This is a genomic window from Pseudarthrobacter sp. alpha12b (genome assembly GCF_054130495.1).
Map to the genome: position 1 here is coordinate 2,336,894 of NZ_CP196746.1, position 112,878 is coordinate 2,449,771.

Sequence of the window (112,878 nt, forward strand, 5' to 3'; positions counted from 1 at the left end):
TAGACCAGGACGCCAATGGGAAAGAAGATCCCGCCCATGCCGAAGACCACCGGCAGGACATAGAGGAGAACCTTCTGCTGGCGCATCAGCGGGCTGTCGCTGTCCTGCCCGGCCATGGTCCGTCCCGCCACAAGTTTCTGGGTGAGGAACTGGCTGGCGATCATCACCAGGATCATGACGACGGCGAGCACGGCCACGGCAGTGGCGTCACCTCCGCCGTGCAGCAGCGAGGCGGACAGCGGCGCCCCGAAGATGCTGGACGTATCGAACTGGACCACCTGGTCGTGGCCCAGGGTTCCAATGCCTTCACCCTGCCGGGCGGCGTTGGAGATTCCGGACAGCACCTGGAAGAGGGCAAGGAAGAACGGCGCCTGGATCAGCAGCGGCAGGCACGCGGAGAACGGGTTGGTGCCGTGCTTCTTGTACAGGGCCATCTGCTCCTGGGCCAGGGCCTGCCTCGAGGCCTGGTCCGTCCGGCCCTTGTACCTGTCCTGGAGCTCTTTCAGGTCCGGCTGCAGCAGCCGCATCCGGCGCTGGGCCCGGACCTGCGCCAGGAACACCGGAATCAACGCCGCGCGGATGACCAGCACCAGCCCGATAATCGACAACGTCCAGGTCAAGCCATCCCCCGGCGGCATGCCCGCCGCGCCGAGCCAGTCATGGAAAGCCACCATGATGGCGGACACCAGCCACCGGAACGGCTCCATCACCGCCGTGAAAAAGTCCACCGAATCCCCCATCCGCAATTGCTGCCAAGCTACTGCGGATCCGGGAAACAGGAAAGCCCCCGGAATCCTTGGATTCCGGGGGCTTAGCCTGTAGCGGTGGGGAGGCTCGATCTCCCGACCTCACGATTATGAGTCGTGCGCTCTAACCAACTGAGCTACACCGCCACGAATGAGAAAAACCTGCGTCAAGCCGGTCAAACCGCCTTGACGCAGGCCCTCATTCAGAGCCCCCCACCGGAATCGATCCGGTGACCTCGTTCTTACCAAGAACGCGCTCTACCACTGAGCTAGGGGGGCAACGAGTAAATACTCTACCGGAAGATTTACGCACCAACAAATCGGCGTCCGGGGCGGCCCCGGGACCCTGCGGCACGTCTTTTTCCGGCCCGCTCACGCCGGGTTTTCCGCGGATTTCCGGGGCTGGAAGGGCCATGGACAGCAGTGCGGACGACGGCGGGAAGCACCTTTTGGGGTCCCCGCACCGCCGCATTGGGACTGGAATGTGGCGAGTCCCACACCCGTGCGGTTAAACGCCGATGGGCCGGCTCGAAAGCCGGCCCATCGCCGTCGTCAATTCCTCACCGTGAGGGGTGGTTTACCACTTGCCCTTGCGGTTGAAGTCGCGGTGTCCGCTGTCGCCGCCGCTGCGGGGCTTGCGGGAGCCGTCGCCGTGGCCGCCGAAGCGGGAGTCGCCTGACTGGCCACGGTCGCTGAAGGAACGCTCGCTGTACGAACGGCCGCCGCGGTCAGCCGAGGACCGCTCGCCGTCGTTCTTCCGGAATTCCTTCTTGAACCCGCCGCTGCCCTTGAAGTTGCCGCCCCGGTCGCCGCCACGGCTGCCCTGGTAGGCACCCCGGTCACCGGAGGGCTTGCGGCCGTTGTCCAGCTCGAGGTGGATCAGCTCGCCGCCGATCCGGGTGCGGGACAGCGCCTTCAGCTGCTCGGGGCTCAGGTCCGCGGGCAGCTCCACCAGGGAGTGGTCCGAACGGATGTCGATGCCGCCGATCTGCGCGGACGAAATGCCGCCCTCGTTGGCGATGGCGCCCACGATCGAGCCCGGCATGACCCGCTGGCGGCGGCCCACGGCGATCCGGTAGGTGGCATTGCCCTCGGTCAGTGCACGGGTAGGCCCACGGGAGCCGAAGCCGTCCTTGGACCGCTCGCGCTTCTGGAACTCGGGAGCCGCGGCCAGTTCCTTGACCAGGAGCGGCTGGCCGCCCTGCGCCATGACCGCCAGGGCCGCAGCAATCTCGGCAGCGGGAACGTTGTGCTCTTCTTCGTAAGACGCAATGAGGTCGCGGAAGGCCGCAACGTCCTCGGAAGCGAGGGTCTCGGTGATCTTGTCTGCAAACTTGCCCAGGCGCAGCGAGTTGACCGTCTCGGCAGTAGGCAGGTGCATCTGCTCCACCGGCTGGCGGGTGGCCTTCTCGATGGAACGCAGCAGGTACTTCTCACGCGGCGTCATGAACAGGATCGCTTCGCCGGAGCGGCCGGCACGGCCCGTGCGGCCGATGCGGTGCACGTAGGACTCGGTGTCGTGCGGGATGTCGTAGTTGATGACATGGCTGATCCGCTCGACGTCGAGCCCGCGGGCGGCGACGTCGGTGGCGACCAGGATGTCGATCCGGCCTTCCTTCAGCGCGTCAACGGTGCGCTCGCGCTGCTGCTGCGGGATGTCGCCGTTGATGGCGGCGGCCTGGAATCCGCGGGCGCGCAGCTTGTCAGCCAGGTCCTCGGTGGCCATCTTGGTGCGGACGAAGGCGATGACGCCGTCGAACTCTTCCACCTCAAGGATGCGGGTCATGGCGTCCAGCTTCTGCGGACCCATGATCTGCAGGTAGCGCTGGCGGGTGTTGGCACCGGTGGTGGTCTTGGACTTGACCTGGACCTCGGCGGGATTGTTGAGGTACTGCTTGGACATCCGGCGGATCTGGCCCGGCATGGTGGCGGAGAACAGCGCAACCTGGCGGTCCTCGGGGGTCTGCTGGAAGATCTGTTCCACGTCTTCGGCGAAGCCCATGCGCAGCATCTCGTCAGCCTCATCCAGCACCAGGTACTGGAGTTCGGACAGGTCCAGGGAACCCTTGGAGATGTGGTCGATCACGCGGCCGGGGGTACCCACAACCACCTGGGCGCCGCGGCGCAGGCCGGCGAGCTGGGGACCGTAGGCGGAACCGCCGTAGACGGGCAGCACGGTGAAGTCATCGATGTGCTTGGCGTAGGAGGTGAACGCCTCGGCGACCTGGAGGGCCAGCTCACGGGTGGGGGCCAGCACCAGGGCCTGGGTCTTGCGGGAGGGGCCGTTGAGGTCGTGGAGCTCGGCCAGGCGGGACAGTGCCGGCACTGCGAATGCTGCAGTCTTGCCGGTACCGGTCTGCGCCAGGCCCACCACGTCGCGGCCTTCCAGCAGCAGCGGAATGGTGGCTGCCTGGATGGGGGACGGCTTTTCGTACCCAACATCCTGCAGGGCGGCCAGGACGCGGCCGTCGATGCCGAGATCGGCGAACTTGACGGTGTTGTCGTCTTCGTCCGCGGCGGGGGCAGCCGCGGCAGGAGCCTCAGCAGCGGGAGCCTCTGCGGCGGGGGCGGTTGCGGGAGCCTCGGCAGCAGCCGCGGGGGCGGTTACGGGAGCCTCGGCAGCAGCCGCGGGGGCGTCCTCAATAACAGCGGTGGTTTCGTTCTGGTTTTCGGGCATAGGGAGTTATTCCTCATCCATAGGGGGCCAGGCGGCACAACCCGAGGTGAGCGGAGCCGCAGTACACGTGCCGATGGTGCCGGGCAAACGTTGACCGGCCGGTCACAGAAGTCCGGCGCTTTCGCAATCCCGTGGCAGGACTTCGCGCTGCATCTCTTGGCTGCTATCCCAGCAGTCTGTACAGCGTTTTCTTTAGCCGGCTCTCCCTATGAAAATGCCCGCATCGCTTGCGCGGGCCCCAACACTTGCCAGTCCTGCCTCAAAAATTGGGCAGGAATAAGGGATTTCCGGAGTGGGGGATGTTTCAAGTGTAAGGGATGGACGCCGCTGACCGCCAATTCAGGGTCCGACGGCGGCGGTGAGCTTGCGCACACAGCCCGCCCAGGGCGGGGCTGCTACTGCCCCAGCCGCCGCAAAAGCACCCGGAACCTGGTGTGGTATTCGTCCTGCAGCCTGATCTCGCCGTCGGCCTCTGCCCTGCGGAGGGCCTCGATGACCTCCGCGTCCGGGTCGCTGAACCATCTGCCGATGGTGACGCCGTGGCGCGGCACGAAGGTCCGCTCGATGGGATCGCCGGCCCGGATACTGCCGGCGCGGGTCACCCGCAGGTAAGCCCCCACCCGTCCCTCCTCGGTGAACCGCTTCACCCACTGGGGTTCCTTCATGCGGCGCTGGAACGTGGCGCAGGGGACGCGCGGCGACGTGACTTCGAGTTCGACGTCGGGTCCCACCTTCCAGCGCTCCCCGATCACTGCGTGGGTGGCTTCGATCCCGGACACCCGCAGGTTCTCCCCGAAGATGCCCGGCGGCAACTCGCGCCCCAGTGCGCCCGCCCAGAAATCGGCGTCGGCCTGGGAATAGGCATAGACGGCCTGGTCCTCCCCGCCGTGGTGCACCCGGTTGGCCTGGATGTCCCCGCGCAGGCCCAGCTTGTGGACCTTGATGGGACCATCCGCCGGGCGCTTGTCGATGGCCGTGACGCCCACGCTGCCCTGGTCCCCCAGGAGCTGGTGGACACGGCAGACGGCAAGGACAGAACCTGATTCCATGGCATCAGTCTAGGGTTCCGGGGCACGCCGCCCGCAGGCACCCGCAATGGGCAGTCCTCCCCTGTGTCCGGAGTGCGTTCCTGCTCGCAGGCGGCACCGGCAGGGACTACGCTGATTCGAGACTTGCATTTGGGGGTGCAGTGCTGCGCCCAAATCGCGTGACCAATTGAGGGGGACGCCGTGGACTCGAACCAGAAAGACCCAAAAGAGGATCCGGAGACCTGGCCGGCAAACGAAGGCAGCAGTGACGCAGGCAGCACCGCCAAGCCACCGCCCTGGCAGGTCCCCAAACCGGACCTGCGTCCCGAGCTCCTCAATGAGCCCGTCACCCCCGTGGACCCGTTTGCCCGCGAGCGGGAGAAGCAGGTCAACCAGGCGGCCGCCCGCAAGAAGCGCTCCCAGCGGCGCACCGTGGTGGTGGGCCTCGGCGTGACCGCCCTCCTGGCCGGCACCATCACGGCAGTGGTCGCCAGCAACGAGGATGACCCTGAGTACGCGCAGGTGTGCTTCAACGACGAGACCGGCGAGCGCGTGGCGGACACCAGCTGCGACAGTTCCGCCGGCCGCGGCGGCGGCATCTACGCCTGGTACTTCTACTCCCGCGGGGCAAGCGTTCCGTCCATCGGCCAGAACCGGTCCACGGCGCCCAACTACACCCGGACCATTCCCAGCGGGGCCAAGGCTTCCACGGGCTACAGCAGCAAGGGCGGCACGGTCAGCCGCGGCGGTTTCGGCTCGAGCGCCAAGAGCGGCTCAAGCGGCGGCGGCAAGGTTTCGGGGGGCTGACCGGTGAAGCGGATGTTGTCTGAGCCCCGTCCGGGCTGGAAGCAGAAAATCGAAGAGCAGGGCCTGGTCTTCTCCACTACCACCATGGATGACGGGCGCCGGATCGAGTATTGGAACGAATCGGCGTACTACGAGTTCACCATGGACGAGGTGGAGACCCTTGAAGTCGCGGCCGAGGACATGCACCGGATGTGCCTGGAGGCCGCGAAATTCCTGGCCACCGGCGCCATGGGCAGCATCGGCATCGGACCGCAGGCCCTGGAGCTGGCGGCAGAGTCACTGCAGGCCGGCGACGTGGACGTGTACGGCCGGTTCGACTTCATCTACGACGGCCATGGCGGGCCTGCCAAGATGCTCGAATACAACGCCGACACCCCCACCGGACTCATAGAGGCCGCCGTCGCCCAATGGTTCTGGCTGCAGGACGTCCACCCGGAAAAGGACCAGTGGAACGGCATCCATGAAGCCCTGATCCGGCAGTGGAAGAAATTCCAGTACCGCACCGGCATGAGCACCCTGCACGTTGCCCATTCCGAGGTGGAGGAATCCGGTGAGGACTGGATGACGGCGGCCTACATGCGCGACGTCGCCAGCCAGGCCGGATGGACCACCATCGGCATCAACATGTCCGACATCGGCTGGGACCCCAACCTGAACCGCTTCGTGGACCTGGACAACTTCATGATCAGCACCATCTTCAAGCTCTACCCCTGGGAGCTGATGATGAAGGAGGAATTCGGCCCCCGCCTCCTGGAGCGTGCCCACAACCCGCGCTGGGTGGAGCCTGCCTGGAAGATGCTGCTCTCCAACAAGGCCCTGCTCGCCGCCCTGTGGCACCTCTACCCCAACCACCCCAACCTGCTGCCCGCCTACCTCACGGATCCCGGCCCGCTGAAGGAGTGGGTGGGCAAGCCGCTGCACGGCCGTGAAGGCGACAACATCCGCATCCACGCGGACGGCATCAGCCTGGAACAGCCCGGCGGCTACGGCCGCGAGGGCTGGTGCTACCAGCAGTACCACCCCCTGCCGGACTTCGACGGCAACCGCCCGGTTCTGGGCCTCTGGGTGGTGGACGGCGAATCCGTGGGCTGCGGCATCCGGGAATCGGACGGGCCGGTCACGGACTACTTCTGCCGTTTTGTGCCCAACACCATTGACGCGCCGGCGCCGCTTTCGGCGGTGGCCGACTCCACCAAGGCAGGAATCATCTTATGAGCACGGACATGACGACGGCGGGAGGCCACGGAGGCGGGGCCGGCACCCCGGTGCCGGCCAAGGGACTGCGGGCCGGGATCCTGGACCTGGGCGACTCGGTGATGCTGGGGCTGGCCTCCACCGCGCCGGTGTACTCGCTGGCCGCCACCCTGGGCCTCATTGTTGCCGTCAACGGCAACTACACGCCCCTGATCCTCCTGGTGGGATTCATCCCGGTCCTGTTCATTGCCTACGCCTTCCGCGAGCTCAACAGCGCCATCCCCGACTGCGGCACCACGTTCACCTGGTCCCGCCAGGCCTTCGGCCCCTGGGCGGGCTGGCTGGGCGGCTGGGGCGTGGCGCTGGCCGGGATCGTGGTCCTGGCCAACCTGGCGCAGGTGGCCGGCCAGTACCTGTGGCTGCTGGTGGGTGACGGGTCGCTGGCAGAGAACAAGGTGCTGGTCACCGGAACGGGCCTGCTGTTCATCGTGCTGATGACCCTGGTGAACTACCGCGGCATCCGGCTGGGCGAGCACGTGCAGCGCGTCCTGACCTACGTCCAGTACATTGCGCTGGGCATTTTCGCGCTTGCCATCGTCATGCGGATCGTGGGCGGGGCGCCCGAGGGCCAGGCCTTCGACTTCGAATGGTTCAACCCGGTGGGCGCCTTCGCCGATCCGGGGGCCGTGGTGCACGGAGCCCTCCTGGCCCTGTTCATCTACTGGGGCTGGGACACCTGCCTGGCCGTGAACGAGGAAACCGAAGACCCGTCCAGCACCCCCGGCCGCGGCGCCGTGATCTCGGCCTTCATCCTGGTGGCGATCTACGTTTCCGTGGCGCTGCTGGTGATGATGTACGCCACCGTGGGCTCCGAGGGCATCGGCCTGGGCAACGAGGCCAACAAGGACGACGTGTTCCTGGCGATGAAGGACGTGGTGCTGGGGCCCTGGGGCTGGCTGATCGTGGTGGCGGTTTTGGCTTCCGTCCTGTCCTCGACCCAGACCACCATCCTGCCCACCGCGCGCGGGACGCTGTCCATGGGCGTCCACGGGGCCCTTCCGGCCAGGTTCGCCGAGGTGCACCCACGCAACCAGACCCCCGGGTTCTCCACCCAGGTCATGGGCGGCGCGGCCGCTGCGTATTACGTGGCCATGAGTTTCCTCAGCGAAAACCTGCTGGCGGACTCCATCAGTGCCATCAGCCTGTTCATCGCGTTCTACTACGCCCTGACCGGCTTCGCCTGCTTCTGGTACTTCCGCGGAACACTGCGGGAATCGGCCCGCAACCTGTGGTTCCGCGGCATCCTGCCCCTGGCCGGTGCGCTGCTCCTCACCGCGGCGTTCTTCATCTCGGCCGTGCAGATGTGGGATCCCGCGTATGGCGACACGCAGATCTTCGGCGTCGGCGGGGCCTTCGTGAGCGGCGTGGTGCTGCTGGCGCTGGGAGTTGTCCTCGCCGGCGTCTGCCGCTTCCTGCCCGCCACCCGCGGCTACTTCCAGGTGAAGCCATGACGGCCGGCCCGTCCGACGTCCTGGACCTCGATTCCCTGCTGTCAGCCGGGGAACTGGAGCTCCGGCAAAAGGTCCGCGACTTCACCCACCAGCGCATCAGGCCGGGCATTGCCCGCTGGTACGAGGACGCCGTGTTCCCGCTGGACCTTGCCCCGGAACTGGGTGAGCTGGGGGTCCTGGGGATGCACCTGGAGGGCTACGGCTGTCCGGGCCGGTCCGCCGTCGAATACGGCCTCGCGGCGATGGAACTGGAAGCCGGCGATTCCGGCATCCGCACGTTCGTGTCCGTCCAGGGTTCGCTGGCCATGACCGCCATCCACACCTGGGGCTCCGAGGAGCAGAAGCAGGAATGGCTGCCACGGATGGCCGCCGGCGAGGTGATCGGCTGCTTCGCCCTGACCGAACCCACTGCCGGTTCAGATCCGGCCTCGATGGCGACGTTCGCTGCCCGGGATGGCAGCGGAGACGAGGCCGGCTGGGTGCTCAACGGTGCCAAGCGCTGGATCGGGCTGGCCTCCGTGGCCGGTGTGATGGTGGTGTGGGCCATGACGGACGACGGCGTGCACGGCTTCCTGGTGCCCGCAGGAACCCCCGGTGTCACGGCTACGCCCATCCAGCAAAAGCTGTCCATGCGCGCCTCCATCCAGTGCGATGTGGTGTTCGACGACGTCCGGCTGGGTCCCGAATCCCTGCTGCCGGGTGCGCGCGGGCTGCGTGGCCCGTTCACCTGCCTGAACGAGGCCCGGTACGGGATCGCCTGGGGTGCCATGGGAGCCGCCCGTGATTCCTATGAGGCCGCGCTGGGGTACTCACAGGACCGGCTGCAGTTCGGCAAGCCGCTGGCCGGCTACCAGCTCACGCAGGAAAAGCTGGTGAACATGCTGGTGGAGATCCAGAAGGGCACCCTGCTGGCGCTGCACCTGGGCCGGCTCAAGGACGCGGGGACCATCCGGCCGGAGCAGATTTCGCTGGGCAAACTGAACAACGTCCGCGAGGCCATCAAGATCGCCCGTGAAGCCCGCTCCATCCTGGGCGGCAACGGCATCACCACGGACTATTCACCGCTGCGGCACGCCGCCAACCTGGAGTCTGTCCGCACCTATGAAGGCACCGACGAGGTCCACACCCTGATCCTGGGCCGGCACATCACCGGCCTGGACGCCTTCAACTGACCCCTCCCTCAGGCGGAGAAGCCGCCGTCGGCCTTGATCAGCTGCCCGGACACCCAGCGGCCGGCCGGCGAGAGCAGGAACGCCACGGTTCCCGCCACGTCGGCCGGGGTGCCCAGCCTGCCGGTTGGCTGCTGGGCGGTGAGCTCTTCACGCACGTCCGGGGTCATCCAGCCGGTATCCACCGGCCCCGGGTTGAGGACGTTCGCGGAGATCCCCTGCGGGCCCACCTCCCGGGCGGCGGCAATCACGATCCTGTCCAGCGCCCCCTTCGAGGCGCCGTAGGGAAGGTTGAACGCTGTGTGGTCACTGGTCAGCGCAACGATCGCGCCGCCGTCGTCCGTTGCCTGCCGCGCAAAGGCGGCAATCAGCTGCCAGCTGGCACGCGTGTTCACGGCGAAGTGCCGGTCAAAGGATTCAACGGTGGTGTCTAGCACCCCGGAGTCCACTGATTCCGCATGGCTGAGCACCAGGCCCTGCAGCGGTCCGGCCAGCTGCGCGGACTCGGCCACGAGCCGGTCCGGGACGCCCGGGTCCTGGAGATCGGCCGAGAGGACATGGACTTTGGCGCCAATGGCTTCCAGCTCCGCGGTAAGGCGGACCACGTCCTCGGGTTCGCTCCCCCACGGCATGCGGGCGTCGTAGCCTGCCCAGTAGGACAGGACCAGGTCCCAGCCGTCCGCCGCGAGCTGCCGGGCAATGCCGGCACCGATGCCGGCCAGCCGCCCCACGCCGGTGACCAGGGCAACGGGACGGGCAGGGGCGGGGGCGACGGATTCCATTCGACCAGCCTAGCGGCGGCCCGTGTCAGGCCGCTGCCGGCTCCGCTTCCCGCGAACCGCGGTTCCGGCGGATGGTGGCGCTGATGACGGCGGCAATGGTGCACATGGCAGCGGCGCCGAACCAGGCGTAGGTGTAGTGCCCTGTGGCGTCGCGGAGGGCGCCGGCGGCGATGGCGGCTGCGGCGGCGCCCAGCTGGTGGGCCGCGAACACCCACCCAAAGACCACGCTGCCGTCGGCTCCGAACGTTTCACGGCAGATGGCGGCTGTTGGTGGAACGGTGGCCACCCAGTCCAAGCCGTAGATCACCACGAACACGATCATGCTGGGCTGTACCTCGGCGTTCAGCAGCAGCGGGAGCACCAGCAGGCCGATCCCGCGGAACTGGTAGTAGACGGCCAGCAGGACGCGGGGGTTGAAACGGTCGGTCAGCCAGCCGGAAGCGATGGTCCCGATGATGTCGAAAATCCCGACGACGGCGAGCAGCCCTGCGGCGGTGGTTTCGGGCATGCCGTGGTCGTGCGCGGAGGGGATGAAGTGGGTGCCGATCAGGCCGTTGGTGGTGGCGCCGCAGATGGCGAACCCGGCCGCGAGCGCCCAAAAAGTCCGGACCTTGCTGGCGCGCCGGAGTACCTGCAGCGCACGGACGGCAGCGTTGGGGCGCCGGCCGTCGGTGGGAGCGGCTGCTGGGGCTGTTGGCTCTTCAGCTTCAATATCCAAAGGCTCCGCACCATAGGGCAGGACCCCCACGTCGGCCGGCGAGTTCTTGAGGAACTTCAGCACCAGCGGGACAACGGCGAGGGCGCCGGCGGCGATCAGCAGCGAGGCCTGCCGCCAGCCGGGATCCTGGGCCAGCATGGCGATGAAGGGCAGGAAGACCAGCTGGCCGGCTGCGCTGCCGGCGGTGAGGATGCCGATCACCAGTCCCCGGCTCTTCGCAAACCAGTTGTTGGCGATGGTGGCGGCGAAGACCAGGGCCATGGAGCCGGTGCCGAGCCCGATCAGCAGGCCCCAGGTCAGCAGGATCTGCCAGGACTGGTTTACCAGCACCGTCAGTGCGCTGCCCATGCCGATCAGGACCAGGGCCGTTGCCGTCACGGCCCGGATTCCGAACCGTTCCATCAGCGCGGCGGCGAACGGGGCGGTCAGGCCGAAGAGCACCAGGTTGATGCTGACTGCCGCCGAGAGCACGGTGGTGGACCAGCCAAACTCCTGCTGGAGCGGGACCATGAGGACGCCCGGAGCTGCCCGGAATCCGGCCGCCCCGACGAGCGCGAGGAACGCTACCGCGGCAACCATCCAGGCAGGATGCAGGCGGCGGCGCTTTACCGGCGGGGACTGCAGGGCGGCTTCCTCCGCGGCTTCGGCTGCTTCTTCCGGCACGGTGCTCATGAAGCCGCTCCTTTCCCGGCTGCCGTGGACAACCGGATAGGCTGCTCGGACCTGGTGCGGCTGTGCCAGCTGGTGTTGGCCGCCGTCAGCCGTTCGCCACAGTGGGTGCAGGTGTCCGCCGAGGTGGTGGGCTCCCCGCAGCCGGTGTGGATCACGTAGAGGTGCGCCTGGTCCGAGGGCGCGGCCAGGTGCTTTTCCGCCCAGATGGTGACCGCATTCAGGACCGGGAGCGCGTCTTCACCCTTGGGAGTGAGGACGTACTCCTGGCGGGTGCGCCCACCGTCGTCGTATGCCCTTTTCTCCAGCAGACCGGATTCCACCAGGCCCGCCAGCCGCTTGGTGAGGACCGAGTCCGCCACTTCCAGCCGGCTCTTCATGGCGTCAAAGCGCCCGTTTCCGAAGAAGACCTCGCGCAGCACCAGGATGGACCAGGGGTCGCCCAGGATGTCCAGGCCGCGGGCCATGCTGCAGCTGCGTTGGGACCAGTCGGATCGAAGAGGCATACGGGAACCCTAGCTGACTCTCTTCAAGAAAGCTAGGGTTCCACCGGAGTTACGGGATGGCGGAGAAGGCCTGGTCCAGGTCCGCGATCAGATCCTCCACGTCTTCGATCCCGCAGGAGAGCCGGAGCAGGTTCACCGGCACAGCGAGCTCGGTGCCCTTGACCGACGCATGGGTCATCTCGGAGGGGTAGTTCATGAGCGATTCGATTCCGCCCAGGGACTCCGCCAGAGTGAACACGGAGGTGGACTCCGCCACCTTGCGGGCGGCAGCTTCACCGCCCTTGAACTGGACAGACACCATGCCACCGAACTTCCGCATCTGCCTTTTGGCGAGCTCGTGGCCAGGGTGGCCCGGCAGCCCCGGGTAGAGGACGGCTTCCACCTCGGGGCGCTCCAGCAGCCATTCGGCCACGGCCTGCCCGTTCTCGCTGTGCCGGTCCATCCGCACACCGAGGGTCTTGAGTCCTCGGGTGGTCAGGAAGGCGTCCATGGGGCCGGACACGGCCCCCACCGCGAACTGGACGAAGCCGATCTTCTCGGCCAGTTCCGCGTCCTTGACGACGACGGCGCCACCCACCACGTCCGAGTGGCCGCCGATGTATTTGGTGGTGGAGTGGACCACCACGTCGGCACCCAGGGCGAGCGGATTCTGCAGGTAAGGGGACGCGAAGGTGTTGTCCACGACCAGGAGGGCGCCGGCGTCGTGCGCTATGTCAGCGAGCGCCACGATGTCGGTGATCTTCATCAGCGGGTTGGACGGCGTCTCCACCCACACGAACCGGGTCTTGTGTGCGGCCACCGCATGGCGGACCCTGTCCAGGTTGGCCATGTCCACCGGGGTGTTGCCGATTCCCCAGTCCCCCAGGACCCGGCTGATCAGCCGGTAGGTGCCGCCGTAGGCGTCATTGCCCAGCACGATGTGGTCCCCGGGACGGGTCAGCGCCCGGATAAGGGCATCCTCCGCGGCCAGCCCGGAACTGAAGCTGTAGGCGTGCGTGCCCAGTTCCAGCGCCGCGAGCTGTTCCTGCAGCGCATCCCGGGTGGGGTTGCCCCCGCGGCCGTATTCGTACCCGCTGCGCAGCCCGCCGATCCCGTCCTGGGCATAGGTGGAACTGAAGTGCAACGGCGGCACCACGGCGCCGGTGCGCGGCTCGAAGTCCTGGCCGGCATGGACCGCGCGGGTGTTGAAACCTTGGTTTTCAGAGACAGGCATGGGTGCTCCTTTGCGGGTAACGCAGATCAGTTGCTGAGGTAGGCCAGCAGGTCGTGCCGGGTGAGGATGCCCACGGGCGCACCCACGAACGTGACCATCAGGGTGTCCGCGTCCGACAGCAGTTCCCGGGCCGCGGAGATGGTTTCCAGTGAGCCGATCACGGGCAGCTTGGGGCCCATGTGTTCGGAGATCTTGTCAGTCAGCTTCGCTTCGCCGCGGAACAGCTTGGCCGTCAGGGTGCGCTCGTCCACGGCGCCCAGCACCTCGCCCATGACCACGGGCGGTTCCTGCGACAGGACCGGGATGTGGCTGACGCCGAACTCGTTCATGATGTTGATGACGTCGCGGACGGACTCGTTGGGGTGGATGTGCACCAGGTCCGGCAGCTCGCCGTTCTTGGACTTGATGACCTCCCCCACGGAGGTTTCCTCGCCGCCGGAGAGGAAGCCGTAGGAGCGCATCCACTGGTCGTTGAAGATCTTGCCCAGGTAGCCGCGCCCGGAGTCGGGCAGGATCACCACGACGACGGCACTTTCCGGCAAGTCCTTGGCGGCCTGCAGCGCGGCTACTACGGCCATCCCGGAGGAACCGCCAACCAGCAGCCCCTCTTCCCGTGCCAGCCTGCGGGTCATGGCGAAGGAATCGGCGTCGCTGACGGCGATCACCTGGTCCGGGACCGTCTTGTCGTAATTGGCCGGCCACATGTCTTCGCCGACGCCCTCAACGAAGTACGGGCGCCCGGTGCCACCGGAGTAGACCGAGCCTTCGGGGTCCGCGCCGATGATCCGGACCACCCCGCCGTCGGCCTCCGGCCGGCCCGCCGAGACCTCCTTGAGGTACCGGCCGGTGCCGGTGATGGTGCCGCCCGTCCCGGCGCCAATGACGCAGTGCGTGACCAGGCCGTCCGTATCCCGCCAGATCTCCGGGCCGGTGGTCTTGTAGTGGCTGCCCGGGGCGGCAGGGTTGGAGAACTGGTCCGGCTTGTAGGCCCCCGGCGTCTCCCGGGTGATCCGGTCCGAGACACCGTAGTAGCTCTGCGGGCTCTCCGGCGGAACGGACGTGGGCGTGACCACCACTTCCGCGCCGTAGGCCTGCAGCACTGCCCGCTTGTCCTCGCCCACCTTGTCCGGGACCACGAAGACGCACTTGTAGCCCTTCTGCTGCGCCACCAGGGCCAGGCCCACCCCGGTGTTGCCGGACGTCGGCTCCACGATGGTGCCGCCGGGCTTCAGCTTGCCCTCGCGTTCGGCGTCCTCGATCATCTGCGCCGCAATGCGGTCCTTGATGGACCCGCCGGGGTTCAGGTACTCCAGTTTCACCAGGACAGTGGCCTTGATGCCGTCGGTCACGTGGTTGAGTTTGATGAGCGGGGTATTGCCGATGAGGTCCAGGATGGACTGGGCGTACTTCATAGGTACAAAGCTACCGCTTCCTGCGCGCCGCTCCCTGCCCGGGATGCGAGGATAGGCCGGTGAAGCAGTTCGCATGGCTGAAAGCCGCCCGGAGCTACCTGCTGCCCGGCGCAACGCTGGCAGCAGGGATGGCTACCCTGGCCCTGGGGGCGCTCCCCCTCCCCGCGTTTGGAGAACTCGCGTCCCGCACCATTCCCATCCTGGCCTTCGTGCTGGCCATGTCCCTGGTCACCGAACTGGTGGACGAGGCGGGGCTCTTCCGGGTGGTGACGGACAGGCTGGCAGCCCTGGGCCGGGGCCGGGTCTTCCTGCTGTGGCTCCTGGTGGTGGCGGTGGCCACGGTGTCCACCGTATTCCTCTCCCTGGACACGACGGCGGTGCTGGTGACTCCGGTGGTGGTGCTGCTGGCAGTCCATGCCCGGATTCCGCCGCTGCCGTTTGCGCTGACCAGCATCTGGCTGGCCAATACCGCTTCGCTGCTGCTTCCCGTCTCCAACCTGACCAACCTGCTGGCCCAGGACCGGCTGGGCCTGAGCCCCTTGCGCTTCGCGGGGCTGGTGTGGGCCCCCGCCCTGGTTGGGGTGCTGGTCCCCCTGGCCCTGCTGTGGCTGGCGTTCCGCCGGGACCTGCGCGGAACGTACGGGCCGCAGCCCGCGCATCCCGTCCGTGACCGCACCCTGCTCAAGGTTGCGGCGGTCACGCTGCTGGTCCTGCTGCCTGCGCTGGTATCCGGCGTTCCCGTCCAGTACCCCGCGTTGGCAGCCGCGGCCGTCCTCCTGCTGATTTTCCTCCGCCGCCGTCCGTCCGTCCTGCGGTGGTCCATGGTCCCCTGGCGGCCGCTGATGCTGACGGTGGGCCTGTTCATGCTCATGGAGGCCCTGCATGCCCACGGCCTGACGCCACTGCTGGCCGGTGTGGCCGGGTCCGGCGAGAGCCTGCCTGCCCTCCTGCAGCTGGCCGGGCTGGGGGCCGGTGCTGCCAACGCCGCCAACAATCTCCCCGCCTACCTGGCCCTGGAACCGGTGGCAGGATCGCCGGCCAGGCTTGCCGCGCTGCTTATCGGGGTGAACCTTGGCCCGCTGGTGACCCCGTGGGCCTCGCTGGCCACGCTGCTGTGGCACGAACGGCTGCGGGTGCTGAACGTGCCCATCAGGTGGGGCGGGTTCGCAGCGGCGGGGCTGGTGGCGGTGGGCCTGACCGTGCCGCTGGCCGTGCTGGCACTGTGGGCCGCGTCCGGGATGCCCTGAGTCCGCCCCGCGTCAGCTGCCCGGGAACAGCTGCCTCGGATCAGGTGCCCGGGGCCTGGCCGCCCTCCGCGGCGGGAAGGTTCTCCCAGAGGCCCATCACGTTGCCCTCGGGATCCTTGAAGTAGGCCGTGTAGCCCATCCCGGGAATCTCGTTTTTGGGCATGACCACGGAGCCGCCCAGCTCCTCCACGCTCTTGAGCGTGGCGTTGATGTCCGGAACGTCCACGGTGATGACCGGACCGGTGATCTGCCCCTCCCTGGCCATCATCCCGCCGTTGATGGCGCCCGCGGCCGCCGGCTGGCCGTCGTCGTCCATGTCCGTGGTGATGACCATGCTGTAATCCATGCCCGGCACCGGTTCGATCCGCCAGCCCAACGCTTCCCGGTAGAACTTCCTGGCCCGCTTCTGGTCGTCCGCGGGGATCTCGAAATGCACTACTCCGCCCATGGTTGCCCTCCGTGTTCCTGTGCTTATCTGTTGGTTGGGTGCCTCGCGCCGCCGCCCGGGCGCCACACGCGGTGATCCTAATCCGGGGCCGCAATGCGCAGAAGGGCCGATGGTCCCGCCGCTGTCAGTGGTCCGTGGGACGATGGAAGGCATGACGATCGCAGAGGCACCTCCCCGGCTGGCAGCCGCTGCGGACGTGTCTTTGCGCTGGTATCCGGAAGCCCCCTACAGCCTTTCCCGGACCCTTGGCCCGCTCCTGCGCGGGAACAGCGATCCTTCCTTCTGCGTGCAGGGGGACGTCGTCTGGAATGCCTTTACGACGCCGGACGGTCCGGCCACCATGCGGCTCGCCCCCGCGGGCGGCGGCGATGCAGGCGCGCGGTTGGTGGATCTCCAGGCGTGGGGGCCCGGCGCCGCAGCCGCCGTGCAGGCGGCGCCCCGCCTGTTGGGGGCCGACGACGACTGGCAGGGTTTCGATGAACCGGCCTTCCATGCCACGCTGCCGCGCATGGTCCGGGAGGCCCGGCGCCGCAGCCTGGCGGTCAGGCTGCCTTCAAGCGGCCGCATGGTGGACCAGCTGGTGCCGATCATCCTGGAACAGAAGGTAACGGTTATCGAGGCGCGGCGTGCCTACCGCTACCTGGTGCACCGCTACGGGACGCCGGCGCCGCGGGCCGGAATGTCCACTCCGGCCGGGCTGGTGGTGGCACCGACAGCCGCCCAGTGGCTGCAGGTTCCCAGCTGGGAGTGGCACAAGGCCGGAGTGGGGCCCCAGCGTTCGGCCACCGTCATGCGCGCGCTGCGCTCCGCCGTCGCGCTTGAACGCCTGGCAGCGCTGCCCGCACTGGAGGCAGCGGAGAAGATGCAGGTGATCCCCGGCATCGGGGTCTGGACTGCGGCGGAGGTGGTGCAGCGCACCCACGGCTGCCCGGACTCCATATCGGTGGGTGACTACCATCTCGCGGCCTACGTGGGGGCCGCACTGACCGGACGCCGGACCGACGACGCCGGGATGCTCCGCCTTTTGGAGCCCTGGCGGGGGCACCGCCAGCGCGTGGTCCGGATGATCCAGGCCACCGGCTTCCGCAAGCCCACCTTCGGTCCCAGGATGACCATCCAGGACCACCGCGGGCACTGACCTGCACGGCACTTCCGGCCGCCTGGAAACGCTTGATCTCCGTGCCAGAGGGTACGGAGCCGGTATAGGGCGCTCCGCGGGGTGCCACACCCGTCCGGTTGGACGGCACCAGGCTGGCAGGCAACGTCGACCGAAAGGATCCCATGAGCTCCGAAACAGGCAGCACCAACCCAAACTCCGAGGCTGTGCCCGGAACGTCCCAGGATCCCGTCGTCCTGGATCCGGACGCCCAGGATCCGGACGCAGAGGAGAAGCTTAGGCTGCAGCTGGCCATCTTCGACGTGTCGCGCGACGCCGGAGGCAGGGGCCTGGAGGAGATCCGGGAAATGCTGCTGTCAGCCTTTGCCGCCCGGGGCGTTGCGGCACCTCCTGCAACTTGGGTGGAGTCCGTGGCGTCTTCGGCGTTTTACGGTGAGCCCTACATCATCGACTACCCCACGGCCATCGCAGCCGACGATCTGGAACCGGCCCCGAACCCGGAGGTCCGCGAGCGGCTCGCCGCCCGGCGGGAACTGCGCGAGGTGCAGCTCCCACCCGGAATCTTTCCCTCCCAAGAGGAGTGGAATATCCCTGCCAACGAGGTCACCAGCGCGGACCGGGGACGCGGCGGGCGAGCTGCCCTCCGAGCCCTGGAGGCACCTGAAGGCCTCTCCCGGCAGCTCTTGGCAGCGGTAGGGCTGGCAGGAGTCGTCCTGGCTGCCCTTGCGGTTATCCAGTTATCACGCCGCACCTCCAGGGTCTCCCTGGAGGGCTAGGGGCAGTTCTCCCCATCCCGCCTTTGTCCGCCGCCGCATAAGCTGTTGGAGGCTGGGACTGATTTGGGGGAACAATGGCAGGCATTTATGGGGCGGACGTCGCCCAACTTCGCGCCCTGGGAAAGGCCCTGACGGCCTCCTCGGCGCGCCTGGCGTCCACCGGGACGGCGCTTTCGAGGGACGTGCGCGACCCGGGCCGGTGGAAAGGGGCCGACGCCGAGGCGTTCCGGAACGACTGGGCCGGTACCCACAGCCTCCTGCTGGGCAAAGTCGTCGAGGCGCTTGCGGAAGCCGGGAAAGCGGCCGGACGGCACGCGGATGAGCAGGAACTCGCCAGCGGCGCCGGTGGCACGGCAAGCCGGACCAGCGCTGCTGGAGGCCCCGCCAGCAAGGACGGCGGGGATTCGACAGCCGAGTATCTGACCGGCGGGGAGCATTCTGTGGCTCGCCACCCCGACCGGGGCGAAGCGAACCTGGCCGCGCCGGAATTGGACAGGCTCCGGGGCCTGGCCAGGGACGCTGCGTCGAGCAGCAACTTCTTTGTGGGCAACGATACGGACGTCAACGAACTCCGTGCTGCCCTGGCAGGGCTCAAGCCGGCCCAGCTGAACCAGCTGCTGGAGTCGTTGACGGACGATGAGATCCGCAGCCTGGGCAGCGGCGCCGCAACCGACGGCAAGGGCCTGTTCAACGGCGAGGGAACTACTCCCTTCGAACGGCAGCAACTGCTGGACCAGCTCTTGTCCAAGGCGTCAAGGGAGCAAGTGTGCCGGCTGAAAGACCTCATCCCGTGGGCCCAGCCGGATGGAACAGCAATGGGAGACGCTGCCAGGCCCGGCGGCCCAGACCCCAGCGGCCCCGACCAGTGGGTGGAGCCCAAGTGGCCAGTAATCGGGCAACGCCCGAGCACTGACGACATCAAGCAGGGCCAGTACGGGGACTGCGTGGTTCTGGCAGCCGCCGGGGCCATGATCAATGCGGATCCCGGCTGGGCCCGCGAGCACGTGACAGACAACGGCAACGGAACCGTTTCTGTCCTGCTGTTTGACAAGAACGGGCAAGAGCAGTGGGTGACCGTCACCTCCGAACTGCCGGCGAACAGCAAGGGCACACAGATGGGCGCCAAGGCGGGTTTCGGCGGCAACTGGCCGGCCTACGTGGAGAAAGCGCTGGCACAGGTGTACACCGAAGACGACAACAATGATGGCACTAAGGAAGGCACGCCCCCGGATCAGGCGTACCCGCCGGGTAACTACCGCGCCATCGAAGGCAACTGGGGACCGGATGCATTCCAGTACCTGGCGGGACCAAACATAGCGCGCACATCTGCTGCCGATGATGTGTGGGAGGCGGTCAGACAGGGGCGCCCCGCTTTGGTGACCACCCTCGCCGATCTGCCCCAAGGTGCCCCAGAGGGCTATCACACCAGCCACGCCTACTTCGTTACCGGTTTGGATGCGGAAGGAAATATTCTCCTGCGGAACCCCTGGGGTTCGCAGTACCCGGTCCTGACCGTGACGCCACAGGACTTCAAAGACAAGTACCAAGACGCATCGGTGGTGCGCTGATGGGACTTCTGCATCGGTTTCACCGTCTGGGAACTGTCGCCCTCCTGACCCTGGGCACAGGAGCGTGCTCGTCCAGTCCATCCACAGATCCCACGCCCGTTTCCACTGAGGAGCCCACAATGACTGACAGCTGCACTGGATCAGGCGCCTACCGGATCGTCCCTTCAATTCCCGGGTCATGGCCGCTGCTTCCCGATTCCAGCAAGGGCGACAAGTTCACGCCGACTGTGGGGCTGGCTGGCACGAAGGCCTCTGCCTCCCCTGCAACGGCCGACCTCTCACTGGCTGCCGACGCCCCGGATCCCACTCCGGTCTATTTCCATGACCTCAAGCTGGGCTCCGAAGCAGCGATGAACGGCTACACGATCAGGATCACCTCGATCTGCGACGGCGAAGTCCGCTTCGACCTGGTGCAGCAGCCCGATGGACAATCCTGAGGCCGGTCGGCTCATGGCGCGAACTTCGGAGGCGTGGGGCTGGCTCCTTGTCCTGGCAGCCCTGTCCTCGGCCCTGACCCTCGCTGGCTGTGCCCAGCCCGAAACAACGGTTGATTCGAAGCCGCAGGCAGTAGCCACGAAAGGCCAAGGGCGCGCTTCCAGCCCAAGCTGCACCAGCACTGGAAACTACAAGGTGGTCCCATCAGCCAACGGCTCATTCCCGCTGCTTCCAGCAACCTCCACGGCGGCGGAACCACCCTTGGTCCGGCTTTCCAGTACGCACCTGAAGAATGACCCGGTGACTGCAGACTTGTCGGTTGCCCTCTTCTCCGGCGGCAGCCCCGCGTCCCAGGAGTTCCCCAGGCTCGCAGTGGGCCAGGAAGCCACCTTTGACGGCTACACCATCAAGATCACCTCGATCTGCGACGGGGAAGTGCTTTTCGACGTGGTGCAGCAGCCCGGGTAGTCAGAGGCCCAGCCGGGCCACGGCCTCCTCGCGCATCTGTACCTTGCGGATCTTCCCCGAGACCGTCATGGGGAAACTCTCGCGCACCTCCACGTAGCGGGGAATCTTGTAGTGCGCCAGCCGGCCGCGGCAGAACTCTGCCACGGAGTCGGCGTTGAGGGGCTCGGCACCCGGCTTGAGGATGATGCAGGCCATGAGTTCCTCGCCATACCGCTGGTCCGGGACCCCAATGACCTGGACATCCTGGATGGCGGGATGGGTGTAAAGGAACTCCTCAATTTCGCGTGGGTAGATGTTTTCGCCGCCCCGGATCACCATGTCCTTGATCCGGCCCTCCACCACCACATACCCGTCCTCGTCCATGCGGGCCAGGTCGCCGGTGTGCATCCAGCCGTCAGCGTCGATGGCTTCGGCCGTCTTGTCCGGCTGGTTCCAGTACCCGGCCATCACGGCGTAGCCGCGGGTGCAGAGTTCGCCGATCTGTCCGCGCTCCAGTTCCTCCCCCGTGGCAGGATCCACGATCCGGCTCTCCAGTTGCGGCATGGTCCGGCCCACGGTCTCGGTGCGCTGCTGCAGGGTGTCCCCCTTGCGGGTCATGGTGGACACCGGCGAGGTTTCGGTCATGCCGTAGCAGATGGCCACATCCACCATGTTCATCTCTGAAATCACGCGGTTCATCACCTCGATGGGGCACAGCGAACCCGCCATCACCCCGGTGCGGAGCGTGGACAGGTCGTAGGAACCGAAATCGGGCAGCGCGAGCTCGGCGATGAACATGGTGGGAACCCCGTAAAGGGAGGTGCCGGCAAAGTCCTGCACCGCCTCAAGTGCGGCCGCAGGCGAGAAGCCGCGCCCCGGGATGATGGTGGCGGCACCGTGGCTGAGCGCGTTCAGGTTGCCAATCACCATCCCGAAGCAGTGGTAGAACGGCACGGGGATGACCACGCGGTCCCGTTCGGTGTAGCCCAGCAGCTCGCCGATGGCGTAGCCATTGTTCAGGATGTTGTGGTGCGTCAGCGTGGCACCTTTGGGGAAGCCCGTGGTGCCGGACGTGTACTGCAGGTTGATGGGATCGTGCGGATCAAGTTCGGCCATGCGGGCCTTCAGGGCAGCGTGGCCGACGTCGTCCGCCCGCTTGAGAAGCTCGGCGTAGGTGAGCTCGGCGTCGCTTTGGGGGCTGCCCGCCGTCAGCCCGTCCAGGCCATGGTCCGGCAGGAAGACGAGCTCCTGCAGGTCCGGGCAGGTCAGCAGTGCCTGCCGGGCCATGGCCACGTAGTCGCTGGTGTTGTCCGACGGCGCCGTAAACAGCGTGCGCATGCCGTTCTGCTTGACCACGAATTCGAGTTCGTGGCTGCGGTATGCCGGGTTGACGTTGACCAGGATGGCGCCGGCTTTGGCGGTGGCATACTGCAGCAGCGTCCACTCGGCGCAGTTGGGGCTCCAGACGCCCACCCGCTCCCCCTTGGCCACACCCAAGGCGAGGAGCGCACGCGCCAGCCGGTCGACGTCGTCGTTCATCTTGGTGTAGCTCCAGCGCCGGGCGTCAGCACCCGGCACGGGGGCGGCCTCGATGAGGGCGTCGTGAAGGGGAAACTGCGCGGCGACGCGCTCTAAGTTCGCGCCAATGGTTTCCTCCAGGAGCGGGACGTCAGTGTCCCCGGCTGTGTAAGCACGCATGATGGCACGCTACCAACAGGATCCCGGCAGGAGAAGCATGCCGGCGCCGCAACACTGCCGGTTCGGCCCCGGGCGCCCGGTATTGTGAAATCCATGAGTGCACCCATTGATCTGATAGCAACGTTCATCCCCAACGACGGCGAGTTCCACCGCGTCAAGCTGGCCCTGGAAATCGCCATTGACGAGGTGGTGAAGGAGCCAGGCTGCATCCAGTACGAACTGACAGAAGCCACCGAGGAGAAGCTGGTCCTGACCGAGCAGTGGGCGTCCGAGGAGGACCTGGCCAAGCACTCCAAGGGCACCGCCGTGCAGGACCTGAACGAATCGCTGAGCGCGCTGCTGGCCGAACCCGTCAAGGTGGAACGCGTCTGACGCAGCGTTAACGCAAAATGCGGGACCTCCTGTGGGAGGTCCCGCATTTGCGTTAACGCTTCTTAGAAGTCAGGAATCTGGGTGCCGTCCTGCGGGCCGTTTTGGCCGGCGGGCTTGCTGGCCGCTGCGGCTGCTTCCTCCCGCTGGCGGGCCACATGGGCGTGGACCTCGTCCATGTCCAGCGCCTTCACGGCGTCCACCACCTGTTCCAGCTGCTGGGCGTTCAGCGCGCCGGGCTGCGAGAACACCAGCACCTTTTCGCGGAAGGCCATCAGCGTGGGGATGGAGGTGATGCCTGCCTCCGCTGCGAGCTGCTGCTCGGCTTCGGTGTCCACCTTGGTAAAGACGACGTCCGGGTGCTTCTCGGAAACTGCTGAGTATGTGGGGCCGAACTGCTTGCAGGGGCCGCACCATTCTGCCCAGAAATCGACCAGGACAATGTCGTTGCCTTCGATCGTGGATGCGAACTGTTCACCTGTGATGTCGAGGGTAGCCATGTGTCCACGCTACGCGCCACGGCCATGGCTGTCGCCCGTGTTCGCTCCCCGCGTGATGGGGAATAGGGGAAGAACGACGCCGGCGGGCGGGTTCAGCGGTTGGCATGCCACCGGTGCGGGGCCCGGGTGCGGCTGCCGGGGAGGGCGCTGGAAGCGCGCCACTCGTGGAGCCATGCGGGGAGCACCAGGTCCGCGGGCGGGGCCCCGAACTCCGCCAGGATGTCCTCCTGGCTGACCGGGCCCGCCTTGGTGACCAGCCGGGTGGCGATGTAGGCACGCGCGTAAATCTCGCCGTCGGCCACCATGCGCTGCTCGAAAAAGATCGCCTTGGTGTCCAGCCCGATGATGCGGGTCTCGATGGTGTACTCCTGCCACAGCTGGAGTGATTTGCGGAAGGAGATGGTCTCCGCGGACACCACCGGGCTCCAGCCACGGCGGCGCATCCGCTTCCAAATGCCGCTGCGCACCATCAGGTCGAACCGGCCCAGGTCCATCAGGGACAGGTACATGCCGTTGTTGACGTGCATGGCGATGTCGATGTCCGTGGGCAGGACGCGCAGGGGCAGGGACGACGGGTCCCACACCGCCAACGGCGCGCGCCGGGCGGAGCGGAAAAGCAGAAGCAGGGTTCTCAGGAGCAGGTGCATAGGCCAATGCTACCCGCGGGTAACATCCTTCAGCCGTCTGGCTCCCGGCCATCCCCCGTAGGATTTCCTGCATGACGCAGCAACGCTACCGGGCCCTGGCGGAGTGGCCCCTGATGGCTACCGCACTGGTGTTCCTGGCCGCGTATGCATGGCAGGTCATCGGCCGGCTTGAGGGCGCCGGAGCTGACTGGCTTGAGGCTGTCATGTGGATGACGTGGTGCATCTTCGTCCTGGACTACGCGGCGAACCTGTGGCTCGCGGAAAACCGCAGGCAATGGTTCGTCCGGAACCTGCACGAGCTGGTGATCGTGGCGCTGCCGTTCTTCCGGCCCCTGCGGCTGCTGCGCCTGGTGACGTTGTTGTCCGTGCTGCACCGGACCGTGGGCGAAACGCTGCGCGGCCGGGTGGTCACCTATGTGGCGGGTTCTGCAGCGTTGCTGGTTTTCGTGGGGGCGCTGGCCGTGCTGGACGTGGAACAGTGGGCACCCGATGCCAAGATCCTCACTTTTGGCGACGCCCTGTGGTGGGCCACCGCCACCATCACCACGGTGGGCTACGGGGACATGTACCCGGTCACGCCCATCGGCCGGCTGGTGGCCACGGCACTCATGATGAGCGGCATCGCCGTGCTGGGCGTGGTGACGGCTTCCATCGCCTCCTGGCTGGTCCAAAGGGTTGAGGACACGGCGGAAACGATGGCTGAAGCTGTGGAGGAACCGATGCGGATTGAGGTGGCCGAGCTGGTCAGCGAGATCGCCTTGTTGCGGCAGGAGATCGCGGAGCTGCGGGAACGCCGGCCGCTGTAGCAGCAAGTAATCGGCTCTCCCGTGGTTGAGTAGCGCGGCCGTCCCGGGCGAGTACCCGCCGGGAAAACTCGGGTAACCCCTACTGGTGCCCGGGGCTTGGCGTGGTTCCTAGACTCGGGATTCCTAGGAACAACACGCACTGGCAGGTCCCCCGGGTGGCTTCCGGAAGGTCCTGCCGTCACGCGGAGCTCCGCATCTTCTGGGTGTGCGGATGCCTCCAACCTGCGCCGCCCGCGGCTCCGGCACCTGCCGGGGCCCGCGGCGCAATGACATCTCGATCCGTCCCGCCCCGGCCTGCACCGCAGTGCCCTGGCAGGACCGAAAACCTGATGGGCAACCCATGAACCAGCCTTCCCTTCCTTCCCCCGACGGCTCCAGCAGGAGCTTCGCAACGGACGACCCCCGAACCGACCTCAGTCCCGGCCGGACAGTCATCAGCAACAAGCTATGGGCCGGCATGGCCACGGCCGCGGTGGTGGCGGCAGTGGGCGTCGGCGCCATGGCTGCACCGCCCGCCCCAACCAATGGAAGTACGACGACGGTGGCCCAGGTCGCCGAGGCAGCCGCCCCGGCGTCGCCGAGTACAGCAGCGGCGACCGCCGTCCAGGCTGGTTCCGGTGCCGCCGCGGTTCCTGCGGCGGAGGCCCCTGCAGCCGAGGCCCCCGCACCGCCGGCCGAACCTGTTCCCGCTCCAGCTCCGGCGGCACCCAACCCGGCACCGGCACCTGAGCCGGCGGGCGATCCCAACCTGTACACAGTGGTATCCGGCGACACTGTGGGTGTGATCGCCGCCGGCCATGGCGTGGACATGAATGCGATGCTCGCGGCCAACGGTTTGAGTTTCTACAGCATCATTTATCCAGGCCAGACGCTGCTGCTGACGGGTCCACCCATCGCAGTTGCAGTGCCTGCCCCCGCTCCGGCCGCCGCGCCTGCCCCCGCCGCGGCACCGGTTGCGGCGCCGGCACCTGCACCCGCACCTGCACCTGCTCCCGCTCCCGCGGTTGCGCCGGCGGCTCCCGCCGTCCGGACCATCTACGTGGCCGGTTCGGGAGGCCAGTCGATGGTGGATGCCTGCATCGGGCCCATCCACTTCACGCCCAATGACGGCTACTCGCTGTTCATCACCGAGCACGATTTCTGCGGCGGCTGGGCCCGGTTCTCTGGAATCAGTGTAGGTGAGGCGGTGAGCATCCCGGGCTATGGAACCTTCACGGTGACGGGGCGTGGAACGGTCCCGAATCCCGGAACCACAAACGACGTCATCGCGGTCTTCGGCGGCCTCCCCCGCGCCATCCTGCAGACCTGCATTCCGGGAACCAGCACGATGCTCCTGATCGCGTTGAACTGAATGAGCTGAACTGGAATTTCCAAAGCTTGTCCGCGGGTCCGAACCTTCAAGGGTGGGATCCGCGGACAAGGCCATGACGCCTTGCCGGAGCTACACCCCGTGGCGCCCCGAAATGTGTTCCACCAGTTCTCCCACGCGCTGCTCCGAGTAGTTGCGCGCAATGTCGCCCTGGCTGATGATGCCCACCAGTTTGTGGTCGGAGATGACGGGGAGCCTCCGGACCTGGTGCTTCTCCATCATGTCGATGGCTGCATCAACATTGGCGTCGGCATCTACGCAGTAGGGCTTGCCGGAGGCGAGATCGCGGGCCACCATCTGGCCCGGGTCGCGGCCTGCGGCGACGCACTTGAGCACAATGTCGCGGTCGGTAATCATGCCCTTCAACTTGCCGTCGTCACCGCAGATGGGGAGCGCTCCGCAGTCGAGGTCCATCATCATGCGGGCCGCGTCCACAAGGGACTCGTTTTCCCTGATGCATCGCGCATCAGTGGTCATGAACTCGCGTACAGCACTCATTGAATCCTCCTTCATCGATGGAATTATCGACGCAGGGCATCGGGGCACGTGCGCCGATGCTGCCAGACTACGCCCGCACCAACATGGTGTCGACGGCGGATGGAGACCGGGTTGGAAGGACCTGGCAAGGGGGTTTTAGTCAACGAAAAAGCCTCCGGAACCTGGTGGTTCCGGAGGCTTTTCCTTGGGTGGCAGATGAGGGATTCGAACCCCCGTAGGCGTTGCCAGCTGATTTACAGTCAGCCCCCTTTGGCCGCTCGGGTAATCTGCCGAACTTCAAAAGAAGTACCCACCGATGCAGTCTTCGAAAGGGTCCGTTTCCGGCCCATTCCGCTTCAGTAACCGCGGGCAAGACAACTTTACAGAACTTCCGCCGAAGAATCGAATCGGGCCCTGCAGTGCCTCAAAAACCTTGCAACGGCGCGGAATTACCGCGGTTTACGCCTCTCCCAGGATCCGTCCGGCCAGCTTGGCTTCGAAGCTCAGCGCCTGTTCCTCGGTGATCTGGTTCAGCTGCACAGCCCTCTGGAGGTCGGCACGTACCCCGTCCATCCGGGCCGAGGCATCTGCCGCCGGACTGAAGATGATGGAGGCGGCCACCGCTGCCGCCGCCACCGAGGTCGCCGCCGTGGCCACCGCCCCGGCTGCTGCTGTTGTGGTCCGGTTGACGTAACGGGCGGCTTTGCGGTGCATGGTGTTCCCTTCGAACTGCGGTCCAACTGCTCCAACTCTCGCCAGCGCTCCTTCGTTCCCCCGGTGCGTCCGCTGAGAGGGAACTGTGAATCGGCGGGCCCCACCCGCCGGGGCATCCGTACTAGGCTGGATGCCAGTGATCCAGGCCCTGTCCCCGCACGGGGCGCCCACCAACAAAGGAGAGTCATGGCAGGCGAGTCAACGTTCGACGTCGTAAGCAAAGTGGACAAGCAGGAAGTGGCCAACGCGCTCAACCAGGCCCAGAAGGAACTCACCCAGCGTTACGACTTCAAGGGCGTCGGCGCCGAGGTGGACTTCAGCGGCGAAAAGATCCTGATGAAGGCCAACTCCGAGGAGCGCGTCCTGGCCGTCCTCGACGTGCTGCAGTCCAAGCTGATCCGCCGCGGCATATCGCTGAAGTCGCTGGACACCGGCGAGCCCTACGCCTCCGGCAAGGAGTTCCGCCTGGAAGCCTCCATCAAGGAGGGCATTGCCCAGGACCTCGCCAAGAAGATCAACAAGCTGATCCGGGACGAGGCACCCAAGTCGGTCAAGTCGCAGATCCAGGGCGACGAGCTGCGTGTTTCCTCAAAGTCCCGTGATGACCTGCAGGCCACCATGGCACTGCTGAAGGACTTTGAGGAAGCTGACCTGCAGTTCGTAAACTTCCGCAGCTAATCCTCCGCCGCCGTCGTTTTCGACGCGCCAAAGGATTCCCGCTGCGCATAGAGGCTGGCGCACCCCAAATACCAGGTGCGCCAGCCTTTTTGCGTGCCCTGGACGGATTTGTGCTGCGCGGGCCGCCACGGGATTGCCGGCCCCGGCGCACCGAACATGCCGCGGGATGTAACCTCCGGGTAATTACAGCACGATTAGTTTGCGTAATAGCCGGCGCCGGGTAACCTCTTCCTTAGGCCTGCCTAAGTAAGGCTTACCTGAGCGAAAGAACATCCATGACTGCCAATTTCCTGATCGGCCTGCGTGAAGGGCTCGAAGCCACCTTGGTGGTGGTCCTCCTCATGGCCTACCTGGCCAAGACGGACCGACGCCACCTCATCCCCAGGCTGTGGGTCGGGGTTGCGGCAGCGGCCGCTGTCGCAGTTGCTTTCGGAGCCCTCCTGACTTTCGGGCCCAAAGGCCTCACCTTCGAGGCGCAGGAGGCAATCGGCGGCACCCTGTCCATCGCCGCCGTCGGCCTGGTGACGTGGATGGTCTTCTGGATGGCGCGCACGGCGCGGACGCTGGGCAGCGACCTGAAGTCGCGTGTCGACAGGTCGGCGGGCGGTGCCGGCTGGGGGCTGGCCGTGGTGGCTGCCATCGCGGTGGGACGAGAAGGCCTGGAAACGGCCCTCTTCCTGTGGGCGGCCGCCAAGGCCACGGGAGAATCCACCCAACCGCTGTTTGGCGCACTGCTGGGCCTGGCAGCTGCTGCCGGCTTCGGCTACCTGCTCCACCGGGGCGTGCTGAAAGTCAATCTTTCCCGCTTCTTCACCTGGACCGGGTCCGGCCTGATCATCATCGCCGGCGGCGTCCTGTCCTACGGGATCCATGATCTCCAGGAGGCCCGGCTCCTTCCGGGGCTGCACTCCGTCGCCTTCGACATCAGCGGCGCCGTCCCGCCGTCGTCCTGGTACGGCACCCTACTCAAGGGAACCCTGAACTTCTCCCCCGCCACCACGTGGCTGGAAGCCGCGGCCTGGCTGCTGTATGTGGTGCCGGTGCTGTTCCTCTACCTGCGCACCAACCGCAAAGCCCCCGCCGCTTCCGGCAACAACACCGCAGTCAAGGCCGTAGCGGCCGCTTAAACCCCTCCTCCCGCACCAAAGGAATCCCCATGCCTGGCTACACCCTGCCCAAAACCGCCCGCACCACAGCCGGGACGAAGATCGCGTCGCTGGCTGCCGCGGTGGTCGCCGTCCCCCTGCTGCTCACCGGCTGCACGGACAACACTAAGGCAGCCGATGCCTCCCCCGGCGCCATCCAGGTGGTCAGTTCGAACACCGCATGCAAGGTGTCCACCGGCAGCGTGCCCAGCGGAAACCTCACCTTCACCGTCAAGAATGAAGGCGCAGAAGTCACCGAGTTCTACCTGCTGGCAGCGGACGGACTGCGCATCCTCGGCGAGGTGGAGAACATCGGTCCCGGCCTCACCCGCAACCTCGTGGTGACCGCCCCCGCTGGCACGTACACCACCGCCTGCAAGCCGGGCATGGAGGGCGACGGGATCAGGGGCGCCCTGGAAGTGACTCAATCCGGTAACCAGCCGTCCGCGGACGCGGACTTCCAGCACCTGCTCGACACCGCCACCGGACAGTACGCGTCCTACGTCAAGGACCAGAGCGAACGGCTGCTCAGCGGCACCGAGCAGTTTGCCGCGGCCTTCGCGGCGGGCGACGCAGAGAAGGCCCGTACACTGTACGCTTCAACGCGCCAGCACTGGGAGCGGATCGAGCCGGTGGCGGAGTCCTTCGGGGACCTGGACCCGCAGCTTGACGCCCGCGAGGCCGACCTTGAGCCCGGCCAGGAGTGGACCGGCTGGCATCGCGCGGAGAAGGACCTCTTCCCGCCCGCCGGTTACACAGCCTTGGCCGCGGCTGAACGGGCGTCCATCGCCGAGCGACTGGTGGCCGACACCAAGGAACTGGTGGAACGTACCCGCACCCTCGAATTCACGGCGGACAACCTGGGCAACGGCGCCAAGGAACTCCTCGATGAAGTGGCCACCGGAAAGGTGACCGGGGAAGAAGAGATCTGGTCCCACACTGACCTCTGGGACTTCCAGGCAAACGTTGACGGAGCCCGCATCGCGTTTGAGAACCTCCTGCCCGCGCTTCAGCAGAAGGACCCGGCACTGGCCGCGTCGCTGAACGAGAAGTTCGCGGCCCTGCAGGCGGAGCTGGCCACGCACGCCCAAGGTGCAGGCTTCACCTCCTACGACGAACTGGCTCCCGGGCAAGTCCAGCGGTTGGCCTCATTGGTGGATGCGCTGGGGGAGCCCCTATCCAAGCTGACGACGGCGGTGGTCCTGTGACCGGGTGCCCGTTTGGCGGGCGGCCGCCGGAGCCTCCCGGGCCGCTCGAATCCGCCGTGTCCGGGACACCGGGAGCGGCCAAGGACAGCGAACGGCCGACGGCGGGACCGCGCCTGAGCAGGCGCGGCCTGTTTGGCATCGCCGGACTGGGCGGCGCGGCCGCCGGGCTTGCCGCAGGCTTCCTGGGGCACGATGCCGTGGCCGCCTCTGCCGCGCCGCTGGCTGTAGACAGCCCGGTGGTCCCGTTCCACGGCGACCATCAGTCGGGCATCACCACCCCCGCGCAGGACCGCCTGCACATGGCGGCGTTCGACGTCACCACCACCAAGCGGGAAGAACTCATCCAACTCCTCAAGGACTGGACCCGGGCCGCCGAAGCTTTGACCGAGGGCCGCCCGGCCGGAACTACGGGTGCGGTGGACGGACCGTATGGAGCCCCGCCTGAAGACACCGGCGAAGCGCTGGATCTCAACGCCGGCAAACTGACCCTGACCTTCGGGTTCGGGGCCAGCCTCTTCGAAAAGGATGGCGTGGCCCGCTTTGGCCTGGAGGGCCGGCGGCCCGAAGCGCTGATCGACCTGCCGCACTTTCCCGGCGACGACCTGGACCCGGGGCGCAGCGGCGGTGACCTGGTGGTGCAGGCCTGCGCTGATGACCCCCAGGTGGCCGTCCACGCCATCCGCAATCTGGCCCGGATCGGTTTCGGGAAGGTCCGGGTCCGCTGGTCCCAGCTCGGGTTCGGCCGGACCTCCTCCACCTCCCGCGCCCAGCAAACGCCGCGGAACCTGTTCGGGTTCAAGGACGGCACCAACAACCTCAAGGTCGAGGACGAGCAGCTGCTGGACCAGCACGTGTGGGCGCACGCTTCCCGGCGGGAGGACGCCTGGCTGGCGGGCGGCAGCTACCTGGTGGCACGCCGGATCCGGATGCACATCGAAACCTGGGACCGCACCTCACTGGGTGAGCAGGAAAGCCTGATCGGCAGGACAAAGGGTGCGGGAGCTCCCCTGTCCGGAGGCGAGGAATTCACCGAGCCCGACTTCGGCCGGCAGGGCCGCGGCGGCAGGCCGCTCATTCCGCTCGATTCCCATATGCGGATGGCGCACCCCAGCCACAACAGCGGCGTGCAGATGCTGCGCCGCGGCTACAACTACACCGACGGATCCGACGGCGTCGGCCACCTCGACGCCGGCCTTTTCTTCATCGCCTTCGTCACCGATCCCCGGACCCACTACGTGCCCATGCAGATGGCCATGGCGAAAGGCGACACGCTGGCCGTGGAGTACCTGAAGCACACGGGCTCCGGCCTGTTCGCCGTGCCCGGGGGCGTCAAGCCGGGCGGGTTCGTCGGCGAAGGACTCTTCACGTAGCCGGACCGCTCAAGCCGGCCCCGCCCCGCCGTCGTTCCCGACACGCAAAAGGCTAACCGCTGCGCAGGTTCCCTGGCGCACCCGAAATACCAGGTGCGCCAGGGAATCCGCGCAGCGAAAATGAAAGTGCGCAGCGCGGACGGAGGTGCGCCTCGCTGGTGAAGGCAGGGCGTCGGCGGACCGGTCCGACGGCGGGTTCCCGGCTAGAGCTGCCGGCCCGCCATCCGCTCCAGCCGGGCGATCCGGTCCCCCATGGGCGGGTGGGTGGCGAACAGTTTGTTCATGGCACCGCCGCGGAACGGATTGGCGATCATCAGGTGCGAGGCGTTGACCAGCCGCTGGTCGTGCGGCAGCGGCGCAATGCTGACGCCGCGCTCGATCTTGGCCAGGGCTGAGGCGAGCGCCAGCGGATCGCCGGTGAGCTGCGAACCGTCCTCGTCGGCGTCGTACTCCCTGGTACGGGAGATGGCCATCTGGATCAGCGACGCCGCGAAGGGCGCCAGCAGGGCCATGGCGATCATGGCCAGCGGGTTGGCGTTGCGCCGGTCACCGCCGCCGAAGAACAGCAGCATCTGGCCCACCGAGGTGATCACGCCGGCGACGGCGGCAGCCACGGATGAGGTGAGGATGTCGCGGTTGTAGACGTGCATGAGTTCGTGGCCCAGAACGCCGCGGAGTTCGCGCGGGTCCAGGAGCTGCAGGATGCCCTCGGTGCAGCAGACGGCGGCGTTTTGGGGGTTGCGTCCCGTGGCGAACGCGTTGGGGTTCATGGTGGGCGAAACATAGATGCGCGGCATGGGCTGGTTGGCGCGCATCGAAAGCTCGCGGACAATCTGGTAGAGCTGCGGCGCCTGCGCTTCGGACACCGGGAAGGCCTGCATGGACCGGATGGCGATCTTGTCGCTGTTCCAGTAGCCGTAGAACGTGGTGCCCACGCCGATCAGGGCCATGATCCAGATCGGGGCCGAGCTGCGGGTCCCCACCCCGATGAGCCCGCCAAGGCCCAGCAGCACCGCCCACAGCACCCCGAACAGTGCCGCGGTCTTCAGTCCGTTGTGATGTTTGTGCACGTTTCCTCCTCAGTAAGGGAACGGCTCGCTAGGGTACCGGGTTCCGCGCATCGTACGTCCGGAAGCCCGGCTGCAGTTTCGCCGCCAGCCACGCCACCGCGATGCACAGCGCACCGCCGAGCAGCGGGACCCAGCCCTCACTCAAGATCCTAGTCGCGGCGGCGGCCGGCAGGTCGCCGATCCGCGGCCCGCCTGCCACCACCACGACAAAGGCACACGTTGGAGATCAGCCTTGCCCGGTTACGAAGCCTGGGTCGGAACCAGGCCAAACCGAACAGGACAGGATCGCCCCCAACCAGAGGTACCTGTCAGTGCATCGAGACGGTCTCGCGCTGCCTGCTGTCAGCGTCCATTTCTTCATCCGGTTCCGCTACTGCCTGCGTGGCCACGGCGGCAGCCGGCGACAGGCTGGACGCCTTGTCATGGTTCCGCCCGATGACAGCCGTGGCAATGGCATTTCCAAGGATGTTGGTGGCGGTTCGTCCCATGTCCAGGATTTGGTCGATCACCAGCAGGACGCCGATACCGGCTGCCGGAATACCGAATGCGGGGACGACGGCGGCCACGACCACGAGCGAACCGCGCGGAACGCCGGCCATGCCCTTGCTGCTGAGCAACAACATGGCCGTCATCGCGATCTGCTGGCCGAGGTCCATGTCGATGCCATACGCGTTGATGAGGAAGACGGAGGCGAACGTCATGTACATCATGGAGCCGTCAACGTTGAAGGAGTAGCCCAGGGGAAGGACGAAACCGGTGGTTCGTTTCTCGATGCCGAACTTGCTAAGACCCTCGATGAGCTTGGGCAGAGCCGCTTCGCTGCTGGAGGTGGCGAAGGCGATGACCATGGGTTCACGCACGATCCGGACCAGGCGGAACGCTGCCCGCCCGAGGAAAGCAACGGCGACGGCAATCATGAGGACCCACAGAACCGAAAGGGAAACGTAGAATCCGCCGATGAACGAGGCATAAGTGGCAAACGCATCCAGGCCCTTGGAGGTAAAGGCTGCCGCGATGCCGGCAAAAACGCCCACCGGGGCCGCCTTCATTACATATCCGGTGACCTTCAGCATGACGCCCATCAGTTCGTCGATGGCATCCGCTATGGAGGAGCGGCCTTTCTTCCGGAGGTTCAGCAGGGCGATGCCGAAGAGAGCGCCGAAGACGAGGATCTGGAGGGGGTTGTTTTCGGTCAGTGCGGCGAAGACGCTCGTGGGGATGATGTGGATAACAAACGCCTGGTAATCGAGGGGCTTCGTTTCCATCCCCGCATCGCCGCCCGGCATCAGGTTGAGCCCGTCACCGACGTTGAGCACGTGGGCGGTGATGAAACCGAAGGCGCCCACCAGGACGGAGGCGGACAGGAACCAGATCATGGAGCGCCCAAAGAGCTTTCCCACGCCTGCGGATTTGGCCGCTCCCGCGATGCCTGAGACGAGGGTGGCGAAGATCAGCGGGGCAATGATCATTTTGATGAGGTTCAGGAACATGTGCGTCACGGTGTCGAGGACCGCCACGACGGACCCGCGTGAGTCCACCGGCAGCAGCCAGTGGAAGAGCAGACCGCTGAGGATTCCGAAGACGAGTGCGGCCAGAATCCACATCGTTGATTTGTTTTTCATAGTCAATCCTTGGGTAGAGGCCGGGATATGTGGGCACGGCAATGTGCCCCTGCTCCCGTGGTCGGGCTGGGTGTGGTTTGCGGATGGTGGGCCCACGCCTGCCGGGTTCCCTGGCCGAGCTTGCGAGGCGAGGGAGCAGGTGGGGACTACTTGCTGAGGTTGGCCAGGCGTTCGGGGCTCAGGAGTTCCTGGAGCTGGGCGTCGGTGAGGAGCCCGTGTTCCAGGACGAGCTCGGCCACGCCCTTGCCGGTGGCAAGTGCTTCCTGCGCGATGGCAGTGGCGGTGGCGTAGCCGAGGTGGGGGTTCAATGCGGTAACCAGGCCGATGGATTGCTCCACGGTGCGGCGCAGGTGGTCAGTGTTGGCGGTGATTCCACGGATGCAGCGGGCCGTAAGGGTGCGGCAGGCTGCCTCGAGGTGGGAGATGCTCTTGTGGAGGCTGTGGACAATGATCGGTTCGAAGGCGTTGAGCTGCAGCTGCCCGGCTTCGGCGGCCATGGTGATGGTGACGTCATTGCCGATCACCTCGTAGGCCACCTGGGAGACCACTTCCGGGATGACCGGGTTGATCTTGCCGGGCATGATGGAGGACCCGGACTGGACGGCCGGCAGGTTGATTTCGCCGAAGCCCGCGCGCGGTCCGGAGGAGAGCAGGCGGAGGTCGTTGCAGATCTTGGACAGTTTGACCGCCACGCGTTTCAGTACGCCGGAGAGGTGCACGAAGGCGCCCACGTCCTGGGTGGCTTCGATGAGGTCGACGGCGGTCACCAGCGGCAGCCCGGTCATCTCCGCCAGGTGCCGGCAGGCTGTGTCGGCGTAGCCGGCCGGGGCGTTCAGGCCGGTGCCGATGGCGGTGGCGCCGAGGTTGATCTCGTGGATCAGCAGCTCGGCCTCCGCCAGGCGCAGCCGGTCCTCGCCGATGGTGACGGCGTAGCTGCCGAACTCCTGGCCCAGGGTCATGGGCACGGCGTCCTGCAGCTGGGTGCGGCCCATCTTCACCACGGTGCGGAATTCCACGGCCTTGGCAGCGCAGGCGTCCTCGAGTTCTTCGAGTGCTGCCAGCAGTTCCCGGGCGGCGAAGATGGTGCCCAGCTTCACGGCCGTGGGGTACACGTCGTTGGTGGACTGGCTGAGGTTGACGTGGTCGTTCGGGTGCAGCCGCGCGTAGTCGCCCTTGGGGTGTCCCAGGATTTCCAGCGCCCGGTTGGCGATGACCTCGTTGGCGTTCATGTTCGATGACGTCCCGGCACCGCCCTGGACGACGTCCACCACGAACTGGTCAGCGAGCATGCCCGCCATGACGTCCAGGCACGCCTGCTCGATGGCGTCGGCACGCTCGGCGTCCAACAGGCCGAGCTCCCGGTTGGTGCGGGCGGCAGCAAGTTTCACGGCGGCCAGTCCACGGACCAGGTGCATGTTGGAGGACAGCTTCTGGCCGGTGATGGGGAAGTTCTCCACGGCCCGGAGCGTGTGTACGCCCCAGTAGGCGTGCGCCGGGACGTCCCGGTCACCCAGCAGGTCGTGCTCGGACCTGGTGGTGGGGGCGGATGTAGTATCCGCAGCGGTGTCGATCATGGTCATTAAGGTCCTCACAGGGCTTCGTTGACGGGTTTGGACGAAAGGGCAGGGCTGAAGAAGGGCAGGGTGAACCAGAGCGTGGAAAGGAAGGACATGAAAAGGAATGCGGAGCTCAGGTTGTCCTGTGGACTGAAGACTGTGGCGGATCCGGTTGACTGCCGCAGGGAGTGGCCGGTCAGCCTCCCGGGACGATGGTGCCCAATGCACACTCCACCCCATGCAGATGCATGGTCATGGCTTGGGACGCGTCCTCGGCCGAGCCCCGCTCGATGGCAGCGAAAATCCGGGCATGTTCGTCGCCTGATTCCTTCCGGCGGTCGGCCAGCAGGTTGAGGGTACTTGACTGGTTCGCCATGGCCTCACAGATGTCCGACAGAAATGATTCAAAGACGCCGTTGCCGCTGCACCGCGCGATGGTCATGTGAAACTCCGTATTCAGGAGAACCCACTGCTGGATGTCATCCGCCTCCGCCATTTCACGAAGGATTTCCCGAAGGGCTTCCAGGTCTTCGTTGCTGCGGCGCCGGGCTGCCAGGCCTGCAGCGGGTACCTCGACATGGGGCCGGGCCTCCACGAGGGCGCTGGCAGAGTATTTTCCGAGTTTGAGGTCCCGGGCGACCTTGTCGGCGATGACGAAGGTCCCCTTGCCGGTGTGGGTGGCGGTCAGTCCCAGGGCGGTGCATGAGCGCAGCGCCTCCCTGACCATGGTCCTGCTGACGCCGTACTGCCGGGCAAGCGTCGCTTCCGAGTCGAGGCGAGTGCCGACGGGGATCTGTCCACCTTCTATGGCGCCACGCAGCGAAGCGAAAACCTGCTCCGCCGCACCAACGCGCACCACCGGTTCTTGTCTAGCTGTCCAGCTGTCCAACAGGTCCATACGAATGACTATGGCACTAGTCACAGGCCCTGTCAAAAGGGCGTCAGAATACTGGGCACCAACCGCGGCCAAGCGGGCGGCCGGGCGTGCGCGAAGAGCGGCTGCAAGGTTAGTCACGCCTTATTGCGATAAATTCAAAATAAGTGTTTCAATGGAGCCATGACGGAGCACTTTGACGGCCAGGAAGCGTGGGCTGCAGCCCTGCGCGCCCACGGCCGCAGGGTGACCAAGCAGCGGCTGGCCGTGCTGGCCGCCGTCGAACGCCACCCGCACTCCCCTGCCGAAAGCATCCTTGCCGCCGCCCGGGCCGAACTGCCTGAACTGACGGCCCAGTCTGTCTACGTTGTCCTGGGCGACCTGACAGACCTGCACATGCTGCGCCGGTTCGAGCCGCCGCACTCCCCCGCCCTGTACGAAACGCGCGTTGGAGACAACCACCACCACGCCATCTGCATCAGCTGCGGGCGCGTGGAAGACGTGGACTGCGCCGTCGGCCATGCCCCCTGCCTCACGCCCCACTGGAACCCGGACGCCAAGCCGATGACCATCCAGATCGCTGACGTCATGTACCAGGGCATCTGCCAGGACTGCCAGCGGGCCCAGCAACTTCCTTCCCACAGTCCCTCGCAAGAAAAAGAGAAATAGGAGAACAATGACTGCCGTTTCCACAACCCAGTCAGGTGCGCCGGTTACGTCCGACGCTCACTCGAAGTCAGTTGGTGCCGATGGTGCCATCATCCTGACCGACCACTACCTCATTGAGAAGCTCGCCCAGTTCAACCGCGAGCGGGTTCCGGAGCGCGTAGTGCACGCCAAGGGCGGCGGTGCATTCGGCACGTTCAAGACCACCGAGGACATCTCCAAGTACACCAAGGCCGCGTTCCTGCAGCCCGGCGTCGAGACCGAAATGCTCATCCGCTTCTCCTCCGTCGCCGGTGAGAACGGCTCTCCGGACACGTGGCGCGACCCCCGCGGTTTCGCCGTGAAGTTCTACACCACCGAGGGCAACTACGACCTCGTGGGCAACAACACCCCCGTCTTCTTCATCCGCGACGGCATCAAGTTCCCGGACTTCATCCACTCCCAGAAGCGCCTGCCGGGCACGCACCTGCGCGACGCCGACATGCAGTGGGATTTCTGGACCCTGTCCCCCGAGTCCGCCCACCAGGTCACCTGGCTGATGGGTGACCGCGGCCTGCCCGCCTCCTGGCGCGAGATGCAGGGCTACGGCTCGCACACCTACCAGTGGATCAACGAAGCCGGTGAGCGCTTCTGGGTCAAGTACCACTTCAAGTCCAACCAGGGCGTGAATTCCATGAGCTCCGAGCAGGCCGAACAGCTTGCCGGCTCCGACGCCGACTTCTACATCCGCGACCTGTCCGAGAACATCGCTGCGGGCAACTTCCCGTCCTGGGACCTGCACGTCCAGGTCATGCCGTACGAGGATGCCAAGACCTACCGCTTCAACCCGTTCGACCTGACCAAGGTCTGGCCGCACTCGGACTACCCGCTGATCAAGGTGGGCACCATGGAGCTGAACAAGAACCCGGAGAACTACTTCGCGCAGATCGAGCAGGCCACCTTCGCGCCGTCGAACTTCGTGCCCGGCATCGCCGCCTCGCCGGACAAGATGCTGCAGGCCCGCATCTTCTCCTACGCCGACGCACACCGCTACCGCGTGGGCACCAACCACGCGCAGATCCCCGTGAACCAGCCCAAGAACCAGGTCAACAACTACAGCCAGGACGGCCAGGGACGCTTCCTGTTCAACGCCCCCTCGGTTCCGGTCTACGCCCCGAACTCCGTGGGCGGCCCCGCTGCCGTTGAGCCGCAGAACCCCGCCGGCGGCTGGGAGAACGACGGCGAGCTGACCCTCGCTGCGCACTCCCTCCACGCCGAGGACAGCGACTTCGTCCAGGCCGGCGCGCTGTACCGTGAGGTCTACGACGAGGCCGCCAAGGCACGCTTCCTGGAGACCATCACCGGTGCAGTGGGCGGCGTCCAGAGCCCCGGCATCAAGGAACGCGCCATCCAGTACTGGACCAACGTCGACGCCGAACTGGGCGCCAAGCTGCGCGCCAACCTCGGCGCCGTGGCCGCCCCCTCGGCTCCCACCTCGGATGCAGAGTCCGCCAACAAGATCGGCTGACCAGGCTCCTGCCGGCTGAACTGAAAGACCACCCCGCCACGGGCTTCCTGTGGCGGGGTGGTCTTTTTGCTGCTCCCTTTTTGCACATACGGTCCCGACCCCCTGGCCCCTCCCGCGGCCTGATCCTAGGCTCCGTTCATGGAAACATTTGCAGGCATTCCCCCCGAAGCCTTCCTGTTCTACGCGGAGCTGGAAGACAACAACAACCGCGAGTGGTGGCTGGGGCACAAAGGCGCCTACGAGACCACCGTCAAGGAGCCCTTGGCCCGGATCCTTGGGGAACTTGAGCCGGAGTTCGGACCCGCCCGCCTGTTCCGCCCGTACCGTGACATCCGCTTCTCGCAGGACAAATCTCCCTACAAAACCGCGCAGGGTGCCTTCGCCACCAGGCAGGAAGGCGTGGGCTACTACCTCCAGGTCAGCGCCGACGGGCTGTTGGTAGGAGGCGGCTACCGCTCCCATACACCGGCACAGCTGGCCAGGTTCCGGGCTGCCGCCGACGCTTCGGGGAGCGGCGCCGCGCTGCAGGAGATCGTGGAATCAATCGCAGCGGCGGGTTTCAGCATCGACGGGGAAAAACTCAAGACCGTTCCACGCGGCTTCGACAGGCACCATCCGCGGGCCGAACTCCTCAAGCACAAGACGCTGTACACAGGAGTGGACCTGGGCCGGGCGGAGTGGATAGCCACGGAAGCGGTCACGGAGGAAATCGCAGCCAGGTGGCGGCAGCTCCGTCCCCTCGTGGAGTGGGTCAGCCGGTACGCGGCACCCTGAGCCGCCGGAAACACGGAGCTGCTGGAAACGCTGAGCCTCCGCCAACACTGGGAGGCTGGAAACAGGGCTGCCCGCCCGGCACAGGCCGGGCGGGCAGTTCAACTGCTTGGAGTGGCGGGCCGTCAGGTCCTGCTCAGCTCGTCCTCGTCGTCATGCGCACCGGCCGCAGGTGCAGCGGAACCGGCGCCGTTGACCGTCGCATTGGCTTCGGCGAAGCGCTCATTGAGCCGCGAGTGGCGCTGGCCGTAGGCGAAGTAGATTGCCAGGCCGATGACCAGCCAGATGGCGAAGAAGATCCAGGTTTCCACGGCGAGGTTGGTCATCAGGTACAGGCACAGCGCCGCAGACACAATGGGCAGCACCTTGCCGAGCGGGACCCGGAAGGCAGGCTTCAGGTCCGGGCGCTTCTTGCGGAGCACCAGGATGCCCAGGCTGACCACCACGAACGCGGACAACGTACCGATGTTGATCATTTCTTCGAGCAGGTCCACATTGGTGAGGCCTGCCACCAGGGCAACCGCGGCGCCGCAGATGATCTGGAGGCGGACCGGCGTCGAACGCTTGTCGCTGGTCTTGGACAGAGCCCGCGGCAGCAGGCCGTCGCGGCTCATGGCCAGCACCACGCGGGACAGGCCCATGAGGAGCACCATGATCACGGTGGTCAGGCCCACCAGGGAACCGAAGGCGATGACCTTGGCGGCGGACGTGTCGCCCACGGCCTCGAAGGCAGTGGTGAGGGTGGGGCTCTTGGCCTCGGCGAGCTGGGTGTAGGACACCATGCCGGTCAGGGCCAGGGAAACCAGGATGTAGAGCAGCGTCACCAGGGCCAGGCCGCCGAAGATGCCGCGGGGCAGGGTCTTCTGCGGGTTCTTGACTTCCTCGGCGGAGGTGGCCACCACGTCGAAGCCGATGAAGGCGAAGAACACCAGGGCGGCACCGGCGAAGATGCCCATGGTGCCGTACTGGGCGGGCGCGGCGCCGGTCAGGAAGCCGAAGAAGGACTGCTTGAGGACGTCGGCGGCACCGGTGCCTGCCGTGGGCTCGGCTGCGGGAACGAACGGGCTGTAGTTCTCGAACTTCACGTACGTGAAGCCCACCACGATCACGAACAGCACCACGGCGATCTTGATCAGGGTGAAGATGTTCCCCACCCGGGCGGAGAGCTTGGTGCCCAGCACGAGCAGCACGGTGAAGATCGCCACGATCAGGAACGCGCCCCAGTAGAGGTCAACGCCACCGAGCGAGATGGCCGGCGGGACGTCCAGGCCCGTCAGGGCAAACACCTTGCTGAGGTAGATGCCCCAGTATTTGGCGATCACGGCAGCCGCCGTGAAGAGTTCGAGGATCAGGTTCCAGCCGATGATCCAGGCAAGGAGTTCGCCCATGGTGGCGTAGGTGAAGACGTAGGCAGATCCCGCCACGGGAATGGCGGTGGCGAACTCCGCGTAGCACATGATTGCCAGGGCGCAGGTGACGGCGGCGATCGCGAAGGAGAGGGTTACGGCAGGACCTGCGAAGTTGGCGGCAGCCTTCGCGCCGACCGAGAAGATACCGGCGCCGACAGCAACGGCGACGCCCATGATCATGAGGTCCCAGGTGCTGAGGGAACGCTTGAGCTTGCGTCCGGGCTCATCGGCGTCGGCAATCGACTGCTCGATGGATTTTGTCCGCAGAAGATTCATAAGGGGTCACAATCCTGGTTTGTGAGGGAAACAGACCTATCAACGATAGTGTCCATCCACTGGACGGCCCCAATCGTCCCGAATAGTGAGACAGGGTTACTGCCGAATATTCTTCTGCCTACACACTCGGGGCCCTCCGAATGGAGAGCCCCGAGTGCCTGTTGATCGAACTTTCTAGGAGGGCCAGTCCATCAATGTTGACCGGATCAGGAAGCGTTTACCCTCAGGCGCTTCCACGGAAAAGCCGCTCCCCCGGCCGGGTACGACATCGATGGTCAGGTGGGTGTGGCTCCAGTAGTTGAACTGCTCCCGGGACATCCAGAACTCGAGCGGCAGCGGCCGCAACCCCTCGGAGAGGTCGAACAGCCCCAGCAGGACGTCCGCTCCCCCTGTGATGAAGTCCCCGGCGGGGTAGCACATGGGTGATGATCCGTCGCAGCAGCCGCCGGACTGGTGGAACATGAGCGGGCCGTGCCGGTCCCACAGCATCCGCAACAGGTCCACGGCGGCCGGCGTGAGCGCCACCCGGGAGAAATTCTCCCCGGGCAGCGTCACGGCGGCTTCCAACCCTTCAGCGGGCATCAGAACCTCAGCACCACGCGGCCGTCGATCTTGGCATGCTTCATCTCATCGAAGACCGCATTGACCTCCGACAGCTCCCGAACGGACACCGTGGGATGGATCTTTCCCCGGGCGTAGAAATCCAAGGCTTCCTCCAGGTCCTGGCGGGTGCCCACGATCGAGCCGCGCACCGTCAATCCCTTGAGCACAATCTCGAAGATCGGTGCCGGGAAATCCCCCGGCGGCAGTCCGTTGAACACGATGGTGCCGCCGCGGCGGGCCATCCCGATCGCCTGTCCGAACGCTGACGGGTGCACCGCAGTAACCAGCACTCCATGGGAGCCTCCTGTTTCACGCTGGATCACCTCGGCCGGGTCTTCATGCAGGGCGTTGACGGTCAGTTCGGCGCCATGGGCCTTGGCAAGGGCCAGCTTGTCGTCCGCGATGTCCACGGCGGCAACACGAAGTCCCATGGCCACGGCGTACTGGACGGCGATATGCCCCAATCCGCCGATGCCGGAAATGGTGACCCACTGGCCCGGCCGGGTTTCGGTCATCTTCAGCCCCTTGTAGACGGTGACGCCGGCGCACAGCACCGGCGCCACCTCGACGGGGTCGGATCCCGCCGGTATGCGGGCCGCGAAGCGCGAGTCCACGAGCATGTACTCCCCGAAGGAGCCGTCCACGCTGTAGCCACCGTTCTGCTGCGCCTCACAGAGGGTTTCCCAGCCCGTGCGGCAGTACTGGCAGTCTCCGCAGGCTGACCACAGCCACGCATTGCCCACCAGGTCACCTACGGTGAGGTCGGAAACCCCCTCACCCAGGGCCACTACTTCACCCACGCCCTCATGGCCGGGCACGAACGGAGGGGAGGGTTTGACCGGCCAGTCCCCCTGGGCGGCGTGAAGGTCCGTATGGCAAACGCCGGTGGTCAGGACCTTGACCAGCGCCTGTCCGGGGCCGGGCTGGGGAATGGCGATGTCCTTGACCGAGAGGTCGGTGCCGAACTCAGTTACTACTGCTGCTTGCATTGTCGTCGTCATTGGCGAAATCCTTGCGTCGTTGTAGTGGTGGAGGCTGGGGCCTAGAAAAAGCCCAGCTTGTTTTCGTCGTAGCTGACCAGCAGGTTCTTGGTCTGCTGGTAGTGGTCCAGCATCATGGCGTGGTTCTCGCGCCCGATGCCCGAGGACTTGTAGCCGCCGAAGGCGGCACCTGCCGGGTAGGCGTGGTAGTTGTTGACCCAGACGCGCCCGGCCTGGATCTCGCGGCCGGCGCGGTAGGCGACGTTGCCGTTGCGGGACCAGACGCCGGCACCGAGGCCGTACAGGGTGTCGTTGGCGATGCCCATGGCGTCGTTGTAGTCGCTGAACTTCGTCACCGCCACCACGGGGCCGAAAATCTCCTCCTGGAAGATCCGCATCCTGTTGTGGCCCTCGAACACGGTGGGCTGAACGTAGAAGCCGCCGGCGAGGTCGCCCGGGAGTTCGGCCCGCGCGCCGCCGGTGAGGATCTTGGCGCCCTCCTGCTTTCCGATGTCGATGTAGGACAGGATCTTCTCCAGCTGGTCGTTGGATGCCTGCGCGCCAACCTGGGTCTCGGTGTCCAGCGGGTTGCCCTGGATCATCTTTTCCACCCGGGCCACGGCGTCCGCCATGAAGGATTCGTAGATATCCTCCTGGACCAGTGCCCGCGAGGGGCAGGTGCAGACTTCGCCCTGGTTGAAGGCGAACAGCGCGAAGCCTTCCTGGGCCTTGTCGTAGAACGCGTCATTTTCCTGGGCCACGTCGTTGAAGAAGATGTTGGGGCTCTTGCCGCCGAGTTCCAGGGTGACGGGGATGAGGTTCTGGCTGGCGTACTGGCTGATGAGCCGGCCGGTGGTGGTCTCACCGGTAAAGGCGATCTTCCGGATCCGGGAGCTGGACGCGAGAGGCTTGCCGGCCTCCACGCCAAAGCCGTTGACCACGTTCAGCACACCGGCGGGCAACAGGTCCCCGATGAGTTCCACGAGCACCAGGATGGAGCTGGGTGTCTGCTCTGCGGGCTTGAGGACCACGGTGTTGCCGGCAGCGAGCGCGGGCGCAAGCTTCCAGACGGCCATGAGGATGGGGAAGTTCCAGGGGATGATCTGGCCCACCACGCCGAGCGGCTCGTGGAAGTGGTAAGCGGTGGTGTTCTCATCGAGCTGGGACAGGCTGCCTTCCTGGGCCCTGACCGCGGAGGCGAAATAGCGGAAGTGGTCCGAGGCCAGGGGCAGGTCCGCGTTGAGGGTTTCCCGGACGGGCTTGCCGTTGTCCCAGGTTTCCGCGACGGCGAGCATCTCGAGGTTCTCGTCAATGCGGTCGGCGATCTTGTTCAGGATGGCGGCACGCTCCGCCACGGAGGTCTTGCCCCAGGACGGTGCGGCCTTGTGGGCCGCGTCCAGGGCCAGCTCGATGTCCTCAGCAGTGCCGCGGGCCACCTGGCAGAACGCCTTGCCCGTCACCGGGGTGATGTTCTCGAAGTACTGGCCCTTTACCGGGGCCACCCATTCGCCGCCAATCCAGTTCTCGTACCGGTCCTTGAAGGTGACCTTCGACCCGTCGGTTCCCGGCTGTGCGTAAACGGTCATGTGCTTAGCTCCTTTGCTGTGCAGGAGGCGGGCCCACCAGGGCGCTCGCCGATGAAGACAGCGTAGGAGCCGGGAGGTTGCAGCCAGGTTGCGCCCCACCTGCCCCCTAACCTCGCAAGCTCGGCCAGGGAACCCTGCAGGCGTGGGCCCATCCTCGCAACCCCAAATAATCAGGAGCGCAGTTCGGCTTCCAGCCGTTCCACGTCGGCCACGACGGCGGCCCGCTTGGGTGAGCGCGGCGGCAGGAGGCGGAGCGCGGCGCGGCGGATGCCGACGTCGTCCCTTGCCTCGGGGAGCGTGGCGTACTTCAGCAGGGACTCGGCACTGCCGTCCGTGAGGACCGCTTCCCGAAGCAGCGACGAAACCCGGTTCCTCAGCTCCACAATGCCCGGCGCCTCCGACCGCGGGAGCATCTCGCCGCGGTAGATTTCCAGGGCAATCCGGTGTGCACCGCGCTGCAGGCAACTGAGCACCTGGCCGGTATCCGGCACCAGGTCGATGGGCAGCTTGTAGGGCCGCGAGCCGGGAACAGCATCCGGCGAGAGCTGCTGGAGGACTTTCCGCAGCCGGACCATCTCGGCACGCAGCGTCATGGTGGAGCCCTCCCCTGGATACAGCCACGAGCTGAGTTCCTCGGCGCTGAGCCCCTCCGGATGCGCGCTCAGCAGGGCCAGGATCTCGCTGTGCCGCGCGGACAGCGAAACTGTCCTGCCGCCCAGGCTGAGTAAGGCCTGGTCGCGCCCCAGCAACTGAAGGCTGTTCCGGTAGAGGCTGCCTTCCTTGGCTCCCTGGCCCTGCCTGGCGGTGGAAGCAGGGGACCGTCGTCGTACTGGCTTCCTGGCGAGCTCCGCTGCAAGCTGCAGGCGCTCCACCCGCAGCTGCGCCTGCGCGGCGGCCACCGTGGCCTCCACCAGCGACAACGTGTGCGGTGCCACGGCGGTGGCCGTCCCGGTGATGTCCACGACGCCGAGCACGGCGCCGGAGTCCGGATCATGGAAGGGGACGGCGGTGCAGCTCCAGGGGTGGACGGTCCGCTGGTAGTGCTCGGCGCCGGCGATCTGGATCCCCCTGCCCAGGGCAAGCGCTGTGCCCGGAGCGCTGGTGCCGACGCTGGCCTCGGACCAGTCGGCGCCGGGAACGAACATCATGCCTTCGGCCCGGCGTTGGAGGGTGGGGTCGCCATCCACCCACAGCAGCCTGCCCACCTCGTCGCCCACCGCAACCAGGAGACCGCTGTCATGGCTGGGCTGGACCAGGAGTTTGTTGATGACCGGCATGATGGCGGCCAGGGGGTGCTGCCGCCGGTAGTCCTCCAACTGGTCCCAGTCGAAGGCCAGCGGCGCAGCCACGTTGTCCGGGTTGGCCTTAAAGCCTGCCGACCGCTGCCAGGACTCCCTGATGAGGTTGCGCAGGCCTGGGATTTCGGGAGTGGAACCGCCCAGGCCATGATCCAGGCGCTCGTGGCCGGCCACGGCGGCACGCTGGCGCGGTTCAGGCTGGAGCAGGTTCGTCATCGAACTCCCGGGAATTGCAGGCGTGTGGGGCGGCTAGTCTAACCGGAGCAGTTCCTCCAGCGCATCCACGCCCGCTGCTGCTCCCCCGGCGGCAGCGTAGCCCTCCGCCACCCGGCGCGCCCCCGGCGCCTTGCCCAGGGCCTGGTGGACGGCGGCCAACAGCTTTTCGGGGGTGAGGTCCTTCCTGCTGAGCCGCACTCCCGCGTCTGCCGCCACCACCCGTGCCGCCACCTCGTGCTGGTCGCGGCCGAACGGGACCACCACCACTGGAACGCCTTTGGACAGCGCCTTCTGGGTTGCCCCCATGCCGCCGTGGGTAATGGCAACGGCTGCGCGTTCAAGGACCTGGCCATGCGGAACGAAGTGCTCGAGCCTGGCGTTCGGCGGAACCGGCCCGAAACCGTCCGTACCGCTTGCCCGGTTGGCACCCGCCGATCCCGCTGCGGCCGCCGGCAAGGTGGCCACGACGGTGAAGGGTTCCGCGGCCAGACCCACCAGGGCGGCCCGGACGATTGCTTCATCTGCCTGGTATTCGGAGGAGGTGGTCACCAGGACGAACGTGTCCGGGCCGTCCCGGAGCCAGGCGGGAGGTTCCACGGGCGGTTCCCACTCGAGCGCGCCGATCATGCGCACGTCGGGGCCCCAGTCCGGGTGGGGATACTCGAACGGTTCGGAAGTAGCCACGAGCATCAGCGGCGCGGTCCGGAACATATCGTCGGCGCCACTGACCGGCGGAAGCTTGCCTCCGGACAGTTCAGCCCTCAGTGAATTGATGCGCGGCAGCATCAGCTTTTCGACGGCGCCGATCACCAGGCGGCGTGCCACGGCATCGCGGGCCCTCCCCAGCGGGCCGGACATGGGGGCAAGCCCGGGGCCAAAGGGCGGCGTTCCCTTCGATTGCAACGGCGGGGTGTAGGGGCTGAAGGTGGCCCACGGCAGGCCCGATGATTCGGCCTGGATCCGGGCTCCCCACGCGTTGATGTCGATGAGCAGCAGGTCCGGGCCTACGTCATCGATGGCCTTCTGCAGGTCCGGGGCGTCGAACCGGGCGCGGGCCGTGAAGGTCTCCACGCTGGAAGCCAAGGCGGCCTTCGCGTTGCCGGCGCGGTAGTCCGTGGCCTCGACCGCCAGAATCCGGTCATCCACCGGTCCGGCCTGGAAGCCGGCGCCGCGAAGCGTGGGCCCCTGCTGGCGGAGGGTCCGCACGTGCACGTCGTGGCCCCGGGCCCTCAGCTCCTGGAGCAGCGGAACCATCGGGAAGAGGTGGCCGATGGCGGGTGAGGTGTAGGCAAGGACGGTGGGCATCAGGGCCTCCGGGTGAAGGGTGCAAGCATTTCGAGCAGGCAGCGGGCCACCTGGTCGCGGCTGAGACCGGCGTCGAGGCGCAGCAGTTTCCAGGTGTAGACGTCGCAGAGCGCGACGAACTGGGCAAGGCGGCGTTTCCGTTCCTCCCCGTTCGGCAGGTAGTCGTCCGCCAGGAAAGGTGCGAAGACACGTTCACACCACTGCCGGTGGATCCGCCGGCCGCCCTCGGTGATCTCTGCGAGGACAGGAGAAGTTTCCTCCTCAGCCAGCAACTTCAGGGCCAGGGCGCCGGTGGTTTCGTAGTGTTCCAGGAGATTGTCGACGGCGGCGGGCACGTCGCCGGGCGGGGCGGCACCGCGCTGGGTGGACACCCGGGCTGACGCGAACTGGGCCGTGGCGTGGATCAGCCCCATCCGGTCCCCATGCCTGCGGATGACGGTCTGGACGGTGACGCCGGCGCGTTGGGCCACGGCGTTCAGCGTGACGTCCGCCACGGGCCCCTCCAGAAAGAGGCCTTCAGTGGCCTGCAGGATCCGGCGCCCGGTTTGGGCGGCGGCGGAAGCCCGCTTGGGCGAATCGTAGGCTCGGGTCTTGGCCGCGGCCACATTCATGTTAATCAGACTAACTCGAATACGTTTGCGCGCCTAGGGGTCAGCCGCGGGAGATGCGGATCATGTCCTCGCGCGGCACCACCTTGATCCGTTCGCGCACCACATGGTCCAGGCCCTCGGGTCCGGCCCAGGCCGCGCCGAGGCCCGCCTCGTGGGCGTCGAGCTTGTTCCACCCTTCCCAGGTGGTGTATTCGATGCCGCGCTCTTCGAGCAGGTCGATGATGGCCTGCGGGTCGGGGTTTCGCGCCGCAGGGAGGTTCAGCCGGTCCTCCAGCAGGAAGCCGATGGTCTCCAGCGCGTCACCCTTGGTGTGGCCAATCAGCCCCACGGGGCCGCGCTTGATCCAACCCGTGGTGTAGATGCCCGGAACCGGCTTGCCCTCGGCATCCAGGACGCGGCCGCCTTCGTTGGGGATGACGCCGCGCTTGGCGTCGTACTCCAGTTCGTCCAGCGCGGAGCCGTGGTAACCGATGGCCCGGTAAACAGCCTGGACGGGGTACTCAACGTACTCTCCCGTGCCCTTCGCATTGCCGGTCCCGTCAAGCTGCATGCGCTCGAACTTGATGCTGCCCACCTTGCCCGTGCCGTCGTCGAGCACTTCAACAGGGCTGTGCAGGAAGTGCAGGTGCAGCCGGCGCGAGGAGGGGTTCTCCGACTCCGTGTGCTCCTCCACCAGCCAGTTGGTGAGGGTGTTTACCATGGTCTTGACCTGGTTGTTGCTGCGGATGGCCTCGTCGGAGGCATCATCGAATTCAAAGTCCTCGGGGTAGAGGACAATGTCGACGTCGTCCATGTGGCTCAGTTCGCGCAGCTCCAGCGGAGTGAACTTGACCTGGGCGGGGCCGCGGCGGCCGAAGACGTGCACGTCCGTGACGGGCGAGGCCTTCAGGCCAGCGTACACGTTGTCCGGAATCTCGGTGGTGAGCAGTTCCTCAGGGTGCTTGACCAGCATGCGGGCCACGTCCAGGGCCACGTTGCCGTTGCCGATCACGGCGATCTCCCTGGCCTCCAGCGGCCATTCGCGCGGCACGTCCGGGTGGCCGTCGTACCAGGACACAAAGTCAGCACCGCCGAAGGACCCCTGCAGGTCGATGCCCGGAATGTCCAGGTCCGCGTCCTTGACGGCACCCGTGGAGAAGATCACGGCGTCGTAGAAGGCCCGGAAATCATGCAGCGTCAGGTCCCGGCCGTAGGTCACGTTGCCCAGGAACCGGATGTCGCCGCGGTCCAGCACCTTGTGCAGGGCATTGACGATTCCCTTGATCCGGGGATGGTCCGGGGCCACGCCGTACCTGATCAGTCCATAGGGTGCCGGGTAGGCCTCAAAGAGGTCGATACTCACCTGGAAGTCGCCTTCCTTCACCCCGCTGGACTTGGTGAGGATGTCCGCAGCATAGACTCCTGCCGGTCCCGCGCCGACGATGGCGACGCGGAGGGGACGGTTGGCGGCGGTTTCGCTGTGATTGGACACCGGGAACCCTTCTGAACTGGTGCTGCTCATGTTTCATGAGGGCGCGCAGCCTGGTGCAGCGCACAGTCCCCCATTCTAGTTGGCGGCCAGGGGTACCACTTTGCCTTCGCGGTACAGGAGCGCCCGGAGTTCGGCCTCCGCCGAGTCCAGCCGCTTCGGATCGATGGTTTCGCCGTCGTGGTAGTGGTCCACCACCCGCGGGTCCACGTAGCTCTTGCGGGCAATGGAGGGTGTGTTTCCCAGCGTCTGGGCGGCGTCATACATGGCGCGGCTGATGGCCCGTTTCCGCTTGGCAGCGGTCCGCTGGGTTCCGGTTTGTGCCAGGCTGGCCGCCGCGGCCACCGTCCCACGCAGGGTCCGGAAATCCTTGGCAGTGAAGTCTGAGCCGGTCCGCTCCTTCACGTAGGCGTTGATATCCGCACTGGTGACCGGACGCCACGTCCTGCCCTCCTTGTAAGCCAGCAGCCTCGCGTTCGGTCCCCGCCGCTTGAGCAGGCGCAGGAGGGCGGCGAGGTCGGCGTCGCGGATTTCCGATTCCCAGTCCTTGCCGCTCTTGGCCGGAAAGCGCAGCATGATCCGGTCCTTGCGCACCTGGACGTGGGCGCACAGCAGGGTGGCCAGGCCCCGGCTGCCGTTCTCGTTGGTGTACCGCTCAGAGCCCACCCGCAGGGATCCGCTGTCCAGCATCCGGAACGCCCCGGCCAGGACGCGTTCGCGGGTGAAGCCCTCGCTGCGCAGGTCCATCGTGACCAGGCGGCGGGCTGCGGGCAGCGATTCGGCCAGTTGGAGGGAACGGTCAAACTTCACCCGGTCCTTACGCTCGCGCCACTCCGGATGGTAGATGTACTGCCGGCGGCCCACCGCGTCCACGCCGGTTGCCTGGATGTGTCCGTTCTCAAACGGGGCAATCCACACGTCCGTCCAGGCAGGCGGAATGCCGATGCTTTCCAGCCTGTCCCGGATGGGGCCGGCCGGCAGGGTGGAGCCGTCCAGGTCGCGGTAGCTGAAGCCTTTGCCGGCGGCCACCCTGCGGTAGCCGCGGCCTGAGGCGTTGCTGCGCCGGAGCCTCATCGGGTGGGCTCCGGCAAACGGACACGTGTCATGAAAGCAAGCCTACTGACTATTTTCCGGTTTACCGCCCGCCTGCTGGAATACCTGCCCGGAGCCTGCTGTTATGGACTTCGTGCCCATGCCAGAAGGATCGTCCCCCGCCACCCCAGTTGCCGCCTCCGCAGTAGCCCCGTCCCCCGGGTCAAAGTCCCCGGCGGAGGCCGCGCCGACCGGCCCCGCGCCGGTAGGCAAAGAGACGACGGCGGGCATGCTGTTCGGCATCGGTGCGTACGTCTTGTGGGGGCTGCTCCCGCTGTACTTCTTCATTCTGATGCCCGCCGGCGCCGTCGAAATTGTGGCCAACCGCGTGGTGTGGTCGCTGCTGTTCTGCGCGCTCCTGATCACGGTGACCAGGGCGTGGGGCGTGCTGGCGGTGGCGCTGAAGGACCGCCGCGTTTTTGGCTCCCTCGCGCTGGCGGCCTTCCTGATCGCCATCAACTGGCTGACCTACACCTATGGCGTAACCACGGGGCAGGCCGTGGAAACGTCGCTGGGCTATTTCATCAACCCGCTCGTCTCGGTGCTGCTGGGCGTGCTGGTCCTGAAAGAGAAGCTGCGGCCGCTCCAGTGGGCAGCCGTCGGCGTCGGGTTCGTGGCGGTGGGGGTTCTCACCTACTCCTACGGGAAGCTGCCGTGGATCGCCCTGACCCTGGCGTTCAGCTTCGGCCTGTACGGCTTCGTCAAGAACCGGGTGGGGTCGAGGGTGGACGCCATCACCAGCCTCAGTGTGGAGACCATGGTGCTCGCCCCGCTGGCCGCCGTGGCAATGCTGGTGCTCGCCGCGAACGGCAGTTCCACGCTGACCTCGCAGGGTGCGGGGCACTTCTGGCTGCTGCTGGCGTCGGGCGTGATCACCGCCGTCCCGCTGCTCTTCTTCGGTGCGTCCGCGCGGCGGCTGCCCATGACCACCATCGGGCTGCTCCAGTACTTTGCTCCCGTCCTGCAGTTCGTGGTGGCGCTGGTGGTGTTCCGGGAGGCCATGACCGCGGAGCGCTGGATCGGTTTCGGGGTGGTGTGGCTGGCCCTGTTGCTGCTGACCCTTGACATGCTGCGGATGGCGCGCAGGAACTCGGTGGCCCGCAGGGCAGCGGTCCGCCAGGCCGCCTGATCAGCCACCCAGGGCGCGCTTCACGGCATCGTACGCGGGGGTGGGTTTCCCGTCGTTGAACAGGTGGTCGTGGCCCTGCCGCAGGCTCCCGCCGTCGTCGATCCACCAGTCGTAGCGGTCGTCCACTCCCCAGGTGGTGTAGGAGACGCAGGTGCGCGAGCGCAGGCAAGTGGCCAGTACCGTGGCGTACTGCTTGGCCTGGGCGTCCGTCCCCTGGCCGTCCGTGACGTCGTTCTCGGAGATGCGGACGTGGAGCCCGGCGTCCCCAAAACGCTTGAGCGTCCGGGTGAGGTCGTCGGCTGAGATGGCGTCGGTCTTGAGGTCGTAGACGTGGGCCTGGAGGCCTGCCCCGTAGATGCGGCCGCCCTGGGCATTGGTGTCCAGGATGAGCTTGAGCAGTGCGTCCTGGCGGCGCCCCGGCACGTCGGCGCCGTTCTCGTTGATGTACTGCTTGACGTCCGGATCGGCCGCGTAGACAGCCTTGGAAACCACGGCCGGATAGCCTGGCCCGAAGACGCGGTACCAGATGTTCTGCTGCATGCCGGTCCCCTGGTCCACGTCGAACGGTTCGTTGACCACGTCAAGGGAAGCCAACTGCCCTTTGAAGTGCCCCACCACTGCGGAGATGTAGTCGAGCAGTGCTGCGGCGCTGGTCCGGCGCTCCGCGTCCGAGCCAGTGGGGAGTTCCTGCATCCAGCGGGGCATGGCCTCCGTAAAAGCGATGGTGTGGCCGTGCACCGCCATGCCCTTGCTCCGGGCAATCGCCAGGATCGCATCAGCTTCTTCGAAGGTGTAGACGCCCCGCTGCGGGGAGAGGAACTGCGGCTTCATCGCGTTCTCCGGTGTGAGGGCGCCGAAGTTTTCGCCGAACTCCCGGGCATAGTCCGTGTCCCCGGTGAGGGGCCCCAGTGCCACGGCCGCGCCTACCAGGAAGTCCGGACGGGTCCTGGCGGCGAGCGCCTGCAGGCCGTCCTTTGACGGCTGGACGTCGGCTGCCGCGGCCCCTGAGGTTCGCAGGCCGGCGCTTCCCGGCGCAACCGCCTTGAGCGAGCTGATCTCGAAGTCGCCGGAATCGCTGGAGAATCCCAGCCACAGTTCCCCGGATGAGAACACCTTGCCCAGGGGCAGGGAGGAAAGGGTGTCGTTGCCGCTGGCGACGGCCAGCGTATCTCCGGTGCGGCGCACGGTGAGGGGAGCCCCAGGGTCTTTTATCGTGACGTGTTCATCATGCACGGGCACCGGCTGGGTCACATTTTTCTTCTGCGTTCCGTCGAAGACGGCGATCTTCAGGTCGTTTCCCTGGAGGGTGAGCCGCAGGCCCGCCGGTTCCACGCGGAACTCATCGGCGATGACGGGCGGCCGGTTGTACAGAGCCCAGGATGCGTCCGCGGTCACGTCCGCGAATGTTGCGCTGAGCGAAAAGTCCCCGCCGACCACCAGGTGTGTGCCGGCGAGGTTGAGCGGGGGGTTCGGCTGGCCTCCCTCCCCGCTCTGCTCCACGATGCGCCTGGCGGTGGGCGTCACCTGGAGTGCGCCGTTCCCGGCCCGGACGCCCGGAACATCCTGCCAGTCCCCGTGCAGCAGGTCCAGCGTCACGTCGGGCTTGGGCGGGGAGCAGCAAGCCAGGACAACGAGGAGGGCGGACACCAGCACCACTGTCAGTGCGTGCGGGCGGCCGCCCATCCTTCGTCCTCTCCCCGCTGCTAGGACTTGGTCCAGCGGACGTCGTCGAAGTACGCCTGCAGTCCCGAATTGCCCTGGACGATGACCTGCAGGCTCGCCTTTGCCACCGCGGTGCTGCTCGGCGAGTACGTCAGGTCCACATTGGTCACGCCACCGGCCGAGACCCCGAGCTTCCACTGCCCGGAGATCCATTGCCCTGCGGCGTTGTATTCGTCGATGTAGAAGCCCATCTCGCCGCTGGTCCGCGCCGTGATGTTGAGGTAGCTGGCGATCTTGTAGCTGCCGGCTGCCACCGCCACCTGCGGGGAGAACAGGTGTTTGTTGGCCGTGGTGGCCGTCATCTTGACCGAATTCACCGGGTTGGCCGGGCTCCCGTGGTTCGCCGCGTCAGCCAGGATGGTTGACGCGGAGTCGGTCCGCCAGCCGGAGCCGATGCCGGCATCAAAGGTCCCGTTTGCCACGAGATTGGGGGACGGCGTGGTGGACCCTGCCCCGAGTGCCAGCATCTGCATGTTGTCCACATAAGCCGTGATGCCGGTGCCGGTCACGTAGACCTGCAGGCTGGCCGACGCCACGCTGCTGGAGCTCGGGGTGTAGGTGAAGTTCATCGACTCCACCCAGCGGGTGTTCTCCCGCTTGCGGAACTGCCCGGAGATCCATTGCCCGGCCGCGTTGTACTCGTCAACGTAGAAGCCCACTTCCCCGGACGAGATCGATGCCACGTTGAGGAAGGCCTTGAACAGGTAGTTCGTTGGCGCCGTCACCGGAACCTTCGGCGAGAACAGGTGGCCCGCAGCCGAGCCGGATACCAGCTTTACCGATTTGGCCGGGTCCGGGTAGCTCCCGTTGTTCCCGGCATCCGCGGTGATCGTCGCCGGGGTGTCGGTGCGCCAACCGTCGGCGATTCCGTTATTGAACGTGGGGTTCGCCAGGAGGTTGGGGCTGCCGTTCACCAGGCCCTTGCTGACATTGACGTTCCTGATCTGTCCGGCTGCAACTTTGGTCTGCACATACGCGGCCAGCTGGTCCAGTTCAGCCGTACCGTACTGGTAGTCATCCGGATTCTGGCTTGGCGAGGGCCTGATGTCGTGGAACGTGAACACTGCCCAGGTCTTGTTGGCAATGGCCTCGTCAACCTTGGCCTTCAGCGTGGAGACCGGGGTTGTGACTTCCTGCACCGGAGTGTTGTGGAGCAGCAAGTCGCCCAGTGGCCAGATGTTGTTGCCCACGTCCGCAAAACCGCGCATCGAGCTGTAGTACTTTGCAATCTGGGCCAGCGCCGACATGTCGTAATCGCCGTAAGGCGTGGCCAGCGCGGTGGCGTTGAACCCGTGGGCCGCCAGTGCGGACCTGCTGTTGGCCAGCTCGGCGTCCACCTGGGCGGCCGTCAGCTTGGTGGCCTGGCAGTCGTTGCCCACGCTCACAAGGCACTGGTGGTCAACGGTGTGCGAGCCGATCTCCCAGCCGTAGGTGTTTTGCAGCTGCGTGATCTGGTCCCACGTCATGTAGGGAACGTCGGTGTTGGCGCGGCAGCTGTTCGGCACAGCGGTCATCCCCACACAGTTGGTGATGACATAGCTGGTCCCGGTGAGCCCGTACTTCTTGAGTGTGGGAGCAGCCTGCGTCAGGGCATTCTGCATGCCGTCGTCGAAGGTGAAGGACACGAGTGGCGTGGGGGCGGGGTTGTCCACGGCGGCGTTCGCGGCCGCAGGGGACAGCAGCGCGGCGGCTATGGCCCACACGGCTACCCCGATGGTCAGGAGCCTGGCGCGGCTTCGCGCCAGACCGGATCTGGATGTGATCATGACTTTCTCCTTCTTTCGGGTGGCGAAGGCGCCGCGTCTCACCGCCGTGGTGGTGGTCACGGGCCCTGCAACTGCTCGAACGCCTGGGCAACCGGTTTAACTTGGATGCCGCTGTCGTCGATGAGCTGCAGCTGGGTTGCGAGGACATCGCTGGTGATGGTGCTGCTGTCCGCCGCAATAGTGTTCTTCTGGGTCCCCGACGAATCGGGGGCAGCAATCTGGTGGTAGACCAGGATGAGCCAGCCGTTGGACCGGGAGGTCTCGGCGAGCGCTTCCTTGAGGGTGTCCGGCGTGGTTACATCGGTCACGTACAGGACTTTCAGGTCGTGCGGATTGATGTTTTGCCTGGTGTTGATGCCGTCGTCCGTCCCCCGCATGATCTTGAAGTACTTGCCCGCGTACCAGTCCACCTGGGGGTCGGAGCGACCGTACGGCGGTGCCAGGTCATCCGTGGGGAGGCCGGCTGAGGCCAGCGCATCCTCGCTCTTGCGCAGCTCATCGTCCAGCCGGTCGGCGCCCACGGACGTAAGGTCGACGTGCTGGTAGGCGTGGGCGGCGATTTCATGTCCCGCCTGGTGCATCTGCTGGACCTCAGCGCCCGTGATGAAGTTCGGAGTCTCGATGGAACTGGGGTTGACGTACTGTGTGGACCGGAAGCCGTGCTTGTCCAGCAGGGGCAGCGCGCGGTCGTACACCGACTGCCATCCGTCGTCGAACGTGATCGAGACCATGGCCTGGTTCCACCGCAGGGGCCCGGGTTTGGTGATGTCCATAAGGGAATAGTCGCGGACGGCGGTGGTGCCGTTCCCGTGTGCAACCAGGGTGACCATCGCGTTGGCCGCCCCGACCGGGACTTGGAAGGCCTCGCTCAGGGTGGTCCACTCCCCCGCCGGCGGCACGGTCTCCAGGTTCCGGAACGTGCGCCCTCCGCCCGCGAGCTCGAACTCGGCCACCACATCCACGTCGCGGTCCGACTTGTAGGCCGCGCCGAACCTGAAGTAGCGGTCCGGGGTCACCGGAATGGGCTCGTACTGCCATTTCGCCTCCCCGTTTTGGTAGTTTCCGATGCGGGTCCACAGGAAGCTTCCCTGGCCGTCCTCACCGCGCCCGGACTCCACCGTTGACGTCCCGGACGAAAAGGGGGACCAGAAGGCGGGTTGGTTCGGCTGCGTACCGGCAAACCCCGGGTTGGGGATCGCGTTGGGGCCCGTGGGGCCGGGCGGCGGAAGCTGGACATCGTCTGCTGCCTCGAGGTAGGCGCCCTCCACCCGGGCGGTGCCCGCAGATGCGAAGCGGAAAACGTACTCCACCGCTGTGACGGTGTCGCCGCTGTTGAACGCATCACTTACCGTGAACGCTGATGTACCGGGCCGTTCCAGGGGGTTTCGCAGCTGTTCGAGGCTGGTGCTGCCATCCTTGTGGTGCTTCCGGGCCAGCAGCCTGAAATCGGCATCCGTCGTGGCGAACGCCTTGAAGAAGTAGGTCTTGCCCGGAGCGACATCGACCCGGGGGCTGGTGAGGGTGACATCGCCCGTGACGTACTGGGTGATATCGAGCTTCAGCGCCCGGGCACCCATCTGGCCGGGCACCAGTTCCATGGAGGTCTTCGCGTCCCCGCTGTGGCCGGCGGTCCAGCCACCTGCCGGGGCCAGGGAAGAACCGGCCGACGGCGACGGGCCTGGTGTCGCCGCAGGCCCGGCAACGGCGGGAAAGAGCGCCGGAAGCAGGTTGGCCCCGGGCCGCGCCTGGGCGAAGCTGCCGAGCCTGCCCGTGTACACGAACCAGCCGGCGGTGATCAGGAGGACCAAAACGGCGATGACCAGCAGCGGATTCAGCAGCACCCGGCGAACCCTCCGGCGCCTAGGCGGCACGGGTTATCACCGCCGTGCTGCCGGCCCGCTGCGGGGACTTCCAGATGTTGATCTGGGGACGCCGGACCAGCCCACGGGAGCGGGCGATGCAGCGGACCGCCGCCGCCAGCTGCACCAGGTCCATGATGTAGAACAGGAAGTAGGCGGTGGGCGCGTACATGCAGAGCTTGGTTCGTTCACGCGGTGACAGGTTCTCATCCATCAGGATTGTCAGGAGCGTGTAGGCGGTGATGGTTGCATACGCACCGATGATCAGGGCGGGCGTGTACGTGGCCAGGGACCAATAGACCGCGTACGTCCAGGCCAGGGGCGAGACGAGCAGCGTGAACTCGCTCAGCATGGCCATGGGCATCCGGTAGTAGGCCAATGTGCGGCTGTACCGGCGGCTCGGGTTCAGGATCATGCCGCGGTATTTGATGAGGTTCTGGATGCTTCCGTACTTCCAGCGGTAGCGCTGCTTGGCCAGGGCGCGGAACGTGAGCACGCCCTCGGTTTTCGCCACTACGTCCGCGCCGTAGACCATGCGGAAACGCCGGTTGCCCAGGTGGGTGATCTTTGCGCTCAGGCCGATGTCCTCGGTCACGGTGTCCGTGTCATAGAAGTCCACCTTCTGCAGCACGCGCATCCGGTATGTGGAGGCCACTCCGCCCACCACGAACTCGCAGTTCAGCAGCGAGTAGAGCTTCTTGGAGCGGTACCCGATCATGTGCTCGAACCGCTGGAGGATGCCCAGCGCCGTGGTCTCCTCCATAATCTGGACGTTCGCGGCGACACCGGCCACGTAGGGATCGTCGAAGTATGACAGGGCGTTCGAGATGGTGTCCGGCTGGATGATCGAGTCGGCGTCGAGCGTCATCACGAACTGGCCGTGCGCGAACCGTCGCAGCACCGAATTGAGCGCCGCGCCCTTGCCTACGTTCCTGTGCATCCGCACGAGTCGCAGGTCCATCCCGGGATGGCGCAGCTGGTAGTCGCGGACCAGCCGGCCCGTGAGGTCACCGGATGCGTCGTCCGCCACGAGGACTTCGAAGGAAGGGTAGGTGCTGCGCCGGATGGAGTCGAGCGTCCGGACGATCACTGCTTCCTCGTTGTGGGCCGCAATGACGATGGAGACCAGCCCCGGTACCTCGGGGAGGGCGCGCCGGGTCCACGTGGCCGTCGCCGCACACTCCGGCTGGTACACGGCAGGGAGCCGGACGCCCCTGATTCCCTTCCGCCGCTGCTGCCAGATGTCATAGAAGTTGGCACCGGCCAGGTAGAGGCCGAAGTGCACGACGTAGAGGATGCTGACCGCTGCGAAGAGCCAAAAGACCACGAGCGTGATGTCCATCGCTCACCGGTCCGCGGAGTTGGCTGCAAACACATTCGAGACGGTGTCGGGCAGCGGGACGTTGGCCGGCTGTAGCAGGTCGATCCCGGCCGTGATGGCGGGCACGACCGCGATGGCCGGTATCACGACCGCCGCGGCTGCGTGGGTTGCAGCGGACCCGGTGGCGCCGGGCGGAACGATCGTTGACCCAACGATGTTTGGAACGGACGCGCCCGCTGCGGCAATCCGGGCCAAGGCCCGGCGCGCGGACCGCCGGTAGAACCGGATACCGACGAAGCGGATGACCACGGTGACAGTCACCAGGCTCCACAGCACCAGGCTCATCTGGGCCACGAAACCAAGCAGGCTCTCGAACATGGCGCCGTCCCGGCCGAAGGTGGCCTCTGCAGGCAAGGCTGCGGGAACTGCGAGGCTTAGCAGATGCGTCACCACAGCCCCTCCCCCACTGGTGGCAGATCAGCGGTGCGGCCATACCTCCATTGCCTGTATCCCGGTTCCGCCCGGTGCGCGGAGCCCTTGTTGTGCCCGTTCCTGTCCCCGGTTTCCCTCGAAGGCTGCGTCATTGCGTTCCCCTGTCTTAGGCAAGATGTCCTCATTGGGCTGTGGGGTGTCACCGCCTGGGGTGCCCGCGCGCCAGGCGTTGGTGGAAGTCCCTGTCGTCAGCACCATGGGAGGGCAGCGTCATTACCCGGCGGCTGACTCGATAGGAGCGCAAACGCAGCTCCTGCATTGTGGGGTGGCAGGCGGCGCCTTCGGGCATCCGGGCGTCGCGCGCTGCCTGACCCGTTTATAGGTCTAAATTACGTATCCCTGCGGAGGCCGGACACCAGTAACGGGTACTCAATAACAATCTTTGGGGTTACTTACCGAAAGGACGTAGGGGGACCGCTGGTTGCCTGGCGGCAAGGGCGCAATATTAGGTAGTTTGAGCTGCGCGGGGCGGGGGCCTAGGTACCCCCTAAGGCAGGCTTCCGCGGCAACAAAAAAGGCAGCACCCCAGCGGGGTGCTGCCCTTTTCAACAAGCGGGTTTTGCGGCTCTTAGGCGTTGGCCTTGATGGCGGCGGCAAGGACTTCCAGGCCGTCGGCCAGCAGCTCATCGGTGATGACCAGCGGCGGCAGCAGGCGGATGACGTTGCCGTAGGTGCCGCAGGTGAGGACGATGACGCCCTCCTTCAGGCAGGCGGCGGCTACAGCCTTGGTCAGTTCCGGGTTCGGTTCCTTGGAGCCGGCCTGGACAAGTTCGACGGCGAGCATGGCACCGCGGCCGCGGACGTCGCCGATCACGGCGGTGCCGGCGCCGGCCAGTTCGGCCTGCAGTTCGCGCAGGCGGGCCGTGGCGATGGATTCGATGTGGCGGGCACGGCCATTGAGGTCGTACTCCTCCATGGATCCGATCGAGGCCAGCGCAGCTGCACAAGCCACCGGGTTGCCGCCGTAGGTGCCGCCCAGGCCGCCGGGGTGCACGGCGTCCAGCAGGTCGGCGCGGCCGGTGATGGCGGACAGCGGCATGCCGCCGGCAATGCCCTTGGCCATGGTCATGATGTCCGGGACGACGCCTTCGTGGTTCACGGCGAACCATTCACCGGTGCGGCAGAAACCGGACTGGACCTCGTCAGCGATGAAGACGATGCCCTTTTCCTTGGCCCACGCAGCCAGCGCGGGCAGGAAGCCTTCAGCCGGGACGATGAAGCCGCCCTCGCCCTGGATGGGCTCGATGATGATCGCGGCAACCTGGTCGCCGCCGATCTGCTTCTCGATCATGGTGATGGCGCGCTTGGCTGCCTCGGCGCCCGTGATCGCGGGGTTTTCCTCGCGGTACGGGTAGCTCATGGGCATCCGGTAGACCTCGGGCGCGAACGGGCCAAAATTGGTCTTGTACGGCATGGCTTTGGCGGTCAGCGCCATGGTCAGGTTGGTGCGGCCATGGTAGGCGTGGTCAAAGGCGACGACGGCGTCCCGGCCGGTTGCCAGGCGGGCCACCTTGATCGCGTTTTCCACGGCCTCCGCACCTGAGTTGAAGAGGACGGTGCGCTTTTCGTGGTCGCCAGGGGTGAGGCGGTTCAGCTGTTCGGCGACGGCCACGTAGCCCTCGTAGGGGGTGACCATGAAGCATGTGTGGGTGAAGTGCTCCACGGCTTCCTTGACGGCACCGACGACGGCGGGATCGGACGCTCCCACACTGGTCACGGCGATGCCGGAGCCGAGGTCGATAAAGGAGTTGCCGTCGACGTCGTGGATGATCCCGCCGTCGGCGTCGGCTACGTAGACCGGGACGCTGGAGGCGACCCCGGCAGCCACCACGGATTTGCGGCGTTCGGTCAGCGCCAGGGACTTGGGGCCCGGGAAGTCGGCCTGGACGTTGCGCTTCTGCTCCAGGCGGTAGGTGATGTCTGCTGCGGTGGTGGTCATGGTGTTTCTTTCTTTGCTAAAGGGCGCCGGTGGGAAAATCAGGCGTCGAGGGCCGACATCACGTGCTTGATGCGCGTGTAGTCCTCCACGCCGTACATGGAGAGGTCCTTGCCGTAGCCGGACTGCTTGAAGCCGCCGTGCGGCATTTCGGCGGTGAGCAGGATGTGGGTGTTAATCCAGACGGCACCGAAGTCCAGGTCGCGGCTCAGACGCATGGCGGTGCCGTGGTTGGACGTCCAGACGCTGGAGGCCAGGGCGTAGTCGACGTCGTTCGCCAGTTCCACGGCTTCTTCTTCAGTGCTGAACTTCTGGACGGTGATGACGGGGCCGAAGGCTTCCTTCTGCACGATGTCGTCGCTCTGCCGGGCGCCGGTGACAATTGTTGGTTCGAAGAAGAAGCCTTTGTCTCCGGCTTGGTGGCCGCCGGTTTCGATCCGGCAGTTCGCCGGCAGGGACTCCACCAGGGACTTGACCGTGTTGAAGTGGTTGACGTTGTTCAGGGGGCCGAAGTAGTTGTCTTCATCGTTCTGCGAACCGGTGTGCAGGGTCCTGGTGTGTTCCACCAGGGCCGCAAGGAGGTCGTCGTAGGCAGCGTCCTCGACCAGCACGCGGGCAATGGCAGTGCAGTCCTGGCCGGCGTTGAAGAAGGCGAACTCGGCGATTGCCGCGGCGCTCTTCTTGATGTCGGCATCCTTGAACACGATGGCGGGTGCCTTGCCGCCGAGCTCCAGGTGGGCGCGCTTGAGGCCCTTGGCTGCGCCGGAGGCAACAGCGATGCCGGCGCGGACGGAACCGGTGATGGACACCAGGCCGGGAACCTTGTGCTCCACCATCAGGGCGCCGGTTTCGCCGGTGCCCAGCACCACGTTGAGGACGCCCGCGGGCAGGATGTCGCCTGCCAGGCGGGCCAGGACCAGGGTGGATTCGGGGGTGGTGTCGGAGGGCTTGAGGACCACGGTGTTGCCGGCTGCGAGCGCGGGCCCGATCTTCCAGATGGCCATCAGGAACGGGTAGTTCCAAGGTGCCACCTGGGCCACCACGCCGATGGGTTCGCGGCGGACGTAGGAGGTGTGGCCCTCGAAATACTCACCGGCGGACTTGCCCTCCATAATGCGGGCGGCGCCGGCGAAAAAGCGCAGCTGGTCCGCGCCGGCAGCCACTTCCTCGGAGGCGATCAGGGAACGGACCTGGCCGGTGTTGCGGTGCTGTGCCTCGACGAGTTCGTCGCTGTTGGCCTCGATGGCATCGGCGAGCTTGAGCAGCATCAGCTGGCGCTGGCCCGGGGTGACGTGCTTCCAGGTCCGGAATGCGTCCTTCGCGGCGGCCATTGCGGCGTCCACATCGGCCTGCACCGAGACGGGGGCCTGGGCCACCACTTCTCCGTTGGTTGGGTTGACAACGTCCAGCAGTGTGGCGCCGGCAGGGGTGACAAACTTCCCGTTGATGAAGTTCTGCAAGGTTTGGACCACGGTGTGCAACCTCTTTCGTAAGGGCCATCGGCAGCCGGACGGAACCCGGGACGGATGGATGGAACTGCCTCGAGCCTATGCCAGCGCCCCACCGGGGTGAATAGCCACCTGCACACCCTTGCCAAAGAGGTTTAGTGCGGTTGCCCAGCTCACGTTTATCCTTGCTTCATGGCCATTTCCCTTGCTGCCCTGGTGGGCGTGTCCTCCCTGAAGCTGGCCAAGGCGGGCGTGGCGGAAACTACCTGGAACCAGGACATCAACTGGGTCGCCGTCACGGAACTGGAGGATCCGCAGCGGTTCCTCAATGGCGGGGAGCTGGTGCTTACCACCGGCCTGCGGCTGCGTTCAGCCCCTGAGCAGCGCCGGTTCGTCCGGCAGGCGCAGCGTGCGGGCGCGGTGGGCATTGGATTCGGTGTGGGGTTGTCGCATGAGACGGTGCCGCCGGCCCTCCTGGCCGAGGCAAACCGGTGGGGCCTGCCGGTGGTGGAGGTGCCATACGAGACCCCGTTCATCGCCATCACCAAGCTGGTGGCGGATGCCCAGTCGGCGGACCACTACGCCAAGCTGGAACGGTTGATCGCCGGGCACCAGGTGCTGGCCAGGGCGCTGCTGACCGGCGGCGGCCTGGCAGAGCTGTTGAAGAACCTGGGCGGCATGCTGCGCACGGACGTGGCACTGACCCAGTTCACGGCACAGCTGTACAACAGCAGCAGCGCCAGCCCCTCGGCGGACGCCTGGTCCAGCTACCCCGTCCCGACGGGGCGCCGGGACGCCTGCACCTTGTGGGTGCGCCAGCCGTTCGAGGACACGGGCATCATCGGCTACGCGCAGAACCTGATCAGCGTGGAGCTGAACAACATGGTCAAGCAGCGGCAGGCCCAGCGCGCCCTGTGCGGCCAGGTGCTGGAGGACGTGATCCACGGGGCGCTGGAGACCAGCGAGGCGCAGCGCCGCCTGGCCGGCGTGGGCGTGAACAGCACCCGCAAGAACGTAGTGCTGCTGGCCGTCTCGGCAGCCCACGGTAAAGCCCTGGGGAGCACCTCCGTGCCGCAGGACCTGGAGAAGGCGGTTGCCGCCGTCGTGGGCAAGGACCTGGTGCTGGTAGTCAATGACGACGGCGGGACGGCGCCGGCGCTGGCACGGAAGCTCAGCGACCACCTCGCCGAGGCCGGGATCCATGCCACGATCGGCATCGGCGGGGCCTACACCAAGCCGAACGGCCTCCGCTGGAGCTACTTCGAGGCCCGCGACGCCGCCAGCCACGGCCTGCCGGTCAACGAACCCGAACGGCTCAGCCTGACGTCATTGCTGCTGGCCAGCGAGGATGTGCCGCTGGCGGACATGGCGCACGAGTCACTGAACCCGCTGCGGTCCTTCGATGCCGCCCACGGCTCCGAACTGATGGCCACGCTGGAGAGCTACCTGAACAACAACGGCTCCGTGGCCGCCGTTGCGGAGGAACTCACGCTGCACCGCAACACCGTGCGGTACCGGCTGGCCCAGATCACCGAACTCACCGGCTACGACCCCGCCGTCACCGCAGACCGGGTGCAGCTGTGGCTGGCCCTGGCCGTGGCCCGGTTGTCGGCACGGCAGGGCAAGTAGGCCCCCTCTTGCGCAGAAACCCTCAGAGGACGCCGTGGCCCAACAGGTCGCGCGACTTCTTCCATGCCTTCCGGTACCCGGCCCGGGCTGCCAGCATCCGTTCTTCCTGCTGGTTGAGCAGCTCCGCATAGATCCCTGCCGTGGCGGGCTCGCTGTAATCCGCGGCGATGGCGGCCAGCAGGTTGCGCGCCACCACGGCGTCCTGGAACTGGCCCAGGACCTTTTGCTGCCGGCGGGCGGCCTTGGCCACCTTCCCGGCGCGCTTGCCGTGCACCAGCGTGGCTGATTCAGCCACGTGGCGCAGCCGTTTGGCGTCCTTGCGAACCTGGTGAAGGGCAAGTTCCTGTTCCCTGCCGCGCCGCGCCCGTTTGGCAGCCTTGCGTGAGCGCTGCAGCCGCTTGGCGGCCTTGTCCACTGCTTTCGCGGCCGCCCGCCGGCCCGGTGCCACCGAATCGGCGCGCACGGGCGGGTTGTCACGGAAATCCTCCAGCTTGTCCAGGAGCCGGAAGTACCGGTCCGATCCCAGGGCTTCCTGCAGGAGGCGGTACGCGGCGTCGTAATCCCCGCCAGTGCGCTGTTCCACCGTTGCCGTGGCACCGGCAACGCCCTCCCCGGGCTGCAGGCTGCCCAGCTGGTCGAGGAGCTGTGCCCGCAGGACCTCGGCGTCGCGCGGCTCGCCGAGCATCTGGCCCAGCCACTTCAGCTCGCTCCGCAGCTTGCGCACCGGTGATGCCCGGTAGAGCTTTCCGTAGGCGGCCAGGACCGAGCGGATGCGGCGCGTTGCTGAGCGCATGCTGTGCACGGCCTCGGGTTCCTCCTCCCGGACAGCGGCGTCTCCGGCAAGGATCTGGTCGATCTGGGCCGCCACGTAGACGGTGACGACGGCGGCTGCCGGGGCCCGCTTCCCGGCCAGGAGGGCTGGGGTGCTTTGGGGCGCGGCAGCGGTGGGAGCGTCACCATGGGAGGCGTGCCGACCGGCCGCCTTGCCGGATTTTTTGTCCGTGCCCAGGGCACGGGCCAGTTTGGAGGCGTGGGCCGCGGGCCGGGCGCCCGCGGCCATGAGCAGATCCTCCACGGGGCCGAAAAGGTCCGGCTCCCCGTGGATTAGTTCCAGCTCCCATTCGCGCCACTGCTGCCTTGTGGCCTTGCCCCCGTCCTCCAGCCGTTCGGCGGCGACCTGGTCATCGGCAAGGTCGGCGAGATGGACGCCGTCATCCCCGTACAGGGGGTAAGTGGTGCGCCGCGTGTCCAGGCGCACCACCGGCGCCGGGACGGCACCCCTGAGATAGGCGTAAAGGTGGGTGAGCAGGGCGTCGGGGACGACGTCGGGCCGGCCCAGTGGTGCGTGCAGTTCCGTCCGCTGCTGCGGGCCATCCCCCGCTGCCGCGGCAGCCTGGGGCGGCAGCTTCAGGTGCCACCCGGCGTCCTTCCCGCCGGTGCGGCGGCGGAGCGTGATGCGGCGTGCGGCCAGGGCATGCTTCGGGGTGTCGAAGTACACCGCCTCCAGCAGGTCAGTGTGCGGCTTTCCTGTCCGGGTTACCCCTGCGGCCTGTTCCAGTGCCGGCACTACGGCGCCGGCATCGACGTCGTACTTCTTCTCAATCTCGAGTCCCCTGGAAGCCTCCACAGCCGTCCTTCCGCACCGCCTGGTCCGCACCAGGCCCTTCGACAGTCCGTTGGCAGTCTATTCCAGGCCCAGGCACCACGGAGAGATTGGCCACAAGAGCTGGAAACATCAAACGTCTAACCTTTACTGTGGAAGGTATGCCCGCCACTCCCCCTGCTCCAGCACCCGCAACCGCCCAGGCGCCCATGGCGGCGCCCGCCGCCCCGGCAGCGGGCATCGCCCCCGCAAGACCGCGTTCCGCCGTCGTATTTGGCGTCGTTGCGCTGGTGCTGATCGGGCTGAACCTGCGGGCCGGAATCACCGGCGCGTCCGCGTTGCTGCACGACCTGCAGGCGGTGCTGGGCTACGGGGTGCTGGTGGCCGCGATCATCCCGTCCATCCCCACGCTCTGTTTCGCCGTGGCAGGTGCCGCCACGTCCTGGCTCAGCGGCAGGCTCGGCGTGGAGAAGGCCATCCTGCTGTCACTGGCACTGCTGGCCGGTGGACTGCTGCTGCGCGGCATCCCTGCGACCGGGATGCTGGTAGCAGGCAGCGTGGTGGGCATGTCCGGACTGGCCGTCTGCAACGTGGCCATGCCGTCCTACATCCGCGAACACTTCGCCTCCCGGACGTCGCTGATGACCGCCGTCTACACGGTGACCATGACCACCGGCGGCACCCTGACCTCCGTCGCGGTGGTTCCGCTGGCACAGGCGCTCGGTTCCCCCTCCGCCGCGCTCGGTGCCGTGGGCATTGCAGCCGTGGCCGCCTTCCTGGGTTTCCTGCCCGTGGCACTGCACGCCCACCGCAACACGGTCCGGACCACAGCCGGCCACGTATCCCCCTGGCCGCTGCTACGGACCCGCAAGGGCCAGCTCCTCACCGCGATCTTCGCGCTGCAGGCACTGCTGGCTTACGCCCTCTTGAGCTGGTTCCCGTACATGCTCACCACCATGGGCCTGAGCGCCTCGGACAGCGGGCTGATGTTCGGCCTTATGCAGCTGGTCTCCGTCCCCGCAGGGATGGTTCTGATCGCCATCGGCGCCCGCCCGGGCATGCTGCGTCCCGCGTTCTACCTGGTGAGCATCACCATGGCAGTGGGGATCGCGGCGCTGCTGGTCCTCCCTGTTGCGCTGGCGGCCATCCCGGCTGTCCTGATCGGTTTTGGCCTGGGCATTTTCCCGCTGGTGATGGTGATGATCAGCCGCAGCGGCACCAGTACCGCCGAAACCACTGCCCTGTCCACCCTGGCGCAGTCCTCGGGTTATCTGCTGGCCACCGCGGGACCGTTCGGCATGGGCCTGCTGCACAGTGCCACCGGCGGCTGGATCCTGCCGTTGGCGCTGCTGCTGGCACTGGCCCTGGTCCAGATCGTGGTGTCCCACCTGATTACCGGCCGGGCGATGCCGGGCAAGCCCGCGGAGAGGAAGTAATCCCGTGAACCTGAGCCCTTCCGTCCGCCCGCCGCTCGCCGCCGAAGTCACGGCCAAGCTGCGCCAAATGGTCCACTCCGGCGAGTGGCCGCTGAACCAGAGGATCCCGCCCGAGCCCGAGCTCATGGCCAGACTCGGCGTTTCCCGCGGTACCCTCCGCGAAGCGGTCAAGGCCCTCGCCCACGGCGGCATGCTTGAGGTGCGCCGCGGGGACGGCACCTACGTGCGCGCCACCAGCGAGATGTCCGGCGCCGCGCGCCGGATGTACCAGGACCACACCGAGCAGCACATCCTGGAGGTCCGGCTGGGCCTGGACACACAGGCCGCGCGGCTGGCCGCCCGCAATGCAACGGACGACGACGTCGCCTCCCTGCGTGCCCTCCTCGCCGCCCGGGACCAGGCCTGGAACAACGGTGACGTCGAGGCCTGGGCGGACGCCGACTGGAGCTTCCACGAGGGCGTGGCGAGGGCATCCGGCAACCCGCTGCTGCACGAGCTCTACGCCAGCTTTGGCACGGCGTTCCACCAGGACCTGCTCACGCAGCAGGGCCGGCCCGGCTTCAACGGGCTCCCCCGGGATGGGCACGAGACACTGCTGGACGCCATCGAACGGCGGGACCAGGATGCTGCGGTGGCCACCGTGAACCGGAACCTGAACTCCTGCGCGGAGTGGTTGGCGGAGTAGTTTGGCCCTGCGGTGGCGGAGGCTTGGCCCGCGGCCTGGCGGCTTCCCCGGTTATCGACGCGCACGTTCCTTGACGCGCGGGATATATCAGCTGCGCCCCCGAATATGCGCAGCGAAAATGGATGTGCGCGTCGCGGAGGACGGTGTGTCCTGGACACGGCGACGGCCCAGCACCTGGGTGCCGGGCCGCCGTCGTCCGCTCTATGCTGACCTGCCGCGTTAGTCGCGGCGCAGGCCCGCCAAGACGTTCTTGGGGCGCTGCATCTCGCCGTGCTTGGCGCCGAGGATGATCACCAGGGCTGCGAAGCCGGGGATGGCCCACTGCAGTGCCTTGAGCTGCTGCTGGGCCGACTTCAGCTCGTCCGAGGCTGCGCCGTGCGGCTCGGTGGCACCTTCGGCGCCCTCACCGGCCAGCTTTTCCACCTTCTTGCCCAGGATGCCCGAGTACAGGGTCACCGCGGCGCCCACCACGGTCACGGCCGTCTTGATGACGGTGTCGCGGGCCACGCCCTCCTGCTTGGCGATGCGGCCCTTGTTCTCCCAGGCAATGGCGAGGTCCGCCGCGAGGTGGGAGGCGAAGGCTGCGGTCTGGAACGGCGCCCACTTCATCCAGCCGGCACTGGAAAGCCGGGTGCGCTCTGCGGGGTCCTTGGCCTGGGCCGCTGCCCCGTTGAGCCCGATGGCGCCCATCAGGGATCCACCAAACCATGCTGCTGCCGTCAGGTCGTGAACTGAACGGGCAATGAGATTTCCTGCCATGATGTGCATTCCTAACGTTGTGGACTGGTTCCGTGTTGCCGCTGTGCCGCGGACTTCACCTGCCGTGTTCCTTCGAGGTATGGTCCGCTTATGGTAAGCACACTTACTAATATTACGAAACCCCGTCCCGAAGAGGGGCAACCGCGTAATATCGTCGCCATGGGAAACACAGGGACATTGTTCGGCTGGGCCTTCGGGGACCCCGCCCATGGAAGTGACGGCGGCTATGTGGACGGCCTGCAGCGCGAGGCGCTCAGGAATGCGCGGGAAACGGCAAAGGCCAAGGGCGTTGACGTTGTAGCGGACTCGGAGGTGTTCACCGTCCTCAGCGCTGACGATTCCCTGGTGGAGCTGGACAATGCCCCCGGCCAGCTGGTGGTCCGCTGCACCGTGCACGTGGAGGGACCCGGCGCCGAGAAGCTGCGGGCCGAAGGGCCCATGAACGGCTGAGACATGTCCGACGGCGAATCCACCCTCAGCCAGGCAGCGGACGCTGTCGAGGAGGCCTCCAACCACAAGGCACTGGACGTCCTGGCCCGCACCGGGTTTGCCGTCATGGCGCTGCTCCACATCATCGTCGGGGCCATCGCCATTGCCATCGCTTTCGGCCATCCGGGTGACGCCGAGCCCACCGGCGCCATTGCCCAATTGGCCGACAACACGTGGGGGCCGATTGTCATGTGGGCCTGCGTGGCAGCGTGTTTTGGCCTTGCCTTGTGGCAGGCCAGCGAAGCAACGCTGCGCGCCCGGAGCCTCCCGCGCAAGGAACGGCTGGCCAAGCTGGTGTCGTCGGGATTCCTGGCCATCGCGTACGGCAGCGTAGGCCTCAGCTTCGCGGGCTTCGCCGTAGGCCAGCGCAGCGATTCGGGCGACAGCACCAGGGACTTCAGTGCGAGCCTGATGGCCAACCCGCTGGGGCCATGGGTCCTCGTCGCGCTGGGCCTGACCATCCTTGGCATCGGCATCTACTTCATGGTCAAAGGGTTCCGGCGCGGGTTCAAGGAGGAACTGTTCCACTTCGAGGGCACCCGGCGCGGCAGGCTTATCGACAGCCTGGGTGTCACCGGCCACGTGGCGAAGGGAATAGCCCTGGACCTCACCGGCCTGCTGTTCATCATCGCCGCCGCCAAGCACCGGCCCGAGGAATCCACGGGGCTGGACGGCAGCCTCAAAGCCCTCCAGGACCACCCGTTCGGACCCACCCTGCTGGTGGCAATTGGCGCGGGCTTCATTGCCTACGGGATTTTTGCGCTCATCCGGGCGCGGTTCGGCCGCATGTAGTCCCGGGGTTTATGGGTAGGAGGGAAGTATGACCCAGCAGCTGCGCGTAGTTCCCACTGTCACCGGAAGTGCCGGGCAGGCCTTCGCTGCCCTCTTCCGGCTCCTGAAACTCGCCCGGCCGGACCGGCCAATCCATCCGCAGGGGCTGGGCCTGGCCGGGGAGCTCACCAGGACCGGCAACCCGGCAGGACCCAGCGGCATCGACTGGCTCGACTCCCCCGGCACTGACCAGGTTGTGGCCCGCTTTTCGCGGTCCGTCGGGCTGCCCCCGGCGCTGCCGGACATTCTGGGCCTGGCCCTCCGGATTTCGCCTGCGGGTGGCGGCGGACCGGCGGACGTCCTCCTTGCCTCCACCGGCTGGGGACTGCCGGGCCGGTTCCTGCTGATGCCGCGGCTGGATGTGGCAGGAGCCACCATGACCACGCTCATGCCCTACCGCGGCAAGCAGGGTCCGGTGCTGCTGGGGCTGCGAACGCGGAGCCTGCCGCGGGGTTCACTGGTTTCCGGAGATGGGGTGCTGGGGCTGTATTGGGCCACGCCGGGCGGCCCCTGGCGGGAATGCGGTGAACTGCGGCTGCACGCCGGCCCCAGTCCCGCGGATATCCCCCTGCGTTTCGATCCCCTTGAGAACCAGCCGCCCGGGGCACAGGCCTACGGGTGGACCCGGCGCCTGCGGAAGCCCTCCTACCGGGCCGCCCAGCAGCCCGCACCTCCCGCCGTCGTACGCCCAACGGAACCCGCCGCCGCACGCACGGAAAGCACTATCGAAACCGGAAGGAACTCCATGTCCACCGTCTCGCAGCTGTTCAACTCCTCCTCTGCCGACGTCTGGCGGGTCATCGCCGACGGCTGGCTGTACTCCGGCTGGGTGGTGGGTGCGTCCCGGATCAGGGATGTGGACGCCGAATGGCCGCAGGCGGGCGCTCAACTCCACCACTCCGTGGGCGCCTGGCCGCTGGTGATCGACGACAGCACCCGCGTGACCGCCGTGGAGCCCGGCCGCTCACTGGAACTCGTGGCGCGCGGCTGGCCCATGGGCGAGGCCAAGGTGGAGATGACCTTGGAGGACCGCGGCAACCAGTGCCTCGTGACCATGGCCGAGGACGCCATCCGCGGGCCCGGCAAACTGATGCCGAAAGTCCTGCGGGACCCGCTGATCTCCGCCCGGAACCGGGAAACCCTGCGGCGCCTGGAGCTTATGGCCGTCGGGGGCGCGGGCAAATAGCGCAGCCGGGTCACCGGACTTTAAAGGCAGGAACCGCGGGACCATGGGGCCCGCGGTTCCCGCTTGATTCAGGTTCTAGACCTGCGCGGCCACGCCGTCGCGGGAGATGGCAACCATGTCCTCGCGCGGCACCACCTTGACGCGCTCACGCTTGACCTCCACGCCGTGCGAGCCGCCGGCCTCGGTGGCTGCTGCGCCAAGCGCAAGTTCGTGCGCGTCCAGGGCCAGCCAGCCTTCCCAGCTGGTGAACTTCACGCCCCGGGCATCGAGGAGCTCGACGACGGCGCCCTCCGCGGGTGCCTCGGCAACCGGCAGGTTGTCGCGGTCTTCCAGCAGGTAGGTCACGGTCTCCAGGGCGTCGCCCTTGGTGTGGCCGATCAAACCCACCGGCCCGCGCTTGATCCAGCCGGTGGCGTAGATGCCCGGCACGTGCTGGCCGTCGGCGTCCAGGACGCGGCCGCCGTCGTTGGTGACGACGCCCTTCTTGTGGTCGAACTCCACGTCCGGGAGGGCGGAGCCGAAGTAGCCGATGGCGCGGTAGACGGCCTGGACCGGGTAGTCCACGTAGTCGCCGGTGCCGCGGGCGTTGCCGGTGCCGTCCAGCTCCGTGCGCTCGAACTTGATGCCGGCCACCTTGCCCGGGGTCTCGGCGTCGTCATAAATCTCCACAGGGCTGTGCAGGAAGTGCAGGTGCAGGCGGCGGGAGGCCTTGAGCTCGGAGAGGTCCTCCGGCTGCTCGGCGATCCAGTTGGTGAGCGTGCCCACCATGGTCTTGGTCTGGTTGTTCGTCTGGATCTGGCGGTCCGATTCCTCGTCGAACTCGAAGTCCTCCGGGTACAGGATGATGTCCACGTCCCTGGAGTGGGACAGCTCGCGCAGCTCCAGCGGGGTGAACTTCACCTGGGCGGGGCCGCGGCGGCCAAAGACGTGCACGTCGGTGACGGGCGAGGCCTTCAGGCCGGCGTAGACGTTGTCCGGGATTTCGGTGGTGAGGAGGTCGTCAGCGTGCTTGGACAGGACGCGGGCCACGTCCAGGGCCACGTTGCCGTTGCCGATGACGGCGATTTCCTTGGCTTCGAGCGGCCATTCGCGCGGGACATCGGGGTGGCCGTCGTACCAGGAGACGAAATCCGCGCCGCCGAACGAGCCTTCCAGCTCGATGCCGGGGATGTTCAGGTCCGCGTCCTTGATGGCGCCGGTGGCGAAGATGACGGCGTCGTAGTGCCTGCGGAGGTCCTCGATGGTGAGGTCAGTGCCGTAGTCCACGTTGCCGAAGAAGCGGATGTCGCCGCGGTCCAGCACCTTGTGCAGGGCGTTCACGATGCCCTTGATGCGGGGGTGGTCCGGGGCCACGCCGTAGCGGATCAGGCCGTAGGGTGCCGGGTAGCGGTCAAAGAGGTCGATGCTGACGGTCAGCTCGCCGCTTTTGACGGCTTCGCTCTTGGTGAGGATGTCCGCGGCGTAGACGCCGGCCGGGCCGGAGCCCACGACGGCGACGCGCAGCGGACGCGCAGCAGATCCTACGGTAGTGCTGGATGACACGGCTGTGTTCCTTTTCTTCTGCATCGATTGCTCCGTAGATGCCGTTTTGAACGCTCATAACGACAATTACGGAGCACTCGATGGGTTTCAGGTGGTGAGGACGGTCTTGCGGGGGCTGTTCGGGGTGGTGGTGCTGTAGTCAGCGGTTTTGAAGTGCGACGGCGCGAACGGGCTCACGCGCACCACGTCACCGATGACAATCACGGCAGGATTTGCGACGCCGGCCGCCTGGGCCTGGTCGGCGATGGAACCGAGCGTGCCAATCGTGACGCGCTGGTCCGGCAAATAGCCGTTTTCCACGATACCAACAGGGGTGTCCTGCGGCAGCCCGGCTTCGCCCAGCGCGGACGCGGATTCGCGCAGCTGGCCCACTCCCATGAGCAGGACGATTGTGTGGTCGGCGCGGGCCGGGACCTCGGACAGTTCCTCGTGGCCGGTGACCACGCTGAAGCCCTTGGCCAGGCCGCGGTGGGTGACGGGGATGCCTGCTGCGGCGGGAACGGAGATCGCGGACGTAACGCCGGAGACCACCTCTACCTCCACGCCGTGCTGGCGGCAGTATTCGGCTTCCTCGCCGCCGCGGCCCAGCACGTACGGGTCGCCGCCCTTGAGCCGGACCACCCGGTGGCCCTTCAGCGCTTCCTCGACGAGGATGCGGTTGATCTCCGACTGCGGCACGGGGTGGTGGCCGGGGGTTTTGCCCACCTCGATGATCCGGACATCGGGGGCGAGTTCGTTCAGGAGTTCGCGGGGGCCCAAACGGTCTGCGACCACGACGTCGGCCTGGCCCAGGAGCCGGCGGCCACGGACGGTGATGAGGCCGGTATCGCCGGGGCCGCCACCCACGAGGGCCACGCTTCCCTGGTGCGCACGGCGGCGCCGCAGGGGAAGGTCACCGGTTTCCAGGGCCGTGGCCACCGCGTCCCGGACGGCCATGGCACGGCGCGGGTCTCCCCCGGCGTTGATGGCGATCTTGACGTCGTCCACCTCCGCGACGGCGGGGGTCCAGGCGGCAGAAGCTTCATGGTTGGAGGCATTGACGCACCAAACCCGCTGCGCCTCGGCGTCGACCGATACCTGGGCGTCCACCTCCGGAGCGCCAGTGGCCGTCTGGACGAACCAGACGCCGTCGACATCGCTGGAAACGTAAGGCCGCGCCTCCCAGGTGAGGAGGCCGGCGTCGGCCATCTCCTTGAGCGCGGGCGAGGCAACCGGTGCGACGACGGTGACCACGGCACCGGCGTCAAGCAGCCCCCGGGCACGGCGGGCTGCAACGGGGCCCCCGCCCACCACCAGCACGGGGCGGCCGAGCAGCCGCAGCGCTGTGGGGTAAATATCCTGAATTGCCATGAATCAACGGTAGGGCTGCGTCACAATGCCCCACAAAGGTTCAGCAACACCAGTTCACGTAAGGTAACGCTGCGTCACAAAGGCTTCCGGGCGGTCAGCGCCACAGGCCATCCGCCTGCGCCTTGGCCAGCAGCGCGTTGGCAGTCCACCGCATTGATTCGATGGCCTCCTCCCGGCCCAGGCCGCCCACGTCCGTCAGCCAGACCAAGGCTTCAATGCCAATGGCACTGCGGATGGCCAGCACCAGTTTGTGGATCTGCTCGTCGGTCAGTTCCCCCCGCAGTGGCATCAGTGCTTCTGTAAGCCAACCGATGGCGCGCCCCTGGCGCAGGGGCAGGCTCCGGTCGGGGCCGTCTGCGGACTCAAGCGACAGGCGCAGCATGGTCCGCTGCTGCGCTTCGGTTTCCAGGATCATGCGGGTGAACTCCACCACTACGGCGTCGAGCCTGCCGGCCGCGTCCTGGGGCGGAGTATCCGGCAGCATCGACGTTCGTGCAGTCTCGGGGTGCGCCGCGGCGAGCAGTTCGCGCTGGCCCGGGAAATAGCGGTAGGCAGTACTGCGGGCAACTCCTGCTGCCTGCGCGGCCTCATCCACCGTGGGCGTCCTGCCGGCGGCAACAAGGGTCCTGGCCGCCGCCACAAGCGCATCCATGGTGCGGCGCTTCTGGCTGCTGCGCCCGCTGTCCGCATAGGGTCTTGACACGTTCTTCATGGTACATCAGTCTTGTTATGGGACTCTCGTCCCATATAGTTTCCCAAGGCATCGAGGCGAGCAGCATGGAAACGAAAAATGCGTCATCATCCCTGGTCCGCCAACCCGGCGAAGGGCCACGACGCTGGTTCTACGGCGGCGGAGTGCACACCTGGAAGGCCAGGCAGGAGGAGACGGCCGGCGCGTTCCTGCTGTTTGAGGACGAGATGGCCCTCAACAAGGTCACCCCGCTCCACACCCACCCCGACTCGGACGAAACCCTCTACGTTCTGGCCGGCGAGATCCTGGTGAACCTGGACGGGACAGAGCACCGGATCGCCGCCGGTGGCCTCGCCATGGCGCCGCGGGGGCTCCCCCACGCCTTCAAGGTGTTGCAGGAGGGCACCCGGATACTGTGCCTGCAAACGCCCGGCAGCGCCCAGTCCTTCTACGACGGCGCCAGCGAACCACTGTCCGGGGCGGATGCCGCGAACGGTTCAGGGCTGGTGGACTTCAGCCGGATTAGGGCATCCGGCGAGGCCCACGGCGGGATCGAGATCATTGGGCCGCCGCCGTTCGCATAGCCGTGGAAGTTAGTTGATCTGGCGATCCGCTCTGCCCGCGAGGAAGCTGCCCGCGGTCGTGGGGCACTTTGGTCCCCGGACGGCGTTCCGCGGGCAGGTTGGACGGCGTGTCCGTGTCAAAGTGCCCCGGTTCCGTCAGGGCAGGACGCAGGAAAGCAGAGAGCCCGACGGCGGGACTCGCCGTCGGGCTCTTTGCTGTGGGTTGGGAAGGGGGCTGGGTCAGCGGGTGCTGCCGGCCAGGAGCCCGCGGCGGCGCAGGAGGCGCTTCTCGATGGGGCCGAAAACCAGCAGCTCGATCAGGATGCCGACGCCGAGGATCAGCAGGATGGCGCCCATGACGATGGTCATGTCGGACAGGTCCCGGCCCTGGTCCAGCAGGGATCCCAGGCCGAAGCCGATGGTGCCGCCCACGGCGATGATTTCCGCCGCCATGAGTGAGCGCCAGGAGAAGGCCCACCCCTGCTTGAGGCCACTGAGGTAGCCCGGCAGTGCGGCCGGAAGAATCACCTGCAGCGCCATCTGGAGCCGCGATGCGCCAAGCACGGTACCCACCCGGCGGTACTGAGGCGGGATTTGGTCCACGCCGGAAATGAGTCCGTTGATGATGGACGGGATGGCGCCCATGAACACCACGAAATACACGGTGGCGTCGGTGAGGCCGAACCAGATGATGGCAGCCGGAACCCATGCCACGGACGGCAGCACCTGGAGGCCGGAGATCAGCGGCCCAAACGCGCGTCTCAGCGGCGCCACCTGGGCCAGCAGCAGGCCCACCGGGGTGGCAATGGCCACCGATATCAGGAAGCCCACCACCCCGCGCTGCAGTGAGGTCCACACCGATTCCTGGAACTTGCCTTCGCTCCACAGGACGCCCATCTGGGCCACCACGTCCAGCGGCCCGGGAACCAGGTCGCGCCGCTTCACGCCGAGTGACACATAGAACTGCCAGACGAGCACCAGCACCACCAGCGCAGCAACCGGGAGGAGGATGCGACTCCAGTCGATCCGGTACTTCCGGTCGGCGTCGGACTGCAGCGAGTCCAGCCCGGATTCAAGCTCCCGCAGGTCCTCCTTGCCGGTGGACGTGCGGGTCAAAGCGGCATGCACGGGTTCACGGGTTTCGGGTTCGGACGCAGCGCCGGATACCGCCCAGGGAGTGGCATCGGGCCTTCCGGAGCCGGACGCTTCGTCCGAAGGACGAAAGCCGTCCGGCGAAGGGGCGGGGGCGGCATCCGGCGCGGACGCGGACAACGACTTACTTGGCATGGCGGCGAATCTCCTCACGCAGCCGGGCGGTGATGACCCCGGTCAGCTGTCCGGCCAGGCCGGCGTCGGTTCGGTGGTCCTCGGTGACGGCCCATTCCTGGACCACGCGGCCGGGGCGGGAGGACAGCAGCAGGACGCGCTGGCCCAGCCGGACGGCCTCGCGGACGTTGTGGGTCACGAAGACGATGGTGCGCCCGGTTTCCTTCCAGATGCGTTCCAGCTCATCGTGCAGCAGGTCGCGGGTGATGGCATCCAGCGCGGCGAACGGCTCGTCCATGAGCAGCAGCTGCCGGTCCTGGGCCAGGGAACGGGCGAGCGAGACGCGCTGCCGCATGCCGCCGGAGAGCTCGTGGGGGCGTTTGTCCCCCGCCGAACCCAGGTGGACCAGTTCGAGCAGTTCCTGGGCCTTGATGCGGCGTTCGGCCTTGCCCACGCCGCGCAGCTTCAACGCGAGTTCGATGTTCTCCCGGGCGGTCAGCCACGGGAACAGGGCGGCGTCCTGGAACATGAAGGCGGCGCCGTCGCTGGGCACTTCCAGGGCGCCCGACGTCGGCGCTTCAAGTCCCGCGATGATGTTCAGGAGGGTGGATTTGCCGCAGCCCGAGGCACCAAGGAGGGCAACGAACTCGCCCTGCTTGATGTTGGCGTTGACGTCGTCCAGTACCGGGGCGCCGTCGCCGAAGCGCTTGCCCAGGTGTTCCAGTACGACTGGCATGGTGGCGTCCTTAGGTAGTGGTGGGGGTCAGTCCTGGCCGAGGCCGGCTGCCGAAATTTTGTCCGCGCCGGTGACCTCGTTGAGCGCGCTGAGGTCGAAGAGGCCGTTGATGTCGGCTTTCCTGGTGGTGCCCGCATCCACGCCGTCCTGCAGCAGCTTGGGGTAGCTGCCGGCCAGCGGGTCCAGCGTGAAGGTGATGTTCGCCAGCGACCGGGTAAGGACGTCGCCGGGCAGTGCTGCCCCGGCTGATTCCTGCAGGGCTGCATTGATCAGCGCGGCTTTCTGGTCGGCCGGTGCCGAGTTGAGCCATGCGACGGACCTTGCATGCCCGGCCAGCAGCGCCTTGACGGTGTCCGGGTGGGCTGCGGCGAACTTCTGGCTCACGATCAGCACGGTGGTGGGGAACTCCCCCGGTTTGCCGGTGCCGGCCCCGTCCCACAGGTCCTTTTCATCCACCAGCACCTTCGCCCCGGCGGTCAGTACCAGCCGTGACGCCCACGGCTCAGGCAACCACGCGCCGTCGAGCTTTCCGTCCTGGAACAGCTTCAGGGTCTGGGCGTTCTCCGTGGGGTTGATGGCGACGTCGCCGCTGCCGTCCACGTTGGTCTTGTAACCCTGTTTGGCGAGCCAGGAGCGGAGGGCCACGTCCTGCGTGCCGCCAAGCTGCGGCGTTGCCAGGGTCTTGCCTTTGAGGTCCGCGGCGGAGTTGATGCCGGGCTTAACCACCAGCTGAGCGCCGCCCGCCGCAGCCCCCGCAATCACGCGGACGGACTGGCCCTGGCTCTTGGCGAACGAGTTGATGGCGGGGTTGGGCCCGATGTACGCGGCGTCGATGGCGCCGGCGTTCAGGGCTTCGATCGCGGCCGGTCCGGCATTGAAGGTCTCGGTGCTGAGCCTGGTGCCGCCAAGGGCTTCGGCCAGGAACCCTTTTGTGACGCCCACCAGGGCCGGGGCGTGGGTGACGTTGCCGAAGTAGCCGAGTTTCAGTTCTGCAGCCGGGGTGGGCTCGGCGGCCTGGGCCTCAACGTTGCGGGAGATGTTGGAGGCCACAATGGCCCCGACGGCGATCAGCAGCACCAACCCGATGGCCAAGGCAGCTTCGACGGCGCGCTTGCGCGCAGGGGCTGCGCTTTCGCCTGCCACGATGCGGGTCATCCCGGGCTTGGAACTAGTCATTGTTTCACCATAGGGAGTGGCCCAGACCCGTTCAATGAAGCGGAAACGGGGGGTCACGCACGTTCATCCAGCGTCACATTTGGCCGCAATGCTGCCCGGCTTTGCAGATTCAGTTGCCTTTGACGTTGACCAACTGCCGTAGCTTGTGCCGTACCGTCACCAAGTCAGCGGCGTCCTGCATGACCTGGTCGATCGGCTTGTACGCGGCCGGGATTTCGTCGATGAAGGCCTCTGAGGCCCGGAACTCGATCCCGCGCATGGCCCGCTTCAGCTCCTCCAGCGTGAACGTCTTCCGGGCGGCGTTGCGCGAGTATTCACGGCCCGCCCCGTGCGGTGAGGAGTTCAGGGACGCCGGGTTGCCCCGGCCTTCCACCACGTACGACGCCGTTCCCATGGATCCGGGGATCAGTCCGGGATCGCCGTGGCCGGCTTTGATGGCCCCCTTGCGGGACACCCACACCGGCTTGCCGTAGTGGGTCTCCTGTTCGGTGAAGTTGTGGTGGCAGTTGATCCGTTCGCGTTCGTGGACCGGCCCTCCCACCCAGCGGCTGAACTGGGCGCTTACCCGGTCCATCATTTCCTCCCGGTTCAGCAGCGCGAAGTGCTGGGCCCAGCGCAACTCGGCGATGTACCGGTCGAACTGTGCCGTGCCCTCGTCAAGGTACGCGAGGTCCGGGTCCGGCAGGTAGACCTGGTTCTTCCGGCTGACGTGCCGGGCCACCCCGATGTGGTGCTGGGCGATCCTGTTGCCGATGCCCCGTGAGCCCGAATGCAGGAAGAGCCATACGCCGTCGTCCTCATCCGCCGAAACCTCGATGAAGTGGTTGCCGGAGCCCAGGGACCCCAGCTGGAGCTCCCACTTGGCCACGTACTGGGCCGGGTTGAACCCGGCCTTCGCCGCCCGCTGCTTCAGCTCGGCGATCCGGGGTTCGGCGGTGGCGAGTACCTTCTTGTTGTTGTTCCCGGCGGACAACGGGATGACCCGTTCGATGTCCTCACGGAGGCTCTTACGGTCCTTTGGCAGGTCTTTTACGGAGTACTGGGTGCGGACCGCGATCATGCCGCAGCCGATGTCCACTCCCACCGCGGCCGGAATGATGGTGCGGAGCGTGGGGATGACAGAACCCACGGTGGCGCCCTTGCCCAGATGCGCGTCCGGCATCAGCGCCAGGTGCGGATAGATGAACGGCAGCCCCGCCGTCATGACCGCCTGTTCGCGGGTCTTGTCGTCCAGAATGGACGCCCAGTTCAGGAGCTTCGGGCTGATGGTTTCCATGTTTAAAGCCTGCCCCGGGAAACGGTTCGGAAACAGCACAACCGCGGCTTGTTCGCAAAACCGGGCTTTGAATGCCAGGTCTCGCGAACGAGCCGCGGTTCCGCTGGGTGGCGGGTTTATGCGTTGGCGGTGAGCCGGTGGCGTGGTGCGCGGGCGGCGGCCCTGGTCAGCAGCAGGCGGCGCAGGTTGAACCAGCAGAACAGGGCGAGCCCCAGGTACAGGGAAAATTCCATCACTTCGCCGTATTCTGAGATGCCATAGTCCGGCGTCGGCCACACCAGCAGCCGGAAGAGACGGTACGCCGCGGACAGCCCGAAGGCCGGCACCAGGCAAAGCGGCGGCACCAGCAGGTGCGCGGGCCCAATGTTCTTCCAGCGCGTGCGGACCGCTGCCCAAGCGAGCGGGGCACACGCGCCGTAGAGGCTTGCCAGGAGCATCCCGGCAGGGACCAGTTCCTGCACGCCGCCAATGTTGTGCACGGTGGTCTCCCCTTGGCGGTTGACCGCTTCCATGGCCTCCGGCGTCTGCCAGCCAAAGATGCGCTGACCCCAGGAGATCTCCTCCCCTGCGAGGAACCAGACCCCGGCAGCCACCAGTCCATACAGCACAGCCAAGCCTCGGCGGCCACCCTTATACAGGCGCAGGGCCAGGATAGGCAGCAGGATTGCTGCACCCAGGAGGGACAGGAACTGGAGCCACTCAACCAGCGAGTCCTCGTCGAGGAGCCAGATGAAGAGCGGTGGGTGAAGAACCGTGGCCGCGGCTGCGGCTGCGATGCCGAACGGCAGCAGCGCGACCATCATTGCCCGGCGCGGGAGGATCCCCCACTCCCGGTCATCACGTGCCAGCCGCACGGCCGCCCTGGCGTACCACCGATGAAACATTGGCATCGTGCCCCCCAACGAAACCGGCCGGGGCCTGCAGTCCCGGCATTGGCAAAACAATGCCTGAGCTTCCCACGCCGCCAGCGGCTGGAGAAGGTTCGGTGGGAACCTTTGCGGTTAATGTGCGGGTTACCGCAACAAGACGAAATCGCCGGAAAGCTGCGGAGGAGCTAGATGCTGTAGCGCTCGTCCTCGTGGTCGCCCGGGTGGTCCTTGACCAGGCCTGCGGCCAGCGTGTTGCCGTCCAGGGGATCGATCACCAGGAAGGCCCCGGTGCGGCGGTGGTGCAGGTAGTTCTCCAGCGGCAGCGGCGCGGCGAGCCGGAGCTGCGCGTGGCCGATGTCGTTCAGTTCCAGGCTGGAGGCGCCCTCGAGCTTGAAGGTGGCGAGGTCCAGCTTGCCGGACACGCTGCGGACCATGGCCTGGACCGTGCGGGTGCCGTGCTTGACCAGCACCTTGGCGCCTTCGCGGAGCGGCTTCGGGGACAGCCAGCACAGCGCGGCGTACAGGTCTGCCGAGGCTTCGCGGACGGTGCCTGCGGCGGCGATGGTGTCACCGCGGGCGACGTCGAACTCGTCTGCCAGCCGGATGGCCACCGACTGCGGGGCGGCGGCTTCCTCCAGGGCAGCACCGGCAAAGTCGATGCCCACCACAGTGGTGGTCCGCGGCGACTGGCCGGGCGTCAGGACTGAGACCTGGTCCCCCACCTTCACGGAACCTTCGGTGATCTGGCCGGCGTAGGCGCGGTAGTCGCGGTAGGCCTCAACGTCCAGGCCAGCGGCGACGGCGTCGGGAGCCAGTGCGCCCTGCGGCCGGATGACCAACTGCACCGGGAAGCGGAAGCTTTCCAGGTGGCTTTCGAGCTCATCGGCGGCGGGCAGGGTTTCCAGAACTTCGAGCAGCGCGGGGCCGGTGTACCAGGGGGTGCGCTCCGAGCGCTCCACCACGTTGTCGCCGTCGAGCGCGGACACCGGGATCACCAGCAGGTCGGTAATGCCATCCGAACCCAGGCCCAGCTCGCGGCCCACCTGCTGAACGTCGGCTTCGATATCCCGGAACACGGACTCGCTGAAGTCCACCAGGTCGATCTTGTTCACGGCCACGATCACGTGCGCCACGCGCAGCAGCTGCAGCACGGACAGGTGCCGGCGGGTCTGCTCCAGGACACCCTTGCGGGCGTCAATGAGGACGACGACGGCATCCGCGGTGGACGCGCCGGTCACCGTGTTCTTGGTGTACTGCACGTGCCCGGGGCAGTCGGCCAGGATGAAGCTGCGCTGGTCGGTGGCGAAGTAACGGTAGGCCACGTCGATGGTGATGCCCTGTTCCCGCTCGGCGCGCAGGCCGTCGGTCAGCAGGGCCAGGTCGATTCCGCCCTTGTCGCCGCCGAAGCCGCGGTCGGCAGAGGTGCGGGCGACGGCGTCGAGCTGATCAGCCAGGATGGCCTTGGAATCGTGGAGGAGGCGGCCCACCAAAGTGGACTTGCCGTCGTCGACCGATCCTGCCGTGGCGAACCGGAAGAGCGTGGTGGGCAGGGCCGTTTCCAGGTCTGCCGGGAGAACTGCTTCGGTGGTCATTAGAAGTACCCGTCCTTCTTGCGGTCTTCCATGGCGGCCTCGGAGATGCGGTCATCTGCGCGGGTGGCGCCACGTTCGGTCAGGGTGGAGGCGGCGACTTCCACCACCACGTCGGACACGGTGTAGGCGTTGGATTCGACGGCGCCGGTGCAGGACATGTCCCCCACGGTCCGGTAGCGGACGGTCTTGGTGATGACTTCTTCATCGGGGCGCGGCTGGGAGACCTCGCCCACCGCGCGCCACATGCCATCGCGGGCAAATACCTCGCGCTCGTGGGCGTAGTACAGGCCGGGCAGCTCAATGTTCTCGCGCTCGATGTAGCGCCAGATGTCCAGCTCGGTCCAGTTGCTGATGGGGAACGCGCGGACGTGCTGGCCCACGGTGTGGCGGCCGTTGTAGAGGTTCCACAGTTCGGGGCGCTGGTTGCGCGGATCCCACTGGCCGAACTCGTCGCGCAGGCTCAGGATGCGCTCCTTGGCGCGGGCCTTGTCCTCGTCGCGGCGGCCGCCGCCAAAGACGGCGTCGAACTTGTTCTGCTGGATGGCGTCCAGCAGCGGGACGGTTTGCAGCGGGTTGCGGGTGCCATCGGCACGCTCAGCCAGTTCGCCGCGGTCGATGAACTCCTGCACGGAGCCCACCACCAGCTTCAGGCCAAGGCGTTCCACGGTGCGGTCGCGGAAGTCGATGACCTCGGGGAAGTTGTGGCCGGTGTCCACGTGCAGCACGGGGAACGGCACCTTCCCCGGCCAGAACGCCTTCGTGGCCAGGTGCAGCATCACCACGGAGTCCTTGCCGCCGGAGAACAGCAGCGCGGGCTTCTCGAACTCGGCAACAACCTCGCGGATGATGTGGATGGCCTCGGACTCCAGGGTGTCCAGGCTGGACAGGCGCGTGGATACGGCGGCGTCAGTCACCTGGGTCTCCTCGGTAAGTGAAGTGCTCATACGTGTAGCCCGCATTCTGTCTTGTCGGATCCTGCCCAGCGGCCGGCGCGGGGATCCTCGCCCGGCGCCACCTTCCGCGTGCAGGGCTGGCAGCCAATGGAGGGGTAGCCCTGGGAAAGCAGCGGGTTGACGGGCAGGAGGTTGTCATCGGAGTACTGGACCAGCTGGTCGAACGTCCAGGCGGCCATGGGGTTGACCTTGACCAGGCCGTTCTTCTCGTCCCAGGTGACCAGCGGAGTGTTGGTCCGGGTGGGGGCTTCATCGCGGCGGACACCAGTGAACCAGAGTTCGTAGCCAGCCAGGGTGCGCTGCAGCGGCGCCACCTTGCGGAGGGCGCAGCACTGGGCGGCGTCGCGGGCAAAGAGGTCCTTGCCCAGCAGCCGGTCCTGCTGCTCCACCGTGTTCTCGGGGAGCACGTCCACCACGTTGACGCGGAGGTTCGCGGCCACCTCGTCGCGCGTGGCGTAGGTTTCCGGGAAGTGGTAGCCGGTCTCCAGGAAGAGGACGTCGACGCCGGGCATCTGGTCCGCCACCAGGGCGGGCAGGACGGCGTCGGCCATGGAGCAGGCGACGGCGACGGAGGGGAGGTCGAAGTTGCGCTCCACCCAAGCGATCACGTCGCGGGCGGGGGCGTCCCAGCCGAGCTCGGCAGCGCCGGCTTCGGCCAGTGCCTTGAGCTCCTCGACGGGGCGCTTGGCGGGTGCGGGTGCGAGATGTTTTGCCATTACTGGAGTGCCTCCTCGTCTGCTGCGTGGGCCCATTCGGCGAAGGTCTGGCCTTCGACGCGGTCGGCCACGAACCGGCGGACAACCCGCTCCACGTAGTCGGGAAGGTCGTCCACGTAGACCTTGAGCCCGCGGACGGTGCGTCCCAGCCCTGCTTCCTCGCGGTCGTTCGAAGCCAGCCCGCCGCCCAGGTGGACCTGGAAACCCGGGGAGGGATCGCCGTCGGGCGTTGGCAGCATCATGCCCTTCAGGCCGATGTCCGCCGTCTGGATGCGGGCGCAGGAGTTGGGGCAGCCGTTGATGTGCAGTGACAATGCCTGCGGCAGCTGGCCCGAGCCGGCGAGGTCTGCCAGGCGGCGTTCCAGCTCGGCCACGGCGGTCGCGGCCGTGTACTTGGTCTCCACGATGGCCAGCTTGCAGTACTCGATGCCGGTGCAGGCGATGGTGCCGCGGCGGAACACGGACGGGCGGGCGGACAGGCCAAGGGCGTCCAGTTCGGCCACGAGGGGCTCCACCTGGTCCTTCTCGACGTCCAGCACCACGAGCTTCTGGTGCGGCGTGGTGCGCAGGCGCCGGGAACCGCGGGCCTCAAGGGTGTCCGCGAGCTTGACCAGCTGGGCACCGGACAGGCGGCCGGCCAGCGGGGTGGCGCCGATGAAGAACTTCCCGTCCTTCTGCTCGTGCACGCCCACGTGGTCACCGGGGGTGGCCGGCTTGGGGGCGGCGGGACCGTCGGCCAGCTTGTAGCCCAGGTATTCGTCCTCGAGGATCTGGCGGAACTTCTCCGGACCCCAGTCAGCCAGCAGGAACTTCAGGCGCGCCTTGGTACGCATGCGGCGGTAGCCGTAGTCACGGAAGATGCTGGTGACGCCAAGCCACACGTCCGCGGCCTGGTCGGGCTGCACGAAGGCGCCCAGCCGCTTGCCGAGCATCGGGTTGGTGGACAGCGCGCCGCCCACCCACAGGTCATAGCCCGCGCCGAGTTTGGGGTGCTCAATGCCTACGAAGGCGCAGTCGTTGATCTCGTGCACCACGTCCTGGCTGGGGTGGCCGGTGATGGCGGTCTTGTACTTGCGCGGCAGGTTGGACAGCAGCGGGTTGCCGATGAACCGCTCCCCCAGCTCCTCGATCAGCGGCGTGGGGTCGATGATCTCGTCCTTGGCGATGCCGGCCACCGGGGAGCCAAGGATGACGCGGGGAACGTCGCCGCAGGCCTCGGTGGTGGACAGGCCAACGCCTTCCAGCCGGTTCCAGATTTCGGGGATGTCCTCCACGCGGATCCAGTGCAGCTGGATGTTCTGGCGGTCAGTAAGGTCGGCGGAGTCGCGGGCGAAGTCCACGGAGATCTGGCCGATGACGCGGAGCTGCTCGGTGGTCAGGGCGCCACCGTCGATCCGCACGCGGAGCATGAAGTACTTGTCCTCGAGCTCGTGCGGCTCAAGGGTTGCGGTCTTGCCGCCGTCGATCCCGGGCTTGCGCTGGGTGTACAGGCCCCACCAGCGGAACCGGCCGTGCAGGTCCTGGCCGGGGATGGCGTCGAAGCCTTCCTTGGCGTAGATGGACTCGATACGCTCGCGGACGTTCAGGCCGTCGTCTTCCTGCTTCCAGGTTTCGTTGGCGTTCAGCGGCGTCTTGCCGTCCACCTTCCACTGCCCGTGCGGCTTCGCGGCGGGCCGGGACGGGCGTGCGGGGCGCTTTGGGGCGCCGGTGTCCGCGGACGCTCCGGCTAGAGCTGTATCAGTCATGCATCGACTGTAGGGCGACGCCGAATTGCGTCACAAAGGCCCGGAAACGCTAAGTCACCTAGGGAAATATTTCGTCACGAAACGCCGGAGGGCCTTGAAGAAGCCACCCTGCTGTGCATTTGTCGGAGCCTCCGCGGGGACCGCCGCAGCCGGTTCCCGGGGTGCTGCTGCGGGCGCTTTCACGGGCGCTTCATTCATCTTTGCGACGGCGGCGTCGTACCTGTCCAGCGCAATCTCCGCGAGTACCGGGGACGGCAGCAGGGGTTCGGTCACGACGTCGGCCCCCGCCTTGGCCAGCTGGTCGTGGAAGAAGCCCGGTGCCAGGAGGTACGAGGCAATCACCACACGGCCGCCGACGTCCACAGCCCCTGCGGACTCCCCCGCCCCGGCACCGCCTTCCAGTTCCTCACGAAGCATCGCGACGGCGTCGGGCACTGACGGCTTGGCCGAGGCACCATAGGCGGCCACCATCCGGTTGGACCGCAGCTCCCGCAGCTGGCCCAGCAGTTCCTCGACGCTGACGGCGGCGTTGGGGTTGGACGAGCCGGCAGCGGCCAGGACGATGACGTCGTTGTCGGTGACGCCGGCTTCGCGGAGCCGCTGATCCAGCAGTTTGGCGAGCCGCGGGTCCGGCCCGAGGGGCGCGGCAGCCGCACTGCCCGGGCGGCTCTTCACGGCACGCGCGATGTCGACTTTCACGTGATAGCCCACGCTGAGCAGCAAGGGCACCACGACGGCGGCCTCCCCCTCCGGCAGGCCCGCCACCACGTCCACCAGGTCCGGCTGTTGGACATCAACATAGGCCTCCCGGACATCAAGGCCCGGGCGGAGTTCGGCGATGGCGGCGCGCAGCGCGTTGACCTCCGCTGCCCCCTGTGTGTTGGACGTCCCATGGGCGCAGGCGATCATGATGGGGCTGTTCATAGGGGCTAGCGTAACGTTGGAGCCGCCCTGTCCGCCCTCTCTGAAATACCGGGACGCCACATGACATTCGCCTTTGACAACTCCCCGGTGTGGCTGGATCTGCTGGGCGTGTTCTTCTTTGCCGTCTCGGGCTCCCTGCTGGCCGCGCGGAAGGAAATCGACATTGTCGGGTCCCTCCTGCTGGCCTCCCTGGTGGGGCTGGGCGGCGGCGTCATCCGCGACATCATCCTTGGCGTGGTCCCGGCGGCCTTCACCAACCCGGCTTACCTCGCCCCGCCGCTGCTGGCCACAGTGCTGGTCTTCTTCCTGTTCTCCAGCGTGCAGCGTTACACGTCGCTGCTGATACTGTTCGATGCTGCCGGCCTGGCCCTGTTCTGCATGACCGGCACCCTGAAGGCCCTTGCCACGGGCCTGAATCCGGTGGCTTCAGTGCTGTTGGGTGTAACCACGGCGGTGGGCGGCGGGCTGCTGCGGGACATCACGGCCAATGAGGTTCCTGAGCTGTTCAACCCCAAGGATATTTACGCCTTGCCGGCATTCCTGGGTTCCTCGTTGACAGCGGTGCTGTGGGTACTCGGCGTGTTCAACGTGCTGACCGCAGCAGGGATTGCGGCGCTGGTTTTCACGTTCCGCGTCCTGGCCTGGCGGCGCTCCTGGCAGGCGCCGCTCGCCGTCCGCGGGTGGCACCGGCGGGCAAGCGATTCGGGGCTGTGACGTTGGTTTCCATGTCATTTTGGGAGCGCTGCGATTAGCTAGGATATGAGCATGACTGACATGTTCCTCGAGAAGTTCCGTGCGCTTGTTCCGAAGTATCTCGAGGATGAATGGCAGGAAGCTGACGGTCTGACCCCTGAGGAACTGGATAAGGCCCTCGCCGAGCACCAGTTCGAGATTCCCCTGGTCCTGCGTGAGTTCTACCTCGCCCTGGGCGGCTGCGAGGACCTGATGGAGGCCTACCACTACTTCTGGGACCCCGAAGAGCTCGAAGTCGATGACGAAGGCTTCCTCATGTTCCTTGAGGACGAAGAGGAAGCGTTCACCTGGGGCTTCCGCGTGGGCGACCTCAGCGTCCCCGATCCCATCGTGTACCGCCGCAACAATGCCCGCGGCCAGTGGAAGTCCGAGGAAGGCACCTTCTCCGAGTTCGTCTTCGACATGTTCGAGTGGGCGTTCGAGGACGAAGAGGAAGAGTAAGGGTTTCCCGCTTCCCTGGGCTGGCCTTGCCGCTTATGCGTCATTTATGAAGCCAACTGTTTACGGCTCCCCCGAGTTGGCAGGCGCCGCCCCCTGTGGATGACCTATAAGTTACGCATATCCGGGCGATCCGGCCGCGACCTTTTCCACACGAGCAGAACTGCCTGGACCTCCGTCACCATGACCTCTGGCCGGTGGACAACATCCTCGTAGTAGTAGCGCAACACCAGGTAGCCCCCAATGATGCTCTGGTTGTTGCGCCGCTGATCGCGTTTGATGGATTTCGGCTCGAAGTGGGTTGAGCCATCGGTCTCTACCACCAGGCATTCCTCGACTAGGAAGTCCACCTCTCCCACTCCGGCAATGTGGACATGCCGCCGAACCCGGAGTCCGGCACGTGCGAAGTGGACATTTGCGAGTACCTCAAGCACGGAGTCAGCCCGGGGAATCACCAGGTCCAGCACCGACCGGGCACGCCCGTTGCGGCGGCCCTGGCAACGTCCATAAAGGAAATCAAGCGAGATGTCTCCGCCGCCCACAGCGCACTGCACCATCACTAGCGCCTCCAACTCCGGCAGGCAGTGAAGCGCATGCAGAAGCACGTCCGCCAGCCCTACGACAGGCAGCCACCCGTGCCGCGGATGCTTGGGGCGCCCGTGGTCAGTGACCCCGGCAGTAGCGCATGGATGGCTCCGGCAGAGGTGCAAGGATGTGGGCTCCTTGAGCGTCCAGAGCTGGTATACAGGGGCCGCAGACAGGCAGGTGAGACGACCCCCGGCAGCCAGGGCCATCGTGGCCGGGCTGCCACCGGGCAGCGAGAAGACTCCGCGCCGCACCCGCACAACCACACCCAGCCTTACTGCCTGCCGCACGTGGGTTCGGGTGAACCCGACCTTTTCTAGCTCAAGGGAGCGGGCTGCTCCCCCATGCCTTCCCAAGTAGTCGCAGATGTCCACCCGTTTATCGTGGCTGCGCCTCGGCCAAGTCGGGGCTGCCGCCGCTCCTATGTGGATAAGTAACGGGAAGCTGCTGTCGCGCTTTGCGTGACTTTTGCGTTGCAGTCAACCGAGGTTCCGCACAAATACGGGACTGCGCCGTCCTCCCAAGGCCATAAGTAACGCATTTAGGGAAGGACGGCAGGCGGCGCCGTCAATGTGCCCCGGGACGGCAGGAGAGACACCTCAGAAAAATCTTTGACACCAGCAGTAACAACGGACTTGCGCATTGTGACAAAGCTGTCATAAGCTATTCACGGATCCGCTAAACGCCTCCGGCGGGTCTGATGCGAACGGAGAGATGGCCCCGGTTCACAGTAACTTCGGTTGCTGAGGACCGGGGCCGTCCCGTTAACGCTCCATCCCACCGATTGCTCCGCACATGCCGTTATGGCGCCTCAAAACGACAAGTACGGAGCACTCGATGAAAAGAAGAAGCCCGGCGCCGCCTGGATAAACCAGGGGAACCGGGCTCCAAACGAACTAAAATCAGCTGGCGCGGTCCACCACGGCCAGCGCGAAGTTGGACAGCGACTCCTTAACCACACCCGCGGGCAGCGGAGCCAGGGCTTCGATGGCCTCGTTGGCCCACTGGCGCGCAACAACCCAGGACTCGGCGGTGACAGGGTGCTCGCGCAGTCCGGCCACGGCGGCAGCCAGGGCTTCATCGGAGGACAGGTCGCCGTCGATCAACTTCAAAAGGTCGACCGCGGACTGGTCACCATCAGCGGCAGCCTTGCGCAGCAGCAGCACGGGCAGGGTGGGCACCCCTTCGCGCAGGTCGGTTCCCGGGGACTTGCCGGACTTCACCTTGACGCCGGTGACATCGATGACGTCGTCGGCGAGCTGGAAGGCCACACCCACCTTCTCGCCGTACTCCACCAGGACATCTTCGTAGGCCTCATCGGCGCCGGAGAAGATAGCACCGAACTGGCCGGAGGCAGCAACCAGCGAGCCGGTCTTGTCCGCAATCACGGACAGGTAGTGCTCCACCGGATCCTCGTCCGGCCGCGGTCCCACGGTCTCGTGCAGCTGGCCGAGGCACAGGCGCTCAAACGTGCGTGCCTGGATTCCCAGTGCACGGCCACCAAGCTCGGACACCAGGATGGAGGCGCGGGCAAAGATCAGGTCACCGGTGAGAACGGCTACGGAGTTGCCCCACACCTCGTGCGCCGTGGGGGCGCCGCGGCGGAAGGGGGCCGAGTCCATGACGTCGTCGTGGTACAGGGTTGCCAGGTGGGTCAGTTCAACCACGACGGCGGCCTGCACCACGGCGGGCAGCGAGGCATCACCTAGGTGTGCACACAGCAGGGTGAGCAGCGGGCGGATCCGCTTGCCGCCGGCTTCCACCAGGTGGCGCGACGTCGCGTCAGCCAGGGGATCCGAGTTGGCGATGGCCTCGCGGAGCTTCTTCTCCACCTTGGCCAGGTTGTTGGTGATGGCCGGCCCCAGTTCGGCGTCCCCCGCGATGGCCGCAAAGCCTGCCGGCAGCTGCAGTCCCGTGGCGATGGCGGTGGTGTTGAGGCTGGGTTCGGAGTCCGGCAGGCCGTGCCCGGCGTGCGTCCAGCTGTGGTCTGCGGATTTGGTCACGGGTTAACCCTAACTTTTTGATGCGGATACCGCTGGTTCGTAGCTGACTGGGTATTGGATGTGGCCGGAACCAGCGATTCCAGGACGCGGATCACCCGGTCCTCAAAGCCCTTCGCGGACGGGTCCGTGAGGTTGGCAAGGAGCCGGACCACGAACCGCATCAGCACCGGGATGGGCATGCCCGTCCGCAGCGCGAGTTTCATGACGGCCGGCTTACCGATCAGCGCGGCAAATGCCCGGCCAAGGGTGAAGTGCGATCCCCACTGGTCCCGCACATAATCCGCATACCGCGAAAGGTGCGCATCGGCGTCGTACGTCCCGCCCGCCGCCCATGAGCGCGAGGAGGCGTCGATGATGAACTCTGCGGCGAAACGCGCCGACTCCATCGCGTAGGAGATGCCCTCGCCGTTGAACGGCGAAACCATGCCGCCGGCGTCGCCCAGGAGCAGCAGCCCCGGTGAGTAGTGCGGGGTGCGGTTGAAGCCCATGGGCAGCGCGGCGCCGCGGATCTCGCCCACCTGGTTCTCGGGGGTGAAGCCCCAGTCAGAGGGCATGCCGGCGGTCCATTCGCGCAGGACCTGCTTGTAGTCGAGCTTGCCGAATTCCTTGGAGGAGTTCAGGATGCCCAGGCCCACGTTGGAGGTGCCGTCACCCACGCCAAACACCCAGCCGTAGCCGGGCAACAGCTTGCCGTCGCGGCCGGGCAGCTCCAGCCAGCCTTCCATCCAGTCGTCGTCGGTGCGCGGGGAGGTGAAGTAGGTGCGGACGGCGACGCCGAGTGGGCGGTCGTCGCGCTTTTGGATGCCGAGCGAGACGGCGGTGCGGGTGGAGTTGCCGTCGGCAGCGAGGACGACGTCGGCACTGAACTCGCTCGTCTGTCCCGTCTTGCGTCCGGACTCGTCAAGGAGCGCTGCGCGGGCCCCGGTGACGCGACCGTCGTCGTTTCGGATGGCTTCGGTGACGCTGTGCCGCTCGAGGATGGTGGCGCCGGCGGCCTGAGCGTGGCGGGCCAGTTCCTCGTCAAAGCCAAGCCTGGTGCGGATCAGCCCGTACTGCGGGAAGTCGGACACGTCGGGCCAGGGCAGTTCGATGGTGCGGCCGCCGGCGATCAGGCGCAGGCCCTTGTTCCGCCGCCAGCCGTCGTTCTCCGGGTGCGGGAGGCCGAGCTTCTGGATCTCGCGGACGGCGCGGGGGGTAAGCCCGTCACCGCACACCTTTTCGCGTGGAAACGACGTCTTCTCCAGCACCGTGACATCGAGGCCGGCTTTGGCGAGATAATACGCGGCGGTGGATCCGGCCGGACCCGCGCCGACAATCAGTACCTTCACAGGTCAGCGGACGATGTTGCGGCGCAGCTTGGCCACCGGGCCCTTGTGCGCGGCGATCGCGGCAGCAGCACCGTCCGCTGAGGAATCGGCCGGCTTGAACGCACGGTGGACGGCCACGATGCCGCCGGTGAGGTTGCGGTAGGTGACCTTCTCCCAGCCGCTTTCCTGCAGCCAGGCGGCCAGGTGGTCCTGGTCCGGCCAGGCACGGATGGATTCGGCGAGGTACACGTAGGCGTCCGGGTTGGAGGCGACCTTGACGGCGATGGCCGGCAGCGCCCGCATCAGGTATTCGGTGTACATGGTGCGCCAGAGCGGAACCACCGGCTGTGAGAACTCGGCAATGACCAGGCGTCCGCCGGGCTTGGTGACGCGCAGCATCTCCTGGAGCGCCTTTTTGGGCTCGTTCACATTGCGCAGGCCGAAGGAGATGGTGGTGGCGTCGAAGGTGTTGTCAGCGAACGGCAGGTTGGTGGCGTCACCGGCCACGAAGTTGATGTCCGGGCGGCGGCGCTTGCCTACCTTGAGCATGCCCAGGGAGAAGTCGCAGGCCACTACGTCTATGCCGGCATCGGCATATGGCTCGCTCGAGGTACCGGTTCCGGCGGCCAGATCCAGGACCCGCTGGCCTTTGGAGACTTCCATCGCGTCCACCACGATCTTCCGCCAGCGGCGGGTCTGCCCCATGGAGAGGACATCGTTGACGACGTCGTATTTCGGTGCGACGTCGTCAAACATCGTGGCTACTTCGTCCGGACGCTTATCCAAGGATGCTCGGTTCACCATGACATTGTCTCAAATGTTCCCGCGGGTGCCGACCAGCCATGCCCTGGCTCCTTTGGAGGGTGCCCGGGCGCCGGGAAGGCCCCGGCCTACGCGGGAGTAGTGTTGTCTCATCATGACGAGCACGTTCCGCACCTTGACAGTCCCCCTGGATGGCAAAGCGTTCCCCGGGGGGCTGCCTTCGTTTCTGGTCAGGGACGATGTCCTGTGCTGGACCCGCCGCGAGGCCGGTCTGGGCGGCTTCGGCGAGATTGCGCGTTTCACCGCCACCGGGCCGGACCGCTTCCTCGAGGCCGACATCTGGTGGCGGCACCTGGTCCTCGAAGCGGATGTCACCGACTCCGTGGCGCTGCCCGGCACCGGCCCAGTAGCCTTTGGCTCCTTCGCATTTTCCAAGGCCTCGTCCCACGAGTCCCGCCTGATCGTCCCGGAGATCGTGGTGGGCGTGCGGGACAACCGGGCGTGGCTCACGCAATTGACGTTCGACGACGGCCCACTCACCGAAGAGTCGGCCCTCGCCGCACTGGACCGCTGGCTCAGCGGTGCCTCCGCGGGTGCCCGGACAGGCGCGCCGGACGGTACGACGGCGGCAGCGGACTCCGCCGGGAACGCTCCCCTGGGTGCCGTGCCCGGCAAAGCCGGCGGCGCCGTCGTACGTCCCCTCCCCCTGGCCGCCGGCGCAACCCTGCATACCGGCTCCCTCAGTGAGGAAGCCTGGATGGACGCCGTGGCCGCCGGTGTTGCCGAGATCCGGACGGGAGCGCTGGAAAAGCTGGTGCTGGCGCGGGACGTGGTGGCAACCATTCCCTCCGGCGTACATGCCGCAGATGTATTGCGCGAACTCGCCGCAAGGTACCGGGAATGCTGGACCTACGGCGTGGACGGACTGGTGGGTGCCACACCCGAGATGCTGATCCAGGTGGAGGGCCGCACCGCCCAGGCCCGCGTGCTGGCCGGCACCCTGGACCGCCGCGACGCGCACGGCGAGGACGGCGCGCCCATGGATTACGCAACGCGCGTGCTGGCCGGGTCCGAGAAGCAGCGGCATGAGCATGAGATTGCCATCCAGTCGCTGACCAAGCAGTTGGCGCCGTTTTCGGAGGCCATGAATGCGCACGATGAGCCCTTCATCCTGGAACTGCCCAACGTGTGGCACCTGGCCTCTGACGTCAAGGCGGAACTGACTGAGGTGGAAGGCCATGTGCCCACCTGCCTGGCCCTGATCAACGCGCTGCACCCCACGGCGGCTGTCTGCGGAACCCCCACGCTGGTGGCGGGCGACCTGATCCGGAAGCTTGAGCACCTTGACCGCGGCCCCTACGCCGGGCCGGTGGGATGGCTGGACGCGGCCGGTAACGGCGAGTGGGGCATCGCCCTGCGCGGCGCGGTCATCGAGACCCCGGAAACGGTTCGGCTGTATGCCGGCTGCGGCATAGTGGACGGCTCCCAGCCGGAGGCGGAGCTGGCAGAGACGTGGGCCAAATTCCGGCCAATGCTGGAGTCCCTGGGCATCAACAGCTGACGCCGCGGGGCAAGGGGTCTGGGATGACAGACACGCGCCGCTCTGGAAGGCTTGATTTTGTCCCCGGTTCAGTTATCCAATAGTGAAACTTAGTTGCGTGTGACGTACCTCTCTTGTTGAGCGTTACACTATAAGCCGCGTTAGTACCTCATAGCCCCTGCAACAAAAGGTAAGAAATGCAGACTCCCCGTACCCTCCTGGGCACTTCCAAGCTGACCGCTGCCACTATGATCGCCATCAGCGCTTTGGCCCTCTCAGCATGCACCAACGCCTCGGAAACGGGTCCCTCCAGCGCGGCCACCTCCTCGGGCAGCGCCAGCGCCAGCTTTGACCCCTCGACGGTCAAGAAGGACGATGCCCTGGCCGCCATGGTGCCGGACGCTATTAAGTCCAAGGGCACCATCACGGTTGGTTCCGATACCAGCTACGCCCCGGCCGAATTCCTCGGTACGGACGGCCAGACTCCTGTCGGCTACGACGTGGACATCGCCAAGGCCATCGGCGCCACCCTGGGCCTCAAGGTCCAGGTCCAGACCGCAGAGTTCACCGGCATCCTCCCGGCCCTCGGTCCCAAGTACGATCTGGGCATCTCCTCGTTCACCATCAACCCCGAGCGACTGGGCGCAGTGAACATGGTCAGCTACTTCAACGCAGGCACCGCATGGGCCGTCAAGAAGGGCAACCCCAACAAGTTCTCCCTGGACGACGTCTGCGGCAAGTCCATTGGCGTGCAGACCGGCACCGTCCAGGAAGACCCGGATCTTGCGGACCGCAACAAGAAGTGCGCCGCCGACGGCAAGAAGCCCATTGACATCGTTACCCTCAAGAACCAGACGGATGTCACCACCCGCCTGGTAAACGGCAGCATCGACGCCATGGCCGCGGACTCCCCCATCATCGGCTACGCCCTGACCCAGACCAACGGCCAGCTGGAGAAGCTGGGCGACGTCTACGACTCTGCTCCGCAGGGCATCGCCGTGGCAAAGGGCGACACCGCCTGGGCCGAGGTGATCCAGAAGACCGTCACCAAGCTGATGGCAGACGGCTCCTACAAGAAGATCCTGGACGGCTGGGGCAACTCCGAGGGCGCCATCACCAAGTCCGAGGTCAACCCGGCGGTCAAGTCTTGAGTTTTCGCGTTACCGACGACACGTCAGGTGTGCACATGGACGGCCAGCAAAAGGACGGCGCACCGGTACTGAACAAAGCCGTACCGGTACGCCATCCCGGCCGGTGGATCAGCGCCTTCATCATCCTGGCGCTGGTGGTTCTGTTCCTGCAGAGCCTGTTTACCAACCCCAACTTCCGCTGGGACGTGGTAGGCACCTACATCCTGGACGTGAAGGTGGTCCAGGGCGTGGGCTGGACCCTCTTGCTGACGGTCACCTCCATGGTGCTGGCCATCGTCCTGGCGATCCTCCTGGCGTTCATGCGCCAGTCGGACAACCCGGTCTTCCGCTGGTCCAGCTGGGTGTGGGTGTGGTTCTTCCGTGGAACGCCTGTCTATACCCAGCTGGTGTTGTGGGGCCTGATCTCGGTCCTGTATCCCAAGATCAGCGCCGGCGTTCCGTTCGGGCCTGAGCTTTTCAGCCTGGACACTGCCGCAGTCATCAATGCCACTGTTGCCGCCATCCTGGGCCTCGGCCTGAACGAATCGGCCTACCTCGCGGAGATCTTCCGCGCGGGCCTCAAGTCCGTGGACCGCGGGCAGATGGAGGCGGCCGAGGCACTGGGCATGGGCAAGACCAAGATCATGTGGCGGATCATCCTGCCGCAGGCCATGCGCGTCATTGTTCCGCCCACCGGTAACGAGACCATCGGCATGCTGAAGACCACCTCGCTGGTCCTGGCAGTTCCGTTTACGCTGGACCTGACGTTTGCCACCAACGCCCTGGCCAACCGAACCTACCTCCCGGTTCCCCTGCTGATCGTGGCCGCCATCTGGTACCTGGTGATCACCAGCATCCTCATGGTGGGACAGCACTACATCGAGGCGTACTACGGCAAGGGCGTGGATAATCTCGCCCCGGCGGGCAAGCCAGTGGCCAAGTCCGCCCGCGTGGCCCTGAGCCAGGACGGCGGCCGGTCGATAGAGACGGACTTCCCCGAGGAGAGTGCACGATGACGGTCACAGCAGAAAAGCCGCTGGTCAAGATCGAGGGCCTGCACAAGTTCTACGGGCACCACCATGTGCTCCGGGGCATCGATATGACGGTCAAGCAAGGCGAGGTGTCGGTGGTGATCGGACCTTCGGGGTCCGGCAAGTCCACCATGCTCCGCTGCGTGAACCTCCTGGAGTCCATCAGCGCCGGGCGGATCTCCGTGGGCGGCCAGCTGATCGGCTACCGCGAGGTCAACGGCAAGCTCCACGACCTCAAGACCAAGGAAATCGCTGCCCAGCGCCGTGAAATCGGCATGGTGTTCCAGCGGTTCAACCTGTTCCCCCACAAGACCGCCCTCCAGAACGTCATGGAAGCGCCGGTGCACGTCAAGGGCCAGTCCAAGGCTGCCGCCCAGAAGCGGGCACTGGAGCTGCTGGACCGGGTGGGCCTGGCGGACCGTTCCGGCCACTACCCGTCCCAGCTCTCGGGTGGGCAGCAGCAGCGCGTTGCCATTGCCCGGGCCCTGGCCATGGAGCCGGAGCTCATGCTCTTTGATGAGCCCACCTCCGCACTGGACCCCGAGCTGGTTGGTGACGTGCTGAACGTGATGAAGGACCTCGCAAAGTCGGGCATGACCATGATCGTGGTGACCCACGAGATCGGCTTCGCCCGCGAGGTGGGCGACACGCTGACCTTCATGGACGGCGGCGTGGTGGTGGAATCGGGCGATCCCCGCGAGATCATCGCCAACCCGCAGCATGCGCGCACCAAGGAGTTCCTGGGCCGCGTGCTCTGACGCTCCTCCGTTTTCGCGACTCAGATTCCCTGGCGTAGCCGATATTTCGGCAGCGCCAGGGAATTTTTGCGTCGCGGGGTAATGTGCGCGTCGGCAGCTACTGCCCGGCGAGCACGCTCTCGACGGCGGCGGAAACGGCCTCTTTGATGCGCGCGTGGAGCTGCCGCAGCGACCGGCGGTCCGTGCGCACCTCCACGATGCTGCGCCCCTGCACGGGTTGGGCCAGCGCTTCGGCGAGTCCCGCCGTCGTACTTACCAGTGAATGTCCGACGCCGTACGCGGCGGCGAGTGCCGCGATGTCCACCGAGTGCGGGGTACCGAAGAGGCGTTCGACGGTGTCTCCGTAGCGGCCGCCCTCCTCCACTCCCCCATGCTCCAGCAGCCCAAAGATGGCGCCGCCGGAATCGTTCAGGACCACGATCCGCAGGTCCGGCTGCTCCTCCCCCGTGCCGAGGAGGAGGCCCCCGGCATCGTGGAGGAAGGTCACGTCACCCAGGAAGACGGTGGTCTCCTGCCTGCCGCCCAGGGCGATGCCGGTGGCGGTGGAAATGGTGCCGTCGATGCCGGCCAGGCCGCGGTTTGCGTACACGGTGGCCGCGGGATCGGCGGCGGGAAGTCCGGCGAGGTCAACGTCCCGGATGCCGTTGGAGGATCCGAGCAGCAGTTGGCCACGCGAGTGCCTCCAGACCAGCGAGGCCACCGAGGGGCCGGTGGCGGCGGCATCGGCGGACACCACCTGGTCCAGCGCATGCTGCGCGGCCGAGCCGGCCAGGAGCCACGTGTCCAGCCAGGTGGAGCTGCCGCGGCCGGCGAAATCGGCGAGGTCCGCGAGGTTTTCCAGCGGCAGTTCGGTGCGGCGCCCGGGCTCGTACCAAGCGACCGGAACCGGCTGGTACAGGGCTGATTCAACATCCGCGCGGGCCAGGAGCGCGGCCACAGGGCGGGACAGCGTGGGCCTGCCGAACAGCACCACGCGCTCGATGGGCTGTGCCGAACCGGGCCCGAAGTGCTCCAGCAGCAGCCGGTAGGGGCCCACGGCGTTGGGGCCAAACCGGGAGTTGGAAGAGGGCTCGGCCAGCAGGGGGAGGTTGTGGGCGCGGGCAAACGCCTCGGCGACGGGCCCGGCGTCGTGCCCGGCGAGCACCACCGTGCGCCGCTCGGGCAGGTCATCCGGGGCGGGCGGCAGGTTCATGACCAGCGGCTCGAAGCCCACCCGGTAGCGCTGCCGCTCCACCACTTCCGGCAACCCTTCGTTGGGTGAAGGGACCAGGGGGTCCCGGAACGCGAGGTTGAGCTGCACCGGGCCCGGCGGCAGGTTCGGGAACGCTCCGGTGGCCGCGGAAAGTCCGGTTCGAATTGCCCGCCCGGGGTTGCTCCCGGCGGGAATGTCAGCGGCGAACCGGACGTGCTCGCCAAAGAGGTCCGGCTGGACGGTGGTCTGGTTGGCCCCGGTCCCGCGCAGCTCATCGGGCCGGTCCGCCGACAGGACGATCAGCGGGACAGCGGCGTGGTTGGCCTCCATCACGGCGGGCATCAGGTTTCCGACGGCGGTCCCGGACGTGGTGAGGACGGCTGCGGGCGAGCCCGTGGACAGGGCAAGGCCCAGGGCGGTGAACCCGGCCGACCGCTCGTCGATCCGGACCAGCAGGTCTACCCGGCCTGCGGCGCAAGCCTCGGCCAGGGCGTACGCCATGGGGGCCGACCGTGAACCCGGCGACACCACCACGTGCCGCACGCCGCCGTCGAGCAGGACATCGACGGCGATCCGTGCCGCAGCAAGCGCGCTCAGCTCAGGCACTTCCAACTCGGGGGCGTTCGGGGCAGATTCGTTCGGCAAAGTCACCCAACCAGTCTCCCATCCCCCGACGCCCCATCACCTCCCGCACCAAAACACCCGACGCCCCATCACCTCCCGCACCAAAACACCCCACGCCCCATCACCTCCCGCCGCTGTGGACCGGAAGGTGATGGGGCGTCACCGGAAAACTTACGGAAGGTGATGGGGAGTCACCGAAAAACTTACGGAAGGTGATGGGGCGTTGCGGAGGGGTCAGCCGCGGAACACCTGGACCACCGCGGGACGGGGCGCGCGCACCTGGCCGGGGGCCGGCGTCGTACCTGCCGGGACGTAGTCAGGGAAGAACGAGTGCGGCGCCTCGAAGGTGCCTTCCTCGCCCGGGTGCTGCACGGAGACGAACACCATGCGCTCGTCGTCGTGGATGACCGGGCCGCAGGTCTCGGCGTCACGCGGGACGGAGAGGAACTGCTCCACCTTGCCGCGCTCGGCGCCGTCAAGGGTGACCTTGAAGAGGCCGTCGTTGTAGCCGATGCCGGAGGGGGCGCCGTCGGTGGAGATCCAGAGGTTGCCCACGGAGTCGAAGGCTACGTTGTCCGGGCAGGAGATGGGCGAGACCTTGTCCACCGGGTAGCCGGAGAAGTAGGTGACATCGCCCTGCGCGGGATCGCCGCAGACCATGAGGAGGGTCCAGTTGAACTTGGTGGAGGTCTGGTCGCCGGTTTCGGTGATTTCCACGATGTGCCCGTCGCGGTTCTGGGTGCGCGGGTTGACCTCGGTGGCGCCTTCCTTGGTGCCGGTGCCGCGGTCCGAGTTGTTGGTGCAGACCACGTAGACCTTGCCGGTGTGCAGGCTGGGCTGGACGTCCTCGCAGCGGTCCATCTTGGTGGGGCCCACCTTGTCCGCGGCCAGGCGGGTGTAGACCAGGACCTCCTCGACGGACATACCCGGGACGGCCGACTTTCCGCCGACCACCAGGGGCAGCCATTCGCCGGTGCCGTCGAACGCGCCGTCCAAAGGAAGCGCCCCGGTGCCGGTGATTTCGGTGGCGGGCGAGTTGCCGGTGAACTTGGCAACGTAGAGATCGCCCTCGGACAGCAGGTTCATGTTATGCCTGCGGTCGCCTTCACGGTACTTCTCCGCGGAGACGAACTTGTAGAGGTAGTCGAACTTCTCGTCGTCGCCCATGTAGGCCACCACGTGTCCCGATTCGGCCACGATCACGTTAGCGCCCTCGTGCTTGAAGCGGCCCATCGCGGAACGCTTCTTGGGGGTGGAGGTGGGGTCGAACGGATCGACTTCAACGATCCAGCCGAAGCGGTTGGCCTCGTTCCCGTAGCCGGCGTTGCGGGTGTCGAAGCGGGCGTCATCCAGCTCCCATTGGCGGGCGGTGGGCTTGGCGGTCAGGCCGTAGCGCTTGTCGCTTGCCGAGGTGCCGCCGGCAACGAAGTAGCCGTTGAAGTTTTCCTCACCGGAGAGGATGGTGCCCCACGGGGTGGTGCCGCCGGAGCAGTTGCCGAACGTGCCCTTGATGGCGCGGCCGGAGGGGTCTGCCACCGTCTTGACCAGTGCGGAGCCGGCAACGGGGCCGGTCAGCTCGTAGGTGGTGTCGGAGAGGTAGCGGCGGTTCAGCGGTGCGCCCTTGACGTAGCTCCACGGCTTGGCGCTGTTCTTGCGCTCCAGCTCCACGACGGCCAGGCCATGGGCGGCCCGCCCGATCGCGCGGGTTTCCGCGGCGTCGTAGCCGGCGGGAACCATGATGTTTTCGTTGGTGTACTCGTGGTTGGTGAACAGCACGGCGCGGCGGCCCTTGCTGCCCGGGATTTCCACGATGTCCGTGTAGTCGTTGTTGTAGCCGAACTGGCGGGCCTGTGCCGCCGCAGTCTGGTTGTTCAGGTCAAACTCGGGGGAATCGTTGAACAGCGGGTCACCCCAGCGGATGATCGGCTGCCAGGTGAAGCCCTCCGGCACCGTGAAGGCGTCGACGGCCTTGTCCACCGGCTTGATGGCGGTGAACTGCAGCTTGGAGTTGCCGAAGCCTTCCTTGGCGGCCTTGGACAGGCCCGCGGCGGTGGCAGGTTCGGCGGAAGTCACGGCGGAACCGAGGGCGACGGCGAGGGCACCGGCGGCGCCCAGGCCCAGGGCGGCACGGCGGGACAAAGTGGCGGAGGCGATGTCGCGGAAGTAGCTGTTGGAGCTGGTGTTGCAAACCTCGCCGGCGCAGGCGTTGTCGCACTTGAGTGCGCACGTGACCGGGCTGCGCTTGCCCTTGGTATGGCCGAGCATGGGCAGCAGGGTGAACTTGCGGGCAGTTTCAGACATGGGGAACCTTCCGAAGGAATGTCTCTGGGGTGCCCGATCACCCTTCCAGCCGGTTCCTACAGGAAGCCATCAATTGGATGAAGTTATGGTTAACCGCCCGTGACCTGCGGGTACACCGCATCGGTTGCTCCGTACCTGCCGTTTTGGGACCTGAAAACGGCAGTTATGGAGCAACCGATGGTTGGGTGGGTGCTGTGCTGAGGAGGGGGTGCACGCGGCGGAGCCGGGCCAGCCACCAGTCGCGGCGTTCCGCGGGAGCCGCAAACCGCTCAAGCAGCCCGGCGTCGGCGGCCACGTCGCGCAGGCGGATGGCGCCGTCGTCCGCCACCAAGGGGTCAAGCGTGATGTCCGATTCGAACAGCGACACCGTTCCCAGCCCGCAGGCGTAGGGCAGTTCCGGCAGGGCGGCGGCGAGGGCAAGGCCCGCGCGGATTCCTACGGAGGTGTCCAGCGCAGAGCTGACGACGGCGGGGAGTCCGGCCTGTGCCACGATGTCCAGGGCGCGCCGCACTCCCCCAAGCGGTTCCACCTTGACCACCAAAAGGTCCGCCGCCCCGGCCCGCACCACCTTGAGGGGATCGGTTTCCTTGCGGACACTCTCGTCAGCGGCGATCAGCACCGGCGTTCCCGCGTCCCGCAGCCGGGAGCGGACTTCGGCCAGGCCCTCGATTGAAGGAACCGGCTGTTCCGCATACTCGAGTCCCACGGATGCCAGCCGGGTCAGTGCCTTCACCGCCCCGGGCACGTCCCAGCCGCCGTTGGCGTCCACGCGGATGGCAGCGTCCGGCAACGCGGTGCGGACGGCACGGACCCGGGCGACGTCGTCGTCCAATGACTGCCCCTGCTCAGCGACCTTGACCTTCACCGCGTCCACCCGGCCGAACCGGGCCAGCACGTCCGGCACCCGGTCAGCGGAAACTGCAGGCACTGTGGCGTTGACCGGGATGGACGTGCGCAAGGGGCCGGGGAAACCCTGCCAGCCCGCCTCGATGGCCGCCGCCAACCAACGGGATGCCTCGGCGTCGCCGTACTCGGGGAAGGGGCAGAACTCGCCCCAGCCCACCGGACCGCGGAGCAGGAGGGATTCGCGCTGCATGATGCCGCGGAACTTCACCCGCATGGGCAGGCTGACTACGTGCGCGTTGGCCAGGAGTTCGTCAAGCATGCCGTTTACTGTACGCGGACCTCACTGCTGCTCACGGACCACCCGGATGGTTCCCAGCGACGGATCCGCGGGGTCAGGCAGGACCATTCCGGCCTTCAGCCCCGATTCCAGGTACCCGATGACCGCTTCGTTGATCCTCTCCCCCGGCACGATCACCGGGATGCCGGGCGGGTACGGGGTGATCTGTTCCGCCGCCACCCGTCCAGCCGCTTCCCGCGTGGGAACATCTTCCCGTGGTCCGAAGAAGGCGTCCCGCGGAAGCATCACCGTCTCCAGTTCCAGGCCCGACGGCGGGGGCACGTCCACCTTCGCTGGGGACGGAAGTGCCGGAGCCGCCTCGATGAGCTCCTGCAGGGCGTCCAGGAGCCGCTGGGCGGAGGCATCGTCGTCGGCCATTGACATGGTGGCCATGACGCGGCGGTGGTCGCTGAGGCCCATGTCGATGCGGCGGTGTTCCCGCAGCCAGTCGGCCGCCTGGTAACCACTGATGCCGAGGCCGGAGACGTCCATGAGGATCTGCAGGCGGTCCAGGTCATGCGAGGACTCGGCTGCCAGCAACTCGTCTTCGAGGACATGAATTCCCGGAAGCGCCTCGATGTCGCGGCGCAGCCTCCGGGCCAGGTCCAGCGCGTCGCCCAGAAGCTCGGCACCGTGCTGGACCATTTGCCGCCGCCAACCGTCCATGGCCGAGTACAGGATGGCGTTCGGACTCGTTGTCATCAGCAGGTCCGCGCATTCGGACAGGTGCGCGGGATCCACCAGGTCGCCTTGGAGGTGGTAGACCGAGCCCTGCTCAAAGCCCGCGCCCATCTTGTGCACCGACACCACGCAGATGTCCGCGCCGGCACTCATCGCCCAGGTGGGAAGGCCTTCGTGGAAGGGCAGGTGCGCGCCCCAGGCCTCGTCAACGATCAGGGGCTTTCCCCGGTCGTGGCAGACCTTGGCGATGGCCGCGATGTCCGCGCAGGTCCCGTACGGGGTGGGGCTGACGATCAGCGCCCCGGCCGCGTCCGGGTACCGTTCCCACATCTCTTCCACATCCGCGGCCGACGGCGGATGCGCCAGGTGCAGCTTCGAATCCCAGCGGGGCCGGATCCACCGCGGCTGGATGCCGGAAAACACCAGGCCGGCCGTGATGGATTTGTGGGCGTCACGGCTCACCAGCAGGTCGCCTTTGCCCGCAGCCACGGCCAGGACGGCGGCCTTCACTGACAGCGAGCTTCCGCACGTGGAGAAGAAGGCCTGCTCCGCGCCCACCGCATCCGCCATGAGCTGCTCAGCCTTTTTCAGGTACCCGCCGGAGGAGGAACGGTCATCCAGCCCCGCCGATGCCAGGACGTCAGCGCGAAAGGTGTCCGCGCCGAGGATTTCCCTGACACGGGGGTCCGCGCCCCGGCCCTGCCTGTGGCCTGGTGGAGTAAATCCATAGCGGTCCAGCCGGTGGTATTGGTCCAGGGCGTCCAGCAGGGGAGCTTCGTTGTGGTCCACGGTGTTGTTCCTTTCGGTACGTCGGTCAGGGGTTTTTGGGGCCGGCCTCACAACGTCGCGTACGACGGCGGCCGTTCCGTCGGGCGCGCCGGCTAGGCTCCGGTAAGGGTTGTCCAGACGCCAACGCTGCCGGCAACCACCATGACACCGGCCGTGAACCAGCCCAGGGTGGCCGCCAGTTTTCCGTTCCTGTAGGCGCCCATGATCTTCCGGTCTCCCGAGATGAGCATGGTGACCACCAGGAACGGAGCCGCGGCAATGCCGTTGATCGTGGCGCTCAGGATCAACAGCCCGATGGGGTCGGAGGAGAAGAAGCTGATCAGCACGCCGCCCACCGTTCCGGCGCCCAGCAGTATGTAGAACAAGGGGGCACGCCGTGGGCTGAGGTCCAGGCCCCAGTCCTTTCCAAGCAGGCCCGCCAGTCCAGCAGCTCCCGAGGCCGCAAGCACCGGTACCCCAAGGATCCCGGAGCCAATGAACCCCGCAGCGAACAGGAACTTGGCTGCAGGCCCAACAACCGGCTCCAGTGCTTTGGCCACGTCGGCCGCGGTGTTCACCTCGGTGCCGTCCCTGCCCAGGGTGGCTGCCGTGGCCGCCATGATCGAGAACATCACCAGGACGGAAAAGACCATGCCGATGAAGACGTCAGCCCGGGCCTTGCGGAGGGTGTGTGCTGCGGCGGCTGAATCGGAACGGTCCTTCAACCCGACTGCCTCGTCGCCTCCATGGTCCTCGGCCCGCAGCTCCTGGACCCGGTGGGCGCTCTGCCAGAAGAAGAGGTATGGGGAAATAGTGGTGCCCAGCACGGCAACGATCAGGCCAAGGTACTCAGGAGCGAAGCTGAACTTCATGCCCAGGACGCCTTCCAGGACATCGGACCAGTTCACGTCCGCCACGAACAGGACTGCCACGTAGGCCAGCAGGGAGACACACAACCACTTGAAAATTTTTGCGATGACGGCAAAGGATCCGCTGATCAGCGCCACGGCGATGCCGATGCCGGCAACGGCGCTCCACAGGTGGTCCGGACCGGCACCGAGCATTTGCATGCCCTGCCCAATCGCCATCAGGTCCGCGGCTGCATTAAGCACGTTGCCCACCAGCAGGGCGACGATCAGCACGGCGATCACTACCCGCGGGCGGCGGGAGAATTTGCGGCGGGCCAGCCTGCCAAGGCTTTCGCCGGTGGCCAATGCCGTGCGGTCGCAGATCTCCTGGACCGCCATCATCATGGGCAGGGTCACCGGGGCTGTCCACAGCATGCCATTGGAAAACGTGGCCCCGGCCTTTGCATAGGTGGCGATTCCTGACGGGTCATCGTCCGCGGCGCCGGTCACCATGCCGGGACCGAGAAGTGCGCCGAGCCGGCGCAGGGGCGACTTTTGTTGTGCGCCGGCTGCCTTATGGTCAATCCGGGGCCGCCCAGTAGCTTCGGCCTTGCTCATCCAGTTCTCTCCACTCGCCATCGACTGCTAAGCCAGCCAATTGCTAAGCAAGCTTAGGATTTCTAGCCCATGGTAGGGCACCAAGCTGGGAAGTCACGCCTGGGAAGGCGGCTCAGATCCACTTGTTGTGCTTGAACGCCAGGTAGAGCACCAGGCCCATGGCCACCATCAGGCCCAGCGCATAGGGGTAGCCATAGGTCCACGCCAGTTCGGGCATGTTGGTGAAGTTCATGCCGTAGATGGACGCCACCAGCGTGGGAGCGAACAGGATGGCGGCCCATGAGGAGATGCGCTTGACCTGTTCGTTCTGTTCAAAACTGGACTCGGTCATCCGCTGCATTTCATTGTTCTGCCGTTGGGCCACCAGGGCGGCGTTGACGGCGAGCGCGTTCTGGAGCAGGGCCCTGAAAGATGCCACGCGTTCGTTGATCCGGAGGACGTGGTCCAGGACATCGCGGTAGTGGTCCCGCAGCTCGGTTGCCTGTTCGCGGACAGGAGCGCCAGCCATGAGGGCCTGCAGTATTCCGGCCAGCGGACTGGTGGCCCGCTGGAAGATGATGACCTGCCGCGACAGTTCGTAGATGCGGCGGGATACGTCCGGGTCAGCACCGAAGAGGTCATCCTCAATCTCGTCAATGTCGTTTTCGAGGCCGGCCACCACCGGCTCGTATTCGTCCACCACCTGGTCCAGGATCCCGTAGAGCACGGCATCCGGCCCCAGGGCCAGGAATTCGGGCATTGACTCCATCCGGCGGCGGACCTTGGCCAGGTCCGGCGACTCGGCGTGCCGGACGGTCACCACGTACTCGTCCCCGGCAAAGACGTGGATCTCGCCGAAGTCCACTTTTTCCTCGTCGTCACGGTACCTGGCAGGGCGCAGCACCAGGAACAGGCACTCGCCGTAGTGCTCCAGCTTGGCCCGCTGGTGGCCTGTTAGCGCGTCCTCGATGGCCAGGGCGTTGAGGTCGAATTCCTCGCGGACGGACTGCAGCTCCTCAGCGTCCGGCCGGTACAGCCCGATCCACGCCATCCCCTCGCGCTGGCGGAGCAGGAAGTAGGTCTCGTCAAGGTCTTCCGGGTCCTCGGTGCGCAGCCCATTCACGTACACCGCGTTGTCAATGATGGTCACGGCGCTCCTTCCCCGGCCCGCTCCCGCTCCCAGTCGTCCAGCAGGGCGGGCATCCGGGAGTTGAGGAACCGGTAGAACCGGGCCATGTCCGCCACCCGGGCCCGGGCCGCCGATCCCTCCGGGAGGGTTTCCGCCGTCGCGTCCGTCAGGGCCGCGAGTTTTTCGTAGACGGGGCTGTTCCGCATGGACACCACGTACCACTCGTCCTCATGCAGGGCGTAGAGGTCGCGGCGGCTGCCGGGCTGGGAGACCCGGTGGACGAAGCCCACGGTCTGGAGGTACCGCACCGCCCCGGAAACGGCTGCGGCGCTTGCGCCCAGCCGCTCCCCGAGTTCGGCAGCCGTGAGGCTCCCGCGCTCCGAAGCCACCAATGCAAGCAGCGTCCGCGCCGGCATCTTGGGGAAGCCGGCGGCGGCGAAGGCAGCGGCAGTTCTTTCGACGGCGGCGACGGTGCCGCCGGCGGCAGTATCGGCAGGCACGGACACCGGGCCGGCCTCGATGTCAGCGTCCGCACTCATGCCGACCCCACTTCCCGCCGCCGCATCACGGCAATGGACAGTGCAGCTGCAACCGCCGCGATGGCCAGCATCCACCATGCGCCGCTCCAGTCAGTGGCGCCGCCCTGGGGAACCGGTGTGTGGGTGAACGGGGACAAGTCGCGCAGGCTTTGGTCAAGGCCCAGCATGCCGCCAAAGATCCCCAGCATCACGCCCAGGGCCAGCAACGCCCAGCTCCCGGCGATGGTCGCGGCGGGCCACAGGACGAACACCAGCGCCGGAACGGCCAGGTAGATCAGCGCCGCCGGCAGCTGGGCCAGGGCGGTTTCCCAGAGTGCATCAGCCGGCATGGACATATCGCCGGTTCCGGTCAGCGTGGCCCACGCCCCCACACCCGTCAGGCCCACCACCAGCACCACCGCGGCCGCACCCAGCAGCAGGTAGCCGGCCAGCCACCGGACCCGCCCCACCGGGGCGGCCAGCAGGAGTTCGGCGGTTCCGGCCCCTTCCTCCTGCCGCAACCTGATCACAGCCTGCAGGGCACACGCCGCTGCAAGGACCCCGGCCATCGAAAAGATCACGGAGACCATGAGCTGGGTCAGCGAGGTGCCCTGCGACTGGAGCATGGCCCGCATCACTGCCGTGATACCGGTCCCGGGCGTATCCAGGGCGGCCACCGCCTTACCCAGCGACCCCGCGAGCAATCCCAGTGCCAGGCCGCTGAACCCCCAGCCGATAATGGACCCGGACTGCAACCGCAATGCCAGGGCCACCGGGTTCCGAAGGCCCGGCCGGGCGGCGGCGCGTCCCGCCCGCGCACCCCAGACGCTGGCCCCGGTGTCCCGCGTCCGAAGGATGAGCCAGGCGGCTGCGAGACAGGCGACGGCGAGCCCCGCCGGCAGCAGCAGCGGCCAGCCGCGGTTCCCGGAGTAGGCGACCGTCTGCTGGCCCCAGCCGATCGGCGAGAACCAGCTGGCGGCCCCTTCGGTCATAGTGGTTCCGTCGGCGCCGGGGCTCCCGGTGGCATCGCCAATCCCGCGCAGGACGTAGGCCAGGACCACCAGCGCGGCGGAGACGCCGTTCGCACCGCGTGAGGTCCCCATGAACTGGGCCACGAGCAGTCCCACACCAAGGAATGCGAGGCCGACGGCGCCCGTTGCGGCTCCGGCGGTCAGGGAACCTTGCGGGTCCAGGCCCTGGGCAGCAAAGCCGGCGAACACGGCGAGCGCCACGAGGATGTTCGCGGTGGCGCCGTGCAGCAGGGTGGCTGTATTGGGCAGCAGGCGTCCAGCCGGTGTGGCTGCGACGAGTTCCGCCGCGCCGGATTCCTCGTCGGCCCGCGTATGGCGTACCGCCAGGAAGGTGCTCATCAGGCCGGCCAGGAGGGCAAGGAAGGCGTAGATCAGGAAGAACGTGAAGGCCCCCTGGTCGGCGCCGCGGGGCAGGCCGCGGAGCATCAGGATGGCGGGCGTAGCGATAGCCACCTGCAGGATTTCGGTGCGGGCCGCTGCGTTGCCGTAGGTCTGGGTGACGGCGGCCGCCGCGAACAGTGCGAACGCCCCAATGGACACCACCCAGCTCACCAGCTGCCAGCGGTCACGCCGAAGGCGCTGGCCCCAGAGGACAAAGAGGACGCCCATGTCAGCTCTGCCCCCTGGCGCCGAGCAGGTGCCGCCGGGCGCCACGCCCACCGGCGGGGGCGTCAGCCTGCGGCTCCGGGACGGCGGAGGCATCCCCGTAGTGCCGCAGGAACAGCTCCTCCAGCGACGGCGGAACAATCGTCAGGCCCTGCACGCCCAGGGCGCCCAGCGCGGGAAGGACCTCGGCGATCCGGTCCGAGTCGGCGCTGAACCGGACCCGCCCGGCGTCGAGCGTCAGGTCATGCACCGCTCCCAGGCGGGCCAGGGCCGCCGCGTCCAGGCCGTCCGCGGCGAAGGAAACCTCCGACCTGGTGAGGTGCCGCAGCGAGTCCAGCGTGCCGCCGTCGACAATCCTGCCGGCGCGGATGATGCTGACGCGGTGGCACAGCACTTCCACTTCGGAGAGGATGTGGCTGGAGAGGAGCACGGTGGCTCCGCGGTCGACGGCGGCGAGCAGCTCGCGGCGGAAGACCTCCTCCATCAGGGGGTCAAGGCCGCTGGTGGGCTCATCCAGCAGGTAGACCTCGGCCTCGGTGGCGAGGGCTGCGATCAGTGCGACTTTTTGCCGGTTGCCCTTTGAGTAGGCGCGCCCCTTCTTCCCGGGGTCGAAGTCGAACACCCGGCACAACTGGTCCTTTCGACGCCGGTATGCCGCACCATCCGCCGTGCCGCCGCGCAGCCGGGAGAGCAGGTCGATGGTTTCGCCGCCGGAGAGGTTGGGCCAGAGCCGGACGTCCCCCGGAACATAGGCCAGGCGCCGGTGCAGCTCCACCGCTTGGGTCCAGGGCTCGAAACCCAGGACGGCCGCGGAGCCGGACGTCGCTCTGGCCAGCCCCAGGAGGATGCGCAGGGTGGTTGATTTCCCGGCGCCGTTGGGGCCCAGGAAACCGTGGATCTCGCCGCGCTGGACTTCGAGGTCGAGCCCGTCCAGGGCCCTGACGCGGCCGAAGCGCTTATGCAGGTCCGTGGTCTGGACAACGGTGTTCATGGTTCAAGTCTTCGAAGTTTTCACAAATTTCTGAAGGTACTAAAGTCCCAACTATGAGCACCGGCGATCCCCTGTCCAGCGGCGAGGCCACCCCAAGGTCATCGGCACCGTTGTACGCCGCAGGGTTCGTCACCGCGTTCGGCGCCCACAGCATCGCGGCGGGACTGGGCGCGCAGAGCGGCAACATCGGCCTGACCCTGCTGAACCTCGGTATCCTGCTGGCCCTCTACGACGTTGCCGAAGTCTTCCTGAAACCCGTCTTCGGTGCCCTCAGCGACCGCATCGGCGCCAAACCCGTCGTCGTCGGCGGCCTGCTCGGTTTTGCCGCCTTGTCCCTGATCGGCCTGGGCGCGGCCGACCCGTTGATCCTGGCCCTGGCCCGGCTGGGACAGGGTGCCGCGGCGTCGGCTTTCTCGCCGGCGTCGTCCGCCATGGTGGCAAGGATGGCCCGCGGCGGGAAGGCGGGCACCTACTTTGGCCGGTACGGGTCCTGGAAGAGCCTGGGCTACATCATTGGGCCGCCGCTGGGCGCCGGCCTGATCCTGGCCGGCGGCTTTCCCCTGCTGTTCGGCACGCTGTCGGCGCTGGCTGCGGTAACGGCGGTGTGGGTGCTGGTCTCCGTGCCGCACCTGGCGCCGCTGCCGCGGAAGCGGTACACCGTGATGGACCTGGCGCGGCAGGTGGGCGAGCGCAGGTTCCTGGTCCCCACGCTGGTGCTCGCCGCCTCGACCGGCGCGCTCGGTGCCGCCGTCGGCTTCCTCCCTGCGCTGGCCACGCGCCACGGCCTGGACGCCTTCGCCGGCACGGCCGCGGTGAGCGTGGTGGCGCTCGGCTCGGTGCTCACCCAGCCGTGGATCGGCAGGCTCCGGGACCGGCACGCCGTGACTGACAACAAGGGCACGACGACGGGCCTCCTGCTGATTGCCGCAGGTGTGGGTCTGGTGGCGGCCGCCCCGGGAGTGGCCACCATTTTCGTCGCCGCGGCGTGTATCGGGGTCGGGATCGGCGCGGTGACCCCTCTGGGTTTTGCCCACCTGGCGGACACCACTCCGCCCGAACGGATGGGCCGGACCATGGGCTCGGCAGAGCTGGGACGCGAGCTCGGCGACGCCGGCGGACCCCTGCTGGTGGGCGGCATCGCCACGGCCACGGCCCTGCCGTTCGGGCTGGGTGCGCTGGCGCTGCTGGTGGCGGCAGCCAGCATCCCCCGGCTGGACCCGGTCAACCCCGACCGCTGAGCGGCCGTCCAGCTTTCTGTGTCACCCTTAACCGCGATGACTTCTTCACGGCAACTATCCACCAGGACCCCGGCCCGCCCCGCCCCGGGCTCGGCGTTCCTGTTCGTGCTGTCCACTGTGGCGTGCATCGCCGGGCTGGTTGCCACCTACTGCTTCTTCGTCCAGACCACCACAGGCCAGTTCATCGATGAGTCCGCGCTGGTGGAAGCGGTGGAGATCCACGGGCCCGCCGGGAAGGCCGCAACCCAGTTCCTCGACTGGCTGCCCACCATTTCACTGGTGATGGCCGCCGTCGTGGTCCTGTTTGTCACCGTGATCCGGCGGCACTGGGCCGAAGCCGGGATTGCCGTGGCCGCGTGCATCGGTGCGAACGTGGCCACCCAGGTCCTGAAGGACCTGCTGCCGCCGCGCCCGGACAAAGGCGTGCTGACGCTGGAGCTCAATTCCCTGCCGTCCGGGCACACCACGCTGGCGGCGTCTGCTGCTGCCGCGGTGTTCCTGATGGCGTCCCCGCGCTGGCGGCCCATGGCCGGCTTCATCGGCGGCAGCTTTGCCATCGCGTCCGGGGTGTCCACCCTGATCAACCAGTGGCACCGCCCCGCCGACGTGGTGGCCGCGTTCCTGCTGGTTGGAGCGTTCATGATTCCGGCCGGCTGGCTGATCCTTCGGCGCGGGTCCTGGACCGAGTGGGACGGTTTTGGCGAGCACCTCGGTTCGGCGCGGATCTGGCTCACGCTGCCGGTGCTGATCGGGCTGGCCTCGGCGGGGGTTGCGGTGTATTCGCTGATCCGGATTGCGCCGAGTCCGTGGCAGGAAGCCAGCACCACCAACTACTTCTGGGCCGGGATCTCGCTGATCGTGATCGCGGGGTACCTGGCCACGGTGGCCACCACGTCCCTGTTCGCGTTCGCGGCACGACGCCGGGACGTACCCCGGCGCTGACAGGTCGCCTCTGGGTTAGGCCGGGCCGTCCCGTCCCATGCTTTCCCCCATGGCTGCGGCAAGCTCAATGTCGTCGAGGTAGCGGGCAGCGGGCCGCCCGGTTGCCTTGGCCAGCCTGTCCAGCGTGGTGAGGTGCTGTCGGGCCAGCTCGATGGCCAGTTCCTCCACGATGCTGGGTCCGTTCCGGACAACGAGATCGCTGAGGTACGCCTGGAGGCGGCCGGCGGGGCGTCCCTTGGCTTCTGTGTCGGCGGCAACGAGCCTGGTCAGGGCGGCTGCGGCGAGGGCAGGTTTGTCGCTGAAGAGTTCCACGGTCGATCCCCTCAGTAGCGATGGGCTGGGTTGGGAGACGCCACCCGCGTAGGCACAATCTAGCGTTTCCGTACCTGCCCCGTTAGGGCCGCAGGTCCCGGAGTCAGGGGCTGGCGCTCCGGATTTAAGGGCTGGTTCCGGCCCCCGCCCGGGCGGGCACACCGGCCCATGTTTGGTGCTCGGGCACGTTGTGCATCACGGCGGAGCGCATCTCCACGTGGGAATAGTCCCCCACCGCCAGCCCCTCCGCGATGCCGGCGTTCATGCCCAGGTGCACCGCCCGCCCTATCCGCGCGCCCTCGCCAACCGCAACGCGGGAAGAAAGCGTGGCAAAATCGCTCACCCGGACACTGCACCCCACATTCACGTGGGGCTGCAGCACCACGTGGCGCCCGATGTGGGCCTGCGGGGCGATGGTGGCATTCCGCATCACAATGCTGCCCGGGCCGATCCTGGAATCCCTGGGGACACGGACCTCCGGGTCCACCACCGTGGCGTACCGGTCCTCATGCACGTCCAGCAGTGACAGCCGGTCCACCAGGGCTTCCCTGTCCCGCCCGGAGGGAAGGCAGGCAGTGAACAAGGCCTTTCGGAAGGCAGGCGCGTCCGAGATTGCGCCCATCACCATTGTGCCGTCGACGGAGGTCCCCAGCAGTTCCGGGTCATCATCCAGGATTCCCAGGACGTCGTATTGTCCACTGCTCCGGACCGCTGCAAGTACTTCCCGCGCCAGTCCGCTCATAGCCAGCAGCATCAACTCGCTCAATGTGCGCCTCTTCCAGCCCCTGCACCGTTGCAGGAAAATTCTCCGGCCCGTTCACCTGCTGCTTGATGCCCGGTTGTCCCCAAACCCTATGCCGGACTTGCGCGGCAGGAAAGGTTTCCCGGGCAAAGAGTCACAACGCCGCCGCAGCCAGCACAAAGAAGGGGTCCAAAGGGAAGTCTTGATCCAACCTTGCGGCAGTTGACCCCCATAGCTTGAGGGGTGCCGCCAATAGTTGAAGGTGCCTGGCCGGCGTTTTGAAGTGGGCGCCGCCAGGCACAGTTCAACGCCCTCTCACGCATGGGAGGGCGCTGCTGTTTAAGGGTGGGCAAGTGGCATTGGATCAGGAATCGAGCCGCTTGCGCAGGAGGCAGAACTCGTTCCCTTCGGGGTCCTGCAGGACGTGCCACTGCTCGTCGCCGGTCTGCCCCACATCCGCGGGCCTGGCACCGAGGGCCAGCAGCCGTTCCAGCTCAGCGTCCTGGTCCCGGTCCACCGGGTTGACGTCGAGATGCAGCGGTAGCCTGCCCACCCGCGGGTTACTGCTGGGGCTCAGGATAATCGTGGGCTGCAGTCCGCCGAACCCGGCGTCCGGCGGCCCGATCTCAACCGCACCGTCCTCCCGGTCCAGCTCGACATAACCAAGGACGTCACCCCAGAACCGCGCAAGCAGTCCGGGGTTGGCGCAGTTCAGGACCAGTTCGCTGATTCGGCATGACATGGTGCCAGTGTACGGACCGCCCCAAGCTGCCCGCCGGACCCGGGACGCAATGCACGACGACGGCTCTCACCTTCC

At 66.9% G+C, this 112,878-nt stretch carries 101 protein-coding genes, 3 tRNA genes and 1 pseudogene (1 of these 105 running past the window's edge); 36 read left to right on the plus strand and 69 right to left on the minus strand.

Annotation, left to right across the window (positions count from 1 at the left end; all coding sequences use genetic code 11):
* The 5 genes from yidC to ACTAQI_RS10760 all read right to left on the minus strand — a co-directional run.
* Positions 1 to 728 carry the 5' portion of a membrane protein insertase YidC gene (yidC, locus tag ACTAQI_RS10740; protein WP_457950945.1) on the minus strand. Its footprint begins 61 nt before the window's first position, so 728 of the gene's 789 nt are visible here — the first part of the coding sequence; the start codon lies at positions 726 to 728; its stop codon lies off the left edge, out of view.
* A 91-nt stretch (positions 729 to 819) separates the two neighbouring features.
* Positions 820 to 893: transfer RNA gene (locus ACTAQI_RS10745), tRNA-Met, on the minus strand.
* Between the two features lie 60 nt (positions 894 to 953).
* A tRNA-Thr gene (locus ACTAQI_RS10750) sits at positions 954 to 1,025 on the minus strand.
* 298 nt (positions 1,026 to 1,323) lie between these two features.
* Positions 1,324 to 3,423, minus strand: a complete 2,100-nt coding sequence (locus ACTAQI_RS10755) for a DEAD/DEAH box helicase (RefSeq protein WP_457950946.1) — start codon at positions 3,421 to 3,423, stop codon at positions 1,324 to 1,326.
* 395 nt (positions 3,424 to 3,818) lie between these two features.
* Entirely contained in the window at positions 3,819 to 4,472 is a 654-nt protein-coding gene (locus tag ACTAQI_RS10760) for an MOSC domain-containing protein (RefSeq protein WP_457950947.1), read from the minus strand.
* 180 nt (positions 4,473 to 4,652) lie between these two features.
* On the opposite strand from ACTAQI_RS10760, the gene ACTAQI_RS10765 reads away from it, so the two are divergent.
* The 4 genes from ACTAQI_RS10765 to ACTAQI_RS10780 are packed head-to-tail and all read left to right on the plus strand — an operon-like array spanning position 4,653 to position 9,135.
* Positions 4,653 to 5,258 (plus strand): Tat pathway signal protein, encoded by a 606-nt coding sequence (locus tag ACTAQI_RS10765; RefSeq protein WP_457950948.1) that lies wholly within the window; start codon positions 4,653 to 4,655, stop codon positions 5,256 to 5,258.
* A 12-nt stretch (positions 5,259 to 5,270) separates the two neighbouring features.
* Positions 5,271 to 6,473: a glutathionylspermidine synthase family protein gene (locus ACTAQI_RS10770; RefSeq protein WP_457950949.1), complete on the plus strand. Its 1,203-nt coding sequence runs from the start codon at positions 5,271 to 5,273 to the stop codon at positions 6,471 to 6,473.
* Positions 6,470 to 7,963 (plus strand): APC family permease, encoded by a 1,494-nt coding sequence (locus tag ACTAQI_RS10775; protein WP_457950950.1) that lies wholly within the window; start codon positions 6,470 to 6,472, stop codon positions 7,961 to 7,963. The genes ACTAQI_RS10770 and ACTAQI_RS10775 overlap by 4 nt, the downstream gene beginning before the upstream one ends.
* On the plus strand, positions 7,960 to 9,135 hold the full coding sequence (locus ACTAQI_RS10780; RefSeq protein ID WP_457950951.1) for an acyl-CoA dehydrogenase family protein: 1,176 nt from the start codon (positions 7,960 to 7,962) through the stop codon (positions 9,133 to 9,135). Before ACTAQI_RS10775 ends, ACTAQI_RS10780 begins: the two co-directional genes overlap by 4 nt.
* Before the next feature lie 8 nt (positions 9,136 to 9,143).
* Here the strand turns inward: ACTAQI_RS10780 and ACTAQI_RS10785 are convergent, their stop codons facing one another.
* The 5 genes from ACTAQI_RS10785 to ACTAQI_RS10805 are packed head-to-tail and all read right to left on the minus strand — an operon-like array spanning position 9,144 to position 14,432.
* Positions 9,144 to 9,914: an SDR family oxidoreductase gene (locus ACTAQI_RS10785; protein WP_457945781.1), complete on the minus strand. Its 771-nt coding sequence runs from the start codon at positions 9,912 to 9,914 to the stop codon at positions 9,144 to 9,146.
* Between the two features lie 25 nt (positions 9,915 to 9,939).
* On the minus strand, positions 9,940 to 11,304 hold the full coding sequence (locus ACTAQI_RS10790) for an MFS transporter (protein ID WP_457945782.1): 1,365 nt from the start codon (positions 11,302 to 11,304) through the stop codon (positions 9,940 to 9,942).
* Positions 11,301 to 11,807 carry a winged helix-turn-helix transcriptional regulator gene (locus tag ACTAQI_RS10795; protein WP_457945783.1) on the minus strand — a complete coding sequence of 169 codons (507 nt, stop codon included), beginning with the start codon at positions 11,805 to 11,807 and terminating at the stop codon, positions 11,301 to 11,303. Before ACTAQI_RS10795 ends, ACTAQI_RS10790 begins: the two co-directional genes overlap by 4 nt.
* Positions 11,808 to 11,856: 49 nt before the next feature.
* Positions 11,857 to 13,020, minus strand: a complete 1,164-nt coding sequence (locus ACTAQI_RS10800) for a cystathionine gamma-synthase (RefSeq protein ID WP_457945784.1) — start codon at positions 13,018 to 13,020, stop codon at positions 11,857 to 11,859.
* Positions 13,021 to 13,046: 26 nt separating this feature from the next.
* Complete coding sequence (locus ACTAQI_RS10805) at positions 13,047 to 14,432, minus strand: cystathionine beta-synthase (protein ID WP_457945785.1); 1,386 nt, start codon at positions 14,430 to 14,432, stop codon at positions 13,047 to 13,049.
* A 59-nt stretch (positions 14,433 to 14,491) separates the two neighbouring features.
* On the opposite strand from ACTAQI_RS10805, the gene ACTAQI_RS10810 reads away from it, so the two are divergent.
* A complete protein-coding gene (locus ACTAQI_RS10810) occupies positions 14,492 to 15,679 on the plus strand; it encodes an SLC13 family permease (protein WP_457945787.1) in 1,188 nt (395 codons plus the stop codon).
* 40 nt (positions 15,680 to 15,719) lie between these two features.
* Here ACTAQI_RS10810 and ACTAQI_RS10815 read toward each other — a convergent pair whose 3' ends face one another.
* Positions 15,720 to 16,127, minus strand: coding sequence for a VOC family protein (locus tag ACTAQI_RS10815; RefSeq protein WP_457945789.1), 408 nt, complete (start codon positions 16,125 to 16,127; stop codon positions 15,720 to 15,722).
* A gap of 151 nt (positions 16,128 to 16,278) precedes the next feature.
* On the opposite strand from ACTAQI_RS10815, the gene ACTAQI_RS10820 reads away from it, so the two are divergent.
* The 5 genes from ACTAQI_RS10820 (at position 16,279) to ACTAQI_RS10840 (ending at position 20,491) form a co-directional block, all read left to right on the plus strand.
* Positions 16,279 to 17,265, plus strand: a complete 987-nt coding sequence (locus ACTAQI_RS10820; protein ID WP_457945790.1) for a 3-methyladenine DNA glycosylase — start codon at positions 16,279 to 16,281, stop codon at positions 17,263 to 17,265.
* A 143-nt stretch (positions 17,266 to 17,408) separates the two neighbouring features.
* The gene (locus tag ACTAQI_RS10825) at positions 17,409 to 18,020 is read left to right on the plus strand and encodes a hypothetical protein (protein ID WP_457945791.1); all 612 of its coding nucleotides are present in this window, start codon (positions 17,409 to 17,411) and stop codon (positions 18,018 to 18,020) included.
* Positions 18,021 to 18,094: 74 nt separating this feature from the next.
* On the plus strand, positions 18,095 to 19,588 hold the full coding sequence (locus ACTAQI_RS10830; RefSeq protein ID WP_457945793.1) for a C2 family cysteine protease: 1,494 nt from the start codon (positions 18,095 to 18,097) through the stop codon (positions 19,586 to 19,588).
* A 119-nt stretch (positions 19,589 to 19,707) separates the two neighbouring features.
* Positions 19,708 to 20,025 carry a hypothetical protein gene (locus tag ACTAQI_RS10835; protein ID WP_457945795.1) on the plus strand — a complete coding sequence of 106 codons (318 nt, stop codon included), beginning with the start codon at positions 19,708 to 19,710 and terminating at the stop codon, positions 20,023 to 20,025.
* A 13-nt stretch (positions 20,026 to 20,038) separates the two neighbouring features.
* Positions 20,039 to 20,491: a hypothetical protein gene (locus tag ACTAQI_RS10840; protein ID WP_457945796.1), complete on the plus strand. Its 453-nt coding sequence runs from the start codon at positions 20,039 to 20,041 to the stop codon at positions 20,489 to 20,491.
* Here the strand turns inward: ACTAQI_RS10840 and ACTAQI_RS10845 are convergent, their stop codons facing one another.
* Positions 20,492 to 22,168, minus strand: coding sequence for an AMP-binding protein (locus ACTAQI_RS10845; RefSeq protein WP_457945797.1), 1,677 nt, complete (start codon positions 22,166 to 22,168; stop codon positions 20,492 to 20,494).
* A 93-nt stretch (positions 22,169 to 22,261) separates the two neighbouring features.
* Between ACTAQI_RS10845 and ACTAQI_RS10850 the strand changes: the two genes are divergently transcribed.
* Positions 22,262 to 22,540, plus strand: a complete 279-nt coding sequence (locus tag ACTAQI_RS10850) for a putative quinol monooxygenase (protein ID WP_457945798.1) — start codon at positions 22,262 to 22,264, stop codon at positions 22,538 to 22,540.
* 62 nt (positions 22,541 to 22,602) lie between these two features.
* On the opposite strand, the gene ACTAQI_RS10855 is transcribed toward ACTAQI_RS10850, so the two are convergent.
* Positions 22,603 to 23,037 (minus strand): thioredoxin family protein, encoded by a 435-nt coding sequence (locus ACTAQI_RS10855; RefSeq protein WP_457945799.1) that lies wholly within the window; start codon positions 23,035 to 23,037, stop codon positions 22,603 to 22,605.
* A 92-nt stretch (positions 23,038 to 23,129) separates the two neighbouring features.
* A complete protein-coding gene (locus tag ACTAQI_RS10860) occupies positions 23,130 to 23,684 on the minus strand; it encodes an acyl-CoA thioesterase (protein WP_457945801.1) in 555 nt (184 codons plus the stop codon).
* Between the two features lie 71 nt (positions 23,685 to 23,755).
* On the opposite strand from ACTAQI_RS10860, the gene ACTAQI_RS10865 reads away from it, so the two are divergent.
* Together ACTAQI_RS10865 and ACTAQI_RS10870 are read left to right on the plus strand one after the other, a co-directional pair.
* Positions 23,756 to 24,490 (plus strand): potassium channel family protein, encoded by a 735-nt coding sequence (locus ACTAQI_RS10865; RefSeq protein ID WP_457945803.1) that lies wholly within the window; start codon positions 23,756 to 23,758, stop codon positions 24,488 to 24,490.
* A gap of 340 nt (positions 24,491 to 24,830) precedes the next feature.
* A complete protein-coding gene (locus ACTAQI_RS10870; RefSeq protein ID WP_457945804.1) occupies positions 24,831 to 25,841 on the plus strand; it encodes a LysM peptidoglycan-binding domain-containing protein in 1,011 nt (336 codons plus the stop codon).
* Positions 25,842 to 25,931: 90 nt separating this feature from the next.
* Here the strand turns inward: ACTAQI_RS10870 and ACTAQI_RS10875 are convergent, their stop codons facing one another.
* From ACTAQI_RS10875 to ACTAQI_RS10885, 3 genes are all read right to left on the minus strand, one after another.
* Positions 25,932 to 26,357 carry a CBS domain-containing protein gene (locus tag ACTAQI_RS10875; RefSeq protein ID WP_457945805.1) on the minus strand — a complete coding sequence of 142 codons (426 nt, stop codon included), beginning with the start codon at positions 26,355 to 26,357 and terminating at the stop codon, positions 25,932 to 25,934.
* 189 nt (positions 26,358 to 26,546) lie between these two features.
* Positions 26,547 to 26,628 (minus strand) — tRNA-Tyr (locus ACTAQI_RS10880).
* A 167-nt stretch (positions 26,629 to 26,795) separates the two neighbouring features.
* Positions 26,796 to 27,050 (minus strand): hypothetical protein, encoded by a 255-nt coding sequence (locus tag ACTAQI_RS10885; RefSeq protein ID WP_457945807.1) that lies wholly within the window; start codon positions 27,048 to 27,050, stop codon positions 26,796 to 26,798.
* A gap of 186 nt (positions 27,051 to 27,236) precedes the next feature.
* Between ACTAQI_RS10885 and ACTAQI_RS10890 the strand changes: the two genes are divergently transcribed.
* The 4 genes from ACTAQI_RS10890 (at position 27,237) to efeB (ending at position 31,451) form a co-directional block, all read left to right on the plus strand.
* A complete protein-coding gene (locus tag ACTAQI_RS10890; protein ID WP_018760541.1) occupies positions 27,237 to 27,728 on the plus strand; it encodes a YajQ family cyclic di-GMP-binding protein in 492 nt (163 codons plus the stop codon).
* 275 nt (positions 27,729 to 28,003) lie between these two features.
* Positions 28,004 to 28,855 carry an iron uptake transporter permease EfeU gene (efeU, locus tag ACTAQI_RS10895; protein WP_457945809.1) on the plus strand — a complete coding sequence of 284 codons (852 nt, stop codon included), beginning with the start codon at positions 28,004 to 28,006 and terminating at the stop codon, positions 28,853 to 28,855.
* A 29-nt stretch (positions 28,856 to 28,884) separates the two neighbouring features.
* Positions 28,885 to 30,081 carry an iron uptake system protein EfeO gene (efeO, locus tag ACTAQI_RS10900; RefSeq protein ID WP_457945811.1) on the plus strand — a complete coding sequence of 399 codons (1,197 nt, stop codon included), beginning with the start codon at positions 28,885 to 28,887 and terminating at the stop codon, positions 30,079 to 30,081.
* Positions 30,082 to 30,137: 56 nt separating this feature from the next.
* Positions 30,138 to 31,451, plus strand: coding sequence for an iron uptake transporter deferrochelatase/peroxidase subunit (gene efeB / locus ACTAQI_RS10905; protein ID WP_457945813.1), 1,314 nt, complete (start codon positions 30,138 to 30,140; stop codon positions 31,449 to 31,451).
* 203 nt (positions 31,452 to 31,654) lie between these two features.
* Here efeB and htpX read toward each other — a convergent pair whose 3' ends face one another.
* From htpX to ACTAQI_RS10930, 5 genes and pseudogenes are all read right to left on the minus strand, one after another.
* Positions 31,655 to 32,521 carry a zinc metalloprotease HtpX gene (htpX, locus tag ACTAQI_RS10910; protein WP_457945814.1) on the minus strand — a complete coding sequence of 289 codons (867 nt, stop codon included), beginning with the start codon at positions 32,519 to 32,521 and terminating at the stop codon, positions 31,655 to 31,657.
* Positions 32,522 to 32,549: 28 nt separating this feature from the next.
* Positions 32,550 to 32,732, minus strand: a pseudogene (locus ACTAQI_RS10915) (MFS transporter); the annotation flags it as partial.
* Between the two features lie 97 nt (positions 32,733 to 32,829).
* The gene (locus ACTAQI_RS10920) at positions 32,830 to 34,143 is read right to left on the minus strand and encodes a dicarboxylate/amino acid:cation symporter (protein ID WP_457945816.1); all 1,314 of its coding nucleotides are present in this window, start codon (positions 34,141 to 34,143) and stop codon (positions 32,830 to 32,832) included.
* 146 nt (positions 34,144 to 34,289) lie between these two features.
* A complete protein-coding gene (locus ACTAQI_RS10925; RefSeq protein ID WP_457945817.1) occupies positions 34,290 to 35,723 on the minus strand; it encodes an aspartate ammonia-lyase in 1,434 nt (477 codons plus the stop codon).
* A 172-nt stretch (positions 35,724 to 35,895) separates the two neighbouring features.
* Positions 35,896 to 36,597, minus strand: coding sequence for a FadR/GntR family transcriptional regulator (locus ACTAQI_RS10930; protein WP_457945819.1), 702 nt, complete (start codon positions 36,595 to 36,597; stop codon positions 35,896 to 35,898).
* A 159-nt stretch (positions 36,598 to 36,756) separates the two neighbouring features.
* Here ACTAQI_RS10930 and ACTAQI_RS10935 point away from each other — a divergent pair, with 159 nt between their 5' ends.
* From ACTAQI_RS10935 to ACTAQI_RS10945, 3 genes are all read left to right on the plus strand, one after another.
* Entirely contained in the window at positions 36,757 to 37,242 is a 486-nt protein-coding gene (locus tag ACTAQI_RS10935; protein WP_457945820.1) for a Fur family transcriptional regulator, read from the plus strand.
* A gap of 7 nt (positions 37,243 to 37,249) precedes the next feature.
* Positions 37,250 to 38,746, plus strand: a complete 1,497-nt coding sequence (locus tag ACTAQI_RS10940) for a catalase (RefSeq protein ID WP_457945822.1) — start codon at positions 37,250 to 37,252, stop codon at positions 38,744 to 38,746.
* 138 nt (positions 38,747 to 38,884) lie between these two features.
* Positions 38,885 to 39,520, plus strand: a complete 636-nt coding sequence (locus ACTAQI_RS10945; RefSeq protein WP_457945823.1) for a DUF2461 domain-containing protein — start codon at positions 38,885 to 38,887, stop codon at positions 39,518 to 39,520.
* A gap of 122 nt (positions 39,521 to 39,642) precedes the next feature.
* Here the strand turns inward: ACTAQI_RS10945 and ACTAQI_RS10950 are convergent, their stop codons facing one another.
* From ACTAQI_RS10950 to ACTAQI_RS10990, 9 genes are all read right to left on the minus strand, one after another.
* On the minus strand, positions 39,643 to 41,202 hold the full coding sequence (locus ACTAQI_RS10950) for an amino acid permease (protein ID WP_457945825.1): 1,560 nt from the start codon (positions 41,200 to 41,202) through the stop codon (positions 39,643 to 39,645).
* A gap of 174 nt (positions 41,203 to 41,376) precedes the next feature.
* The gene (locus ACTAQI_RS10955) at positions 41,377 to 41,784 is read right to left on the minus strand and encodes a DUF779 domain-containing protein (RefSeq protein ID WP_457945826.1); all 408 of its coding nucleotides are present in this window, start codon (positions 41,782 to 41,784) and stop codon (positions 41,377 to 41,379) included.
* Positions 41,784 to 42,806 (minus strand): alcohol dehydrogenase AdhP, encoded by a 1,023-nt coding sequence (gene adhP, locus ACTAQI_RS10960; RefSeq protein WP_457945828.1) that lies wholly within the window; start codon positions 42,804 to 42,806, stop codon positions 41,784 to 41,786. Before adhP ends, ACTAQI_RS10955 begins: the two co-directional genes overlap by 1 nt.
* A gap of 41 nt (positions 42,807 to 42,847) precedes the next feature.
* On the minus strand, positions 42,848 to 44,371 hold the full coding sequence (gene exaC, locus ACTAQI_RS10965; protein ID WP_457945830.1) for an acetaldehyde dehydrogenase ExaC: 1,524 nt from the start codon (positions 44,369 to 44,371) through the stop codon (positions 42,848 to 42,850).
* A 170-nt stretch (positions 44,372 to 44,541) separates the two neighbouring features.
* Entirely contained in the window at positions 44,542 to 45,885 is a 1,344-nt protein-coding gene (locus ACTAQI_RS10970; RefSeq protein WP_457945832.1) for a GAF domain-containing protein, read from the minus strand.
* Between the two features lie 33 nt (positions 45,886 to 45,918).
* Entirely contained in the window at positions 45,919 to 47,190 is a 1,272-nt protein-coding gene (locus ACTAQI_RS10975) for a glycosyltransferase (protein WP_457945834.1), read from the minus strand.
* Positions 47,190 to 47,801 carry a TetR/AcrR family transcriptional regulator gene (locus ACTAQI_RS10980; RefSeq protein ID WP_457945836.1) on the minus strand — a complete coding sequence of 204 codons (612 nt, stop codon included), beginning with the start codon at positions 47,799 to 47,801 and terminating at the stop codon, positions 47,190 to 47,192. The genes ACTAQI_RS10975 and ACTAQI_RS10980 overlap by 1 nt, the downstream gene beginning before the upstream one ends.
* Positions 47,802 to 47,841: 40 nt before the next feature.
* Positions 47,842 to 49,302 (minus strand): FAD-dependent oxidoreductase, encoded by a 1,461-nt coding sequence (locus ACTAQI_RS10985; RefSeq protein WP_457945838.1) that lies wholly within the window; start codon positions 49,300 to 49,302, stop codon positions 47,842 to 47,844.
* 45 nt (positions 49,303 to 49,347) lie between these two features.
* Positions 49,348 to 50,343, minus strand: a complete 996-nt coding sequence (locus ACTAQI_RS10990; protein WP_457945840.1) for a DNA topoisomerase IB — start codon at positions 50,341 to 50,343, stop codon at positions 49,348 to 49,350.
* A 118-nt stretch (positions 50,344 to 50,461) separates the two neighbouring features.
* On the opposite strand from ACTAQI_RS10990, the gene rarD reads away from it, so the two are divergent.
* Positions 50,462 to 51,490, plus strand: coding sequence for an EamA family transporter RarD (rarD, locus tag ACTAQI_RS10995; RefSeq protein WP_457945842.1), 1,029 nt, complete (start codon positions 50,462 to 50,464; stop codon positions 51,488 to 51,490).
* Here rarD and ACTAQI_RS11000 read toward each other — a convergent pair whose 3' ends face one another.
* From ACTAQI_RS11000 to ACTAQI_RS11030, 7 genes are all read right to left on the minus strand, one after another.
* Positions 51,491 to 53,173: an endo-1,4-beta-xylanase gene (locus tag ACTAQI_RS11000; RefSeq protein ID WP_457945844.1), complete on the minus strand. Its 1,683-nt coding sequence runs from the start codon at positions 53,171 to 53,173 to the stop codon at positions 51,491 to 51,493. It lies immediately after the preceding gene.
* A 20-nt stretch (positions 53,174 to 53,193) separates the two neighbouring features.
* On the minus strand, positions 53,194 to 54,978 hold the full coding sequence (locus tag ACTAQI_RS11005; protein WP_457945846.1) for a polysaccharide deacetylase family protein: 1,785 nt from the start codon (positions 54,976 to 54,978) through the stop codon (positions 53,194 to 53,196).
* A 56-nt stretch (positions 54,979 to 55,034) separates the two neighbouring features.
* Positions 55,035 to 56,819, minus strand: coding sequence for a polysaccharide deacetylase family protein (locus ACTAQI_RS11010; protein ID WP_457945848.1), 1,785 nt, complete (start codon positions 56,817 to 56,819; stop codon positions 55,035 to 55,037).
* A 19-nt stretch (positions 56,820 to 56,838) separates the two neighbouring features.
* Positions 56,839 to 58,179 (minus strand): glycosyltransferase family 2 protein, encoded by a 1,341-nt coding sequence (locus ACTAQI_RS11015; protein WP_457945850.1) that lies wholly within the window; start codon positions 58,177 to 58,179, stop codon positions 56,839 to 56,841.
* 3 nt (positions 58,180 to 58,182) lie between these two features.
* Positions 58,183 to 58,608, minus strand: a complete 426-nt coding sequence (locus ACTAQI_RS11020) for a hypothetical protein (protein ID WP_457945852.1) — start codon at positions 58,606 to 58,608, stop codon at positions 58,183 to 58,185.
* Positions 58,609 to 59,218: 610 nt separating this feature from the next.
* On the minus strand, positions 59,219 to 60,589 hold the full coding sequence (gabT, locus tag ACTAQI_RS11025) for a 4-aminobutyrate--2-oxoglutarate transaminase (protein WP_457945854.1): 1,371 nt from the start codon (positions 60,587 to 60,589) through the stop codon (positions 59,219 to 59,221).
* A gap of 38 nt (positions 60,590 to 60,627) precedes the next feature.
* Positions 60,628 to 62,058 carry an aminobutyraldehyde dehydrogenase gene (locus ACTAQI_RS11030; RefSeq protein WP_457945856.1) on the minus strand — a complete coding sequence of 477 codons (1,431 nt, stop codon included), beginning with the start codon at positions 62,056 to 62,058 and terminating at the stop codon, positions 60,628 to 60,630.
* 168 nt (positions 62,059 to 62,226) lie between these two features.
* On the opposite strand from ACTAQI_RS11030, the gene ACTAQI_RS11035 reads away from it, so the two are divergent.
* Positions 62,227 to 63,663, plus strand: coding sequence for a PucR family transcriptional regulator (locus tag ACTAQI_RS11035; RefSeq protein ID WP_457945858.1), 1,437 nt, complete (start codon positions 62,227 to 62,229; stop codon positions 63,661 to 63,663).
* 22 nt (positions 63,664 to 63,685) lie between these two features.
* On the opposite strand, the gene ACTAQI_RS11040 is transcribed toward ACTAQI_RS11035, so the two are convergent.
* On the minus strand, positions 63,686 to 65,290 hold the full coding sequence (locus ACTAQI_RS11040; protein WP_457945860.1) for a CYTH and CHAD domain-containing protein: 1,605 nt from the start codon (positions 65,288 to 65,290) through the stop codon (positions 63,686 to 63,688).
* A gap of 137 nt (positions 65,291 to 65,427) precedes the next feature.
* Between ACTAQI_RS11040 and ACTAQI_RS11045 the strand changes: the two genes are divergently transcribed.
* Together ACTAQI_RS11045 and ACTAQI_RS11050 are read left to right on the plus strand one after the other, a co-directional pair.
* Positions 65,428 to 66,702 carry an MFS transporter gene (locus ACTAQI_RS11045; RefSeq protein ID WP_457945862.1) on the plus strand — a complete coding sequence of 425 codons (1,275 nt, stop codon included), beginning with the start codon at positions 65,428 to 65,430 and terminating at the stop codon, positions 66,700 to 66,702.
* 4 nt (positions 66,703 to 66,706) lie between these two features.
* A complete protein-coding gene (locus ACTAQI_RS11050) occupies positions 66,707 to 67,387 on the plus strand; it encodes a FadR/GntR family transcriptional regulator (protein ID WP_457945863.1) in 681 nt (226 codons plus the stop codon).
* 219 nt (positions 67,388 to 67,606) lie between these two features.
* Here the strand turns inward: ACTAQI_RS11050 and ACTAQI_RS11055 are convergent, their stop codons facing one another.
* Positions 67,607 to 68,146 (minus strand): hypothetical protein, encoded by a 540-nt coding sequence (locus ACTAQI_RS11055; RefSeq protein ID WP_457945865.1) that lies wholly within the window; start codon positions 68,144 to 68,146, stop codon positions 67,607 to 67,609.
* Between the two features lie 159 nt (positions 68,147 to 68,305).
* Between ACTAQI_RS11055 and ACTAQI_RS11060 the strand changes: the two genes are divergently transcribed.
* The 3 genes from ACTAQI_RS11060 to ACTAQI_RS11070 are packed head-to-tail and all read left to right on the plus strand — an operon-like array spanning position 68,306 to position 70,652.
* On the plus strand, positions 68,306 to 68,596 hold the full coding sequence (locus ACTAQI_RS11060) for a hypothetical protein (RefSeq protein ID WP_457945866.1): 291 nt from the start codon (positions 68,306 to 68,308) through the stop codon (positions 68,594 to 68,596).
* 3 nt (positions 68,597 to 68,599) lie between these two features.
* On the plus strand, positions 68,600 to 69,427 hold the full coding sequence (locus ACTAQI_RS11065) for a DUF1206 domain-containing protein (RefSeq protein WP_457945868.1): 828 nt from the start codon (positions 68,600 to 68,602) through the stop codon (positions 69,425 to 69,427).
* Positions 69,428 to 69,455: 28 nt separating this feature from the next.
* Positions 69,456 to 70,652, plus strand: coding sequence for an SRPBCC family protein (locus tag ACTAQI_RS11070; protein WP_457945869.1), 1,197 nt, complete (start codon positions 69,456 to 69,458; stop codon positions 70,650 to 70,652).
* A gap of 75 nt (positions 70,653 to 70,727) precedes the next feature.
* Here ACTAQI_RS11070 and ACTAQI_RS11075 read toward each other — a convergent pair whose 3' ends face one another.
* From ACTAQI_RS11075 to ACTAQI_RS11085, 3 genes are all read right to left on the minus strand, one after another.
* Complete coding sequence (locus tag ACTAQI_RS11075; RefSeq protein ID WP_457945871.1) at positions 70,728 to 72,194, minus strand: FAD-dependent oxidoreductase; 1,467 nt, start codon at positions 72,192 to 72,194, stop codon at positions 70,728 to 70,730.
* Positions 72,195 to 72,281: 87 nt separating this feature from the next.
* Positions 72,282 to 73,544: a uroporphyrinogen-III C-methyltransferase gene (cobA, locus tag ACTAQI_RS11080; RefSeq protein ID WP_457945872.1), complete on the minus strand. Its 1,263-nt coding sequence runs from the start codon at positions 73,542 to 73,544 to the stop codon at positions 72,282 to 72,284.
* Between the two features lie 94 nt (positions 73,545 to 73,638).
* A complete protein-coding gene (locus ACTAQI_RS11085; RefSeq protein WP_457945873.1) occupies positions 73,639 to 74,256 on the minus strand; it encodes a TetR/AcrR family transcriptional regulator in 618 nt (205 codons plus the stop codon).
* A gap of 65 nt (positions 74,257 to 74,321) precedes the next feature.
* Between ACTAQI_RS11085 and ACTAQI_RS11090 the strand changes: the two genes are divergently transcribed.
* Positions 74,322 to 74,819, plus strand: a complete 498-nt coding sequence (locus ACTAQI_RS11090) for a cupin domain-containing protein (RefSeq protein ID WP_457945874.1) — start codon at positions 74,322 to 74,324, stop codon at positions 74,817 to 74,819.
* A gap of 219 nt (positions 74,820 to 75,038) precedes the next feature.
* Here ACTAQI_RS11090 and ACTAQI_RS11095 read toward each other — a convergent pair whose 3' ends face one another.
* From ACTAQI_RS11095 to ACTAQI_RS11140, 10 genes are all read right to left on the minus strand, one after another.
* Positions 75,039 to 76,085, minus strand: a complete 1,047-nt coding sequence (locus tag ACTAQI_RS11095) for an ABC transporter permease (RefSeq protein ID WP_457945875.1) — start codon at positions 76,083 to 76,085, stop codon at positions 75,039 to 75,041.
* Entirely contained in the window at positions 76,075 to 76,800 is a 726-nt protein-coding gene (locus ACTAQI_RS11100; RefSeq protein WP_457945876.1) for an ABC transporter ATP-binding protein, read from the minus strand. Before ACTAQI_RS11100 ends, ACTAQI_RS11095 begins: the two co-directional genes overlap by 11 nt.
* A gap of 27 nt (positions 76,801 to 76,827) precedes the next feature.
* On the minus strand, positions 76,828 to 77,955 hold the full coding sequence (locus ACTAQI_RS11105) for an ABC transporter substrate-binding protein (RefSeq protein WP_457951038.1): 1,128 nt from the start codon (positions 77,953 to 77,955) through the stop codon (positions 76,828 to 76,830).
* A gap of 130 nt (positions 77,956 to 78,085) precedes the next feature.
* The gene (locus tag ACTAQI_RS11110) at positions 78,086 to 79,252 is read right to left on the minus strand and encodes an RtcB family protein (protein ID WP_457945877.1); all 1,167 of its coding nucleotides are present in this window, start codon (positions 79,250 to 79,252) and stop codon (positions 78,086 to 78,088) included.
* Positions 79,253 to 79,368: 116 nt separating this feature from the next.
* A complete protein-coding gene (locus tag ACTAQI_RS11115; RefSeq protein WP_457945879.1) occupies positions 79,369 to 80,142 on the minus strand; it encodes a hypothetical protein in 774 nt (257 codons plus the stop codon).
* A gap of 164 nt (positions 80,143 to 80,306) precedes the next feature.
* Positions 80,307 to 81,713: a sulfate adenylyltransferase subunit 1 gene (locus ACTAQI_RS11120; RefSeq protein ID WP_457945880.1), complete on the minus strand. Its 1,407-nt coding sequence runs from the start codon at positions 81,711 to 81,713 to the stop codon at positions 80,307 to 80,309.
* Entirely contained in the window at positions 81,713 to 82,657 is a 945-nt protein-coding gene (gene cysD, locus ACTAQI_RS11125; protein ID WP_457945881.1) for a sulfate adenylyltransferase subunit CysD, read from the minus strand. The genes ACTAQI_RS11120 and cysD overlap by 1 nt, the downstream gene beginning before the upstream one ends.
* The gene (locus ACTAQI_RS11130; protein WP_457945883.1) at positions 82,654 to 83,382 is read right to left on the minus strand and encodes a phosphoadenylyl-sulfate reductase; all 729 of its coding nucleotides are present in this window, start codon (positions 83,380 to 83,382) and stop codon (positions 82,654 to 82,656) included. The genes cysD and ACTAQI_RS11130 overlap by 4 nt, the downstream gene beginning before the upstream one ends.
* Positions 83,382 to 85,127: a nitrite/sulfite reductase gene (locus ACTAQI_RS11135; RefSeq protein ID WP_457945884.1), complete on the minus strand. Its 1,746-nt coding sequence runs from the start codon at positions 85,125 to 85,127 to the stop codon at positions 83,382 to 83,384. The genes ACTAQI_RS11130 and ACTAQI_RS11135 overlap by 1 nt, the downstream gene beginning before the upstream one ends.
* Before the next feature lie 54 nt (positions 85,128 to 85,181).
* Positions 85,182 to 86,051: a sirohydrochlorin chelatase gene (locus ACTAQI_RS11140; protein ID WP_457945886.1), complete on the minus strand. Its 870-nt coding sequence runs from the start codon at positions 86,049 to 86,051 to the stop codon at positions 85,182 to 85,184.
* Positions 86,052 to 86,111: 60 nt separating this feature from the next.
* Between ACTAQI_RS11140 and ACTAQI_RS11145 the strand changes: the two genes are divergently transcribed.
* The gene (locus ACTAQI_RS11145; protein WP_457945887.1) at positions 86,112 to 86,765 is read left to right on the plus strand and encodes a trimeric intracellular cation channel family protein; all 654 of its coding nucleotides are present in this window, start codon (positions 86,112 to 86,114) and stop codon (positions 86,763 to 86,765) included.
* Positions 86,766 to 86,816: 51 nt separating this feature from the next.
* A complete protein-coding gene (locus ACTAQI_RS11150; RefSeq protein WP_159631150.1) occupies positions 86,817 to 87,245 on the plus strand; it encodes a hypothetical protein in 429 nt (142 codons plus the stop codon).
* A gap of 104 nt (positions 87,246 to 87,349) precedes the next feature.
* Here ACTAQI_RS11150 and ACTAQI_RS11155 read toward each other — a convergent pair whose 3' ends face one another.
* From ACTAQI_RS11155 to ACTAQI_RS11170, 4 genes are all read right to left on the minus strand, one after another.
* On the minus strand, positions 87,350 to 87,799 hold the full coding sequence (locus ACTAQI_RS11155) for an endonuclease domain-containing protein (protein WP_457945889.1): 450 nt from the start codon (positions 87,797 to 87,799) through the stop codon (positions 87,350 to 87,352).
* Between the two features lie 930 nt (positions 87,800 to 88,729).
* Positions 88,730 to 89,830, minus strand: coding sequence for a polyprenyl synthetase family protein (locus ACTAQI_RS11160; RefSeq protein ID WP_457945890.1), 1,101 nt, complete (start codon positions 89,828 to 89,830; stop codon positions 88,730 to 88,732).
* Positions 89,827 to 91,158, minus strand: coding sequence for a geranylgeranyl reductase family protein (locus ACTAQI_RS11165; protein ID WP_457945891.1), 1,332 nt, complete (start codon positions 91,156 to 91,158; stop codon positions 89,827 to 89,829). Before ACTAQI_RS11165 ends, ACTAQI_RS11160 begins: the two co-directional genes overlap by 4 nt.
* Positions 91,159 to 91,161: 3 nt before the next feature.
* Complete coding sequence (locus ACTAQI_RS11170) at positions 91,162 to 91,938, minus strand: demethylmenaquinone methyltransferase (RefSeq protein WP_457951039.1); 777 nt, start codon at positions 91,936 to 91,938, stop codon at positions 91,162 to 91,164.
* A 115-nt stretch (positions 91,939 to 92,053) separates the two neighbouring features.
* On the opposite strand from ACTAQI_RS11170, the gene ACTAQI_RS11175 reads away from it, so the two are divergent.
* The 4 genes from ACTAQI_RS11175 (at position 92,054) to ACTAQI_RS11190 (ending at position 96,358) form a co-directional block, all read left to right on the plus strand.
* The gene (locus ACTAQI_RS11175) at positions 92,054 to 93,460 is read left to right on the plus strand and encodes an isochorismate synthase (RefSeq protein WP_457945892.1); all 1,407 of its coding nucleotides are present in this window, start codon (positions 92,054 to 92,056) and stop codon (positions 93,458 to 93,460) included.
* A 176-nt stretch (positions 93,461 to 93,636) separates the two neighbouring features.
* Complete coding sequence (locus ACTAQI_RS11180; RefSeq protein ID WP_457945893.1) at positions 93,637 to 94,590, plus strand: ABC transporter substrate-binding protein; 954 nt, start codon at positions 93,637 to 93,639, stop codon at positions 94,588 to 94,590.
* Positions 94,591 to 94,625: 35 nt separating this feature from the next.
* Positions 94,626 to 95,585: an amino acid ABC transporter permease gene (locus tag ACTAQI_RS11185; RefSeq protein ID WP_457945894.1), complete on the plus strand. Its 960-nt coding sequence runs from the start codon at positions 94,626 to 94,628 to the stop codon at positions 95,583 to 95,585.
* Entirely contained in the window at positions 95,582 to 96,358 is a 777-nt protein-coding gene (locus ACTAQI_RS11190; protein WP_457945895.1) for an amino acid ABC transporter ATP-binding protein, read from the plus strand. The genes ACTAQI_RS11185 and ACTAQI_RS11190 overlap by 4 nt, the downstream gene beginning before the upstream one ends.
* Before the next feature lie 97 nt (positions 96,359 to 96,455).
* Here ACTAQI_RS11190 and menD read toward each other — a convergent pair whose 3' ends face one another.
* The 9 genes from menD to ACTAQI_RS11235 form a co-directional block, all read right to left on the minus strand.
* Complete coding sequence (gene menD / locus ACTAQI_RS11195; RefSeq protein WP_457951040.1) at positions 96,456 to 98,195, minus strand: 2-succinyl-5-enolpyruvyl-6-hydroxy-3-cyclohexene-1-carboxylic-acid synthase; 1,740 nt, start codon at positions 98,193 to 98,195, stop codon at positions 96,456 to 96,458.
* Positions 98,196 to 98,408: 213 nt separating this feature from the next.
* Positions 98,409 to 100,475: a PhoX family protein gene (locus ACTAQI_RS11200; protein ID WP_457945896.1), complete on the minus strand. Its 2,067-nt coding sequence runs from the start codon at positions 100,473 to 100,475 to the stop codon at positions 98,409 to 98,411.
* A gap of 163 nt (positions 100,476 to 100,638) precedes the next feature.
* Positions 100,639 to 101,640, minus strand: a complete 1,002-nt coding sequence (locus tag ACTAQI_RS11205; RefSeq protein ID WP_457945898.1) for an o-succinylbenzoate synthase — start codon at positions 101,638 to 101,640, stop codon at positions 100,639 to 100,641.
* Between the two features lie 21 nt (positions 101,641 to 101,661).
* Positions 101,662 to 103,128, minus strand: a complete 1,467-nt coding sequence (locus ACTAQI_RS11210; RefSeq protein ID WP_457945900.1) for an aminotransferase class I/II-fold pyridoxal phosphate-dependent enzyme — start codon at positions 103,126 to 103,128, stop codon at positions 101,662 to 101,664.
* Positions 103,129 to 103,220: 92 nt separating this feature from the next.
* A complete protein-coding gene (locus ACTAQI_RS11215) occupies positions 103,221 to 104,573 on the minus strand; it encodes an Nramp family divalent metal transporter (protein ID WP_457945902.1) in 1,353 nt (450 codons plus the stop codon).
* 112 nt (positions 104,574 to 104,685) lie between these two features.
* The gene (gene corA, locus ACTAQI_RS11220) at positions 104,686 to 105,702 is read right to left on the minus strand and encodes a magnesium/cobalt transporter CorA (RefSeq protein ID WP_457945904.1); all 1,017 of its coding nucleotides are present in this window, start codon (positions 105,700 to 105,702) and stop codon (positions 104,686 to 104,688) included.
* Complete coding sequence (locus ACTAQI_RS11225) at positions 105,699 to 106,220, minus strand: GbsR/MarR family transcriptional regulator (RefSeq protein WP_457945905.1); 522 nt, start codon at positions 106,218 to 106,220, stop codon at positions 105,699 to 105,701. Before ACTAQI_RS11225 ends, corA begins: the two co-directional genes overlap by 4 nt.
* Positions 106,217 to 107,839: an ABC transporter permease gene (locus ACTAQI_RS11230; protein ID WP_457945906.1), complete on the minus strand. Its 1,623-nt coding sequence runs from the start codon at positions 107,837 to 107,839 to the stop codon at positions 106,217 to 106,219. The genes ACTAQI_RS11225 and ACTAQI_RS11230 overlap by 4 nt, the downstream gene beginning before the upstream one ends.
* Before the next feature lies 1 nt (position 107,840).
* Positions 107,841 to 108,827 (minus strand): ATP-binding cassette domain-containing protein, encoded by a 987-nt coding sequence (locus tag ACTAQI_RS11235; protein WP_457945908.1) that lies wholly within the window; start codon positions 108,825 to 108,827, stop codon positions 107,841 to 107,843.
* Positions 108,828 to 108,880: 53 nt separating this feature from the next.
* Here ACTAQI_RS11235 and ACTAQI_RS11240 point away from each other — a divergent pair, with 53 nt between their 5' ends.
* On the plus strand, positions 108,881 to 110,065 hold the full coding sequence (locus ACTAQI_RS11240; RefSeq protein WP_457945909.1) for an MFS transporter: 1,185 nt from the start codon (positions 108,881 to 108,883) through the stop codon (positions 110,063 to 110,065).
* Between the two features lie 36 nt (positions 110,066 to 110,101).
* Positions 110,102 to 111,007, plus strand: a complete 906-nt coding sequence (locus ACTAQI_RS11245) for a phosphatase PAP2 family protein (protein ID WP_457945911.1) — start codon at positions 110,102 to 110,104, stop codon at positions 111,005 to 111,007.
* 15 nt (positions 111,008 to 111,022) lie between these two features.
* Here the strand turns inward: ACTAQI_RS11245 and ACTAQI_RS11250 are convergent, their stop codons facing one another.
* The 3 genes from ACTAQI_RS11250 to ACTAQI_RS11260 all read right to left on the minus strand — a co-directional run bounded on the left by ACTAQI_RS11250 (position 111,023) and on the right by ACTAQI_RS11260 (position 112,803).
* Positions 111,023 to 111,319, minus strand: a complete 297-nt coding sequence (locus ACTAQI_RS11250) for a hypothetical protein (RefSeq protein ID WP_457945912.1) — start codon at positions 111,317 to 111,319, stop codon at positions 111,023 to 111,025.
* A 124-nt stretch (positions 111,320 to 111,443) separates the two neighbouring features.
* Positions 111,444 to 112,085 (minus strand): acetyltransferase, encoded by a 642-nt coding sequence (locus tag ACTAQI_RS11255; protein ID WP_457945913.1) that lies wholly within the window; start codon positions 112,083 to 112,085, stop codon positions 111,444 to 111,446.
* A 340-nt stretch (positions 112,086 to 112,425) separates the two neighbouring features.
* Positions 112,426 to 112,803 carry a VOC family protein gene (locus ACTAQI_RS11260; protein ID WP_457945914.1) on the minus strand — a complete coding sequence of 126 codons (378 nt, stop codon included), beginning with the start codon at positions 112,801 to 112,803 and terminating at the stop codon, positions 112,426 to 112,428.
* Positions 112,804 to 112,878 lie beyond the last annotated feature (75 nt).

Bases quoted from the DNA above. Each gene is read 5' to 3' on its own strand.
- ACTAQI_RS10755 (WP_457950946.1), bottom strand. From the start codon at position 3,423: ATGCCCGAAAACCAGAACGAAACCACCGCTGTTATTGAGGACGCCCCC.
- ACTAQI_RS10760 (WP_457950947.1), bottom strand. From the start codon at position 4,472: ATGGAATCAGGTTCTGTCCTTGCCGTCTGCCGTGTCCACCAGCTCCTG.
- ACTAQI_RS10770 (WP_457950949.1), top strand. From the start codon at position 5,271: ATGTTGTCTGAGCCCCGTCCGGGCTGGAAGCAGAAAATCGAAGAGCAG.
- ACTAQI_RS10775 (WP_457950950.1), top strand. From the start codon at position 6,470: ATGAGCACGGACATGACGACGGCGGGAGGCCACGGAGGCGGGGCCGGC.
- ACTAQI_RS10780 (WP_457950951.1), top strand. From the start codon at position 7,960: ATGACGGCCGGCCCGTCCGACGTCCTGGACCTCGATTCCCTGCTGTCA.
- ACTAQI_RS10785 (WP_457945781.1), bottom strand. From the start codon at position 9,914: ATGGAATCCGTCGCCCCCGCCCCTGCCCGTCCCGTTGCCCTGGTCACC.
- ACTAQI_RS10790 (WP_457945782.1), bottom strand. From the start codon at position 11,304: ATGAGCACCGTGCCGGAAGAAGCAGCCGAAGCCGCGGAGGAAGCCGCC.
- ACTAQI_RS10795 (WP_457945783.1), bottom strand. From the start codon at position 11,807: ATGCCTCTTCGATCCGACTGGTCCCAACGCAGCTGCAGCATGGCCCGC.
- ACTAQI_RS10800 (WP_457945784.1), bottom strand. From the start codon at position 13,020: ATGCCTGTCTCTGAAAACCAAGGTTTCAACACCCGCGCGGTCCATGCC.
- ACTAQI_RS10805 (WP_457945785.1), bottom strand. From the start codon at position 14,432: ATGAAGTACGCCCAGTCCATCCTGGACCTCATCGGCAATACCCCGCTC.
- ACTAQI_RS10815 (WP_457945789.1), bottom strand. From the start codon at position 16,127: ATGGGCGGAGTAGTGCATTTCGAGATCCCCGCGGACGACCAGAAGCGG.
- ACTAQI_RS10820 (WP_457945790.1), top strand. From the start codon at position 16,279: ATGACGATCGCAGAGGCACCTCCCCGGCTGGCAGCCGCTGCGGACGTG.
- ACTAQI_RS10825 (WP_457945791.1), top strand. From the start codon at position 17,409: ATGAGCTCCGAAACAGGCAGCACCAACCCAAACTCCGAGGCTGTGCCC.
- ACTAQI_RS10830 (WP_457945793.1), top strand. From the start codon at position 18,095: ATGGCAGGCATTTATGGGGCGGACGTCGCCCAACTTCGCGCCCTGGGA.
- ACTAQI_RS10835 (WP_457945795.1), top strand. From the start codon at position 19,708: ATGACTGACAGCTGCACTGGATCAGGCGCCTACCGGATCGTCCCTTCA.
- ACTAQI_RS10840 (WP_457945796.1), top strand. From the start codon at position 20,039: ATGGCGCGAACTTCGGAGGCGTGGGGCTGGCTCCTTGTCCTGGCAGCC.
- ACTAQI_RS10845 (WP_457945797.1), bottom strand. From the start codon at position 22,168: ATGCGTGCTTACACAGCCGGGGACACTGACGTCCCGCTCCTGGAGGAA.
- ACTAQI_RS10850 (WP_457945798.1), top strand. From the start codon at position 22,262: ATGAGTGCACCCATTGATCTGATAGCAACGTTCATCCCCAACGACGGC.
- ACTAQI_RS10855 (WP_457945799.1), bottom strand. From the start codon at position 23,037: ATGGCTACCCTCGACATCACAGGTGAACAGTTCGCATCCACGATCGAA.
- ACTAQI_RS10860 (WP_457945801.1), bottom strand. From the start codon at position 23,684: ATGCACCTGCTCCTGAGAACCCTGCTTCTGCTTTTCCGCTCCGCCCGG.
- ACTAQI_RS10865 (WP_457945803.1), top strand. From the start codon at position 23,756: ATGACGCAGCAACGCTACCGGGCCCTGGCGGAGTGGCCCCTGATGGCT.
- ACTAQI_RS10870 (WP_457945804.1), top strand. From the start codon at position 24,831: ATGAACCAGCCTTCCCTTCCTTCCCCCGACGGCTCCAGCAGGAGCTTC.
- ACTAQI_RS10875 (WP_457945805.1), bottom strand. From the start codon at position 26,357: ATGAGTGCTGTACGCGAGTTCATGACCACTGATGCGCGATGCATCAGG.
- ACTAQI_RS10885 (WP_457945807.1), bottom strand. From the start codon at position 27,050: ATGCACCGCAAAGCCGCCCGTTACGTCAACCGGACCACAACAGCAGCA.
- ACTAQI_RS10890 (WP_018760541.1), top strand. From the start codon at position 27,237: ATGGCAGGCGAGTCAACGTTCGACGTCGTAAGCAAAGTGGACAAGCAG.
- efeU (WP_457945809.1), top strand. From the start codon at position 28,004: ATGACTGCCAATTTCCTGATCGGCCTGCGTGAAGGGCTCGAAGCCACC.
- efeO (WP_457945811.1), top strand. From the start codon at position 28,885: ATGCCTGGCTACACCCTGCCCAAAACCGCCCGCACCACAGCCGGGACG.
- ACTAQI_RS10920 (WP_457945816.1), bottom strand. From the start codon at position 34,143: ATGAAAAACAAATCAACGATGTGGATTCTGGCCGCACTCGTCTTCGGA.
- ACTAQI_RS10925 (WP_457945817.1), bottom strand. From the start codon at position 35,723: ATGACCATGATCGACACCGCTGCGGATACTACATCCGCCCCCACCACC.
- ACTAQI_RS10930 (WP_457945819.1), bottom strand. From the start codon at position 36,597: ATGGACCTGTTGGACAGCTGGACAGCTAGACAAGAACCGGTGGTGCGC.
- ACTAQI_RS10935 (WP_457945820.1), top strand. From the start codon at position 36,757: ATGACGGAGCACTTTGACGGCCAGGAAGCGTGGGCTGCAGCCCTGCGC.
- ACTAQI_RS10940 (WP_457945822.1), top strand. From the start codon at position 37,250: ATGACTGCCGTTTCCACAACCCAGTCAGGTGCGCCGGTTACGTCCGAC.
- ACTAQI_RS10945 (WP_457945823.1), top strand. From the start codon at position 38,885: ATGGAAACATTTGCAGGCATTCCCCCCGAAGCCTTCCTGTTCTACGCG.
- ACTAQI_RS10950 (WP_457945825.1), bottom strand. From the start codon at position 41,202: ATGAATCTTCTGCGGACAAAATCCATCGAGCAGTCGATTGCCGACGCC.
- ACTAQI_RS10955 (WP_457945826.1), bottom strand. From the start codon at position 41,784: ATGCCCGCTGAAGGGTTGGAAGCCGCCGTGACGCTGCCCGGGGAGAAT.
- adhP (WP_457945828.1), bottom strand. From the start codon at position 42,806: ATGACGACGACAATGCAAGCAGCAGTAGTAACTGAGTTCGGCACCGAC.
- exaC (WP_457945830.1), bottom strand. From the start codon at position 44,371: ATGACCGTTTACGCACAGCCGGGAACCGACGGGTCGAAGGTCACCTTC.
- ACTAQI_RS10970 (WP_457945832.1), bottom strand. From the start codon at position 45,885: ATGACGAACCTGCTCCAGCCTGAACCGCGCCAGCGTGCCGCCGTGGCC.
- ACTAQI_RS10975 (WP_457945834.1), bottom strand. From the start codon at position 47,190: ATGCCCACCGTCCTTGCCTACACCTCACCCGCCATCGGCCACCTCTTC.
- ACTAQI_RS10980 (WP_457945836.1), bottom strand. From the start codon at position 47,801: ATGAATGTGGCCGCGGCCAAGACCCGAGCCTACGATTCGCCCAAGCGG.
- ACTAQI_RS10985 (WP_457945838.1), bottom strand. From the start codon at position 49,302: ATGAGCAGCACCAGTTCAGAAGGGTTCCCGGTGTCCAATCACAGCGAA.
- ACTAQI_RS10990 (WP_457945840.1), bottom strand. From the start codon at position 50,343: ATGAGGCTCCGGCGCAGCAACGCCTCAGGCCGCGGCTACCGCAGGGTG.
- rarD (WP_457945842.1), top strand. From the start codon at position 50,462: ATGCCAGAAGGATCGTCCCCCGCCACCCCAGTTGCCGCCTCCGCAGTA.
- ACTAQI_RS11000 (WP_457945844.1), bottom strand. From the start codon at position 53,173: ATGGGCGGCCGCCCGCACGCACTGACAGTGGTGCTGGTGTCCGCCCTC.
- ACTAQI_RS11005 (WP_457945846.1), bottom strand. From the start codon at position 54,978: ATGATCACATCCAGATCCGGTCTGGCGCGAAGCCGCGCCAGGCTCCTG.
- ACTAQI_RS11015 (WP_457945850.1), bottom strand. From the start codon at position 58,179: ATGGACATCACGCTCGTGGTCTTTTGGCTCTTCGCAGCGGTCAGCATC.
- gabT (WP_457945854.1), bottom strand. From the start codon at position 60,589: ATGACCACCACCGCAGCAGACATCACCTACCGCCTGGAGCAGAAGCGC.
- ACTAQI_RS11035 (WP_457945858.1), top strand. From the start codon at position 62,227: ATGGCCATTTCCCTTGCTGCCCTGGTGGGCGTGTCCTCCCTGAAGCTG.
- ACTAQI_RS11045 (WP_457945862.1), top strand. From the start codon at position 65,428: ATGCCCGCCACTCCCCCTGCTCCAGCACCCGCAACCGCCCAGGCGCCC.
- ACTAQI_RS11055 (WP_457945865.1), bottom strand. From the start codon at position 68,146: ATGGCAGGAAATCTCATTGCCCGTTCAGTTCACGACCTGACGGCAGCA.
- ACTAQI_RS11060 (WP_457945866.1), top strand. From the start codon at position 68,306: ATGGGAAACACAGGGACATTGTTCGGCTGGGCCTTCGGGGACCCCGCC.
- ACTAQI_RS11065 (WP_457945868.1), top strand. From the start codon at position 68,600: ATGTCCGACGGCGAATCCACCCTCAGCCAGGCAGCGGACGCTGTCGAG.
- ACTAQI_RS11070 (WP_457945869.1), top strand. From the start codon at position 69,456: ATGACCCAGCAGCTGCGCGTAGTTCCCACTGTCACCGGAAGTGCCGGG.
- cobA (WP_457945872.1), bottom strand. From the start codon at position 73,544: ATGGCAATTCAGGATATTTACCCCACAGCGCTGCGGCTGCTCGGCCGC.
- ACTAQI_RS11085 (WP_457945873.1), bottom strand. From the start codon at position 74,256: ATGAAGAACGTGTCAAGACCCTATGCGGACAGCGGGCGCAGCAGCCAG.
- ACTAQI_RS11090 (WP_457945874.1), top strand. From the start codon at position 74,322: ATGGAAACGAAAAATGCGTCATCATCCCTGGTCCGCCAACCCGGCGAA.
- ACTAQI_RS11095 (WP_457945875.1), bottom strand. From the start codon at position 76,085: ATGCCAAGTAAGTCGTTGTCCGCGTCCGCGCCGGATGCCGCCCCCGCC.
- ACTAQI_RS11100 (WP_457945876.1), bottom strand. From the start codon at position 76,800: ATGCCAGTCGTACTGGAACACCTGGGCAAGCGCTTCGGCGACGGCGCC.
- ACTAQI_RS11105 (WP_457951038.1), bottom strand. From the start codon at position 77,955: ATGACCCGCATCGTGGCAGGCGAAAGCGCAGCCCCTGCGCGCAAGCGC.
- ACTAQI_RS11110 (WP_457945877.1), bottom strand. From the start codon at position 79,252: ATGGAAACCATCAGCCCGAAGCTCCTGAACTGGGCGTCCATTCTGGAC.
- ACTAQI_RS11115 (WP_457945879.1), bottom strand. From the start codon at position 80,142: ATGCCAATGTTTCATCGGTGGTACGCCAGGGCGGCCGTGCGGCTGGCA.
- ACTAQI_RS11120 (WP_457945880.1), bottom strand. From the start codon at position 81,713: ATGACCACCGAAGCAGTTCTCCCGGCAGACCTGGAAACGGCCCTGCCC.
- cysD (WP_457945881.1), bottom strand. From the start codon at position 82,657: ATGAGCACTTCACTTACCGAGGAGACCCAGGTGACTGACGCCGCCGTA.
- ACTAQI_RS11130 (WP_457945883.1), bottom strand. From the start codon at position 83,382: ATGGCAAAACATCTCGCACCCGCACCCGCCAAGCGCCCCGTCGAGGAG.
- ACTAQI_RS11135 (WP_457945884.1), bottom strand. From the start codon at position 85,127: ATGACTGATACAGCTCTAGCCGGAGCGTCCGCGGACACCGGCGCCCCA.
- ACTAQI_RS11140 (WP_457945886.1), bottom strand. From the start codon at position 86,051: ATGAACAGCCCCATCATGATCGCCTGCGCCCATGGGACGTCCAACACA.
- ACTAQI_RS11145 (WP_457945887.1), top strand. From the start codon at position 86,112: ATGACATTCGCCTTTGACAACTCCCCGGTGTGGCTGGATCTGCTGGGC.
- ACTAQI_RS11150 (WP_159631150.1), top strand. From the start codon at position 86,817: ATGACTGACATGTTCCTCGAGAAGTTCCGTGCGCTTGTTCCGAAGTAT.
- ACTAQI_RS11155 (WP_457945889.1), bottom strand. From the start codon at position 87,799: ATGGTGCAGTGCGCTGTGGGCGGCGGAGACATCTCGCTTGATTTCCTT.
- ACTAQI_RS11175 (WP_457945892.1), top strand. From the start codon at position 92,054: ATGACGAGCACGTTCCGCACCTTGACAGTCCCCCTGGATGGCAAAGCG.
- ACTAQI_RS11180 (WP_457945893.1), top strand. From the start codon at position 93,637: ATGCAGACTCCCCGTACCCTCCTGGGCACTTCCAAGCTGACCGCTGCC.
- ACTAQI_RS11185 (WP_457945894.1), top strand. From the start codon at position 94,626: ATGGACGGCCAGCAAAAGGACGGCGCACCGGTACTGAACAAAGCCGTA.
- ACTAQI_RS11190 (WP_457945895.1), top strand. From the start codon at position 95,582: ATGACGGTCACAGCAGAAAAGCCGCTGGTCAAGATCGAGGGCCTGCAC.
- ACTAQI_RS11200 (WP_457945896.1), bottom strand. From the start codon at position 100,475: ATGTCTGAAACTGCCCGCAAGTTCACCCTGCTGCCCATGCTCGGCCAT.
- ACTAQI_RS11205 (WP_457945898.1), bottom strand. From the start codon at position 101,640: ATGCTTGACGAACTCCTGGCCAACGCGCACGTAGTCAGCCTGCCCATG.
- ACTAQI_RS11215 (WP_457945902.1), bottom strand. From the start codon at position 104,573: ATGAGCAAGGCCGAAGCTACTGGGCGGCCCCGGATTGACCATAAGGCA.
- ACTAQI_RS11225 (WP_457945905.1), bottom strand. From the start codon at position 106,220: ATGAGTGCGGACGCTGACATCGAGGCCGGCCCGGTGTCCGTGCCTGCC.
- ACTAQI_RS11230 (WP_457945906.1), bottom strand. From the start codon at position 107,839: ATGGGCGTCCTCTTTGTCCTCTGGGGCCAGCGCCTTCGGCGTGACCGC.
- ACTAQI_RS11235 (WP_457945908.1), bottom strand. From the start codon at position 108,827: ATGAACACCGTTGTCCAGACCACGGACCTGCATAAGCGCTTCGGCCGC.
- ACTAQI_RS11240 (WP_457945909.1), top strand. From the start codon at position 108,881: ATGAGCACCGGCGATCCCCTGTCCAGCGGCGAGGCCACCCCAAGGTCA.
- ACTAQI_RS11245 (WP_457945911.1), top strand. From the start codon at position 110,102: ATGACTTCTTCACGGCAACTATCCACCAGGACCCCGGCCCGCCCCGCC.
- ACTAQI_RS11260 (WP_457945914.1), bottom strand. From the start codon at position 112,803: ATGTCATGCCGAATCAGCGAACTGGTCCTGAACTGCGCCAACCCCGGA.